The organism is Paenibacillus sp. NMA1017 (genome assembly GCF_058895805.1).
Genome location: NZ_JBZXYR010000011.1, coordinates 57,672 through 161,263 on the forward strand (window position 1 = coordinate 57,672; position 103,592 = coordinate 161,263).

The following is a 103,592-nucleotide window of genomic DNA, read 5'->3' on the forward strand; positions in this document are numbered from 1 at the left end:
CACACATTCCGGTGGCGCATACTCCAGATTACCGATCGCAGCGTCCGCTTCGGTCTGCTGCACATAAATCGGTGTATTCGGAAAATGCGGATTGCCTCCGGCATGATCCATATGCATATGGGAGATAACGATGGCATGGATATCGTCCGGTTGATACCCGATCCGATCCAGTACCGTCACGATACTATCATCGGCTGTCATATGGGGGATGAAACGCCCTTCAAACGGTGTACTTTTAAAATAATCCGGATTGTCGATAAACGAATCCGGCATACCGGTATCAATGAGAATCGGACCGTGATCTGTCCCCAACAGATACGACCAGATTTGCAGTCGCACCAGTTCACCGGGCTGTTCATGATGGTTGAGTGAGGAGCGATCAATATCAAGCTGACCGACCGGTAACCAGTACAATTTGTTAATCATACAATCATCCTCCAATCTTAGTTTACATAATAATTATTATGTAGTTAATAAATAGAATTACAACTGACAGAAAGTGATATTTGTAATTCGTTTGTAAGATGGGGGGGCGATGGAGCCTCATGCTTTCGCTGTAATCCCGCTCTCTCAAAAATTAATTTCTAATAGTTTAAATGATAAGGCATGTAGGCGTCCAGCAGGAATCTGCCAGACAGGCTAGTACGTGCTGATGTATAATCGGATGAAAAAAAGGTAATTACATAGCTTTCTCTGAAAAAGTTCCGGATAAAGGCGAAAGCGACCAGGCTGGACAAGAGGGGAGCGTTTTATTTATACTTAAAAAGCGCTAAAAAAACAGCGTATAATATAAATTATACGCTGTTTAGGTTTAAAACGACTTTTAGAATCCCTCCTGCATAAGATGTCGATTGGTTTGTCGATAAAAATCAGACGAAATCATCATTTTACAGTATATTTTGGAATATGAACTGAATTGGAGGCGAGCGAGATGAAAAAAGAGATGCGACATGTGGAGCTCGATACAACTGAAGAAATTGATGAGATATATACTGAGGAGCTGGAAGCTTTTTTGATCTGGATGAAGGATGCGGGATATACGATACATACGCAAAAAAATTATATGGGGGATGTAAAGCAATTTTTACGCACGTTGCGTGAAAAACCACTCGATCAGGTGAAGAAGATTCATGTTATGTCGTATTTGTCTAAAGCGCGGGAGGGAGGCGCCGGAGATAGTACGCGGAACCGGAAGCATGCAGCGGTGAACAGTTTTTTTAAAGCGCTACAGGAATTTGAGTTATGCAGCACAAATCCGGCAGCGGGAATTAAAAAAGCAAAGACTGAAAAGAATCGTATGCCCGTCTATCTGGATGAAAAGGATATTCATCCGTTTTTGCTCGCGGTGGAGGGGAAATATGCAAATCGTAATATGGCTATTTTTCTGCTGATGGTCTACATGGGATTGCGTGTGGGGGAGGTTCATTCATTGAATGTCTCGGATTACAGCCGAGAAAGACGTACCTTAGATGTGTTCGGTAAAGGACGTAAGTGGCGTACTCTCCCGGTACCGGAAGCCGTGTGTGACTTTGTAGAGCATGCTTTGGAGGAAAGATTGACGCCGTGGAGAGGTAAAGAGGATGCGATGTTCGTATCCCAAAAAGGCCGCCGTCTGGCAGTGCGCACCATTCAACAGATTGCTACAGAAACGTTCGAACGATTCCAGCAAGATAAGAGTATAGAACGTCGGGAGACTTATTCCAGCCATAAGTTGAGACATACATTTGCGACAATGCTATTACGTAAGGGAGCAGATCTGCGTACTGTACAGGAGCTACTGGGGCATTCATCTATTCAGACAACCACAGTATATACACATGTCACTGATCGGGAAAAAGAAAAAGCAATGGATAAGCTGGATATTCAGATACCCATATCAGGATTGTAAGTATAGCATGAAAGTTGAGATTAAATGAAAACGAGTTTACATAATAATTATTATGTAAACTCGTTGCATTGGACAGAATTACATCCTGACTTGAAAATCACATCATCAGCTTAAGGTCATTACGATCATGAACGTAGTATTCTTGTTCATAGCGTTAGTCTTGTTTTTGATTGATTTGCTCCAAATGATGCCGCAAATGCTGAATATAATCGTCAACTAGCCACTGTAATGTTTCGGTGGAGTGGTCATCTTTTTGAAATCTTTTCTTAGAATCGAATGATGTACATGAGTTTAACACATTTATGATTTGCTTATTCAATAGTTTCCATAAATGTATGACATCCACGTAAGAGAACTCTTCCTGATATTGATTAGCTACCACCCATTCATTTTGCGCATACGATTCAATTTTGATAGGGGATGTTGAATGCTTAATCATGATAAATCTTCTTTGATTATTAGAAGCGGAGTCGCACAGATGTCCTAGTATCTCTTTTTTGGACCATTTCTCCGAGAACGGTTTGGCATTAAATTCATGTTCTGTGATCGAAAAAAATTCTTTTTCATAATCCTCGATGATTCTCGTCAGTTCTTCAACAGCATTTTTCAATAGATTAGCCTCCTTATTTTAGCGATCGTCTTAAGATTAGCATTAGAATAATTCAAAATAAGCTGGAAAGCAATGGTGAATTAAAGGTTAGTATGATATTGCCTTGACAAAGGTAATATTTTGCTTCAAATTAAAGGTGCTATGTATGGAAAAAGCTAATACAAATTTAATTAAAGAAATAAATCTGAACCTGGTTCGCAAAGTATTGAAACAGATCAGTAAGACAACAAAACCCCAACTAGCCGCATTGACTGATTTAAGTGTGGTAACTATCAATACTCTTATGCAGGAATGTGGATACGTCTATAGAGAACAAATAGATGAAGATCAACGCTACTCATTATAAGGCACATCATATGAGTTGGCTGCATTATTTTCGGGGTGTTGGGGCAACTATGAGACCGATTATTATGTCTTTCTACATTTCGAATTACAACTCATGGAGGAGTGGCTACAATGGAAACGAGTTGCCGCAATACAAAATCCCATAACCGAAACCCAATCAGACGACTTACAGAGAGATCACAATACTGTACTAGTTAAGAACATCCCCAAAGAAAAGCTAATTCCAATGAAGGGATTAATAGAAATTATCACTTGACCTGAAACGCGTTTCATCAGCTAAAGTAAACGTGTAACCTAAAAGAGAAAGGCGAGGGCACTCTATGATCTCATTGATTTACTTTGCTCAGTTATATGGGTTGGTACTTATTGGTGCTTAGCATTATCTGGGCAGCCTAAGGAAGTAAAACCTTACCGCTCCATCGATGATTTTTTTTGAATAACTTTGTATGTCCACTTAATAAAGAAACTTTTTTTACTCGCTTTATTAATATGTTTAATTAATTGGTTTAATAAGTGTACTGGATATGCAATGCACCTATTAAATGGATCAAGTTCTGGCACTAAGTTGGATTTACGGAAATAAGGAGGTGTGACTGCGCGGGGATAAAAGGTATCTCATGTATCATAATTACTGGATCAAATTTATATCGTTGATTCTGAAGCAAGTTGGCTGGATATTACAGCACTTCATACCCATAAAGGGGAGACGGTAAGAAAACCCCAAACTGCCTCATGAAAGGACTATACGTAGCATGAAAAATAAAATACTAGTTTTTGATATTGGTGGCTCTTTTATTAAATTTAGTTTGTATTTTAAAGGTGAATTTATGTGCAAGGGGAAAGTTAAAACTCCATTGGACTCACTTGAGAATCTGCTTGTAGCTTTGAAGCAAATTCATAATCAGTTTATGGATGAATGTGAAGGTATAGCCATCAGCATGCCAGGTATTGTGAATTCGGAAAGCGGTCACATGGTGCATGGAGGTTCATTAAGATATATATATGATATAAATATGCTTGATGTTTTTAAGAAAGCGTTTCACAAGCCTGTAGCGATTGAAAACGATGGAAAGTGTGCTGCTCTTGGAGAAGCATGGCGTGGTTCTTTACAGGGAATTACCGATGGTGTCGTTCTGGTCGTTGGTACAGGGATGGGTGGTGGGATCATCTCACAAGGGAAATTGCTGAAGGGCCATCATTTATCAGCTGGGGAGTTCTCTTTCATCAGAACGAACAACGAGAATGCAGACAATCATGATTATCTGCTTGGTATGCAAGGGAGTAGTTTTGTTTTAACTAAAACCGTTGCGAAAGCCAAAGACCTTCCGGCAGATTCTATGACAGGTGAAAAGATATTCAAGTTCATTGAAGAAGGCGATGGAACGGTCCAAACGATTTTTCGAGAATACTGTAGGAACATCGCAACACAAATCATTAATTTACAATCCATACTTGATCCTGAAAAGTTTGTAATTGGGGGAGGCATATCTGAAAATCCTTTACTGGTTATTACCATTAGGGAAGAGCTAGAAAAGCTTTATAAGGATTCTATCTATAATTTTGTGCGTGCAGATATTGAACAAAGTAGATTAGGCAATGAAGCGAATTTGCAAGGTGCTATATATAACTACAAACAAACCTGTCATCTTGAATGATAACTAAAACAAACAAATAAAATAACAACAATAGAGCGTGCCATAACTTTGGACACGCCTTTTTTGCATTACAGATGTTTGATATAGGAGCTTTATATAATGAAGCTGGTTTGAAGGTTTGAAACTGAGTTTTACATGAACTTTGGATGCCTGATTTATCTTGTCCTGTCTAATAAAGAATCATTAGGTTTACATAATATATATTATGTTTTAGTGTGGTGAAATCTGCAAGTGGATCACTCTTATCAAGTGTCCGCTTGCAGATTCAGTTTCAGTGACAATATAAAAATAACTTATTTTTTTATATTGAGAATATACGCATGCGTCTATATTTCATTTTCCGGGGGAGATTCAATTATCACTCCTTCAACATGTTTGCGTCCCAGCAGTTTTCGTTTTTTGCGGTTTTCCTTGGTTTCTAAAACAATATCCAGATCATAGTCGTCAGGATACAGTTCAGTAGCAGCGATGTGAAGGACGAGCCTCTTTTTGTTAATACTCAGTTTTTGTCCTTGGATCAAAATTCCGACATTCCCCCGTTCATCCTCGGTTTTATATACAATTCCAGTTCGATCCAGGTAGCCTACATAAACACTATCACCAAGGGCAAATGGCTTGGCTTTGAGAGGAAGTTCTTGTTTCCCCCGTTTTGTGACTGTATCGTCTAAAGCCGCTTTTTTAGGGAGAGGCTTATTTGCATCATCAGACTTTTCATCATCTACACAAGGAGGAATAACAAACGATTCCTGTGTATTCCGAGACGCTCTACCTGCAGAAATGACCTCAGAACGCTCGATAATACGTGTCCACATGCCCAGCTTCAAGGCAATTGCATATGCATAGCTTTCTCCGGCCTCTCCAATGCGAAGTCGGTACAAAGGCTGTAGCGTTTCGGTATCAAACTCCATACGAGCATTCTGAAATCCCGGTGTGTTTTCAGCAAAATGCTTGATTTCGCTAAAGTGAGTTGTAGCCACTACTGTCGCTCGGCGACGATGGAATTCTTCTAGCAACGCGATAGAAAGGCCTACTCCTTCTCCCGGATCGGTGCCGGATGCCATTTCATCAATCAGGATCAGAGTAGAGTTGCCTGTTGTCTCTAAAATGCTAATCATGTTGCGGATGTGTGCAGAAAAGGTACTCAAAGCATGTTCAATGCTTTGGCCATCCCCGATGTCAACCACAATTTCCTCGAATACAGCCATTCGGCTGCCATGCAAAACAGGTACCAGTAGCCCAGATTGCACCATTAATGTTAATAGACCGACGCTTTTGAGGGCCATCGTTTTTCCGCCTGTGTTCGGTCCGGTGATGATGAGTGAGGAATATCCTTCACCAATTGAGAAATCAAGCGGCACCATGGTATTGGACATCAACGGGTGACGTGCACCTCGGATGTCTATAATCCCGTCAAGATTAAGTTCGACAGGGACAGCATCCAGAGTCATGGCGTATTTGGCTTTTGCCAATAAAAAATCCAGTACACCTACCGTCTCTGTATTAATGCTTAGTTCCCGGTTGTATGACTCAGCCATTGCCGTCAGGTCTCCCAGCACTTTCATTTCTTCTTTTGATTCTTCTGCCATGTTCGCGCTCTGATCGAATTGCAGATTCGTGATCTCGGCAGGTTCAACATAAACCGTTTGACCACTTCCCGATTCATCCAGTACATTGCCTTTCACTTGTTTACGGAATTCTTTTTTGATTGGAAGCACGTAACGGCCATTGCGCTGACTAATCATATTTTCCTGCATAATGGATCGGTGACGGCTGGTAAGAGAGTCAAGTTTCCTCTTGATACGTTCTTCAGTAACCGCAATTTTTTTGCGAATTTTAGCTAGTTCTTTACTGGAGATATCCGTTACACGTCCCGAATGAATACATCTTTCGATTTCGGATAAAAGTGGCTCCATGCTATACATGGAAGATGCATAAGCGCTGACGGTTGGAGCAGCGTCCGCCTTGGAATGCATATATTTTATGAGTTGAATGCAGCTTCGAATGAATTGAGCCATATGAGAAAAATCACGCTCGCTGAACATATACCCGGTTCCGAGCAGTTGAAGAATGTGCTCCATTCCTTCCAACGAAGGAACAGGGACGCTTGCTCCGTGGCGAATGATCTGTAACGCTTCGTTCGTTTCGTCAAGACGAATCTTAATGGTACGGATATCAGTAATTGGGCGCATAGAAGTAGCGTGATGCTTACCCAGATAAGAAAAAGCACATTCGGAAACTCTTGTTTTAATTTGATCATATTCCAAACGCAGCATTGTAGTTTCGTTCATGAATAAATCGCTCCTTTAGTTGTGTAGTGTCAGGATTTTGGAAAACCTTGCTATTAAAATAAAAAAGGGCGGAGAATGAACAAAACGTTCATTCTCCGCCCTTAAGGAAAGAGGGAATTTATCATCAAATAAGCCTGTTATACAGCTTTTGTAGTTCCGAGTTCCGTGTTACCAATTCATTCACTCAACAGCTCTTTGCTAAGCTATTTGGATCGAATGGAAACGTTAAAAGGGAAGTTACAAAATCTGAAAACAAAAAAACCGCGCTGAACACAGCACGGAATAAGGCCTGGATGAAGATAATCCCGAAGGCGATTTATGATATCCGCATGTTCTTAACTAATATCAGGATAACAACACAGCAAGAAACAAACCTGTCCCCGAAGGGTGCAAGCGCCTGGTGTTACTCCCTGAATATGCAATTGCTTAGTTAAGAACGTTCACCGACATCAAAATCTCTCCCTTAATTGAAGATATAACCATACTATACGATTGAACAGGCGTTGAAGTCAAGGCCGACTTCTTTAATTCGAGGCAATGGGGACCATAATATTAACATAATATATATTATGTATACCCAATATCAAATGTTATTCAGAATCATTGGGTATGACAGCTTGTACAGGCCGCCTGTCACGAAGCAATGGTAGTAGCAGCATCGCTCCAATCAAAAACAAGCCGGCGCTCACGCTATATACAGTGTTCAGGGAGGATTCGTGTTTGAGTGTTCCGCCGATACTCATACCGACGACCATCATCCCGGAGAACAGGGGTGAGAGGGCACCACCGACGCGGCCGATAAAAGCAGCTTCGGCATTTTTCATCATCATCGTGTTGATACCGATATGAATGCAAGGATAAAATAGGCCGCTGAAAACTTGTAGTGCTATGGTCAACACAATATTGTGCGACCATCCGACTCCAAAGGTTGTCAGTGTGCTGACCAAAAGTCCGGCCACAAGCAGCAATTGCGGCTGTGCTTTTTTGGCAACCCCCATAATCAGACCGCCTCCTACCAGCATAGCCGCTCCGTTCGCCATTAACGGCCATTGCAGGAATTCCTTGTTTTGTCCAAGGTTCTCGATGGCGACAAAAACCATTAATGGTTGAATAAGTCCGACCGCTAGCCCAATTACGGTGAATGTTCCCCCAAGCGTGCGAAGTGTGCGGTTATTCCATACATAACGAATTCCTTCTTTAAGCTCTTGAATGAAATGAGTTGGTTGATCATCTATCTCAAGTGCTTGTTCATCTTGTGGAATACGAGTCAGGACAAGCGCCGAGATGAGAAACAATATTCCGGTTATAGACATTGAAGTGAAAATTCCAAAGTGTTGATAAATAAATGTACCGATAACAGGACCGATAACCATAAACAATGCCATGAGAGATTGAAAAAGGGCCATCACTCCCTGTAGTTGTTCTGGTGCTACATGCTGCTTAAATATTTTCATCGCAGACGGCTGAGAAAATTGAGATAGAATGGCCGAAAAGAAAGTGGACAGCAAAAGCACCTGCCATGAACCGTACCATAATGCCAACAAGACAATAAAATAGAGGCCGCGGATAGCAAATCGCAACTAATCATGGTCCGTTTGGGCCGCCAACGGTCCGCGAATGTTCCTCCAATGATAGCGAACAGAAAAATAGGCATAAATTCAGCAACCGAAATAAGCGACACGTATACGGGATCATTATGGGTCAAATCTGTTACATACAACAGTATGGCAAAGTTGCGCACCCAAATGCCCAAATTTAGCAGTGCATTGGAGGCGATAATGGTCCTTATATATGGATTTTTAAACAACAACAAACTCTCCCTTCCTGTTTTCAGGGCGCAAACCCCTTGGAATATCATTTTTAATAAACAAAATATATTTTTGTCTATATAATAATAGATAATATAATAAACTAGCTACTGTTTAGTCAAATGTTTTTTGAAATCACAAAGAAAGTAGGGCATAGAAAATAAAGAGGTCAATGATCCTTAAGGGCGTGAATTAGAACGGTGATAAAAGTACTCACTTTAAACTTGTGAATTGGGAATGATATCTAATCGAAAAAAAATAGTTTACATAATATATATTATGTAAACTAAACTATTTATCTTAATAATAGGGCTCTGAATCCGATGTACCTTTTAAAATCATAGTGATATAATTACGCGTACATGCCTGAAAAGGAGCGAATGGAACGTAAATGAACTTTCAAGTGGATTTTTTATCTTTTTTTGTAATTCAGGTAGACGGAAAAGAAGGACAGGGTGGTAAGTCCTATAAGCATTACGCTACGATGGACGATTACGATTATGACGAAAGCGATATTAAAAAATTTCTGGACGGGGAATTTGCTCGTATTAGCAAGCGGAAGGTTGAAAAAAACCCCAGCACAGAGCAGGCACCGACCAAAATTGGCCGCTTTATCGTCGAACCGGAGCATGAATTGAGCAGTAATCCGAATTTCAATATGTTCGCCCGACTGCGGGCAGCAGAGGATAAGGAAGATTTTAAAAATGCCTGTGACGATCTGGTGCGGATGTATCTGGATACGAGCGCGGTACGCGGTGGAGCGCTGATCATTGTACAGGCTACCTTGAATACACACTCGGATGATCCGTTTATTTTTGTGCTTAAATGTGATTTCGAACCTAAAATTGCCAGAATTACTGAAAGCAGTCTGGTAAGTGAGGTCGAAATGGCAATTTCTGCCCGTAATATGAAATCCATCATGTATCCTTACATGCTTGAGGAGGGGATGAACGATGAGTGGGAGCTTAAAATTCACCAGTCTTCGCATGCCCGGTATTTTGAAGATTTTTTGAAATTCGTGACCTATGAGCAATCCATGCCCGAAATCGTCAATGAGCATGTCATGGGCTTCGTTCAGAACTATGTAGAAACCAAATGGCCGGATGCATCTAATGAGGAAAGACAGCAGGAAGAGCGCGATCTGGAATTGTGGGCGGCGAGCGAAAAACGGGATCTGCAAGGGAAATGGGAACCTCTTCAGGTCGTAGAGGCTGCACAGCATATTGTCGAGCTGAAACCAGAAATTGAAGTTCGTTTCAAACTAGATGATACGGCCGTACGTGGACTACTGTCCGACTTTGGCGCCAAGCTGCATATCACGAAACTTCATGATAGATATGCACTTATTATTGAAGGTGATGCATTTACGTTTGAAAAGGGATTTTCACCGATTGAGCTACTCCAACCTGAATCGTTTGAAACGGTGGCTGAGCGGCTAAAAGAGAAACGCCAGCATGAAAATGAGGATGTGGATGGCGATACGCCACCTTGGTAATTCGAATGCATAGCAGGACGACAAACTGAACTTTTACATTATAATGACTAAAAAACTGGCCTCTCAACGGATATTACCGCTGTAGAGGCCAGTTTTGTTTAGCTTTTATGCTTTCGATCTACATATGGACTTTGCTAATTTGATCTTTTAGCTTGTCCGCAGATTGAACAAACCTTGTACGTTCCTCTTCATTGAGCGGAAGATCCAAAATTTCACGTACCCCATTGTGATCTACGATACTTGGAACACCTAAATATACGTCAGATACTCCGTTATAATTTTCCAGCAAGGTGGACACATTAAGTACCGACCCCTCGTCTCCGAGAATGGCGGCTACAATTCGGTCGAGAGCCAGCCCGATAGCATAAGAAGTTGCGCCTTTAGCATCTATAATTTCATAGGCAGCATTCTTGGTATTTTCAAAAATTTCGTTTTTCGTTTCTTCACCCAGTTCAAGCGGAGTTCCAGCTACGTTGGCTGTGCTCCATACAGGTAACTCGGAGTCACCGTGTTCTCCAATAATATGGGCGTGGATGCTTCGTGGATCGATGCCTTTTTGCTTCCCGATCAAATAGCGGAAGCGTGCGCTGTCCAGCAACGTTCCTGATCCAATGACTCTACTTGAAGGCCAACCACTGCGTTTCCAGGAGATGTAGGAGAGAATGTCCACTGGATTGGTTGCGATCAGCAAAATGCCGTGTGTATTGACCTTGACGATATTATCAATAATACTTTCAAAAATTTCGGCATTACGCTTCAGCAAATCGATGCGCGTTTCTCCCGGCTTTTGTGAAGCGCCTGCAGTAACAATAATGATATCTGCATCACGGCAGTCTTCATAATCACCCGCCCACACTTTGACACCGCCGAGAAAGGGAAGCCCATGATTCATATCGAGCATTTCCCCCTTCGCCTTTTTGACGTTGACATCAATAAAGACAAGTTCTGACATGCGTTGGCGCAGCAGTAGGGTATAGCCGGTTGTTGTGCCAACCGCTCCCATGCCGACAATGGCCACTCTACTTCGTTTGTAAGGTTTTAAGCTCATAAAATCCTCATCTCCTTCTCGGGTTGTATACCTTTTCATTTTGGGGTATTACTTAAAAATTTATCTTTCCAACTTAGTGTACCGTATATATTTACCCACGGCAAAGAAATATGACATTTTTCCTTGACTTCAAAGGCGAGCTCGCTAATAATTAATCGAATGATAAGAACACGCACTAAAGCGTTGCAGCACCGATATTGACGCATGAAATTATGGAAAGAGGATTCGGCATATGGACTTATTTCGAAAAAAAACAGGACTGCTCCCGCATGAGGAAAGCGGATCTACAGGTCACTTAAAGAGAACAATGGGTGCCTTTGATCTCACCATGCTAGGTGTAGGATGTATTATCGGTACCGGGATTTTTGTTATTACTGGCAAGGCAGCAGCAGAAAATGCAGGTCCTGGATTGATGCTCTCCTTTGTTATTGCAGGTATTGCCTGCGTACTAGCAGCCTTATGTTATGCGGAGCTATCATCTACAGTTCCCGCAGCTGGGAGCGCTTATGCGTATAGTTATATTGTATTTGGAGAAATTTTGGCCTGGGTACTGGGTTGGGACCTGATTCTGGAATATGGAGTGGCGGCCGCCTCTGTGAGTAGTGGATGGTCTGCATACTTTCAAGGCTTGCTGGCTGGATTTGATATACATTTACCGCTGGCTTTAACTGCAGCCTTCGATTCGACCAAGGGAACCATTATTGATCTACCAGCCGTGTGCATCATTATGCTCATCACACTGTTACTGAGTCTCGGAGCCAAGGAGACGGTTCGATTCAATTTAATAATGGTTTGTGTTAAAGTCGGAGTTGTATTGCTATTTATTGGGATCGGTATCTTTTATGTTAAGCCTGACAACTGGACACCATTTTTGCCTTATGGATTTTCTGGTGTTTTGAGTGCTGCAGCAATCGTATTTTTTGCTTATCTGGGTTTCGATGCCATCTCAACTGCAGCTGAAGAGGTTCGCAATCCGCAGCGGAATATGCCCATCGGCATTATTTCTTCTCTTGCGATCTGCACGGTACTGTATATTGCCGTTTCAGTTGTGCTAACGGGAATGGTACCTTATACGCAGTTGGGGGTAAGTGATCCTGTTGCGTTTGCTCTCCGCTTTATTCATCAGGATTTTGTTGCCGGATTGATTTCAGTCGGTGCGATTGCGGGGATGACCACCGTTTTACTGGTGCTGTTGTTTGGTCAAACGCGGTTAATTTTCTCAATGTCACGTGATGGCCTTTTACCCGTTTTTTTATCTAAAATCAATGTCAAAACTCAAACACCGATACGAAGCACCTGGCTGGTGGGCAGCATTATCGCATTGGCTAGTGGATTGTTTCCGTTACATGCACTGACCAATTTGACGAGTATTGGAACCCTGTTCGCTTTTGCTGTGGTATCAGTAGGGGTTATCGTTCTGCGCAAGAAACGCCCTGATTTGAAAAGAGGCTTTACCGTGCCGTGGGTTCCGTTGCTCCCGCTTTTAAGTGCTTTGGTTTGCATCGGTCTGATGCTTCAGCTTCATATTAGCACCTGGATTGGATTCATTGTGTGGCTCCTGCTTGGATTGCTGATCTATTTCTTCTATGGATACCACAAAAGTTTGTTGAACCGTAAATCTTAATAAATTCAAGTATAAAAAAGCTGGCATCCTGCACTTTTGTGAAGGGTCCGGTTTTTTTTGTCATTACGCGAAAAGTGTCACATAGAGGCGTTTATGGTATAATTCTGTTTCAGATAAGCTTTTGGCACGTGATTACAGCATGCCATCGAGGGAGGATTTTTATATGAAACTGCGCTGGCGTGCGCTCTTGGGGGGAGTACTGCTGCTGACGGGCATTCTACTGGCTGCCTGTTCTGCTGAAGCCCCAGAAACGTTAACTAAACCTCCGATTGAGGAACCTGATGACCAGGGTCAGACAATTACTATTAATCCACCAGTGACTCCAAAGGTGGGCGATCCCAACGCCAAATATGTAGTTCAGACGCGAATAGCGGATTTTCATTTGATCGATAACAATAAAGGGTTAGTTTGGGGAGTTACCCATAATGAGCTCCGACTTTATGATACTCATGATGGCGGAAAGACATGGAATAATATTTCTCCCTCCGAAAACGTCCAATTTCAAGACAAGCTTGAATACGGAAAGGACATCAGTTTCACTGATTCTCGTCACGGTTGGGTTGTCCGTCAAAATTTGGACAAAACAGCAACCGTCATTCTGAGAACGGCAGATGGAGGACAGAGCTGGGATGTTTCAGCGCTTCCAAGCGGGGACCATGTGAGCTCGATTCAATATGTAAATCCAACTACTGGCTGGATTATGGCATATGTAAATCTGAATGAGCAGGATCAACAAAAACTGTTGTATCACACCACTGACGGGGGAGCCACGTGGGATAAAGTTGCGCAAAGTTCTGGAATGACATCCAACAAACCAGGCTCAGGGTTACCCGATCGGGGCAGTCTGGCCGGAATGAGCTTTTCTTCCAACAATCAGGGGTTTGTAGCGATCAATCTTGATAAAAGTGTTAAGTTGTACAAGACTTTGAATCAAGGGAAAACATGGACTCCGGTAGCTAACAGAATACAGGGTTGCCCTCAGGCCAAAGCAGAAGCCCAGCAGTCTCTGAAAGGGAGCAGTGCCTCGTACTGGATTCCGGTTCTTTGCTATGGGGATAACGTCATAAAATATAACGGACTGTTTACAAACGATACAGGGACACAATGGAACGGTGTGCCTTTGGGTCTGAGTAGCAACATTAATGCTATTATCCCTGGCCGTACGTTTCTAAACGAAAAGGAAGGGTGGATCATAACCGAGACCGGAATGAGCCGTACAAAGGATGGGGGGAAGACGTGGACAAGTCTCACAGGCAACAAAGTGCTACCTTTGAAGCTACAAGACTACCCAAGATCGGTTAAGCTCCGTTTCGCTTCTTCTTCAGTGGGTTGGCTTCTTTTGGAACGCCTTGATGACAAGAAATCACTGCTGCTGAAAACGACGGACGGCGGTGCGAACTGGAGAATTTTATAATCGCTATAAAGGTGATTGCCCTGGGGTGTTATTCCCAGGGCGTTTTATTTTTAAAAAATTTAAATTTTATACGACTATATGTGAAAAAAATCACAAACTAACGAATAAGCCGCTGTTATACTAAACCTGTAAACAACGATAGGAGTGATAATCATGAGAGCGAATCAGGATCATATGTTAACCCAATACTACCTTCAATTTTGTTATACTTGCCAGGATGCCTATGGTTGCACGACTGAAGAGGACTGCAAACAGTGTGCAGAGCGTTACGCTGAAGACGAAAATCATGAAGTTCTGGATGAAACACAACGTTATCTCCAGCTTGTACATGTGTAAATCGATGCATCATTCTGATATCGCCATATCTTGAGCCTCCCGGATTATTCCGTGGGGGCTCTTGGCGTTCTTAAGGGTTGCTATCAAATTTGGGCAGGAACATACATATACTGTTATAGAAAGCTTAGGTCAGGTCAGGATGCCCGGTAGTTTCCCTGTGGAATGCCTGGCGGAGAGGAGTGCGGTGCATGGGTTTTGAGTCATTATGGATGTTCGATTGGCTGGGCACGGTACTGCCCGTATTTTTCGTTGTCGTGTTGGGTATTGTCGTGTTGTCTGCAGGCAGGGAAGTCATGGAATGGAGTCGAAATAAAAGGCAGCCTGTACTGACGGTCGGTTCCCGAATTACGGCCAGAAGGACACATCTCCAACAGAGGCGGCAGGAGGAACAAGGGACTCGTACCTATACTTTCTATTACGTAACCTTCGAGGTGGAAAGTGGCGACCGGATGGAGTTTAAGGTATCTGGGGAAGAATATGGTCAATGCGCTGAAGGGGATGAGGGACGGCTTACTTTTCAGGGTACAAGGTATATCGGGTTTCAGCGTCTTAATCGCTATAGCTTGGAACAGGTTAAAATGTAGAATTCAGCCTATTTATTTTTGGATTCATTTACAGCCTTCTGTAAGAAACCAGGGTAGGGGGCTGTAGATGTTTCTTGTTCGGCACATTTTGGTACATATATACTAGAACAGAGTAGTTCAGAGGAGGAATGATTCGTGTCATTTGAGGGACAAGTTGTTATTGTAACAGGAGCGGCGCATGGCATCGGTAAAGAGGTCGCTTTTGCCTACGCTGCTCAGGGTGCCCATGTTGTATTTGCGGACTACAATGAGGAAGAGGGTGCCGCAGCCGCTGCAGCAGCCCGGAACGAAGGCTATCAGGCCATTTTTATTCCTTGTGATGTACGGAAGGAAGAAGATATTGTAGCGCTAATCCGTGCCACGGAAGAAGAATACGGTACGATTCATACGCTAATTAACAACGCAGGCGTATCCAAATGGAAATCTCCATATGAGTTAACGCTAGCAGAATGGGATGACATTTTGAATACTAACGTACGCAGCTGTTTTATTGCCACTAGGGAAGCGGCTAAGGTGATGAAACGAAACGCAGAAGGTGGCTCTGTGGTCAATATGACCTCTACACGAGCTTTCATGTCAGAGCCGGATACAGAAGCCTACGCGGCATCCAAAGGAGCCATTGTGGCCTTTACGCATGCGATGGCCATATCGCTAGGAAAGGACGGGATTCAGGTCAATTGCATCAGTCCAGGGTGGATTGAAACCGGGGATTATGAGCAACTGCGTACAGAAGACCATCAACAGCATCCGTCTGGGCGAGTAGGAACCCCTAAGGACATCGCACGGGCCTGTCTGTATTTGACACAACCCGGCAATGATTTTGTAACAGGTACGAATCTGGTAGTAGATGGTGGCATGACGCGTAAAATGATTTACGAGCCGTAGTAAAAGCCTAAATGAGTAGTCCCAATCTTGGGGCTATTTTTTTGTTTTTCTGGACTGTCACCCATTGGGCATTTGTACCATATGATAGGGTATGTGATGGAGAAGCGAGGAGGGGACGCGTTGGCTGTAATCAAGACCAACTCAGAGGATGTAAGGACACTTGCCCGACTGATGCGGGCAGAGGCCGAAGGAGAAGGAGAGCAGGGGATGCTCATGGTTGGCAATGTCGGAGTAAATAGGATTTTGGGCAATTGTTTGGATTTTCGGGGGATTCGCCTTATGAACGATATGGTGTTTCAGAGTCCGGGCGGGTTTGAAGCTACCCAAAAAGGGTACTTTTATCAAAGAGCCCGTGACCGTGACATTCGTCTTGCCCAGCGTGTCATTAATGGGGAAAAAATACGCCCGGCGTCCAATGCATTATGGTTTTTCAGACCGGCAGGAAACTGTCCGGGCACCTGGTATAACCAGACTAATACCGGACGTTTTAAAGCCCATTGCTTTTTTAGCCCGACTGTACAGGATTGTCCTGCCGTCTATTAGAACGCTTCAACATGAGTTTGAATAATTTAAAACCATTTTAGGAGGAATTTACATGATTTCACAGCAAGCTTACCGTCCTGTTTCTTATCCTGCTGGTGGCGGGTATCCCGAATGGCCCAGAGGGATGAATCCGGTCGGAACTATGCAGCCCATTAGCACCTTCCCCCCTCAGGTTAATAGCGGTAGTGCGATGACACCGACTGGTATGGTGGTACAGAGCCAGACTCCACAATTTGAGCAATCATATATTGAAAACATTTTGCGCTTGAACTTGGGTAAAACAGGTACCTTTTATATGACGTATGAAAATAACCGGGAATGGAATGCGAAAATATTCAAAGGTATTCTGGAAGCAGCGGGTCGTGACCACATTATTATCAGTGATCCGGCTACGGGCAAGCGGACGATTTTGCTGATGGTGAACCTGGACTATGCTACTTTTGATGAGCCATTGTTATACCAATATCCCGGCGTCATCGGGAATCCGGGTGCATCCCCGGTTCGCTGATGCCTTCATATATATGAGTCTACATCCTCTGCCAGACGGCAGGGGATGTATTTTGTTTATAATCTTTCTCAAATATAGTAGCTTTCTTGGTGGTAAGGGGCGAAAACGAGAGCTTTACGACCTAAATGATAGTGGAGCTGTTTTTTCTGACATTGCTTGTGGTTTGACTGTATAGAGTATAGTTATATAATTAAATATAAGCTGATGAATGATCTAATCATTTATGCGGAATATGGCTTTGGAAGCCGGAAGGAGTGAATGTGTTGGGAAGTTGACGCTGCTTATGATGTGTTATCGTTCTGTCTATGATGAAACTATCCGAAGGAGGTGCGCCTGTCTGCCGTAATGACGGCTGATGGGGAGCATATTGAGTGACCCTTTACCGAGTATGTTTAACTTATTTATTGTTTTTGCATTAGTACTATTGAATGGTTTTTTTGTATCTGCGGAATTTGCCATGGTGAAGGTCAGAGGCAGCCGTATTGAGACTTTGGTGGAGGCGGGCAATAAAAAGGCCGTATACGCCGCCAATATGTTACACAACTTGGACGCTTATTTATCTGCCTGCCAGTTGGGTATTACACTAGCATCGTTGGGACTAGGATGGATCGGAGAGCCGGCCATCGCACATTTGATCGAACCTGTATTTACAGCCGCTGGATTAGGAGCGGTATATGTGCACGGTACTGCCGTGGTTATTGCATTTATTGTCATTACGATTCTGCATATTGTGTTGGGTGAATTGGCGCCCAAAACGATAGCTATTCGTAAATCTGAGACCATTACGCTGTATTCAGCCATGCTGATGACTTGGTTTTACAAGTTGATGTATCCATTCATATGGGCGTTGAATGGAATGGCGAACAGCCTGCTGCGTTTATTCCGTCTGGAGCCGGTATCCGAAAATGATGATTCCGCGCATACGGGGGATGAAATACGTATTCTGATGAAAGAAAGCAATAAGAGCGGACTAATTGATAATACGGAATTGGCGCTTGTTGATAATATATTTGATTTTACCGACACGACCGCCAGGGAAATCATGATTCCGCGAACTGAGATGATCTGCTTATACAGTAATGAGTCCACAGAAGAAAATCTCGCGATTGCGACGGAAAGCATGAGAACCCGTTATCCAATCTGCGCCGAAGATAAGGACCATATTATCGGCTTTATCCATATTAAGGACCTTCTACGGGCGAACACACTGGATACCCGTACGATGATTCGACCGATTCTTGCTGTCCCTGAATCTACGCAAATTAGTGATCTGCTCAAACGCATGCAGCGTAGCAAGACGCAAATCGCAATTTTGATTGATGAATATGGTGGTACATCGGGTATGGTAACACTGGAAGATATTATGGAAGAAATCGTTGGTGAAATTCAGGATGAGTTCGATCAGGAACGTCCGAGTTGTGAGCAGATTAATGACGAGGAATTTTCCATTGACGGCATGTTATTAATTGATGAAGTGAACGATCGCTTTGGACTGGATCTTGATCATGAGGATTATGATACGGTAGGGGGCTGGCTATACTCACATGTCGAGGTTATTCCCCCACAGCCTGGCCAGTCTGTAGTGTTTGAGGGATGTATGTTCACGGTAGAAGAGGTTGAAAACAAGCGGATCTCACGTATTAGGCTGATAAAACAGCCTTTCGTCGTGGAAGAAGCAGGAGTCTCATAACGGAATACGGAATAATTCTTGAGAGCGACCTTGAACGATGTGGGGTCGCTTTTTAATTTGCCTCCTTTACAGAAAGGACATGAATTGATATGATGTTCGTGTAATTGTCAACCTAATTACAATCTTTAAGGTTGACAATGAGGAGTGGATTTCCTCTACGCTGAAAATCTTACCCATCTACATGATCATTAAATTTTGGGAGGCAAGAAGTATGAATTTACTAAACGAGGTTATAGATTGGGGCTCTTTGGCTGAAAAAGCGATACATGGTAGCCATGTTACACTGGAAGAAGGCATAGCGGTACTGGAAGCCGACGATGAGGAGTTATTACCGATTATGCAAGCTGCATTTCGAGTGCGACACCATTTTTACGAAAAAAAAGTAAAGCTCAACATGATCATCAACGCTAAAAGTGGCTTGTGCCCGGAGGATTGCGGTTATTGCTCACAATCTATCGTATCCACGGCGCCTGTGAACAAGTACAGTATGTTGGACAAGGAGTCACTGTTGGCTGGAGCTAGGGAAGCAGTAGCACGGAGAGCAGGGACGTATTGCATCGTAGCTTCGGGTAAGGGCCCAACAGATCGAGAGCTGAATCAGGTGATTGAGGCTGTACAAGAAATTACCCGGACGATGCCGCTCAAAATTTGCGCTTGCTTAGGGATTCTCAAGGGAGATCAGGCACGGCGGTTGGCAGAGGCTGGGGTACATCGATACAATCATAATTTAAATACAAGTAAGGCCAACTATCCCTCGATTACAACCACACATACATACGATCAACGCGTCAAAACTGTGAAAATGGCTCAATCTCACGGAATGTCTCCATGCTCTGGCGTTATTATCGGGATGGGGGAAACGAATGAGGAAATCGTACAAATGGCTTATGCCTTACGAGAGTTGGATGCTGACTCTATTCCGGTTAACTTTTTGAATCCAGTCCCTGGAACCCCGTTGGAAGGAGCAAAGCGAATATCACCTATCCAAGCTTTGAAGGTGCTGGCACTGTTCCGCTTCATCTGTCCATCCAAAGAAATACGTGTTGCAGGTGGACGAGAGTTGAATTTACGCTCATTACAACCGCTATGCCTGTATGCAGCGAATTCAATTTTTGTAGGAGACTATTTAACGACAGAAGGTCAAGAGGTCACATTTGATCATCAAATGATTGAAGATCTTGGTTTCGAAATTGAGATGTGTGCCCTTTCAGCCGTATAATAGAATTTGTACAAACTTGGAAGGGAGAGTTAAACGATGAGCGAAAAAGTATTTATTAGTCCAGGTAAATATGTGCAAGGGAAAGATGTGATTGATAAAACAGGTGAGTATGTTAAGCCGTTAGGTCATACTGCCTTGGTTATTGCGGACAAGCTGGTTTGGGAGATTGCAGCCGACCGCGTGGTAAAAAGTCTGGAACAGGCTGATATTACGGCGGTAAAAGTTGAGTTTCAAGGGGAAGCATCCAAAAATGAAGTCAACCGTATTGTTGATCAGGGACGAAGCGCCCAGGTCGATATTGTCATTGGTGTAGGTGGTGGTAAAACGCTGGATACTGCCAAAGCCGTTAATGAACTACTCGGTTCCTCAGTTGTGATTATTCCAACGACTGCTTCTACAGATGCCCCTACTAGTGCACTATCTGTTTTGTACACCGATGATGGTGCATTTGATACGTATACCTTTTTCAGTAAAAATCCGAGCCTGATCCTGGTGGACACAAAAGTCATTTCTCAAGCGCCGCCCTTGTTTCTCTCCTCAGGAATTGCAGATGCCATGGCGACATGGATTGAAGTCCGTGCGGTCATTGAAGCTCGTGCAACGACAATGGCTGGTGGCTTGCCAACCTTGGCGGCAGAAGCCATTGCATCCAAGTGTGAGGAAGTTCTTTTCGATTACGGACTGCAGGCTTACGAATCCGTGAAACGCAAAGTCGTCACACCTGCGCTTGAAGCGGTAGTGGAAGCCAATACGTTGCTAAGCGGTTTGGGCTTTGAAAGCGGCGGTTTGGCAGGCGCACATGCGATTCACAATGGTTTTACGGTACTGGAAGGGGACATCCATCACCTGACACATGGTCAGAAGGTAGCTTTTGGCACCTTAGTCCAGCTTGCCTTGGAAAAAAGACCTTTGTCTGAGGTGGAGCGGTATATTGACTTTTATCTAAAACTCGATCTGCCCGTCACACTGGAAGATGTCAAGCTCCGTGAAGCTTCCCGAGAGGATTTGTACCGGGTAGCTCAGGCTGCTACCAAAGAAGGCGAAACTGCTCACAATCTACCATTTACTGTCACAGCGGATGATGTGCTTGATGCGATTTTAGCGGCTGACCAGTATTCACTTGCCTATAAGGCTAAAATTGGACATAGAAACTAACCCCATACGAAATAAAGTAGATTCAAAGGCCGCTGATCAGCGGCCTTTTTTCCATTATTTAACTTGCAGCTTATGTTATGATTTTTAAGGTACATAATCAGGAAATGCCGGGAGTATATTTATGGCTCCCCTAAAATTTGAGAGGGGTTTAGCGATGGCAAAATGGAATGTAGAAGATCAAGGTATTCAATATAGTATTGAGTACAAGCGTAGCTTAACTGGCGGAAAAATTATTGTAAATGGAAGCGAGCAGAAAGTTAAAAGCCAGAACGCATTTTTGAACTTGATTGATTTTCCAATTAGATTTAAAGAAAAAGCTGTAAATGTAGTTGTTATTGGTAACAAAGCAGATTTAGCCGTGGATGGTGTGTATCTTGGGTCCAATCAACCTTATGTTCCTGTGAGTAAAGTTCCGGGCTGGAACTGGGCTTTTGTTGTGGTCAGCTTGGTTATAGGGTGGCTATTTGCGGGCATCTTTGGTCTGTGTTTAGGGATATTAGGTAGTATGTTTTATGTAAAATCATCTTTATCCTTACATCAAACCACTAATCGAAGAGTTGTAAGTTGTCTTATTGTCTTTTTTATCATCAGTGTAGTACAAATCGTTTTTGGAATTGCAGCAAATTATTGGATTAATACGCTGTGAAATAGTACTAACATAGCTATAGGATGAAACAAGAAGGCTCTCTCGCATGAAGCGGTGAGAGCCTTTTTGCCGTGTTAGATCGCCCAATTTCCTTTACGGAAGATAGGTTCCTCAGTACCGTCCTCGGTAACGCCGTTAATGTCCATTTCACCTGAACCGATCATAAAGTCGACGTGAGTCAGGCTGGAATTCAGGCCGTTGGCAGCCAACTGCTCTTGAGTCATATCCTTGCCGCCTTTAAGGTTAAATGCATAAGCATTACCGATGGCCAAATGGTTAGAGGCATTTTCATCAAACAACGTATTATAGAATAAAATATTTTTATCAGAGATAGGTGACTTGTGAGGCACGAGAGCAACCTCACCCAGGTAGTGTGAACCTTCATCCATTTCTACGAGATGCTGAAGAGTTTCCAAACCAGTTTCTGCTTGTACATCGACAATACGTCCATTTTCAAAAGTCAGTGAAAAGTTGTCGATGATATTTCCGCTGTAGCTAAGTGGCTTGGTGCTGCTGACCTTACCGTTCACTCCCGTTTTGAGCGGAGCTGTAAACACTTCCTCGGTAGGCATATTAGCTACAAAAGTATGTCCCTGTTGGTTGACGCTTTCGGCTGCTACCCACAGATGATCTTTTGCCAATTCGATGGTGAGATCTGTGCCTGGAGCCAGATAATGCAGCTTTTTATAGCGTTTGGCATTTAAAATATCAGATTTGCTGGAAAGGGTTTTCAAATGCTCTTTCCACGCCTCCACGGGGTTATCCAGATCCACACGCACGGTGCTGAAAATGGCATCCCACAGTTTATCCATTTGCTCTGAAGCTGGCAGATCAGGGAATACTTTGGCAGCCCACTCTACTGAAGGATAAGCAATCAGAGACCAACTGAATTTGTCGGCCATTTGATATTCGCGGTATTGACGTAATTCATGTGACCGCACGCGCTGGGCAGCAGTAATTCGGCTGGACGGAATCCCTTTAAGCAAATCCGGATTTTCTGCAATGACATGCAGTACAGCTGCGCCATTTTCGACCTCTTCAGTCATTTCGGCTGCGTACCATTTGGGAGCAATATTAAAAGTTTCATCAGGAGCTAGTTCATACTGTAATCGAGTAATGGTCTCATCACTCCATTTTACTGTAACCAGCTTGGCTCCGGCAGTATACGCTGATTTGACGATAAGTCTCACGAGTTCAGCGGACAAGATTGGCGCATGAACGATGAGTGTCTGTCCAGGATGGACATTGGCGCCGACCCGAACGGCTAACTCGGCATATTTTTGCAATTTTTGTTGAAAATCTGACATGTAACTTTCCTCCATTTCACGAAAAGCCTTAAACAAGGCTTGGGTAACTTGCACAGTTTTTTTTGCAAATTCCACACATAGCTTATATATTGTACAATGTAACGAAAAGGTTCACAAATCAGTTTTGGTACTATTTAGTGAAAATGAAAGGGCGGATAGATGAATGACAGAGCAAAATTCACCTCAGGAAGTGAAAGAAGTACATATTCAACAGGCACAAATGACAAGAGATGAGAATGGTGCTTATCTGGGCCAAGTGGTATTTGGAGTAGAGGGCCAGAGTTCTGTATATGAAATCACATTCCACAGTAAAAGGGGAAAGGAATGGGATTACAGTCTCCATTTTGCGGGAGAGCCACGGGTGGAGGAAGAGATGCTGCAAATGGATAGCTGGATTGAAGAGAACGATGATTTGTTCGACTATTTGCTAGATACGGCATGGAGCAAATTACCCGAGTAATGTAAACATGGTCTATTTTCGTGACAAGCGGATTATATTTAGCAGTGTCCGCATAATCTGCTGACATGGGGGAAGCCTAAAGGTCGATATTAACAAGAAATTCCATGTGAATAGGAGGGTGAAGCTTTGGCAAATCATCTGTTCACCGAAGGAATGACGGCAAATGAAGAGGCTGCTCCCGATCTCCTGAGCTTACGGACGCTGTTTGTAAATATGTGTTTTATTGGGGAGCCGGGAAGCCGTTCCTGGGTGCTGGTGGATACGGGGATGACAGGATTTACAGACTCGATTATACGCCTGGCAGAGGAGCGGTTTACTGGCCCTCCGATCGCTATTGTGCTTACTCATGGTCATTTTGATCATGTAGGTTCAGTTATTGAGTTGGTACAGCATTGGGGTACACCTGTTTATGCACATCCTTTGGAATTACCTTATTTAACGGGAATGAAGGATTATCAAAAACCTGACCCTAGTGTAGGGGGAGGTTTAATGTCAGGTATTTCCTTCTTATACCCCAATGATGCTATAGATCTCGATGATCGCATCACATCCCTGCCCCAAGATGGTAGTGTCCCCGGTGCCCCTGGTTGGAAGTGGCTGCATACGCCAGGACATACGCCTGGTCATGTATCGCTTTTTCATGAGCGAAGAAGGTTAATGGTGGCCGGTGACGCTTTTATTACGGTGAAACAGGAATCGGCACTAGCCGTTATTTTACAGGAAAAAGAAATACATGGGCCTCCTGCGTATTTTACAACAGATTGGCAAGCTGCGCAGCGTTCAGTGGAAATGCTGGCCAAGTTAAAGCCTGAGATTGCAGTTACAGGACATGGTCATTACATGCATGGTGCTGAGCTGACAGATCAGCTGGAGCGACTGGCGGGAGATTTTGAGCACATGGCTGTACCCAAACAGGGACGTTATGTGTAGTGATGTGTGAAGGACGATGCCTTGCGGGGCATCGTTTTTTTTGTGGACGTGGAATTTTTTTGCTCAGCATGGTATAGTCAAGCCAAAAGCTAAACGCTTTCATTAAACATCGTCATTTCATCAAGGAGGATTTTTTGATGACACAACAACATGCTGCAATTGGTGATCTTTATTATGGAATACCGGCGATTCGTCTTAAATTTGGACGATATGAAGCGGTTGCCCTGCCGGGAAACGGCGCAAATCTGATTTCTTTTCGTGACAATGAAACGGGATATTCTTTTCTGCGTGAGCCAGATGCCGAGAGTATAGAGGCTTTTAAGCAAAGCCCGTCCGTTTACGGAATTCCTTTCCTGTTCCCTCCGAATCGGTATGAGGATGGAAAATTCCTGTGGAATGGTGTTACATATGAGCTGCCGATAAATGAAGAGGCGACCCACAACCATCTGCACGGCTTTTTACACACTGTTCGGTGGGAGGTTGAGGACTACGGTTCCGGGGAGCAAGGCAGCTATGTGGTAATGAATCAGCATGTAAGGGAAGGACATCCCATGTTCCGCTATTTACCCTTCACCTTTACCATGAAGTTAACGTACAGCCTAGATGAATTTGGCCTGCATCAGCGTTATGTGATCTATAACGAGGGCGATCAACCGATCCCTAACTTATTTGCCTTTCACACAGCGATTCGCGTTCCGTTCGTACCCGATAGCTCGCCTGAGGATTACAAGATTAAGGTCACAATCGGTGAGCGTCGTGAGCTGACGGAACGGTTGTTGGCCACAGGTCAGTTCCAGCCTTTATCTCCAGAAGAGGAACTGCTGAAGACGACGGGAGTTAGTCCTTATTTTGCCTCTATGGATAATCATTACACGGCAGCTCCGCAAAATGGACGCAACTATATGGAACTGACACACAGTAAGACAGGGGCTACCCTCGTATACGATGTAGGTACAGCTTATAAGCATTGGATGATCTGGAATAACAAAGCGAACAAGGAATTCATCTGTCCTGAGCCGCAAATGAACATGATCAATGCACCGAATCGTCTCGACCTACCAGCGGAGGATATCGGATTGATTGCACTGGCTCCAGGCCATATCTTTGAAGCAACCAGCCGTTTGTATTGTATTACACCTAATAAATCGAAATCCTAGCATTTAATTTATCCTTATAAGCCTGTATCGTGTCCAACGGTGCAGGCTTTATTTGGGGTTGTAATGCACAGATAAAGGCCGATAGGGAAGGAGGACGAAATAGGTTGCAGAATGCCAAGCAGCCATAGTATGATACGAAACAGGAGATGATCAGATGAATTTTCCTTTTCAAGCCGTCAAACGCAAGCAAATCGCCGATGAAGTAGCTGAACAGCTACAACGAAAAATTGCTGTTGGTGAATGGAGTGTGGGCACAAAGATTCCAACCGAGCCTGAGCTCATGAAGCTATTCGGAGTCGGGCGATCTACAGTACGTGAAGCGGTTAGCGTTCTGGTACATGCCGGTCTATTAGAGAAAAAGCAAGGACACGGAACTTTTGTTTGCCAACCGACAACTTCTCAAGAGCCATTGGATTACCGTCTAAGCCGTGCTGAAATTATTGAGGTTTATGAAGTGCGGAGTGTGTTGGAACTAGAGATTGCCAGATTGGCTGCGTTACGTCGTAAAGACGAGGATCTACGCTTGATGCGTGAGGCGCTGGACCGTCGTGCTGCAACCTTGGCCGCTGGAGATATGAACGGGTATTTGGATGCGGATATCACTTTTCACTTGGCTGTTGCCGGAGCTACAGGCAATAAGGTGCTTACAGACGTATATGGCAGCTTTGTAGAGGCCATTCGCAAGGCGTTGAACAATCTCATTACCGATCCGGCGATGCAAAATCATTTTACTGTGCAGCATGAAAAAATATATGAAGCAATCCGGGATCAGGATGGCAAGGCTGCCGAGCTGTATAGTATTCAACATTTGGACGGCACCAAGCTGGAGCTGCAAAAGCATATGGGAAGTTCATAATTTTTTTACTCTTAAACATCAGATGATCAGATGAATAAAACGATCTTTAAACATTCTGCTCGGACATCTCCTAAAATCAAACCAAAGGTGGTATCTGTATGCGCAAAATATGGGTGTTGGACACAACGTTAAGAGATGGAGAACAATCACCAGGAGTTAGCTTAACCAGCACAGAAAAGGTGGAAATTGCTCTTCAGCTGCAAAAATTAGGCGTAGATCGGATTGAGACTGGCTTTCAAGCAACCTCGTCTGGTGAGATTATCAGCATGCAGGAGATTGCCAAACAGGTTACCCAAGCAACACTGGTTGGTTTTGCACGCTCGAAAGAACAGGATATTGATGCAGTCAGAGAGGCGCTACGAGGAGCTGAGGATGCCTGTCGTACCGAACTGGACTTTATTTGTGAGGTCGTGGATATGGCGATTCGTGCTGGAGCGACAGTCGTCAATTTACCGGATATGGTGGGGTATGCCTCGCCGGATCAGTTCGGTGAAATGTTTAGAATTGTAAAACAACAAGTGCACGGTATCGAAAAAATACAACTTAGCACACATTGTCATGATGATCTTGGTATGGCAACAGCTAACACACTGGCGGTTATCCGTAATGGTGTAGACCAATTTGAAGGTACCATCAATGGCATCGGTGAGCGAGCCGGGAATACACCTATCGAGGAAGTTGCACTGGCCCTTGACACCAGAACCGAGCTTTATAGTGCACAAACGAGTCTGGTTCTGGAGGAGCTGTATGCCACCAGTCGCTTGGTGAGCAAACGTACGGGGATGTCGGTACCGGGAAACAAGGCCATTGTTGGAGCCAATGCGTTTGCTCACGAGTCCGGAATACACCAAGACGGAATGCTTAAAGAGCGTACAACGTATGAAATCGTGTCCCCTGAGCGTATTGGTCTGAAGACGAGCAAACTTGTGTTGGGCAAGCACTCGGGTCGACATGCATTTAAAGAAAAACTGGCGGACATGGGATTTGATGCAAGATTTTTTCATATGTTTCTTCAATACTGCCACCTTTATGTTTTGTTACCAAATAAGTCATTTCTGGAACATTAACTTCAACCATTCCTTCTATAAGTGGTTGTTCTCCCTGCACTTCATAGGCAGAATAGTAAACGAAACCATCAGGTCGAAGATGATAAGACAATCCTAATCTCACATCTGTATAAACAGCATATTCAAACTCGTCTACTCTTCTGATTGAATTTTGAATTACATCTTTTATAGTTTCAATTTCAGTGAATGCAACGTCGCATTTAAGCCTCCGGTTGCCTTAACAAATAATTTCCTCACATGACCAGTCTCTTGTGTGTTTCAGTGTAATATCGATAAACTTTGATAGAGCGGGGGAAATCCACTTGTTTTTATGATAAACAACTTGGGCTGAGATCTGTTTAAGATCATCTTTGCAAGGAATAACCTTTAACCTTCCATCCTTGATTTCATTATTTACAGTTATTAATGGTAAACAAGCAATACCCAGCCCACTCATTACGCAACGTTTTATCGCCTCAATACTCCAAAGTTCCATCGTGTTGGAAAGTACGATTCCTCTTTCTCGAAGATATTCTTCAAACATGGTTCGATAACTGCATTCTTTCTCATTCGTGATCAAACACTCGTTTAACTTTTGGTTTTCATAGCTTTGATCTAAAACATTCAGCGGGTTGTCATGACTTCCAACAAGGACAATAGGCTCGTCCAATAAAGAATGTACGATTAAATCTGAATCCTGAAACGTTGGCATCATAAGAAATGCAATATCTGCACTACCATTAAGTATTGCTCTCTTGTTATCTCCGCAAGTAGCGTTACTTAAAATGATGCTCACATGGGGAAACTTATTTCTATATTCTCTTAATATAGGTTCAAGTCGATAAACCGTTAAGGATTCAGGAGCCGCAATCCTTAACTCTCCTCTCATTTCATCACCATCATTTGTAATGCTTTCGATTTTCCCATAAGTATCTAGAATTTCTTGAGTATAGTGCAATAATTTCTTGCCTATATCAGTCAATCTTACCTTTCGACCCATCCGATCAAATAGAGGTGCACCCAAATGTTCTTCAAGTGCTTGAATATGAGAAGTGACCGTGGATTGAGTGTAACCTAAATGTTCTGCTGCTTGTGTAAAGCTACCAAATTGAATAACTTTTTTAAATGTAATAAAATGACGTATTTCCATCAGTTCACCAACTTTCAATTTAATCTCACTTCTATAGTATCAAAAAAATCAATGGATAACTTCTCGAATTTCAATTTTACTAATAATTAGTTTCGGGTTAATCTTAAGGAAATTTGAAAACAGAAGGATATTATGTGAAAACCATTCTGGACGTACCTTTGAATTAAGGTATTTACAACGCTAAATAGTCAGGGAGGAGAAAGGACATGACGGAAGTTAAAATCAAAAAAATCCCCTAAACTGGGATGTATTAGTGTCAAAGCGTCAAGGTCTCAGTAGAGATTTACCAGAAGGACAAGATTTGCTGAGGTGGGTGGTAAATACGGTCACGCTTATCTATGGTGAACAAGACGCAGTCCTCATTGATACATTTCTTACTATTAAAGAAAATCAAACATTGGTAGATTGGGTTGTCAAAAGTGGTAAAAACTTAACCACAATCTATATCACTCATGGTTATGGTGATCATTTCTTTGGTATAAAGATGCTTTTAGATCGTTTCCCTGATGCAAGAGCGATAGCAACTCCAGGTGCTGTCAAAGCCATGCAAGAACAAATATCTTCTGAATCTTTCTGGCATAAACTCTTTCCTGGTGAGATACCTGAGTATTTAGTTGGCGCTCAGGAACTTGAAGGAAGTGAGTTCGAGCTAGAAGGACAAAAACTTATCGTGGTGAATACTGGGTTTACTGATACTGGAGATACAACGTCTCTACACGTCCCATCAATTGATTTAATCGTTTCAGGGGATGCAACTTATAACGACATTCATCTTTACTTGGCTGAAACCACTAACGAAACTCGAATTGAGTGGATAGCTGTGCTCGACAAACTTGAGGGACTAAAACCACGTGCAGTGGTTGCTGGACATAAGAAACCCGAAAATGAAGATAATCCCAAAATTATCGCCGAGACACAAAATTACATCCGAGATTTTAACCGATTGAATGAAATAACGGAAACAGCACAGGAACTCTACCATAAGATGTTAGAACTCTATCAAGATAGAGCTAATCCAGGTGCACTTTGGGGAGCAGCAAAAGCAGCGAAATCTTAATAAAAGGTATATATAATAGCATTCTATTGATAAACACGGTTGGAGGAGTTAATAAATGATTACGGTTTACGATGATAGTTATAAAGAAGAAGTCATTAAATTAATATTGCATGTACAGAATGTCGAATATGAAGTGGGTATTAGTGTTAAAGAACAACCAGACATTCTGGACATTCATTCAAATTATATAAATGATGGCGGTAATTTTTGGATAGCGTTAAATGATAACGGAGAGGTTGTAGGTTCAATTGGTTTGCAAAGGAAAACCAAAGGGGTTGCTGTATTAAAGAAATTTTTTGTTTATAAAGACTACCGTGGCGAAGAATTTGGGACAGGAAAAAAGCTTTATGAAGCTCTGCTTGATTTTGCTAAGAAACAAGGTTTTTCTAAGATAATTTTAGATACCCCATCTAAAGCCACTAGGTCACACGGTTTCTATAAAAAGGTTGGATTTAAAGAGATTGATAAAGAGGATTTGCCAATTAAATATGATTATCCTGACCGCAATTCAATTATATTTCTATTAGAACTATAACAAAAGGAAAGAAGGTCTTATTTTTATGGAATAGTTAAACGGAGGGTTTGTCTTTGAAGAATAAGATTATATTGTTTTGTTTACTAAGCACTGTATTACTCGGAGTAATGAATAGTTTCTTTTTTAATTTAGCTCTCGTACCAATTGCTAAAGACTTAAATATTTCTATATCTTTTAGCAGTTGGTTTATCCTAGGGTATTCAATTATGGTCACAGTAGGTTCAATAGTATACAGTAAGCTTGCTGAAAGCATTCAATTAAAAAAACTATATCTATTTGCTTTAGTTATCTTTGTTCTCTTCTCTATTTTGGGCTTTTTTATGGATCATTTTTATCTACTTGTATTATGTAGAATTACACAAGGAGTTGGAGGGGCTGCCTTTATTTCACTGACAATGGTTGCAATTATAGATGTACTTGATCGAGCATTATTACCGATAGGTCTTGCTTTTATAAGCTTTGCTATGGCTTTAGGATCAGGTTTAGGACCTTTACTGAGTGGTATTATTCTATCCTTAACGGATTGGCACATGTTATTTTTAATTATGAGTTGTGCAATAATTTTTATACCGATTTTATATTTTACTTTTCCAGAAACTAAGGTAGAAAATAAGACTCCATTTGATTGGTTAGGGACGTTTTATTTATTATTATGTATTCTCTTTTTATTATGTGCCTTGAACATTAATTTTCTTTTTATTGTTTTGTGTGGTGTATTTTTACTATTATTTATTCGCCATATCAATACCGTTTCTTACCCAATTATTGATAAAAAAATATTCAATAATACAATTTTTGTTAGAATAACTAGTCTTAGTTTTTTGTTATTTTTTTTGCTAGGAGCAAATGTTTTTCTTCTCTCTTATATTTTTTCTTATATTTTTAATCCCATACAGTCTGGAATCCTATTTTTTATAAGTGCTTTAATAGGAGGGTCTGCAAGTATAGGGATTGGGAAGAATATGACTAATAAAAATGTGAAAAAATTCTATAGAATAGGATTATATATTTTTTTCATAGGTTATTTAATTAGTATTTTTAACTCAAAAATAGGTATAGTATACATTTTAACAAGTGTTTGTTGCTTCATTGCCTTTTCTGTTGTACAAGTTGCTTTAAATAATTTATTAGATTTGGAACTGAAAGAATCCAAGAAAATAAGTATTGGTGTTTATAATTTATGCAATTTTATCGGTATGAGTATTGGTGTAGCATTATTTAGTAAATTAGTTATTATATTTAATATAAATATTTGTTTTATTTTTTTATTAGCGACTGTGATTACAAAAGGATTCATATCAAACAATATTAATACAGCAAAAGGATACTAGTACTGAGTGAAACTGAAGGGATTTTTCAGACAGATCGGTCATTGGCAGGTTAGTTAATCAGCTTTCCAACATACCCATTTATATTATTCCTTTGGATAGTAAAATAATATTTAACAATGGTAAGGAGATAACTGGTTATGAAATATATTCGTTCAATGCCTGTAGTTCATTCCTAAGAGGGGTACGGAAACGATTCGGGGATTGAGAGGCCACATATAAAATAATCCCCAGTTATTATACCCCTTTTTCCTCTATTTCCTTTATCTTGCGATAAAACGCTGCCTGACTAACCCCTGTAATAGTGCAAATTTCCTTTACAGTTTTATCTGTTGTTTTTCGTAATTCAATTGCATGCTTCATTCCTGGGTGTTTATCTGTATATTACACATTGGATTCCATTCAGGTGTCTTATGGTAATCAGTCGGTTCCAGTCGCATCCATTCGATTGGGTAAACAAGATGGGACAGCAATTGATGAAGTAGCAATGGGTAACGGTTCTGTAGACGCGATTTTCCATGCTATAGACAAGGCCAGTGGTGAAGAGGTGGAGTTGGAGGATTATTCGATCCAATCTGTAACATATGGCAAAGATGCGTTGGGGGAAGTACACGCCATTTTGAGGCAAGGTGAATACACAGCACTGGGAAGAGGCACAAGTACTGATATTTTGGAAGCTAGCGCCAAAGCTTACATCGATGCGCTGAACAAGCTACTGGACAGAAAAGAAGTCCATGCCAAAGGCAATATCACCCTTGGTTGATCCTAGTGGCCAGGCTTGTACATGAATTTTCCCTCCGCCTCCTCCGGCCTCATCGTAAAAAAGCGCTTGCAAAATAAATGATAACATTTGAAATTTAATGTATAATAGGCAAAGAGAGAGCACCATATTTTGTCTGAATTACATAGGCCAAGAGGAGGAAATGAGTTGAACTACCGCATCGAAAAGGATACGTTGGGCGAAATCAAGGTACCGGCAGACCGTCTGTGGGGAGCGCAAACACAGCGCAGCAAGGAAAATTTCCCGATTGGCTCGGAGAAAATGCCATTAGAGGTCATACAGGCGTTCGCGGTGCTTAAAAAGAGTGCGGCGATCAGTAACTATAAGCTGGGTAAGCTATCACAGGAGAAGCAGGACGCTATTATTTATGCAGCGGACGAAATTCTCGCAGGGCGGGTTGATGATCATTTCCCGTTGGTTGTATGGCAGACAGGGAGCGGTACGCAGTCCAATATGAATGTGAATGAAGTGATTGCTCATCTGGGAAGCCAATGGTTACAAGAGCAGGGAAAAGATACGAAGCTGCATCCCAATGACGATGTAAACATGTCGCAAAGCTCAAATGATACGTTTCCTACGGCGCTTCATGTAGCGGGTGTCATTGCAGTGGAGGACCGTTTGTTACCTGCCATTGATAAGCTGAAAGAGACTTTTCGGCAGAAGTCAGAGCAATTCAAGGATATTATAAAAATTGGACGAACCCATTTACAAGATGCGACACCGCTTACGCTGGGCCAGGAAATAAGCGGCTGGTATGCCATGCTGGACAAGAGCAAGCGAATTATCATCGATACGGTTCAATACATGAAGGAGCTGGCGATTGGCGGTACAGCGGTGGGGACTGGAATTAATGCTCATCCAGAGTTTGGCTCCCGAACCTCAGCGGAAATTTCCAGTTTCACTGGCAAAACATTCACTTCCGCACCCAATAAATTCCATGCACTGACCAGCCACGATGAAGTGGTGGCCGTACATGGAGCAGTCAAAGCGCTCGCTGCCGATTTGATGAAAATCGCCAATGATGTTCGTTGGCTGGCAAGTGGTCCGCGTAGCGGCTTGGGCGAAATCACGATTCCTGCTAACGAGCCAGGTAGCTCCATCATGCCCGGCAAGGTGAATCCGACCCAGAGTGAAGCACTGACGATGGTCGTTACACAAGTCATGGGTAATGATGCAGCTATCGGCTTTGCAGCAAGTCAGGGTAATTTTGAACTGAACGTGTTTAAGCCAGTAATCATATACAATTTTTTGCAGTCTGTTCATCTGCTGGCCGATTCCATCATTGCTTTTAATGACAACTGTGCCGTTGGCATCGAGCCTGATCTCACGAAGATTGAGCACAATTTGAATAATTCACTGATGCTGGTGACGGCATTGAATCCACATATCGGATATGAAAATGCCGCTAAAATCGCCAAACTTGCACATGCAGAAGGACTGTCTTTAAAAGAAGCGGCACTCCGCAGCGGACTGTTGACTGAAGAACAATTCGATCAATATGTTGTACCTGCGCATATGATTCATCCTAAAGCCTAAAGCACGACGATTGTCTCTGCTTAAGCCTTATAAAAAATATACAAACCAGCTCATGGAGTGCGATTTAGCACAAACCATGAGCTGGATTTTTTGATTTTATTATATAATTTTTTATTTAGGATTAGTATTCTGTGTGATTTGAGGGTATATAGATAAAAGGCGAAAAATTGAACATCTATTTTCAAGATAGGAGAAGCCGTATGGAACAGACAACCATTATTAATTTTATTGTGCTTTTGCTGTCCGGCTTGCTGCTGGTCGGTGTGCTGACTACCAAATTTTCCAGCCGTTTCGGTATGCCTGCGCTCGTTTTGTTTATTGCCGTAGGTATGGTGCTCAGTCAGTTTATTTATTTTGATAATGCCTTTATCACACAGCTAGTTGGCATTCTCGCGCTCATTGTAATCTTGTTTGAAGGCGGGATGCAGACAAAGTTTGCAGATGTTAAGCCAGTTATTCGACCTGCAATGTCATTATCAACGTTAGGGGTCATCATTACGACCGTAGTCATTGGCGTATGCGCCAAGTTTATTTTAGGCGTAAGCTGGATGGAATCCATGCTGTTTGGTGCTATTGTCGGATCTACCGATGCGGCGGCCGTGTTTTCCGTTCTAGGAGGTAAAAACATCAAAAAACGAATTACCTCAACGCTCGAAGCAGAATCCGGCAGTAATGACCCGATGGCTGTATTTCTCACGGTAACATTGATTGAGCTGATACATCACCCTGAGCAATCCATTTGGATACATATCTTGTTATTTTTATGGGAAATGGGTTTCGGTTTAGTCGTTGGTTTTGTACTCGGACGCATAGGTGTATATGCGATTAATAAAATGAATTTTGATTCATCTGGTTTGTATCCTGTGATGGCGCTGGCATTTGCGGTCTTGACGTATGCGGCGGCATCGTTACTGGAGGCAAGCGGATTGCTGGCGGTTTATGTCATGGCCATTGTCTTGGGAAATTCCGACTTGACCTACAAGCGATCCATTATTCATTTTAACAATGGCTTCGCCTGGATGGTGCAGATTATGATGTTTGTTCTACTCGGGCTATTGGTCTTTCCCGATCAATTGCTGGGCATTGCGTGGCAAAGCTTGGCGCTCTCCTTCATCCTCATGCTCGTGGCTCGTCCAATAGGCGTGTTCCTAAGCTTGCTTTTTTCCAGGTACTCTGTGCGCGAGAAGACACTGTTATCCTGGGCAGGACTGCGGGGGGCGGTACCTATTGTACTAGCAACCTATCCTTTACTGGATGAGATGGATGTAGGACCCTTGTTTTTTAACGTTGTATTTTTCGTCGTGCTCACTTCTGCGATTATTCAAGGTACCACTATTTCGTGGCTAGCGGTGAAGCTTGGTTTGATGGACCCTAACGAGACGTCGTCTCCTTCACTGCTGGAATTAGTTTCTCTGGGAAAAACCACTTCGGAGATTAACCATATACAGGTACAAAAAGGGATGTCGATAGCCGGCAAAGCGATTCAGGATATACAGCTGCCTGATGACATTTTATTCACAGCTATTATTCGGAACGAGCAAATTATTGCCCCGCGAGGTACAACGGTGATTGAACCTGGTGATACATTGTATGTGCTTAGCCCTAAACTCAAGCGACAGCAGATGAAAGAACTGTTCATGCTGCTCGAACCGGAGGCTACTCCGTAAGAAGATATAGTCCCCTTAAGTACAGTCCTTCACATTCATGTGGAGGACTTTTTCCTGTATTTTTTTCAGAGTGGATGAATCTGTTAAAAAATTGATACTATCATTCTACAAAATTAGTTTATGATATTGTCGTTAGATGTCGCTGCCTATCGTTACGGATCATTTGATGGGCAATAGTGATGAATAAGATAGAAGTCACCAATAACAGGAGAGATGATGAATGAAACCGGAAGTCTTGCCACAGCGTGCAGCAGCTCGCAGGCAGAAAAATAGAAAAAAGAAACGAAAAGGAAAATTCGGTCGCTTTATACTGCGACTATTTATTGTATTCCTGGTAGCAGGAATAGGAGGTGGTGCGTGGTTGTTCTTAACGTCATCTGGCAAGGACATGCGCTATTTGGCTGCGGATACGCTGATCACGACCCAACATCGTCACTGGGCGAAGTACTTCATCGGTGAAGCGGAGGCGAAAAAACGTGTGGCTGAATATTCGGCCCGTTTTGAAGCGATGGGTGAGGAAAAAGACAGACATACAATCAATCTACCTGATCTGATACCGACCAAAGTACAGCAAACGCCGCTGGTTGAAGTGGAAGAGGTATCGGGCCGTAACTATCATGGCTATGTTATGACGGTGCATGACCCCACTAAAATTAGGCTTGGGGTTCCTGCCAAGGTCGGCCGGGGAGAAAGGGTATCTAGCATGGTCGAGCGTTTAGGGGCTGTTGCTGGCGTAAATGGCGGTGGCTTTGCGGACCCCAACTGGAATGGGAATGGTTTTAAACCGATTGGCGTTGTCATTTCCCAGGGTGAGATATACTACAATGATATGGGTAAAAATGCCTCTGTTCAAATTGTAGGTATTGATAAACAGGGAAAAATGATAGCCGGTCACTATTCGTTGTCCGAGTTGTCCAAAATGAATGTTCAAGAAGCGGTCACTTTTCAACCACGCCTAATCGTGAATGGGAAAGGTTTAATTCGCAATGCAAGCGAGGGGTGGGGAATTGCTCCCCGTACCGCAATGGGGCAAAGGGCAGACGGGGCCATTATATTCGTGACCATCGACGGTCGTCAGCCTGGGTACAGTATTGGTGCCAACTTGTATGATATGCAAAATATTTTGCTTAAACATGGAGCGGTTATCGGTGCTAATCTGGATGGAGGTTCTTCAACGGTGCTCGTCAAGGATAATGCCATTGTGAACAAGCCTTCTTCTGAATACGGAGAGCGGTATTTGCCGACTGCATTTCTCGTATTTGAGCATCCAGAGACCGTTAGTATCCCAAACATATGGGAAGGTCTGAATCCTGGAGACATCGACGCAGCCAAAAAGAGATAGATCAGGAATGAACAAGTTCATTAAGTGAACGGAGACTGATGATGAAGCTAAAACGAGCAGGATTTCAGCGATTGTTTGTCGCCTCGATAATGCTATCCTTACTCTTTACCACAATGCATCAAGCGGTTGCCGAAGCTGCTGAACAGGGTGCCATAGCGTCTCATTCAACGCAGTTCATAGATATTGTTATAAACGGTCAACCTTTAAACAACAAGACCAAATCTCTATTGATCGACGGTAAGCTCATGGTACCACTTAAACCTTTCGCTGAAGCTGTAGGTGCAAGCTACCATTGGGATGCTAAAAAAAAGCAGGTCACGCTGCAAAAGTGGGCAGATCCCTTAGTTCTTAAGGAGCGATTACGTAAGAACAAGCAGCAGCTTACCTTTGAGGTTGTAGGTAAAGACGTATATGTGCCTCTTAGAGATGTATCGCTTGATTTAGGTTATACGTTGGAGAAGACAAATACACAGATTCAGATCCAGCCACCGATTTACGGTAAACTAAAAGAACAAATATATGAGGGAGATCTCGTGGCAGCACGCGAAGCGTTAATCCACTTAGAAAGACATTCTGTCCATCCTTATATAGAAGCACATCGTCCTAACACTGAGCTGCTGTCCAGTGTCTATATGTTCCCCCAAGGCGAAGCATTGCGGTATTTTACAGTGAACGGGGATGTGCTGAGTCTGGTTGAAGTGAAGGACGGTTTTCCGATTGTTACCTATGAAGGGTATGTGGGAGCTCCCTTTGATAAAGAATTTACAATGGAATACGACCCGCTGGGGCGTTTTTTGGAGAATAAAGCCAAAAATCAGTGGGGAACTTATCCGAAAATAAATAAGCCGCTGATCTACGAGTTCATTACAGGATGGGGAGACAGCAGTACCACTTTCTATGGGCGTATTACTACGGATAAAAAAGAAGAGCTGCTGGGTACTACTGGTGATCCGATAACTGGACTCCCGGCTAATACCAAACAAATTATGAAAACCTTCAAGCTGCCGTGGGAATCGCGTACAGATGCCCAGCAGGCGACGGAATAAGATAAATTAAGCAGCTACTCCAAAAAAAGCGTGTATCGTTGAAGTTAATTTAACTTCCCGGTACACGCTTTTTTTGATGACATGGGTAATTGATATTGTGATGTGCTCAAACTTTTATTAAGCGTCATTATCTGCCTCGAGAAACACGGAGATCAGAATACGCGCGTTGTTTTCTCCTACATTTTTGGCATAATGGGGGATAGCTGCCCTCCAGCTAAAGGAATCTCCTGCTTCCAAAGTAGCTGAATCCTCGCCTTGCTCCACGTATACCGTGCCTTCCAAGATAAAATGAATCTCATCCCCCCCATGAGCATGCTCCTCTTCTGTAGACGAGCCTGGCGGCATTTCAACGAGCATCATTTTGACGTTACCCTGACCCCCCAAATGATCGACCTGGAGCTTGTTTTTACCATATAAGGTTTTACGGCGCTCGTCCTTGCGAATCACTTGCATGCGTTCCTCTTCTTTAAGAAGCAGAAAAGCGAGAGGTACGTTCAGCGCATTAGCGATACTATCTAATGTAGCGATGGAAGGGGAGGTTTTATTATTTTCTACTTGACTCATAAACCCTTGCGATAGTCCAGTTCGTTCGCATATTTGCTGGATGGATAAATTTTTACGTTTACGAGCGGCGCGTATGTTGCATCCTATACCCATAGAGCGTTCCTCCTTTAAGGGAATATAATGTATACTAATTTAATATTTATCATACCAAATAATTTGTTGACAGACTACAGTTTCCTATGATAAATTCACATTACAAAATAATTATTTCTATTACTAATAATTCGAGTTTGATTCACACTAATGTGTTGCGGCAGAGATTCAGATAGATTATTTTTTTAACCAAATTATTAGTAATATAAATTAATTATTCATATGCACTTGTAGGAGTGTAATAAACAAACAGAATGGAGAGATAAACATGAGTTCAGCAAGCAGAAACATTTCTACAATTATGCGGGTGGCGCTTGGAATTTTGTTTTTAGCACACGGAATTGCTAAATTCCAAATGGGGTTGGGTAATGTGGCAGGCTGGTTTTCCAGCATTGGCGTTCCAGGATTTTTAGGTTATGTCGTTGCGGTGATTGAGTTGGTCGGCGGGATTGCATTGATTCTTGGATTGCTTACTCGCTATGTATCTGGGCTATTTGTAATTGTTTTGATCGGCGCCATTTTTACAGCAAAATTGTCCGGCGGGTTGATGGGGAATGGTCAAGGCGCTGGCTATGAACTAGATATTGCTTTTATTCTGGTAGCTCTTCATCTGGTATTTGCACCAACGACTCGCTTGTCTCTGGATTCTTTGTTCAGCCGTCGTGAGTCAACCGAACAATAATTTCATTTCAGCTTTAGTCCTCCAATCCATGTAGAAAGAGGGAAATCTCATGACAGCACATATTCATGACAACACTAAAATAGGGCAGGTTTCATTAAAAGTTAGTAACTTGGAGCGCTCTATTCAATTTTACACTGAGGTCGTTGGTTTAAAGCTTCTGCGTCAAACAGCGGATACCGCTGAATTGACTGTCGATGGAAAGCATGCGCTACTGATCCTTAACTATATTGAAAATGCAGTTATTCTGCCGCGTCAATCTGCTGCCGGGTTATATCACTTTGCTATTCTTCTACCAAACCGTGTAGCTCTGGGCCTGTCTTTACGTAATCTGCTAGCTCATGAGATTGAAATCGGACAGGGAGACCATGATGTAAGTGAAGCACTATACATCCATGATCCCGATAATAACGGGATTGAGATCTATGCGGATCGTCCTCGGGATCAGTGGAAAAAAGATGCAGATGGATTTTACATGATGGGAACAGACCCTGTGGATGCAGAAGACCTGATTGCAATTTCTGAAAATTTACCTTGGCAGGGACTGCCGCAGGGAACGGTAATCGGGCACGTCCACTTCCATGTGTCTAATTTGCTCAAAGCACAGCAATTTTATTGCGATGTGCTTGGCTTTGACATTACGTGTCGGTATGGCTCTTCAGCCTTGTTCGTTTCCGCAGGTGGTTACCACCACCATATGGGCTTGAATATATGGGCAGGTGAAGGAGCCCCACCAGCTCCTGAGCACGCTGCAGGATTGGATTATTTTGAATTGATCGTACCGGATCAGAATGAATTGGATGCCATCGTCGCTCGTTTAAAGGCAGCAGGCTATGAAGTGCAAGAACGCGATGGCGCCAAGTATGTAGCTGATCCGTTCCGTATTCGCATTAAACTAATTAACGGTCAAATCTCGTAACATAGAAGGCACGTAGCAAAAAAAGGTATTCCTATAAGCCGTAAAGGCTGGGAATACCCTTTTTTTCGTACACTTAGAACAAGCTCCAGTCCAAATCCCGAGAAATCGTCTCCAGCAAGTGTACACCGGCTGTACTGTTGCCCATACGGTTCAGAGAAGGTCCAACTAGCCCGATGCCGTATCGTCCAGGTACCATCGTCATAATACTGCCTGATACGCCGCTTTTGGCAGGTAGTCCGACTTGAATGGCGAATTCCCCTGAGGCGTCATACATGCCACATGTCGTCATAAATGTTTTGGCGATCTGTACATAGCGGCGGGGAATCAGCGGTATACCTGTGACCGGATCACGGCCGTTGTAGGCTAGTACGAGTCCCATACGGGCTAAATCTGTACAGTTCAATTTGACAGCACAATGTCTGAAATAAACTTCAAGCACATCCTCCACATGACCTCTTAAAATTCCTTTTTCCATTAGAAAATAAGCAAGGGAACGGTTCAAATGGCCTGTAGCTGATTCTGAATCGTAGACATCCTGATCATATTCCAATGTGTCATTGTGGGTAAGCAGGCGGAAAAATTGGAGAACACGGGCAAATCTCTCTTCTGGACTGTTCCCGCGAATCAGAGAGGAGACTGCGATTGCTCCGGCGTTAATCAGTGGGTTAAATGGAATACCTGGCTCAACTAGTTCTAGCTTTAGCATGGAATTAAAACGGTCTCCGGTAGGCTCCATACCCACTTTAGAGAAGACAACGTCCTCTCCATTATCCATCAAGGCCAGAATGAGCGTAAATACCTTTGAGATGCTTTGCATCGTAAATTGGAGCTCCGTATCCCCGGCTACCACGGTCTCGCCCGCACCATTCATCACAACAACACCCAGCGCGTCGGCCGGGGCTTTGGACAGTTCGGGAATATATGCTGCTACCTTGCCATGAATATACTCATGACGGCTTTGTTCTACCCATTCCGGCAGTTTGGTCTGTAATCTCTGCCACTCCGATGTCATTTCTTTTCCTCCAGTCGAGTAACCAATCTGTGGTATTTTATTGTAGAGTAAGAAGTGATAGCTATACGCCTATTCTAAAGATATTTCTGGTCGAAAGACAAGTTTGAATTGAATTTAGATAAGAGGAGGTAGTGACTTGTTGTTATCTCATAATGAACCGAATTTTGATGAAGACTACGATGAGGTTTTTAAGGGTCGAAAACTTAGAGGTTTTGTACGTAGTGTACTGGAGCAGGCTGCAGCCTTATCAGACAAAAATCCTGAATGGGCTAATCCTATATTGGAGCAGTGGGCAAATGATGTGGAAACGAGCCGAAATGAGCGTCTGGAGCATGAACGCACCCGGGAGAGGCATGTGCATCTATTGTTTTCTCAGTCTGCCGCAGGCTCGATGAAGGTAGGACTTTCGGGTGCAGGATTACGGCTTGAGAGTATCGTGCTGTCTTTTAATGATCAGTTTTCCATAGGACCATTGTGGAGGTTGGAAACATTAGAAGGTCAAGAAAACCGTCACAACTGGTTGGCTGAACGGATGATGCATTATGAGTTTTTCCATTACGCCGATTGGGAGCACCGTATTGAACAGATGATGGTTACCCTAAGTGAAATCCCAGATAATAAATCGATCACGATCTGGTGTGGCTCTAATGCTGACGAGCAGGTCGGATTGCGCTTTGTATTATATCTCTTGCGCAAAAGAGCTGCACCTATACGGGTCATTAATGTCACGGATACCTTGGAGCGGGAGCCGGATGATCATTTATATAACGAGAGTCCGTTCCCTTTATCCATGGGCGTGGTGCATTCAAAAGAAATTGAACGGTTCATTAAGCGAAATGAACATGAACTTTATGTGGTGTGTATGGAAGACCGACGTCGATACGAACGAGAGTGGTTGGAGCTTAGCGAGCAAGATAGTGTCCTGAGATTATGGGACAATGACCGTATTGTTCATGTGTCGGAGGATTATTTGGATCAGGCCTTGCTGGATATGATTAGCAGGATACAGTTAGCGGATAATTTAGAATTTGTGAACACCGGAAAAATAATAGGTCAAGCTTTAACGCAGTGGTCGCAGCCAAGAAGTGATACTTTTTGGGAATACCGGATTCAATATTTGATTTCTCATGGCAAACTTGATTTTCAGGGGATGCCGGGAATGATGAATCGTTATGCTGTGAGAATAAAGGAGTAAAGCGAAAAGTGCTCAAATAAAAACTGCCGACGGGGTCGGCAGTTTAGTTTAAGGACCTTCTGATGTATCAGGTTATTCCATCGGAAGGTTATTTTGCTATGTACTTGGAATCAATAGTAGCTGCTTGAATTCAATGAGCTTATGATAGCAGGCAACAGAGCAACAGCCATAATGATATAGATCACAATTACAATAGCGGCCCAAAGAAGACCTGCTTTAGCATAGTTAGCTTTGCTCGGATTAGTCGAGCCACTAAATGCCCACACAAACAGCATAATAAGTCCAACTACCGGTATAGCCATCAAAAGTAAACTGATCATCCACTCCTTGAATGATACAGGAGGCGGATAAACAGGGGCTGGTCTGGATGGTGCTCCTTGTTGATTGTATTGCGGATTAAACTGGTTAGACAATTAGATCTTCTCCCTACGTGTTTAGTATGTTGTGTTTCCTATATTGACCAAAACATCATACATGATATGACAATAAGCAACAAGCAAAATTCAGTAAACAGTCTAGTAGTACTATCACATGATTAAAAATAGGTCTATACACCCTGTTGACGAGGCGCTTTTTATATATTATTGTGGTGATATTAACATTTTGTTTTTATCAATTCATTCGAATTAAAAATACTTAGATCATTCGCCACTTTTGACTCAAAAGCGGTGAAATACCCATATATGAATAGGTAGGTGACGCAAGTGACAGATGGATCGGAACATAATCAAAGTGACTTGACGGAAGAGGAGTTCTTGGCTCTGTATGATGCGAATGAATATGAGCGCCCATCCGTAACGGTAGATATGCTGCTATTTACGGTAATGGATCAGCTCCAACAAAATTACCGGAAGCTGCCGGAGAAGACCCTTCAGCTTCTTTTGATCCAAAGAGGGGAGCATCCCTATATAGGGCAATGGGCGTTGCCGGGTGGTTTTGTAGGCATACATGAAAGTCTGGAAGAAGCTGCACGACGCGAGCTTAAAACGGAAACAAATGTGGATCAGATTTATATGGAGCAGCTATATACTTGGGGAGATGTGGCACGTGATCCTCGTATGCGGGTAATCAGCTGCGCTTACATGGCATTGGTGGACCACGATTCCTTGGAGGTGCAGGCTGGGGATGATGCCGCTGATGCCCAATGGTTTGAGCTGGATTACAGCGTAGCTCAGGAGACGCGGACGAATCAGCCGGAAGGTTACACATGGGAACAAGACATTGATATCACATTGAAGCATGGGGACATTCATCTGTCAGCCAAAGTAAAAATAACTGAAATTCTTAAGGGAAAAACCATTGAAATCAAGCGAGAAGTGCTGGAGTCACTAGGAATTGCTTTTGATCATGCCAAAATCATTGCGTACGGTATAGAACGTCTGCGCAGCAAAATAGAATACACAGATATCGCGTTTCACCTGATGCCAGCTCTATTTACACTGAGTGAGCTTCAGCAGGTGTATGAAATTATTCTAGGTAAGGAGCTGTTAGCTGCAGCTTTTCGTCGCAAAATAGCTGATCTTGTGGAAGAAACCAATGAGTATAGAAAGGCGGCCGGACATCGTCCGTCCAAGTTATACCGATTTAAGCCTCGGTCGCGTTTTATGTAGCTTAAAGGAAAATGAAATGAGGAATCTTCATGGAAAAGTTTACATTTTTTTATCGCAGTCATTCGCCATTCTCACAATGGTATCCTTCTGATTTTGTCGTGGATGGATTGGAGTTTAACTGCGCCGAGCAATATATGATGTTAAAAAAAGCACAGCTTTTTGGGGATGAAGAGGCGGCCCTAAAAATTATGCAAGCCCCTACCCCAAGGGAGCAAAAAGCTCGCGGCCGCAGTGTGCGCGGATTTGACCAATCCTTGTGGGAAGGCAATTGTCGGCAATTTGTGTATGACGGTAATTACGCCAAGTTTACACAAAATCCGAATTTGCTCAAACACCTGCTTAAAACGAAAGGAACCACTCTGGTTGAGGCTAGTCCGACCGACACCATTTGGGGTGTAGGCTTAGCTGAAAGCGATGCTCGTATACGGAACCGCAAACTATGGCGTGGCACAAACTGGCTAGGAGAAATATTAACGAATTTACGTGAGGATGTATTGCAAAAGGAGGAATAGTCACCATGAAAAATACAATGAATTCCCGGAGCAATCGGGATGCTCGATCACATATGGCGCAGGAGACACTATCCATTTTGGAAAAAGGGTATTATACGAATATCAAACAGGCTCAAGTAAATATGACAAAAGAAATAGGGAATGCGGTCACAGGCTCGAAGTTATATACACCTTCTCAGCTGGTAGCTGTAAAACAAGAGGCAGAGCAAAGAATAAAAAGTATATTGGAGCCTTCTTCCCGCATAGACGAACAGAGGATCATTGCAAAATTGGAAGTTACGGGAGAAAGTACGTTACAGGCGGCATACAGACTCCAGGTAGAGGAGAAGCTGACCCACGTGGCGTGTTTGAATTTTGCATCAGCTAAAAACCCGGGAGGTGGATTTCTCGGAGGCAGCCAGGCTCAAGAAGAAAGCTTGGCTCGTTCGTCAGCGTTGTATCCTTGCATTTCACAAATGGAAGAGATGTATGGACATAATCGGAAGCAGCGGAGCTGTTTTTATTCAGATTATATGATTTATTCGCCTGAAGTTCCGGTATTTCGGGATGATCAGGGGACTTTGTTAGAGAAGCCGTATCAAGTCGATTTCCTGACTGCACCTGCTGTAAATGCTGGAGTTGTGCGAGAACGGGAGCCAGAGCAGGTGAATCGAATCGGTGAAGTTATGCTGGAGCGGATCCGTTACATTCTTGGAATGGCTAAGCAAAACGGCGTAGAACATTTTGTGCTGGGAGCCTATGGTTGCGGGGTATTCCGCAATAAGCCGGAAGAGGTTGCCCTCTGGTTCAAGCAAGTGCTTGTAGATGAAGGATATGGTCTGTTGTTTGACCGGATTATTTTTGCAGTGTTGGATCATAAAGCAGAGCAACGTACTTTAAACAGTTTTAGAAGTGTTCTATCCTGAAGCTGGAGCTGTGCATAAAAAATGTTTACTATATTATCTCATGAAAAAGGAAGGTGCTGAATGAATCCATCTTCGAATATTACTTGGCATGTGTCCGATGTTGATAAGCAAGCGCGTCAGCTTCTGAATGGACATAAAAGTCCAGTGCTTTGGTTCACGGGGCTGTCTGGTTCGGGAAAATCAACGGTATCCTCCACACTTGAAAAAGCGTTATACGCACGAGGCATACACACGTTTATTTTGGATGGGGATAATGTTCGGCATGGTTTAAATCGGAATCTAGGTTTCCTGCCCGCTGATCGTAAAGAAAATATCCGCCGTATTGCTGAAGTTGCAAAGCTAATGGCACATGCGGGTGTTCTAACCATTTGCGCCACCATTTCCCCTTATCGTGAAGATCGTGAAATGGTAAAGGAGATTTTACAGCAGGAAGGTTGCTATGAGATGTATATACAGTGCAGCCTGGAGGAATGTGAGCGACGCGATCCAAAAGGGATGTACAAGAAAGCGCGTGCCGGAGAGATTCATCATTTTACGGGGATTGATGCTCCCTATGAAGCACCGCTGGAACCGGATTTAATCGTATTCACTGAAGGCCGGGAGGTAATCCAGTCGGTTCAGGATATCTTGGATTTTCTTGATAGGAAGCAACTGCTTTTATGATTTTATGATGAATTCTACATGAATATTGTCTGAAAGCCTCAATGGCAAAACTACGAGAAGTGATCAAAGTAATCATTACAGAATGTGAAAATTGAAGTATACCTATTAGTAAATAAATACAGTGCTGCATATACGGCAAGCCTTATAGGGCTTGCTTTTTTATTTATGATTTTAAACTAATTCTAAATCCTAAATTATAATAATTATAAAAAAGTATTGATTTTTGTTTGTGCACAATTTATAGTGAAAGGCACATAGTCAACCAATTCATTCAAGAGGTGATTTCAATCATGAGTAACCAACCAACGAACCTGACTACAAGCTGGGGCGCTCCTGTTGGAGATAATCAAAATTCGATCACAGCAGGCTCACGGGGTCCCGCACTAATTCAGGATGTGCATCTGCTGGAGAAATTGGCACATTTTAACCGGGAGCGTGTGCCGGAGCGTGTCGTTCATGCAAAAGGTGCAGGGGCGCACGGATATTTTGAAGTCACTAATGATTTGTCTGCATATACAAAAGCAAGCTTCTTGTCCGAGGTAGGCAAGCGTACACCGATGTTTATTCGCTTTTCTACTGTGGCGGGCGAGCTGGGTTCGTCCGATACTGTACGCGACCCACGTGGTTTTGCGGTGAAGTTTTATACAGAAGAAGGCAACTATGATCTCGTGGGCAATAATACACCTGTGTTTTTTATTCGGGATGCCATCAAATTCCCTGACTTTATTCATACGCAAAAACGTCATCCCCAAACCCATCTAAAAAACCCGAATGCGGTCTGGGATTTCTGGTCCTTATCTCCTGAATCGCTGCATCAGGTAAGTATCCTTATGTCTGACCGCGGTATTCCAGCTACACTTAGACATATGCATGGGTTCGGTAGTCACACGTTCAAGTGGGTAAATGCCGAAGGACAGGCAGTATGGGTGAAATATCATTTTAAAACAGAGCAAGGTGTACAAAATCTTGATGTGGAGTTGGCTGCGAAAATTGCCGGTGAAAATCCGGATTATCATACAGAAGACTTGTTTAATGCCATCAAAAAAGGTGATTTTCCTGCATGGAAACTTCATGTGCAGATTATGCCGGTAGAAGATGCAGATACGTACCGCTTTGATCCATTTGATGTGACAAAAGTATGGTCTCAAAAGGATTACCCGCTGATCGAGGTAGGGCGCATGGTGCTGAATCGCAATCCTGAGAACTATTTTGCTGAGGTAGAGCAGGCGACATTCTCCCCGGGTTCATTTGTTCCTGGTATTGAAGCATCTCCGGATAAAATGCTGCAAGGACGCCTGTTTGCCTACGGCGATGCACATCGCTACCGTGTAGGTGCAAATCACAATTCGTTGCCGATCAACCGTCCGCATGCGGAAGTACACAACTACCAACGTGATGGTGCATTACGCAGTGACAGCAATGGCGGAGGATCTGTTTATTACGAGCCTAATAGTCTCGGTGGACCCAAAGAATCACCTGCGCACAAAATTGCTCCTTTTGAAGTGTCTGGCGAAGCTCAAAGTGTAGCCTACGATCATCATGATCACTACACACAGCCAGGGGACCTATACCGCTTGCTCAGTGAAGAAGAGCGTGCACGTCTGGTCCGAAACATCGTGAATGCAATGAAGCCCGTAGAAAGTGATGAAATCAAACTGCGTCAGATCGGACATTTCTACAAGGCTGATCCTGAATACGGACGCCGTGTAGCCAAAGGTTTGGACTTGACCGTTCCACAAGGCGAGTAAAAGGATTTTGCAATTCTAATCTGATAAACCCGTATGAATAAATAATAAAAGGATGTCCCAATACCACGTACATGGTTGATGGGACATCCTTTGTTTTTGCGAGCGATGTAAATCAGGTGCTGCTATATCCTCTGCAAGCGAGGTAAATAGATTACAAGAAACAGTGACCGTCCTAGTGCAAACACGATAAAGGACAACCAAAGACCGTGATTCCCATAATGGGGAACGCACCAGAAGAGAGCGATCAAAAAGCAGAGCAATGAAATCATCATAGAATTACGAATGGGATACGTTACCGTCATTCCCGTAAACACACCGTAGAATACCAGTCCCAGCCCAGCCGCCAACGGAAAGACCACAAGCCATCCATTATAAGGGCCTGTAAGGCTAATCACTGTAGCATTATCCGTGAATAGCGAGATAAGCGGCTCTTTCAGTGCGAAATACAATCCTCCCGTCACTACGCTGGTCACCAGTGTCCAGAACCAGGACAAGTGAATAACCCTTTGCAGCATTTTACGATTCCCGGCGCCCCGAGCCTGACCCGTCATGATGCTACTGGCGTTGGCGAACCCATCAAAAGAGTAAGCCATAATGTAATGGATCTGCAACAAAATAGCGTTCGCCGCCAACTGATCGGTTCCAAAGCTCGCACTGCGCGCCGTAAACAGATTAAACATCGTCAGCAGACAGGCTGTACGAATCATAAGATCAAGGTTTGTTGCCATGACACTTTTCAACTCTGAAGCTCCAAACCAACCTCGCCAATTCATCTGTCCGCTTTGCTTCCTTTCTTTCCAAATCGATGAGCGGAACACCAGGACCAGACCCAATACACATGCAAGAGCTTCCGCAATCAGAGTAGCGCTTGCTACACCCGTGACATTCCAATGCATGATCTGTGTAAATACAATAGCTAATACCATATTGATTACGTTCATTGAAATTTGTAAAAATAATGTAGCCTTCACACGGGATAATCCCATCAGCCAGCCGAGCAGCACATAGTTCACCAATGTTAGAGGGGCTCCCCAAATACGAATATTAAAATAAATTGCTGCCTGCGCCGCCACATCCTGCGCCGGATGGATGAGCTGAAGAGAAGCTAGCAGAATGGGCTTTTGTAACACAATGAATACCGCACCAATGAGTAAAGCAATGGCCAGTGGACGCATGAGAGCAGCTATGCTCTGGTCGTTATTTTGTGCCCCCGCGGCTTGTGCCGTGAAAGCTGATGTGCTGACTCGCAGGAAGCCAAAGAGCCAATATAAAGTATTGAAAATAAGAGTGCCCACCGCTACACCGCCTAAATACGCGGAATGGCTCAAATGACCGATTACAGCTGTATCCACCGCACCGAGCAGCGGGGTTGTAATCGTCGAAATAATTAAAGGGATAGCTAAAGCAAGATAGGCTCGGTGGGAAGGCAACATGTTGAAAAAACCTCCAGTAGTGATTGTGTGTAGGGATGGCGATCCGAATGAAATAATGCTTCCTTGGGAAAATGCTCAAGCACACTGCCTTCTTTCATGACCATGATTCGATCACTCATAAAGTGCACAGCCGCCAGATCATGTGAGATAAACAGATAAGCCAGTCCTAGCTCATCCTGCAAATCCTTGAGCAGATTCAAAACGGTGGCTTGTGTGGTCACATCCAGACTTGCTGTTGGCTCGTCCAATACGATAAAATCCGGCTCTGTGCTGATGGCACGTGCGATGGTTACACGCTGCTTTTCCCCACCGCTGAGCTGATGTGGAAACTTGTCCAGATAGCTGGCTGGAAGCTTTACCATCTCAAGCAAATGTTCTGCTATATCCCGGCGTTCTGAGGACATACCCGCCATAAAGGAAGGAACATAGCACTTAAGCTGGTCCAGCGGCTCCAGTAGGGATTGCAGGATGGTTAGTCTGGGGTTCAAAGCCGCAGATGGATGCTGAAATACTGCACCCAGCCTGCTGCGAATCCGCTTTAATTCGCTCCGCTTTAGCCCTCGGACAGACTGCCCATCTAGTCTAAGCTCACCTTGATCAAACGGGTCCAATGTCAAAATACAGCGAGCGAGTGTGCTTTTCCCACTGCCGCTTTCCCCGACGATACCCAGACATTCTCGGGGGGAGATCGACAGAGCAACATCTTGCAGCACCGTTTTACCTCCAGCGTAAGCCTTCGTCAAATCGGAGACGGTCACGACAGCATTAGACGTGTCTTGCTGCTGAACGTAGGCGGCTTGATTATTCATGTAAAGCGCTCCTTTCCAATGCGTTCTGTTCTTCAGTGCTGTTGTAAGGCAAACGTGCTGGAGCGCCCGGAGACAGCGGCGGAATAGCCGCCAGTAGACGACGAGTATACGGGTGGGCCGGATGGTTCAGCACCGCTTGCGTTTCACCAGTTTCAACCAGTGAACCTTCGTGCATCACTGCGATTCGATCTGCATACTTGCGTACATGACGCAGGTCGTGAGTGATCCACAAGACGGAAATACCTGTTTCCATCCGGATATGGTCAATGAGCTGGAGCACCCGATGAGCTGTGAGCGTATCCAGCGCGGTTGTAGGCTCGTCGGCAATAAGCAACTTCGGCTCCAGTAGTAGTGCAGCCGCAATAGCTGCCCGTTGCAATTGACCGCCGCTGAGTTGGAACGGATAGCTGCGGTACACACGCTCCGCAGGAAGCTGTACGCGCTTCAGCACCTCGATACAGCGCTGCTTGCGCGTCTTGCGATCTTGTTTGCCATGGGCGCGCATCAGCTCGTCCAGTTGACTGCCCACACGCAGAAAGGGAGTGAAAGCCCCGTGGTAGTCTTGAAAAATGTAAGATATTTCACTACCAAGCAAAGAACGTCTTTGTTTAGCGGATATAGCTAGCAAATTATTGTCCTTCCACGCAATAATTCCTTCCGCTGTAACAGAAGAGGGGAGAAGGCCGCCGATAGCGAACGCCGTCATGCTTTTACCACTACCGCTTTCGCCTGCAAGAGCACACCATTCCCCCGGACGAATGGCAAGCTCTAGTTGCTTTACAATCGTTTTTGCATTGGTCCGAATCGTTAAGCCCTCAATAGTTAGCATGTGCAGTTCACTCCTCTGTCCGGGTCTTAACATCATAACGGTCGCGCAGCTTGTCTCCAAGTACGTTCGCCAGTAGTACGGTTAGCACGACAGCTATCCCTGGAACCAGCATCAGGTGGGGAGCCATTTGAAAATACGCTCGTCCTTCATTCAGCATCGTACCCCATTCGGGAATTGGCGGCTGTGGACCTAAGCCCAAAAAAGATAGGGAGGCAATCATTAAAATGATTTTGCCGATATCCAGCGTAGCCAGCACAAGAACATTCCCAATTGCATGGGGGAGAATATGCCGCATGACAATCCGCAGGGAGGAGGTACCCGCCAGTATGGATAACGAAATATAATCCTTTTGCTTTTCAGCCAGAACGGTACTACGCACCAGGCGTGCATAACCAACCCATTTTACCGCAGTCACCGCGAAAATAAGATTTACTAAGCCTGGTCCGAGCAAACCGCTCAGTACAATGGCAAAAATATAATCAGGTAATGTCATGAAGGCATCGACCACCCGTTTGAATACACGATCCATCCAGCCTCCAATAAATCCTGAAAGCAGACCAAGAGGGACCCCGACAACCAGCGAAACGGCCAAAATCAACAAACTGGTTCCGACAGTCGTCCGAAGTCCAGCTATCACTCTCGATAGTACATCTCTGCCCAAATGATCGGTTCCCAGCCAGTGCGTAGCGCTGATCGATTGTAGTCGATTCCCCATCTGGATACGATACGGGTCTTGCGGAGCAAGAAACGGAAGGACTGTAATTGCTGCAAGAATGAGCAGGATGGAGAGCGACACGATCCATGTTTTGGACAATCGCGTTTTAGTGAGCTGCCTGTTTTCCGCATATACGGATTTTATCATGATAAACGTTTCTCCTTCAAAGCGATTTCAGGATTGACCCAACGGTAGGACAGCTCTACCAAAATATTGATACATACAATGAACACAGCCATAAATACGGTATAGCCCTGAATAATGGGGTAATCCCTTGCAGCAATGGCATCCACAATCCATTTGCCCAGCCCTGGATAGGCGAATAGCACTTCAATCACGACTGTGCCTCCCAGTAGGCTACCTATACTCTCACTGAATACCGTAATGAGTGGAATTAGACTGTGACGGAGCATGTGTCTGAAAAAAATGCGGATGGGGCTGATTCCACGCGCTTGCGCCGCTTTGATAAAGTCTTGCCCCGAGCTTTCAATCAGACTTGCGCGAATCATTCGTACATAAACGGCCGCCATTGCCAATCCCAAGGTAAGAGAAGGGAGTACCAAATGGTAAGCGGTTCCTTCGCCCATAGACGGCAAAATGCGCAATTTAACTGCAAACCATTCGATAAACAAAAGCCCCAGCCAAAAGCTGGGAATCGAGGAGCCGATTAAGGCAAACACACGACTGGCTCTGTCAATCCAGCGGTTACGGTAGAGCGCAGCCATCGTTCCCAAGGGTAGAGCTATTAGCAGCATAATGAACAGAGAGCCTCCGGTCAGCAGCAGCGTATAAGGCAGTTTTTCCATAAACTCTGTGAATACCGGACGATGGGTTAAATAAGATTGTCCAAAATCAAACTGAAGCAACTGAACCAACCACTTACCATATTGCACAGATAATGGTTGATCCAGCCCCAGTTGGCTGCGCATATCCATAATTTGCTGATTGGACACAGCTACATCGTCGACTCGGAGAATGCTTCGGACGGGATCGCCCGGAACAAGCTTAAGTAGACAGAAGCTCACAAAGGAAAGAATAAGAAAGAACAAAACCAGTTCAAGAAACTTTTTGGCGATGGATTTGAACATGCTAGTTCACATCCAGGTCCTGGGTTAGCAAGTAATATTCACTTTGGCTAGTTACCCAGTTATGTACGTAATCGCGATAGGCCACTACGTTGTTTGGATGGACCAGAAAGGATTGCAGATTTTGTTGGTCAATCAGTGTGACAGCCTTCAGCGCCAGCTTGTTGCGTTGTTCCTCATTCACGGTTGTGTTCAGCTGTGAAATCATACCCGTGAGTTCCGGTACATGCACATGCCCATAATTCAGTGCTCCTTCAGGCATGTAAGCCGCATTCAGAAAATAGCTTGCATCGCCGCGTGGGGCTGTAATGCTACTATAAGTCGCTAAATCCCAATCTTGATGAGCGGCAAGATATTCGTCAATATTATCAACCTGACGGATATCAATCGTAATGCCAAGTTCTTTAGCGTTAGCCTGAATCAGCTGGGAAATAAGTGGAAGCTCCGCTCTCGATTGGTAAGTTAGTAATGTAAGATGAAGCGGCTTGCCATCGGGGTTCGCAACTTTACCGTTTTGTACTGTATATCCAGCTTGCTTGAAGCTTTCTCGTGCAGCATTCAAATCAAACTGTTTCTTAATATATTTCGGTGAAAAAGAAAAGTCAGGCAAGAACGGGCCTTGAGCAGGAGTTCCCTGACCGGACATGATACCGCTGGCAATCTCATCCCGGTTGATCAGGTTATCAAATGCTTTACGTACAGCCGTCTTTTTCAGATCGTTATTGTTCATATTGTAAATAAGCTGATGCGTTCGCAAACTAGGAAGCGAGTCAACCTTAACAGTAGAATCAGATTTCAATAGCTCCAAGCTTTCAATTGGCGGGCGATACACAATATCAGCAGTTTTAGCTTGAAAAGCAAGCTGACGCGCATTGGCATCTTCGTTAAACATGAATTTGGCATGTTTCAACTTTACTTCACCGTTCCAATATTGTTCATTGCGATCCAAATTCAGTTCACTTCCAGCACGGAAGCTGGCAACCTTGAACGGTCCCGTCCCTGATGGGAGGTCACCTGTAGCTGTGGTGTCTATAATAGCCGTATTCGGATGAACCAGCTCAGACACAAATTCCGGGAAAGGCTTGTCTGTCGTAATGGTCAAAATCTGTCCCTCCGCATGAATATCACGGATATGTAGCGCATTTTTGACCGATGGGTTGAGCTTTAGCGCTCTTTCCAAAGAGGCTTTGACAGCAGCGGCATTGACGACTTTACCGCTATGGAAATTCATGCCTGGTCGGATGTTGAAGGTCCAATGCTGTCCGTCCTTGCTGTTCCATTTGTCTGCAAGCCAAGCTTCCAGCTTGAGATCCTTGTTCACCTTGATCAGTGTTTCACTTACTCCAGCACGAACAGCTGTGTAATTTACGTCTGCATGAGGAGCTATAGAAGGGCTCTGCACATTGAACAATAAGGTAACACTTTTATCTTGTGGTGCAGCAGATGGAGAGGGTGAAGCTGACGGAGATGAAGCGCAGGCTGCCATCATTACCGCCATTACCGCAGGTATAAATAGTTTAAAATACGAACGTTTAAACAACAGGAAGTCCTCCTTAATAGTAATCGTAATTCTTACGCTTTAGTTCATAAATCATATCGTAACTAAATGAAGGAGCTTTGTAAATATGTCATTGATGAATGTGTATGTAAATTCATATGAAAAAGGCTGCGTAACCAATAGTAAGTTAGTTAGCAGCCTTTAGTTTATTAAGAGATTTTTAGTTTGATATAGCAAAAAAAATTTATGAATTAATGCATGGGTGCTTTGGCAGTGCCATGTTCAACATGAACTCTGCGGATGAAAAACGCAAGGATCAACCCGATCACACTGATGATCATCGCAAAGAAAAATGAATTCTGAGATCCGATAGCCATGGCATTAGCCATTTCATTTACGGATTCAGGCATACTGGATTGGCTCAAATAGCCATCCATACCTTTAGAGAGAATACTTACCGCTACGGCTGTACCGATAGCACCAGCGACTTGTTGGAGCGTACTCATAATGGCTGTTCCATCTGGATATAGATCCATGGGGAGCTGGTTTAGGCCGTTTGTTTGAGCTGGCATCATAATCATGGAAATGCCGATCATTAGGCAGCTATGAAGCACAATAATGAGTACAAGAGTTGATGTTGTTGTAATGCCAGACAGGAAAAACAAAACCGCGGCTACGATCACAAGTCCTGGAATGACAAGCCACTTGGGACCGAATTTATCGAATAGGGAGCCCATAATGGGAGACAAGAGACCGTTGATAATCCCACCAGGCAGAAGTACCAAACCTGCTGTTAGAGCAGACAGAGCCAGCCCTTTTTGCAAAAAGAGTGGAAGAATCAGCATCGTAGAAAGAATTGTCATCATACATAGGAATACCATGATAACGCCAATAACAAACATAGGATATTTAAATACACGCAAATTCAACATAGGCTGCTTCATTTTCAACTGGCGTACAGAGAACAGAATCAACGATATCAGACCGATGATCACAGGAAGTAAAACAACCGGGCTAGCCCAACCTTCGCCACCTTCTCCGGATTTACTGAAACCAAACACGACACCGCCGAAGCCAATGGAAGATAACAGGATAGATAAAAAATCAATTTTGGGCTTGGTCGTTTTTGAAACGTTTTGCATAAATAAAATACCGCAAATCAGTGAGAGAACCAAGAACGGAAGGGAGATCCAGAAGATCCAGTGCCAAGACAGATTTTGCAGTACCAGTCCTGCAATGGTAGGGCCCACTGCCGGTGCGAACATAATGACCAATCCGATGATCCCCATAGCCGCGCCTCTCTTTTCAGCTGGGAAAATGATCAAGATAGTGTTAAACATCAATGGCAATAACAACGCCGTACCAATGGCTTGAAGAATACGTGCGATCAATAACACTGAAAAAGTAGGTGCAAGTGCAGCAACGAGACAACCAGCTATTGAGAACAGCAACGATGTAACAAACAGCTGTCTTGTGGTAAAGGTTTGAATCAGCAATCCCGATACAGGTACTAAAATACCGAGGGTAAGCAGATAAGCGGTAGTCAGCCATTGGGCTGTTGCAGTTGTAATATGCAAAATCTGCATCAAATCATTCAATGCAATGTTAAGTGCCGTTTCACTGAACATCCCAATAAAGCCGCTAAGGAGCAGGGCAATCATAATAGGTAGCACCTTGAACGTTTTGGGTTCAGAGGGTGAACTTGTTTGAGTCATTGTACTCATGTTGTTTTTGTTCCTCCAAATAAATTAATGGGTATTGAATTATAGCAATCGGTCTATATATAATAAACATGTTGTTATTTTTTTGTCAAAGTAAAAGTTTAAATATTATATAATGAAGGATGCTGTATATGGCTGCTAAACCCGAATCATATGAGAATATTGTACAAACCGCATCGAAGCTCTTTTTTCATCAAGGATATCACGCGACCGGGCTGAATCAGATTCTTGCAGAGAGTGGATCACCGAAGGGATCGCTTTATTATTATTTTCCGCGTGGTAAAGAAGAGTTGGCTTTGGAGTGTATAAGAAGAGGGAATGAGTTTATTAAGCAAAAATTAAAACAGACACTGGACGGAAATGATAATCCTGTGCTAGCCATTCAGGATTTTATTCGTAATACAGCTGAGGAGGCAGACCGTCTCGGCTTTGACAGCTTTATGCCGATTGGCTTCTGGGCTGCTGCGGAAACTTCCTGTATTAGCGAATCGCTACGTCATGCTTGTGTGAATACGTTTACAGATTGGCAGCACATCTATATGGAGCGCCTTCAGGAATCGGGCTGGACAGAGGAAAAGGCGCACAGTCTGGCGGTACTTATCATTTCGATGCTCGAAGGTGCATTAATTTTGGCCGTTACACAACAGAGCAGTGCTCCTATTTATAATATCGTGGATTACATTCCACAGTTGGTCAAATGACCTTGTCTCTTCGATCTTCAATCGCTCCTATGAATTCCAACAAGTATCTTTAGAGAGCCGATGTTCTCGTTTTTGAGAACTCGGCTTTTTTGTATATCTGAGACGTAATTTTACTCACATTACCAGCACCAAATGATGAAAAGTATGGTAAAATAGAATGAATTTGATTTTGCACGAAAGGAAGGGTGATAGCAAGTGGCAAAAGCGAAGGTACCCAAACGGCCTACTCGGGATGAATTTGTACTGGAGGAAATCGGGAATCAGCTTGTAGAAGCACAACGAGAGCAATCCGAAGTTGTATTGACCGTATGGGGACGTGAAGAAACAACCCGTGGACAGATAGTTAAAATGGACCCAAGAACGGGAAAGGTCCATGTAGAGAGTGATGGAGAAACGGATAAAGTTCCTTTTATGGATATTATGAGTGTAAATTACCCCAGAGATTAGTTGTTGTGATTACATAAATATAGCAGAAAGGGACGAAAAGAATGACAAAGTTAGAGTCTCCCTTACTGCTGTGGGAAAGTAACATTTTACAATTCGCCTACACAAAAACAACCGAGTGGTTTAGAGCCATCGGTTGTTTTTGTATTTACTGCTGTATAAGTGGGAAGAGAAAGCCACTTTGTTGTATTAACGCTTGCCCTTGTACATGCTTATGTAGCTTTTATTGGGCCGGTATGACTGGCACGTGCTTCAGCTTTCTTTAGCACCTTACGATCAAAAATGAAGGGGCCAAACGGCAACAGCGATGCAATCAAGGCTGCAAGACTTTGTAGTAGCGTTATTTTTCGCAGAATCAGCATGACTACCGTCGCTACAACATAAGCAACGAACAGTATCCCATGGATCATACCCACCCAGCTTACCATTTGTGGCATTCCAGCTGCGTATTTAAGTGGCATAGCGATACACACAAGCAGCAGATATGAAATCGCTTCAATATTACCAATGACACCAAACATCTTAAAGGCATTTTTGAACATAATAAACCTCCTTCTCCTATTGCTTAAAATTTAATATATCCTATAATGCAATGTTATTAAACGGTAGAAAGTTACGATATATCGAATATTTACAGCTGAATCCAAAGGTTATGTCAGAGCTTTCACATGATTGAAGTATCTCCCACCAATACCTCATTTCGCTGATTCCAACGTCCCATAGCTTAGCGTCCCCGGAAATGATAATCGTAATTTCGTTTAAATTGTTGAAACAAACAATTGGGCTTAGAAAGATGGCTTGGAGTAAGAAAAAACACTAAGCTGGTGTAGTTCAAAGGCTTAGCATATATTGTTTGCGCGCCCCCTATCTGTAAAAATGCTAGTGTGAAGCCTAAACATTTTGTATGGAAATTCCGATAACAGTTAAATGAATGTCTGTACATTATAGTGTGAATTTTAAAAGCTGGATTGCAGCAGAAGGGTTTGTAAGCTTGACTTATTAGTTTTGACAAATAAAATTTCCATACTGGTATCAAGGAGAGCATAGATTATGAATAAAAAACGTTTGCGTCAATGGATGGCTCCGTTCGCAACGGCTACACTGATTTTGAATACGGGATATGGCATTTTGGCACCCGATGCAGTGGCTAGCGCGTTGTCGACTGAAAGGCATAACTCAAATCTGACAGGCCTGAATACAGCACAGTTCCATACCAAATTAGCAACCGCTCAAGGCCGTCATATGCCTGTTACTTCAGGCACGAAAGTGACTACGTTAACAAAAGGCTATGGTCAGAACACCTATCTTAACCAAATGCTAAAAGTAATGTCGAGCCAAATGGTTACTGCGAATATCGCGCCGGCAGAGGTAAGCAATCTGACAGCGGTTCCTACAGAAACAACAAAAGTAAATTTGTCCTGGGCCAATCCGACGGACATCAATTTTGACCACATAAAAGTGGTAAATGTCACTAACGATGTATATGTAGATAACATTCGAAGTAACTCTTATATGATGAGCGGTTTACAGCCGAACACGACGTATACCTTTCGCGTAAAAACGGTGAATAAGAGTGGAAATGAATCTCTCGGTACAACAATACAGGCTAAAACGGCTTCAGTTGATGGTCCTGTGGATAAGACACCACCAGGAGAAGTAAGCGGATTGACAGCGACAAATGTAGGATATAATGGATTTACCATCAATTACATATTGCCTAAGGATGCTGACTTAAGCCAAGCGATTATCTATTTAAATGGTACAGAAATTCAGAGAACCACAGGCACGTCTTACACGTTTAATGTCTTGAATGCTGCTACAGCCTATACCGTAACGGTCAAAACGATAGACAAATCCGGAAATATATCTCAAGGAGTTAGTATTCCAGTTACAACTTCAGCAGTCTCGGCCGATACTGTGCCCGAAGTGACAGGTGCTTCAGTGACATCAGTAAATAACTATAGTGTTACTGTTTCCTGGACAAGGCCTAGTGGAATTAGTACGGTCAGTCTGTATAAGGACGGACAACTGGTAACCGATTCAACAGGAACATCCTATACTTTCAACAATCTTTCGGCAAGCCAGACCTACACATTCACGATAAGATCCAAGCGAAGCACAGGTACATTGTCCTCCGGTGTGAGGTTGACTGCTACAACGGACAGTACGTCCTCCAATTCGTCAGAGGTGTCCAATCTTGAAGTAGATAGCAAAAGCGACACCTGGATCAAAATCACCTATGATATGCCAAGTCGAGCCGACAAGGTGAAGATATATGTGGATGGTGATTATGAGGGGACTACAAGCTCTGAGTCCTATAAAATTACGGATTTGCGAGAAGGACGCTGGTATGAGATTAAAGTCGTAACCGTAAATAGTAATGGAAGGGAATCTAGCGGTGTAAAGATATCAGAACGCACGGATTCAGATGGTTACTACTCTTCTTCTTCATCTAGTTCATCGAACTATGAGAAAGCAAGAGATTTGATGCGAATTGCGGAAAACAGTCTGAATGCCTCCGACTGGCGTTCTGCTAGAGATGCGATTAGTGATCTGCCAACGGGTTCACGTAAAAGTGATCTCCTGGATCGACTAGAGGCTATTCGCAATAGGGCATTAGGCACCAGCAGTTCATCGTCCGGGACGAGTTCTACTACAACCACTTCCGGTACAACGACGAGTTACACGAACAATGCGGTTTCCTCATATTCAACTTCGTTCACCCTGACACCAGGAGCTAAATCAGCTTATGTCGATGGTCGTGCTACGACGATGGCTCAGGCTCCCCGAATCATAAATGGGGCGACGATGGTCCCGCTGCGCTTTATCAGTGAACGGATAGGTTACGAGGTAAATTATGAAAAAGCGACCAAAAAGATCATTCTGACTCGACCTACAGACGGCAAACAAGTAGTGCTTCAAGTCAAGAATTCTACCCTTGCCGTTTATGAGTTAAACAACTCCCGGAGTTATTCGACGAACATCACAGCTCCGGTTATTGTTAACGGCTACACGCTGGTTCCATTACGAGTGATTAGCGAGCTTTCGGGGTATCAGGTGAACTATAATACTGCATCCAAACAAATTACGATTACAAAATAAATACTTCTGCAAAAAAGGGTTCTAAAGTGAAAACTTTAGAACTCTTTTTTGTCTACTATCCAATAAGTGTACGTAAAATGCGAAAAGGGGCGCTTTATAAGCGCCCGCTAATAGAGTTATAAATTGACAATCAGCTACTCTGTAAACAAGTTATTTTGATTAAAAAGGATATCAAGCTGCTTAAGATCTTCTACAGTTAGTTGAATACTCAGCGTTTGAAGATTAGTTTCGATCTGATCAGGCTTGGTTGCACCTGGAATGATTAGATCAACGGCTGGACGTGTCAATAACCAAGCAAGCGCAATCTGTGCAGGCTCTGCACCTTTGTCTTGCGCGAATGCTTTGAAGCGATCAACACGTTCCAAATTTGCGCGAAATGCTTCTTTTTGAAATAAAGGGTTATTTATTCGTGAGGTATCAATAAAGACATCATCCTTTTTATATTTACCGGCTAACAGGCCTGATGCGAGCGGAAAAAAAGGAATCAGTGAACTCCCTTTCGGTATTCCTGTGCAATCTGCATGAACAACGATTCCAGGTTTTGCCCTGGAGTGACCGCCTCTTGATAAGCTAATACGCCGCCGGCAATGATACCGACATGGTCAACGATTTGTTCGACTTCGGATAAAATATGACTGGAAAGAATTACGGTAATTCCTTGCTTCGGGAAGGAGCGAATCAACTCGCGTTGCTCCTGAATACCAATGGGGTCTAGTCCGTTGGTTGGCTCATCTAAGATCAATAGCTTGTGATGATTGAGGAGAGCAATGGCAATGCCCAGCCGCTGTTTCATACCCATCGAGAACTGGCCCGAGCGCTTTTTCCCGGTATGGGTCAAATCAACAATGTTCAGCACTTCATCAATCTGCGAATCAGGCAATCCCAGCAACGTTGCACGAACTTTGAGGTTCTCTCTAGCTGTCAAATTCTCATAGAGTGGAGGGGATTCGATCAGTGCGCCAATCTGAGCAAGATCTTTTCGGGACCAGGGTTTTCCTTGAAATAAAATATCACCGGATGTCGGGCGTAGCATACCGGTTAACCTTTTTAAGGTAGTTGATTTTCCTGCCCCATTTGGGCCAAGCAGCCCGTACACGGAATTCTCCTGAATAGATAATGTGACGTTGTTCACCGCCTGTTGTCGTCCGAAGGTTTTGCAGAGGTTTTTAGTCTGTAAAATAATGTTATCCATATCATTTCATCCTTTTCATTCGTTCTGACAACTACTTTAAAGATCAATTCTAAGAACTTTATAAGGATTTGAAATATTAATTTCAAACTTTATGCATTCATGCACTATTCGCTATAATGGATACAGTGATTTAGGAAAGGGATGTAATCATGAAGAAGGTCATCGTAATTGGATCAGGAATTCTGGGGGCATCGACAGCATACCAGTTAGCAAAAATGGGTGCTAATGTCATTATTGTAGACCGCAAAGATAAAGGACAGGCTACTGATGCCGCAGCTGGAATTATCTGTCCCTGGCTATCACAGCGACGTAATCAGGCTTGGTACCAGCTAGCCAAAGCGGGCGCACGTTTTTACCCCGGGTTGATTGAAGAACTCAAAAGCGAGGGAGAAACAGAAACTGGCTATGCTCAAGTTGGGGCTCTCAGTATTCATGATGAGTTGGAGAAAATTAAAAAAATGCAGGAACGGGCACACTTACGATATACAGATGCACCAGAAATCGGGGAAATTACGCAACTAAATGAAAAGGAAACCCATGAACGGTTTCCTTTGTTAGTAAATCGCTATCATTCTGTTCATATTAGCGGTGCCGCTCGTATAGATGGTCGTGCGCTGCGCGATGCGTTGATCCGATCAGCACAAAGAAATGGGGCAACCCTTATCCATGGAGATGCTGCGCTTCAATATGATTCCGACTATGTAACCGGAGTAACGGTCGGTGCAAACAGCTTCTCATCTGACGAAGTCATTGTTTGTGCAGGTGCATGGGCCAATCAACTGCTGCTGCCTTTGGGCATTCATTTTAAGGTTAGTTATCAAAAAGCACAAATTATGCATTTGCAGGTTCCTAATAGGCAAGACACAGGCACCTGGCCTGTAGTCATACCGCCTTCTGACCAATATCTGCTGGCTTTTGATAAACATAAGATCGTAATAGGGGCGACTCACGAAAATGAAATCGAAGGTTACGATACGAGAGTAACAGCAGGTGGGATGCAGGAAATTCTGAATAAAGGTTTAGAATTGGCCCCTGATTTAGCAAACAGCACTTTTCAGGAGGTAAGAGTTGGTTTCCGTCCTTTTACACCCGGTTTTCTACCGGTAATCGGACCTGTTCCTGGCTGGAATGGCCTTATAGCGGCAAATGGGCTTGGAGCATCCGGGTTGACCATGGGCCCCTTTATTGGAAATCAGCTGGCAAAGTTGGCACTTGGAATGGATTTAGATATCGATATCAATGATTATGATATTCGAAAAGCAATAGATGAAAGTTGATCCTTGACCGAGGAGAATAATATATATACTGAAATAGTCGCCAGTATGGCGACTTTTTGTTTTAGTGCTATATTCATTTTATACGTCATTCATCATGTCACTGAGGTGCGAATTCTTCAACGATTGTGTTAGGATTTGCATGTTTTTCAAGTAGTCGATTTTATAGATACAGGAGTAGATCACATTTAATACATAGTCAAAGGCAATTTGCGACGAAAATGTACCAATCTTGGCATGTTTTACTTCGTCATTAGGCACCTGGATACAGATATTACTGAGTTTGGCCAACTCATTTTGATTAGTTGCTGTAATAGTGATAAAAGGTATATTTTCATGTGCAAAATGCCTTGCTGCTTTTAAAAAAATCGGCGACTTTCCGTGGTAAGTTAAAAAAACAGCGCAATCCTGTGTCGTAAGATTAGCCGTATGGTAAGCCCATTCAGACAGCTCAGTAGCTATAACCACATACTTGTTTATTTTTACTAATTTATTTTGAAAGCTTTTCGCACGGATTTGTGAATCTCCTAACGCATATATAAAGATCCTTTTCGCTTGATCCAGCAATAGGGCTGTCTGCGACAAGAAATCATCATCCATGAATGTAAAGTTTTTTTCAATCGTTTCTTTCATTAATTCTGCAATTTCTTTCGCTACTTGAAGTGGGGATTCATCAAAACCGAAAGGATAGTTGGGGTCTACATTGGAAATGTTCTGGGTATTCTGCTGAAACTCCCGAGCAAGTTTGATTATGAACTCTTTGAAGCCGGATAGCCCTAGTTTATGTGTTAATCGATTAATCGCGGAATGCGAAGTATACGTTGCCTTTGCAAGCTCCTGAATATTTAAGTGCAGGATACTTTCCTTATGAAGCAAAATATAGGATGCAATGCTTTTTTCATTTGGTGTAAAGTTTTGCATTTCGGATAATTGCATCAGTATTTTCAACAGGTTCACTCCGGTTCAATTGAAATAACGTTTGATAAAGGATATAAAATAAACATTTTGTTTAAAAACAACCCGCCATGTTGACAAATAATCGGTTGAATGTACCATTTTGGCGGCAAATCCTTTACGATCAACATTCTTCTTCTATAATAAATGAAAAAGAGCCTAAGGGGGAAATAATATGCTTACCATCGGTTATATTGGAAATGGGAAAAGCACGAACCGTTATCATCTTCCTTTTTCATTGAACAGAGCTGATTTGAAAGTGAAGATGATATATGCACGTAATCCAGATAAAGGAGAGTGGGGAAAAATCCCTGACGTGCTATATACAGATAATATTGAATCTCTAATGAACGATAAGGAGATTCAGTTGATTGTTATCTGTACACCTGTAGAATCCCACTACGACTATGCGAAAATGGCGCTTGACCACGGGAAAAATGTACTTGTTGAGAAACCTTTTATGTTAACCAAAGAAGAATCCGTGTCGATCTTCCAATATGCTAAAGAGAAAAATCTGGTTATACAATGCTATCAGAATAGACGTTACGACTCGGATTTCCTCACTACCCAGAAGGTTATTGAATCAGGAAAACTTGGAGATTTGCTGGAAGTGGAGATGCATTACGATTATTATCGTCCTGAGATCCCGAATTCCACTTCTCATTTTTCTAAATATAACAGTTACCTATATGGACATGGCGTTCATACCATTGACCAGGTTCTTTCCTATTTTGGGAAGCCGGACACAATCCATTATGATGTTCGTCAATTGCTGGGTGCTGGGAGAATGAATGATTACTTTGATCTGGATTTTTATTATCCCTCGCTCAAGGTATCCATCAAATCCAGCTTTTTTCGCTTAAAAGAGCGGCCGAGTTTTGTTGTATACGGCAAAAAGGGCGTTTTTATAAAGCAAACGAAGGATCGTCAGGAGGAGCATCTGAAATTATACTATCTGCCTAAGGGGCACGCCGATTTTGGCATCGACCAGCCCGAGCATTACGGCATTTTAACATATCTGGATGATAAAGGCGAGTATCATGAAGAAAAAGTCATTTCTGAAAAGGGAGATTATGCCCGAGTGTATGACGATATTTATCAGTCAATCGTACTTGGTAAAGAAAAAGTGATTAAAGACGAAGAAACGATAATTTGTATGGAAATACTTGAAAAAGGTATAGAGGGGTGCAACTAAAATGAAGTTGGGAATTGTCGGAGCAGGGATGATCGTAGGGGATCTATTAAGCTTTATTCAGGAAATCCCGGCCATTTTATTAAAGGGCATTTGTTCTAGACCTAGCCACCAGGATAAATTACTGGATTTGCAAAATAAATATGGAATATCTCAGATTTATTCAGATTACAGCGATATGCTGATGAATCGTGATGTGGATACAGTTTATATCGGGTTGCCTAATCATCTTCATTATTCATATGCCAAAGAAGCTTTATTGAATGGTAAACATGTCATTTGTGAGAAGCCGTTTACTTCCAATTTGCAAGAATTTCTTGAGCTAAAAGAAATTGCTCAGCAAAGAAAACTGGTATTGGTGGAAGCCATAACGAATCAATATTTGAAGAATTATTTGTCAATGAAGGAGTATCTTCCTAAGCTTGGTGAGATCAAAATAGTTGAATGCAACTATTCTCAATATTCATCTCGGTATGAAGCTTTCAAAGCGGGAATAATCCAGCCTGCGTTTAATCCGGAAATGTCTGGTGGAGCCTTGATGGATATTAATTTATATAATATTCATTTGGTTGTTGGATTCTTCGGGAGCCCTAAAAAAGTGGAGTATTGGGCGAACATGGAGCGTGGAATTGATACCTCAGGAATGCTGCTGCTTGATTACGGTGATTTTAAGTGTGTCTGCATAGGTTCAAAAGACAGTACAGCCCCCAATGCCGTCAACATTCAAGGCAATAAGGGCTATATACACATGGCAAGTTCAGCTAATATATGCGACTGCTTTGATTACACTGCGAATAAGGAAACGCCAATCCGGGTGGATCAGAAAGATCATCCCCATCGAATGTATGACGAATTTGTTGAGTTTGACCGTATCATCGAGGAGAAAGATTTGGAAAAAGCCTCGGATATGCTTGAACACAGCGAGAAGGTCATGAATGTCCTTGAGAAAGCCAAGCAGTCAGCCAATCTTGTATTTGGCCCTGATAAATAAAGAAGCAGCTCAATTACTGAGTTGCTTCTGATTCGCTGACTTAAGAGTAGCAGACATATAGTCTGCTACTCTTTTCGCTCTAGATTCACAATTTCCGGTCTAACAGCATGCCTATTTGCTCTGCCATCTCGACAGGAGGGAGAGGTTTATCGTTCAAAAACCACCACTCCATAATTAAAGAGATGGCTGAGCAGTTAAAAGCAACGCCAGCCCAAATCGCACTCGCCTGGCTACTTGCCCAAAAGCCGTGGATCGTTCCGATCCCGGGCACGCGGAAATTAAGCCGTCTGGAAGAAAATCTGGGGGCAGTGGACATTGAGCTCACATCCGAAGATGTGCGCAATATTAACAGCGCAGCCTCGCAGATCACTTTGATGGGCGCCAGATATACGGAGGAACTGGAGAGAAGAACCGGTCTTTGATCTAATTCTTCAGGTCATGAAATGACCTTATCCATCTTTGAAGCACGCTTTTTGGGATTGACAGAGGTATGGCTACATGAGAAAATGTACGCGCGTACATAAAATGATTTGGAGGTGAGTAATATCGTTTCGCGCAAGGAAGTAGCAGAACTTTCCGGCGTGTCTGAAGCGACGGTATCCCGGGTCTTGAATGCGGTAGGTCCTATCAAAGAGGATACGCGAAGAAGGGTTCTAGACGCAGCCAATCAGCTTGGATATGTTCCCAGTGCGCTGGCCCGTAACTTTGCCCGAAGGAAGAGTGGCCATCTTGGTGTGGTTATGCCTTATGTCCCGAAGGCGCACCTGTTCTCAGCCTATTTTTTCTCTGAGATGCTGAGCGGTATCGGAAACAAGGCTAGAGACAGCGGACTCGATCTGCTTCTATTGTTCCGGAAGCCGGGGGAACGGATTGATTACAGTAGTCTTTTCCGCCAGCAAAGGATCGATACCTGTATCATCCTTGGAGCCAGGGATGACCACGATGAGGTGGAGTCTCTAAAGAGACTTCAGGAAGAAGGGCATCCGTTTTGCGTTATGAATCACCATTTTGAAGGGCAATCATTCTGTGAAGTAGATGCAGACCATGTAGAAGGCAGCCGGGCGGCTGTAAGTCACCTCATCGAGCAGGGATACAAGCGGATTGCCTTTCTCAACGGCCCGGATATGTATTCCAACAGTACTGAGCGAATGAAGGGTTACTGTACCGCGCTTCAGGAGGCCGGTATCGAATATGACCACGAGCTGCTTCTGGAAGGTAACTACAGCCGTCGAAGCGGGCTCGAAGCGTCGGCTACAATCGCAGACAAATTGAATGATATTGATGCCGTATTTGCGGCGAACGACCGGATGGCCCTCGGGGTAATGCAGGGTCTCCGTGAGCGCGGACTGTCAGTTGATCAGTTTCCGGCGTTTGTAGGCTATGACGATTCGGATGCGGCTGAGATGGCTGTTCCGCCGCTAAGCAGTGTCCGCGTACCTTTTTATGAGATGGGGGAGCTTGCAGCCTCGAAGCTTATACCCGATTCTCTGAATCTTATTCCAGCCCTGGAACTAACCGGGTGCGACTCGATAAGAGAACTCCTGTCCACAGAGCTGATTATCAGGGCGTCATCCATTCGTCCATAACACCATTCGTCAAAAATTCGTTGAAACTCAGTCCCATAAGGAGGATCACGACATGTCTAATCGTCTTCGTATCGGAATGGTTGGCTACAAATTTATGGGCAAGGCTCACAGCAACGCTTACCGTAGTCTACCCATGTTCTTCCCAGATGCCCCGCTGCAGCCAGAGATGTCCGTTATCTGTGGACGCAACGCGCAAGGGGTTCAGGCGGCTGCCCGCCAGTTCGGCTGGACCGAAAGTGTTACGGATTGGCGTGATCTAGTGAAACGTAACGATATTGATCTCATTGACATCAACGCCCCGAGTAATGCCCATAAGGAAATTGTCGTTGAGGCTGCCCTCCATGGCAAGCATCTGTTCTGTGAGAAGCCGCTTGCGCTGTCGCTGGCGGATTCCCGTGACATGCTGCAGGTAGCAGAGGAAGCAGGGGTCAGACATATGGTAGGCTTCAACTACCGCTTTTCTCCGGCTGTCCAGTTGGCAAAGCAGCTAGTCGAGAGCGGTCGCCTAGGCAAAATTTATCATTTCCGTGCCTTCTTCCTTCAAGACTGGATCATGGACCCGTCCTTCCCGCTGGTATGGCGGCTGCAAAAAGAAGTGGCCGGTTCTGGCTCTCATGGTGATCTTGGCGCCCATCTGATTGATCTCGCTCGCTTTTTGGTCGGCGAGTTCCATGAAGTGATCGGCATGAGTGAGACATTCATCCAACAGCGCCCGTTGGCTTTGGAGATGAGCGGGTTAAGCTCCAAAAGGAGCGCTGAAGCAAATGCTCCGATGGGAGAAGTGACAGTCGATGATGCCACGCTGTTCCTGGCACGCTTCGCCGGAGGTGCGCTGGGCAGCTTCGAGGCCACGCGTTTTGCTGCCGGACATCGGAGCACCAATTCATTCGAGATTAACGGTAGCCTAGGTAGTGTGCGGTTTGACTTTGAACGAATGAACGAACTGGAAGTGTATTTCACACAGGATGAGGAGGACGTTCAGGGTTTTCGCCGCGTACTCGCCACCGATCCGGCACATAAGTACTCTGAGGCCTGGTGGCCTGCAGGACATACAATTGGATTCGAGCATACTTTCACCCACGAGATGCTTGAGATGTTGAATGCTATCTCCGAAGGACGGCAACCTTCACCGAACTTCCACGACGGTGTCGCTTGTCAGGCTGTGCTTGAAGCGGTAGAACGATCCGTAGAGGAACGCCGCTGGGTATCCATTGAAGAAATGTAGTATAACAATACATTCCGAAAGGTGAGTGGATTACAGATGCGCAAGGCACTGATTGTATGGGGTGGATGGAATGGACATGAGCCAGAGCAGGTGGCGGCCATTTTTGAACGCATTTTAAAGGAAGAGCAGTTCGAGGTGAAGGTGTCTGATACCCTTGAAGCCTACCAGGATGCAGAGAAACTGCTTGGTCTGGACCTGATCGTTCCAATGTGGACCATGGGACAGATTGAGCAGGAACTGGTCAATAATGTCTCAGCAGCCGTTCAAAGCGGCGTAGGTCTCACAGGTTGCCATGGCGGCATGTGTGATGCCTTCCGGAACAACGTGGACTGGCAATTCATGACAGGCGGGCAATGGGTTGCACATCCCGGTAATGACGGAGTGGAGTACATGGTGAACATGAAGCGTGGCTCGAGCCTACTTCTAGACCATATTGAGGATTTTCAGGTCAAAAGCGAGCAGTACTACCTCCACGTAGACCCGGCAGTTGAAGTGCTGGCAACCACACGCTTCCCGGTCGTACCAGGCCCCCATTCAGCCAATGGGCCGGTGGATATGCCCGTTGTATGGACGAAGCGCTGGGGGAACGGCCGCGTCTTCTACAATTCGCTGGGACATCACGCAGATATCATAGATATGCCTCAAGTGACCGAGATGATGCGCAGCGGGTTTCTGTGGGCAGCAGCAGGCAAACAGGCGGTGGCCACCCGGGGCAGCTCTCTGGCAGAGGCTTATACAGGCATGACAGACAACCAATAGCGGTAGCATGAATAGGATGGTATATGATGTAATAAAAGATTGACATTATCCATTTTTTCTGAAGAAGAAGGGAGTCCAGGCATGAACAAAATGAAAGTAGGCATTATCGGGTGTGGTAAAATCAGCGGAATTTACATGGAAAATTGCCATCATTTCGACCTTCTGGAGCTGTTCGCAGTAGCTGATCTGGATCAAGGTCGGGCAGAGGAGCAGGCGGTAGCGTTCAACGTTCCGAATGTATATTCGGTAGATGAGATTTTGGCTAATCCGGAGATCGAACTCATTATTAATTTAACCATTCCGGCCGTTCACGCCGACGTATGCCTAAGAGCTCTTGAGGCAGGCAAGCATGTCTATGTGGAGAAGCCACTTGCCGTCACCCGTGAGCAGGGTCAGGCTGTCTTGGATCTTGCTCGTCAGAAGGGACTGCTTGTCGGCTGCGCACCGGAGACCTTCTTTGGTTCCGGTATACAGACATCATTGAAGCTGATTGAAGACGGAGTCATTGGGAGTCCGGTAGCCGCTACGGCTTTCATGATGAGCCGTGGACATGAACATTGGCATCCTGATCCTGAATTTTATTATGCAGTCGGCGGCGGCCCGATGTTTGATATGGGTCCTTATTATTTGACGGCTCTGGTGCAATTGCTGGGTCCGATTGCCGCCATTTCGGGCATGACAAGCAAGGCGATGGATCAGCGAACGATTACGAGCGAGAAAAAGAGAGGCCAGACCATTCCGGTCGATATACCGACCCATGTGGCCGGATTGCTGCGCTTCAAGCAGGGGGCTATCAGTACGCTGATTACCAGCTTTGACATCTTTGGTGGAAGCACTCTGCCACCGATCGAGGTATATGGTACTCATGGCACATTGCAGGTGCCTGACCCGAACACGTTCGGAGGGCCAGTTCGCTATAGGCTGCTAGGCGAGCAAGAATGGACAGAGGTACCGCTGCTACCGGGCTACCAGGAGAATACACGGGGCATCGGTGTTGCCGATATGGCCTACGCTATCCGCAGCGGACGGCCTCACCGTGCCAGTGGCGAACTGGCCTACCATGTGCTGGAGGCGATGTGGGCGTTCCACGATTCCTCCGATCAGCAGACCTTTTATACGATGCAGAGCACATGTCAGCGCCCGGCGGCTTTACGGGAAAACCTGCCCTTATATACGTTAGATGTGTAAACTAATGTCAGCCTGATGCTGCTCCGCAGCATTCAAAAATTATAAGACTGGAGAGTATGTTTGAAAAGTCGGGTTTTGGATTTTTTACATCCGCTTTGAATATTCATTTCCATTAAAAAGAAGACTCCAGCTCCGTTTTGACCATGGCTTTGGAGTCTTCTCGTTCTAGCACAGTCATAAAATCATTCTTTACCGATCATTCTAGATATGTTATATTGTTGGCGTGGGCGGAATACATGAATAAGAAGACATGATTTTTGAGAAGTGGGGTGATATCTTGCCGTGGAGTCCTTCTGCATATATTAGAATGATCATTCTTATTAAAACAGATGGAGAAGGGATGGATTGAACATGGAATATCGTGTATTAGGAAATACAGGTCTAAAAGTAAGCAGTTTTGTATTAGGTACAGGTACTTTTGGTTTTTGGGGGAACAACACGGAGAAAGAAGCTGCAGTTATGTTGGATGAGGCTTTGGCTGGGGGCATTAACCTGATCGATACAGCGGATGTCTATTCAAGTGGTCAATCCGAAGAAATTCTGGGTCATACCCTAAAAGGACGCAGACAGGATATTATTCTCGCCACGAAAGGCGGAATGCCCATGGGCAGTGGACTTAATCAATCCGGTAACTCGAAATATTGGATTAAGCGTGCAGTAGAGGGTAGCTTGAAAAGGTTGCAAACGGACTATATCGATTTGTATCAACTACATCAGCCGGATCTCCATACCGATATTGAAGAGAGTCTTGACGCACTTACGGACCTGGTTCGTGAAGGGAAGATTCGCTATATTGGTACATCCAATTTTCAGGCATGGCAGGTAACCGAAGCACAGTGGACTAGCGAACGTAAAAATACTGCACGCTTTGTATCCGAGCAAGCTCCATATTCCATTGTGAATCGGAGTATCGAATTCGATTTGCTTGCTGCAACTGCAAAATATGGAATGGGCGTAATGGTTTGGAGCCCACTTTCGGGTGGTCTACTAACGGGAAAATACCGCTCGGGAGAAGCGGTTGCTCCAGATTCAAGAGCGGCGAGTTCTCTAGGGAAACTTTCAATTGTTGTAGACCCGAATCGAGAAGAAAATCGCATCAAGTTCGAAGCCGTTGGTAAGCTCCAAACCCTTGCAAATGAAGCAGGATTAACTTTGCCACATCTTGCTATGGCATTTACACAAGCTCATTCGTCAGTTACTTCTGCTATAGTAGGGGCAAGAACAATTGAGCAACTTCGTGAAACGTTAAAAGGCAGCGACATCCGATTAAGCACTGATATCCTGGATGCGATAGATGCTATCGTTCCGCCAGGAGTAACCCTGGATGCCCTGGAAAAAGGCTGGACGCCTGATTGGTTACAAGCAGACAAACGAAGAATCCTAGGTTAAATATATAAGACAGACCTCATACCTGCCATGAATTCATTTTTTTTAAATCTAGTTTGCCGATCCTTCACTAAATTGTATAATGATTATTCGAGGTGATGACGATGGCAAGATCAAAAGAATTTGAAGTTAATGAAGTATTAGATAAAGCAATACACCTGTTTTGGGCACAAGGATATGAGAAAACTTCAATGCAAGATTTGGTTGAATTTATGGGTATTCACCGAAGAAGTATCTATGATACCTTTGGGGATAAGCATGCCTTATTTATGAAAGCTCTTGAACGATATGAAACGAAGCAGACCAGTAAGATGAGGTTTCTGATTGAAAAACAAAAACCGATCAAAGAATTAATTCGGGAGTTGTTTGAGGCGACAGTAAGAAACGAAGGAGAACCTCTAGGGTGTTTTCTTGTGAATTCAGGTGTGGAGCTCGGCGTGTTGGATCCTGAAGTTGCATCCTTAGTTGATGAGAGTTATTCGCGAACTGAGGAACTCTTGACTAACCTTGTTCTGAAGGGTCAACAATCGGGTGAGTTCAAGGCTGACTTTGATCCTGTAGTTATTTCTCATTATTTAATGAATGCGTGGTTGGGGCTACGTACGTTGGTTAAGACAACGACGGATCAGCAAAAATTAAAGAATATTATTGATATGACACTGTCCGCTTTAGATTAAAAGTGGAATTACAGCATGACAGGCAAAAGGAGTCACCTAAATGGAGGACTGTTTGTTTCCGTAATACAAGTTCTTTCTTGTCCCTCTAACGAAAGAAAGAACTTGTATCTTATGCCTCAAACAAGTCAAGGAATACCGCTCCAAAATTAAAGTCATAAAAAAATTATTTACTGTTCGTTCTAAAATTGATTTGCTAATAGCAAGTTAGATCTAACTGTTTTCACCCTAATAAGAATGATCGTTCTAAAATCGTCTATAAAACTCATTTACACTAATTTGCATGTTATGAAGGAGAGAATATTATGAAGTATACAGTTATTACAGGAGCAAGTTCAGGGATTGGATATGAAACGGCATTGGCGTTTGCTGCACGTGGCAAAAACTTAATCTTGGTAGCTAGAAGATTGGATAAATTAGAAGAACTCCAATCAGCAATTCTGGATATGGATCCTACTATAAATGTTATTGTTCGTACAAGTGACCTGTCTGTTACAGATCAGGCCTACACACTATATAACAATTTAAAGGAATACCAAATTGAGACCTGGATTAACAATGCGGGGCTCGGTGAAGCTTCTTTTGTAGCAGAACAGAATTTAGATAAAGTTGAAACTATGCTACATGTTAACATTGAATCCTTGACGATCCTTTCTACACTATATGTGCGAGATTATGCTGATGTAGAAGGAACTCAGTTAATTAACGTCTCATCCGCACTCGGATATGCCATTGCTGTTGGGAGTGTTGCTTATTCTGCATCTAAATATTACGTTAGTGCCTTCACAGAAGGCCTTGCAAAAGAACTAGAAATGAAAGGTGCAAAACTAAAAGCAAAGGTTTTAGCACCAGCTATAACGGAAACAGAATTCGTGAAGAAATCATTAGATACTGAAGAATTTGATTACAAAGCAAACATGCCTAAGTACCACACTGCCAAACAAATGGCGGGATTCATGGTGGAACTTTATGATAACAACGAAGTGGTAGGTATTGTAGACCAGAACTATAATTTCAATCTGAGAGGCCAAATCTTTCTAATCATTTCAGAATCTTAAATTCAATTCATATATCCTTGAATACATTGAAAGAGGAGAGTATCCGAATGAAAAAGTTGTGGAGTAAAACGAACATTGGAACCATGGAGTTGCTACATCGTTTAGCAATGGCACCAATGACACGTAGTAGAACGCAAGAAGATGGTACACCGGGGGAGCTAACTTTCCTTTATTATGCTCAGCGTGCATCAATGGGACTCATTATTACAGAGGGTACACAACCTTCTGATGATGGCCAAGGGTACTTATGGACACCTGGGATCTATACGGATAAACATATTGAAGGGTGGAAAAAGGTTACCGATGCAGTGCACGAAGCAGGTGGATATATGTATATCCAATTAATGCATGCTGGTCGCATGTCGCACCCAGACAATACACCACATCATCGTCAACCTGTTGCGCCATCTGCAATCGCGCCAGGTGTAGAAATGTTTACTGCTAAAGGTATGCAGGACATCCCTGTTCCGCGTGAGTTAAGTAAAGAGGATATTCAAACGACTATTGCAGATTTCCGAAAAGCAGCAGCTGCGGCTGTTAAAGCAGGTGCAGATGGCGTTGAAATCCATGGAGCAAATGGTTATCTGATTAATCAATTTATCGGAGAAAATTCGAATACACGGACGGATGAATATGGGGGCTCTATAGAAAATCGTGCTCGCTTCGCGATTGAAGTAACGAAAGCCATTGTCGAAGAAATCGGAGCAGAAAGAACAGGCTTCCGTATCTCGCCGGGGACACCTCTTGGTGGGATTCAAGATGGTGAACAAGGTCCTGAACTTTATCGTTATCTTGTAAAAGAATTAGCTCAATTGGATTTAGCTTACCTTCATGTCATGCATCTTGGAAATGAAAAGCTGCTCCAAGACATTCGTTTAATCTGGACGAATCCTTTGTTAGTCAATCGGGCTGGAAGAGCTCTGGAGGATCTTAGCTTGGATATAGAAAGTGGCCTTGCTGATTTGGTGCCTGTTGGTGTATGGTCATTAGCCAATCCGGATTTAGTGGAACGACTTCAAAAAGGTGCGCAACTAAATGAAGCGGATCCGACAACATACTTTGGTCTGGGAAGTAAAGGTTACACGGATTATCCTACGCTGGAAGAATTAGAATCGCGAGAGGGACTACAATAGCATAAACGGTGAAATATGGCGTGCAACTGAAAATTGTGCGCCATATTTTTAGTCTAGAAACTCGATTGCGTTCATGGTTATGCTATCCGCAAATTAGCAAAGGAAGAGGATGAGTGATGAGAGCAGCACAAATACAGAAATATTCAAAAATAATCCAAGTGGAATTAAATGATGTTAACATACCACAGATTAATAACCATGAGGTACTTGTCAAAGTAAAGGCTGCAGGTGTAAATCCACTGGATATTCTCAATCTGAATGGCAGTGTTCGGATGATTGCCGACTATAAGTTGCCATTAACTTTAGGGAATGAACTATCTGGCGTTATTGAAGCCGTTGGTGATGAGGTTTTGAATTTTAAGGTGGGTGACCCTGTTTATACGAGGTTGCCGCTTAATAAAATCGGTGCTTTTTCTGAATATGCGGCCGTGGATGAAGATGCTTTATCCATCATGCCTGAAAATCTATCCTTTATTGAAGCTGCTGCGGTACCCCTTACTGCCTTGACTGCATATCAAGCATTGCACGATATACTCCGTGCCCAGCCGAATAGAAAGCTATTCATTCCTGGAGGAACCGGAGGATTTGGCGCTATGGCAATCCCTATTGCAAAATCAATGGGATTATATGTTATTACAAGTGGAAGTGAAAGAGGCAGATCACGTACACTGTCGATCGGAGCTGATCAATTCATAAATTATAAGGCAGAGAATTATGCTAACATACTGTCTGATATCGATTATGTGATCGACACCTTGGGTACCAAAGAGATCAAAGCTGAACTGGGCATTTTAAAACCACAAGGGAAATTGGTATCATTGAAAGCCGGACCTAATTATCGCTTTGCGGTTGACAATCATTTTCCGTTGTGGAAAAAAGCATTGTTTGGTCTAGTGGGTGCTCGCTTAGATTCTTTAGCACGTAAGAATCTAAATGAATATCGCTTTTTATTTGTGCAAGCCAATGGAAGTCAATTACAAGAAATCACTAAACTTGTTGAAAAAGAAAATATAAAGCCCTCTATAGATTCAACTTATACGTTTGGTGACATTAACAAGGCACTGATTAAAGTGTCGACAGGCCACTCCCAGGGCAAAGTGATTGTGACCTTCTAAATAATAAGCAACTTAAGTGATGTTGCTTATGTGTTCTGACATAAAAATAAGGTGGGCTCAAAATAAGAAAGACAGTTCTGATCGCAGGAGTATCCGGTGGGATCGGTAATATTAAGAAGCTTAAGCAAGTTGGCGCGGATTATGTGTTGCTTGATGATGAAGATTTAACCGAATAGTTATTTGCCATTGCTCCAAAAGGAGTTAACAAAAGTTTTGAACCATTAATTGATATTCAACGGGAGTCTATTTAACGGCGTATACCAGTGAACATCTCAAAGAAAACCTGCTTTTGGATATCTCATTAAAATCCCCCTTGACCAAAGTTTCGTGGCAGGGGGATTGCGTGAATGTAAGTTCTAGTTCACATACTTCTCGCGAAATAGAAGTGAGGAGAACTGAATGCTTCCTAAGATAGCGTTCAGATATAAATGGGAACATAGTTCATTTTATTTTGTTGAATATTTCCATTTATCTGCAGGTGCATAGATATATCAGATGAATGCTCGTATAAATTAGACAATAGCAAAGAATGATGCAACGGATGAGTTCATTTACACCTCAGAAAGTAGCAATGTTAATATTTGATAATCCGAGTCTGGAGAATAAGTAAATTCCGACGACAAACAAGAATAAGAACGGCTGTCGGGGGACAAGAACATAGTCCCATTGACGTCGCTATTTTAGCGGCTTTTTTATGTTATCGGTACAAGTTCGTGTCCCGAGCCAAGGACAAGAACTTGTACCGATTGCCGAAACGGACAAGAACATGATCCTATTTCCGATTAGACGGATATCTAAATGAAAAGCATTGCCCTTGATATTATTCATTTTGGGGATAGCGTCTCTGAGGAAGCGCATGATTTTGAACAAAAATTAAGTGTATCCGGTGTGGATGATCAGGCCGAGGCCGAATATACAGGCACGAACGGTAAGTTAACTGGAGGGGGGCTGGGACATGGGCTGACATATCGTTACATTGAACCTTCTCCAGATCCGAATCTATCGTTGGATGGGAAGCTTGAATACACATTAAAAGCGGATCCAGCAAAACAAAACTATTTATCCATCCGCCTCAGCGGCTCACAGCAAGGCCGTGGTAATTTAATGTTATATGGTCCAGATGGAGACAACTCCATTTTAAATCCGCATTTTGGGCACGAATTCTCCGAACTGGATAATGGCTATAAAGCTGGAGCCCCTTTTCTGGGGAGATATTATTATGATACGTATATAATTCCAAAAGACATGGTGCATGCGGGTGGAACCGTCAGGCTGAGCATTATGAGCACGGGTACATTTTCAGCATATGGAAATAACACGTATGGTCATCAGAAAGAGAACAGTAAATATATCTATTCTGCCGCCACCCATACGAATCCGTTCTATACACCCGATGATGACTTTACAGGTGAAATACCTGTAGGCGCTCCAGCCCAATCCGATGTAGACACGGATGCCTATACTCATTTGCAGACTCAGAGCAAGGAGCTCCTTGAACTCATTATGTCCTGGCAGATCTACGGTCAAGGGTATGAAGCGTTCAAAACAAAAAAGAATGATTTTCTTAAAGGCGCTGTAGTCACGTATACACCACTTACTGAACTCGCGAAGTTTAATGGAACGTCCAGAGAGGCATGGGCCAAGAAAGTTACCGGTCAGGCAATCAATTTCCAAAATTGGTCACCGATGATGGCATCCGAAATATTCGCCAACGCATACATGAATCAGTGGTCAGGAGAATATTTTCAAAGTGAGGAAATGCTGGATCGGATCTTCAAGTTGTACGATTTCATGGCACGTGCACAAGACAGTCAGGGAGCATGGTGTGTACCCACGACAGGACAGAATGCCTATCAGTGGATAGGTACAGCACTTGAAGGCAGTGGAAAACGCGGAACCGGTGAGACCTGGCCGCTTCTGTCCCTTGGAACTGACGCCATGGTGCAAACGCTGTTGCAGCTGGATCATTATATTATGAATAGCGATGATGAAATCATTAAACAACGATATGCCGCATTCTTGGATGAGAAAGAGGATTACGATTTGGACGGTGTAGCAGATACGCCCCGGCGTACAGCGTATATTGAAATGTTTGCCAAGCTTCGTGGCTATCAGTACAGCCCGGTAAAAGGGGACTTTTATGATCCAAGTACCCGCGCCGGGACGGCGAATCAGGATTTTGGTTTCGCCTACGACGCCAACCGGCTCGTACAATTAATTTTCGACAGCATGTCACTTAGCAATATCAGTCAGCCTTCGGATGTTCAGGAGCAATATCACGCGAAGGATTCTGCCCCCTACCTGCATCAACTGAAATACAAACTCGGTGAAATGGTCGATGGCGAGAAATGTTTCTCTGATCAGGGTGTAGGTCTGGAAGGTGGTGCAAGCCACGGAGGCTGGGCTGGAGAATATGGATTGCTGCTGCTTCAAGTAATCAATGCCTATGCCGAGAGTACAGCCGGTTCAACGGAAGTGGAGGACCTCTTAGGAGAACAATCTCTTAAAGCCTACGAATCGGCAAAATATTTTCTTCGTCCTTCCGTCACCGCGGACGGGGTTAACGTATTGATCAGTGAAATGTATGGCGGATCCCGCAATGCTGCCAACGGTCAAAAAATCGCCTATCCTATCGGAGTCTATACAGCTCTGAAACGCGGCAGCACAGGAGCACTTCGTATCCTGCTCAAATACATGGAGGATAATCACGCCTATGCCGAAACGGTAAAACAGGAAATAGAACGAGATCGAACACCCCATGTGTATACACGAGTAATCGAGTTACAGGAGATTCTGAACTACTACAAGCAAGCCGAACAACTCAAGCAGGAGATGCAGCAGAAGGGCGAATCGTTGCTTCTTCCAATGGAGGAAGGACACCCCGATTTTGCGTGGGCAGATCCGGATGCTCAAGCTGTGGTGTTTAAGAATAAAGGAGATCAGGTGTATATTACCTTCAACTATCGAAGAGCAAATTGGCAATATAATAATTTTACGCGTATTCATTTTACGACAGACCGAATAGACCGACTAGCCAATGTTGCGGCAAGTAGTAAAGGTGGAATCTATACCTATGAAGACGAGGAGAACCATCCGGAAGGCAAAACTTACACGCATACCCGTGCCGACGGATTTAGCGAAGTTCGTTATGGCAAATATGCCGTAGGAATGAATCAGTCCAAAGATGATGCCAGCACAGGGCAAACAGGAAAAGTGTACTTTTTAGATACACGTGGTATCAAGAAAGCGAAAGATCTGATCAGCGGAAAAGTATACAATGCTTCCGGTCAAGAGGATATTGTGGTCCAGGTTCAACCGAGACAGACTGTTGTACTTGAGATTATGCGAGAGGAACCTGTATACGATGTAACCGTCACCTCTGTCGCAAATGACAAGGTGCTTAAGGTGGAGTCCGTTCCAGCTTCTCCGGGACAGGTGGTAACCGTTAATGCTCCCGCGCTCGACGGCTATAGGCTGATCGATCAGCCCAGTGTTGCCCTGACGGTCTCCCGAGAGCCGGGCCTTAATCAAGTAACATTCCATTGACTGAAGGGCAAAGAACCGGATTGCCAAATCCGAAATTTGGGCCAAGCCAAGGGACAGGTTGATCTGGATGATTCGGGTGTTCCGGTAGCGATCACCTCTGCCGGAAGCAATCATTTTTCACCGACTTTTGCTTATCAGGAAGTTACGGGAGATGTCCAGATTGAAGGCAGGCTGGAAACGTTTTAATTACAGGTGCAGGCAGTGAATAGGGAGAGCGAGCGCCGTTCATGATGGCAGCCAGAGGAGCCACGCTGTTTCTGGTCGACTACAATACTACAACAGGACAAGAGACACTGGAGCTAGTAAAAGAGCAAGATGACGAAGCCATTTTTGTACAAGCAGATGTTTCCAAAGAAGATGATGTACAGAATTAAATCCAACAAGCCATTAATACTTACAGAAAAATTGATGTAGCATTTAATAATGCAGGTATCATACAACAGTTCCAAAGTTTTCATAGCATGGCCTGGCGAAGCCTGAAGTACAACGAAATCTACATCCACTATTACAATAGTCCGGTGAACAGTTCGTCGATTCGGTGCTTGAGGCGGATTTCACCCGAGGATGGAGGGACCAGCTTGTAGTACAGCATGCTGCGGTTAAGGCCGAGAAGCTCGGCTTGAACGGAACTTGCCAGTTCAGGGGTATGCCAATCCAGAAGTGCAATCCGATCTTCTCGCGACCAACTAGAGGCCAGATTTTTTTTTGATCTACGACAATTGAGTGGAAAGCTTTCCAACCTCGGCGTAGAGTTCGCTGATCTGCTGGTTCGTAATCCTGTTTCATTTTCGTGATGCCTTTTCGATCGTTAACGAACAACTGTGAGAGGTTCTGGATCGCTTCCGTCTTCTATCTGGTGAGGACATTCGCATGGATGCCATGCTCAGCTGCGAGCTGCGAAACGGACTTTTCTTCTTTCAAAATTTCCAGCACTAGACGCGCTTTTTCTTCGGGAGTGAACTTCCTTCTTGTAGGTTTCATACAACTAAGATACTCCTTTTTCGCTGTCTAGTTTCTATGTAGCATTATAATCCCTTCACGGATGTATCTCTTGTCGCAGAGTTGGAGCAGTTATATTCACGAGAATTCGCAATGTCGTTTCCACGCTTCTTAAACAAAATATCCCAGTACTATCCTCGCTAACTTCTGCACTTCGCGGGCAATTCAGCTTCTCACTGACCTAAGTAGTAATCTATATCGGACTTAAACAGCCGCGGTTTCGGATCTTCAACCAGAAAGGCTCCATTATTACTGATTCTCTGAACATGAATCTTGAAAAACCGCAAATCGAAATGATGAACTATATTGTCAAGGAACATGAGGATTTTTGCGGTACTCGTTCGGGGTCACCCCGGTTAATTTTTTGAACACGCTTGTGAAATAGCTTTGGTCGTTAAATTGAAGCATCATAGAGATCTCAGTGATCGTTCGGTCCGATTGTACCAGCATTTTTTTGGCTTCATTAATTTTTTCTCTCTGAATGTATAGACCAAGAGGGAGACCTGTTTCTTTCTTGAACATCTGCGAAAGGTAAACCGGATGCAGCCGGACGGTCTGAGCGAGTGAATGGTTGGAAATAGGTTCGAAAATATGGTTGAAAATGTAGTTCCTACAAATGGAGACGGCTTTGCTCTGCTCATTTTGCTTCTGGGTGTGCACACGATCGGTCAAATCAAGCAAGTACTTATTCATGTAATAATAGATCCTTTGCGTCTCGTGGGTATCTTCGATTGTTTGAATAATCGTGTCGGCCATCGTATAAGCGATTTCTGGGTAAAGTCCGCCTGCCATCGCAGCCCGGATGGCGAGCGCGATTGTAACGATTGCCTGATTTTTGAGATGCCGCATCTGGCTGTTTCTCGAGAGCAATCCCACTCCTTCGAGCTTAATATACTTGAACAACTCGGCCAACTTGTCTCGATTCCCCTCTTGAATGCACTGCCAAATTTGCTGTTCATCTTGGTGGTTCATGTGAAAATCAACTTCGAACCTCCGTTGCTGCAAATGTTCTTCAATAACGTTGTTCAGATCACGAGAGTGGTTCGTACCGTCGGCGAAAGCAAGCTCCTCAACCTTTTTCTCGAACAATAAATAGGCAGCAAGTTGTCCGATGTTAAGCCATTCGGCCAGATTGAGCCGGGTCAATTTATCATAGTAAGCTCGCAAGGTTGTGTGGACTTTCAGCGAAATTCGGTGATCGAGGAGAAGCCCCCGAATAACTTCTTCGGAAACAGTAGTCGCCAATGTCGGACCGACAATCAGACTCCCCGTTCTCTTTCCATTTTCGCCTGTATGAAGCAAAAGAACGTTCTCGAGGAACTCGGTTACTTTTAATATTGGGTAATGGAGTGCTGGGTTGTTCTCGTCAAATAGCTTGGAGATGAAGGCTTCGACAGTCGAGTAAACCGGATTAATCTGATCATGAAATCCATATTTTGCAACGATTACCTGCGAGGCATCCACATACGCTACGGGGACTTTGTAGGCATCGTAGAGGAGTTTGGTTACATATTCAATATTCATGGGAGGAGTCATTCGATCACCACCAGCCTTTTGTCCAATTGATTGTATCCTTATTGATATTTTACATGACTTTATTGAAATATTGATAAAAATCTTTAAATTCTTTTATTTTTTTTACGGAGAAACGTTTAAAATCATTAATGAAAGCGTTAACAAAATTTGTGAGGTTAGCTGCGCTCTGCAGTTTCTTTTGAACAGACTATCGTCATTCTCAATACAGGCTATCCGATAGACATGACTTGGATGAAGAAATTCAATATTAAGGGGGTTCTTTACTGCGGTTTACCAGGAATGCTGGGCGGACAGGCTCTTGTGGAAATTCTCAATGGAAGTGTCAATCCATCAGCCAAGCTGTCAGATTCGTGGAATTATGATTACTATGATCATCCAGCAAGCTGTAACTTTTATAATGCAGTTGAAGGAAAGCCGCTACTCGACGGTAACTCTCCTGTTTTTATGAATACGGTCTATGAGGAGGATATATATGTTGGCTATCGCTATTTTGAGACGTTCAATAAAGAGGTGGCTTATCCTTTCGGGTTTGGTTTAAGTTACACGACCTTTTCTATAACAAAACAGGAATTCCATCACGGTGACGAGGGTACACAAATAACTTTACAAATTAAAAATACCGGAAAAGTTGCTGGCAAGGAAGTCGTTCAAATATATGTCCAAGAACCGGATGGAAAGCTGGAAAAGGCAGCTCGCAAACTGGTAGCATTCACGAAATCCGAAATGTTGGAACCTGGGGAAAAGCAGATCATTGAACTTGTTGTAACAAACGACAGATATACTTCCTATGACTCAAGCGTGGCTTCATGGATCATGGAGAAAGGGCAATATGTACTATGGTTTGGCAACTCCGTAAAAAATTTGGAGTCTGCCGGAAAATTTGAGATAGTCGAAAATATTTTAATCAAAAAGGTTGTCAACCGGATGGTTCCGAATGTTGGAATACGCACTCTTTCCAAATTCGAATCAGAAGAAACATGGCCTACAGGCGACTTTTCTGGCGTACCGAAGACAGAAGAACAAAAGATTCATCGAAAAGAGTATAAGCCTAAGGCCAGTGAAATTTCACCGCTCCAAGCAGATTCTCCAGACAAGCTTATTGAATTTACTGAGGTTATTGATCAACCAGAGCTACTAAACAGTTTTGTTAAGCAGCTATCGATTGAAGAACTGGCAAGATTGTCCGTTTGCGGATCCAGCGGATGGGGCATGCATGAGAAAGGAGAGGCGGGAAGAGTATTCTCGTTGGACAAATATAGAATCCCGCCTTTCGTTGTTGCAGATGGTAACAGTGGGGTGAACGTCAAAAAACCTAATATAGGTATGCCATCTAGTAATGTCGTTTGTTCCACCTGGAACACGTTGTTGTCCTACAAAGTTGCAACAGTCATTGCAGAAGAGGCCAAAGAGAACGAGCTCCAAATGATTCTGGCTCCAGGCATGAACATTCATCGTAATCCGCTTAATGGACGGCATCCCGAGTATTTCTCTGAAGATCCATTTCTTACGGGCATAATGTCAGGTTATTTCAGTAAAGGTCTTGAAGATCACGGTATCTCAAGTTGTCTAAAGCACGTTGCAGCGAATAACTGTGAAACGGTACGTAAACGCAATAACAGCGTTGTAACAGAGCGGGCACTTCGGGAAATTTATTTAAAAGCTTTTGAAGTGGCCATACAGGTCCATCAGCCGGATTCCATCATGACGGGTTATAACGCAATAAATGGTATTTTCACAGCTGAGCACGAGGAAATGATTCAAGGTGTATTTCGTGAAGAATTTGGCTTTGATGGATTTGTAATGACGGACTGGGGCTCATATGACACCATCGATATCATGAAAGCTGTCCAGGCAGGAAACTGTTGGATTACACCAGGTACAAATGATGACACTTTTGTGAAGCCAATCATTGAGGGAGTAAGTGAAGGGAAAATTAACCGCAGCAGATTAGAAAAGAACGTATGGTATCTTTTGAAAGTTATACTAAAAAGAGCGGATAAATAATCGTTAAACAACAATATAAGGTATTAGCGTTCATTTGTAAAAACACCAAAAAGAGTCAGCTCTGAAATCAAAAGAATGATTAAATGCATCTGTTCATCTACCTGAATCGTACAACAGTACCTAGGAAGGACACAATTCATATGGCACGCGAATTAAGTACCAAACAATTAATTGGAGATGCAGCAGGTCAGGCCAGTATAAATATTGCCCAATGTATGATGGGGTTATGTTTGTACTATTACACTGACATTGTGGGGCTAAATGCTGGAATAATAGGAACGATTCTATTGTGCACTAAACTACTCGATGCAGCTGCTGATATTGGCATGGGTGTTCTTATAGACCGAACGCGTTCCAAACATGGTCAGGCGCGTCCATGGTTGTTGCGGGTGACCATTCCAATGTTTCTATTGACCATGCTTACATTCTCTGTGCCTGATCTGTCTGATGGAGCAAAAATAACTTATGCGGTTATCACGAATATCTTGTTCTATTTTTGTGTAATAACACCGTCCGTAATTCCTTATCAAAGTATGATGGCGTTAACAACCAAAAGTCAGGATGATCGTTCATTAATGTCTATTCTGCGATCATCATTTGGCATGATAACCGGTGCTGCTGTAACCATTGGTTTTATCCCGCTTGTAAATGCGATTGGAGGGGGTCAGTCAGAATGGACCCTGTTAGCTGGCATCATGGGTGCAATATCAGCACTAGGCATGTTTATTGCTTTTCGCAGCACAAAAGAGAAATATAGTACGGAGGCACTGAAAGAGTCCGGGGAACTAAAAAAGACATTGAAATTAGGGGCATCTTTCAAACTACTATTAACAAACAAATATTGGCTGATAATATTCTTTGTAAATACGTTATCTGCCGTACTGTTCGCTTTAACAGGTTCAGCAGGTACGTATTATGCAAAATATATCTGGGGTAATGTCAATCTAATTGGAGTCATGGGTGCAATAGTTTTTATCCCTACGTTGCTCGTTTTTGCTATTATCGGCCCTGTTATTAAACGGTTTGGCCAACGTAATACGGCTATAGCGGGATTAATTGTGGGAGTATTGGGTTCACTATTCAGATTGACCGATCCATCAAGTGTTGTCATAGGACTAATTGGGTCTGCTTTACAAAATATCGGCTCAGTCCCTCTACTGATTGTTATGGTCCCTCTCTTAACAAATACAATTGAATACGGGGAATGGAAGAGCGGACAACGTATAGTAGGTTTGACAAATAGTGTAAATTCCTTCGGAGCTAAGGTCGGAACGGCTTTTGGAACGGCACTTATCGGATGGATGCTAGCTTGGGGGAAATACCAGGTAGGTGCTGCAACACAAGGAGCTTCGGCGAAATTTATGATCCTTTCCATGAATATATATTTGCCTATGATTATTTATATATTGATTGCTGTTCTACTGTATTTTTATTCTCTGGAAAAGCAGTATATAGGTATACTGAATGATTTGCAAAAAAGAAGGGGGGAGACCCCGGGGATTGATTCCAATTTATAAGTTTGTAATTCGTATTGTATGCACAATGCTAGTATTCGAAACCAAGAGAAGGAATAGTGAAACTGACATGTTTAGTGATCGTAACGATCCTAGCATCAGCACATACGAAAATAGATTAGGGAGTGTTTTGTTATGAAATATATTTGCAATCCCATTAACATGGAGTACAAGTATCAATTTATTGAAGAAAACGGCAAGCAGAGCGTTAATCGGGAAGCTGCAGATCCGTCGATGATTTATTTTAAGGGAATTTACTACATTTTCCCTTCTATGACTGCAGGGTTCCTCGCAAGTGACAATCTTGCAGATTGGGAGTTTCACTCGCTTAAAAATCTACCCATCTACGATTATGCTCCCGATGTTCGGATAATTGGGGAATACATGGTCTTCTCCGCCTCGAAAGCGGTACTCAACTGTTCCTTCTACCGGACGAAAGATCCGATTAATGGAATTTTCGAGGAGATTGAAGGGAGTTTCCCGTTCTGGGATCCCAATTTATTTGAGGATGATGACGGAAGAGTATATTTTTATTGGGGATGCTCCAATGATAAACCTATCTACGGAGTAGAGTTAAACCCTGAGAGTTTGAGAACGATATCGGAGACGGTAGAGTTAATCTTTAGTGATACTTCCGTTAAGGGGTACGAGAGAAGCGGCGAGAACCATATCCAACCGCGAACACTGGAACAGATTGAAGATATGGTTCAAGAATATGCGAGCCAAATCCCGAATGCGACCGATGAGATTTTGAATAGTTTAAGAACTGTATTCGGTAATACCCCTTTCCTCGAAGGTGCATGGATGGATAAACATAACGGCAAATACTATCTTCAGTATTCCAGTCCTGGTACGCAGTATAATGTATACTCTGACGGAGTTTATGTATCTGATAATCCTTTGGGACCCTTTGAATTGGCTAAGAACAACCCATACTCTTATAAACCGGGGGGATTCATCTCAGGTGCTGGGCACGGATCGACTATGGAGGATCGACATGGAAATTTATGGCACACCTCCACTATGGCTATTAGTGTCAATCATCAGTTTGAACGGCGTTTGGGAATTTGGCCAGCCGGATTTGACTCAGAAGGAGAACTATTCTGTAATCAACGCTATGGTGACTGGCCAATGAAGATTGAACAGGCAAAAATAAATCCATGGAGCAATCCGAACTGGATGCTTCTTTCCTATAGTAAACCAGCCATCGCATCCTCTTATGAAGAAGGTAAGGAAGCATCGAAGGCGACCGATGAGAACGTCTGTACGTGGTGGAGAGCATCATATAATGTATCTGGAGAATGGCTTCAAGTTGATCTTTTGCACCCGTGCGACGTGCGAGCGATTCAAGTGAATTTTGCAGATGATGCCCTAGCTGTTCCTCTTCCTGAAGGAGTAGAATACCAAGAAGTTAATATAACGCGACGATACATCGATGAGCGACAACACTATACCAGATGGATTTTGGAAGGATCGTTAGATGGGGAAGAGTATTTCATAATCGAGGACAAGTCAAGTGCGTCTACAGATTTACCGCACGATCTTATTGTTAGGGAAGACGGGATTAAAACACGGTATATCCGGTGTACGATAAAAGAACTTCCTCACCACCAAAAGGCGTGCATATCTGGTCTTCGAGTATTCGGAATAGGTGAAGGTGATCTCCCTGAGAAGGCGTCTGGAATCCAGACCGAGTTAGTCAGTGATCTCGACCTTATTGTCACATGGGATCAAAGTGATGTCGTAGGATACAACGTCCTTTGGGGATTCTCTCCTGATAAGCTATATCACAGCTATATGGTTTTTGGTGACAATACGGTCAAGATTGGTGCTTTAATTAAAGGTCAGTCGCTGTATGTTAGGGTTGATTCATTTAATGAAAAGGGAATCACAGAAGGTGAAGTTTATATAGTTAGAAAATAATAATCCGTGTTTGTGCAGAGCGGTCTCGATGATGATGTAAATCGTCTCAAAAAAGAAGGTGAGAGAACGCAGAGAAGATTGATTCCAACTTATAGAAAAGAGGATGAGTATATATGATCGGCACATGGCATTTCCTGCTTCAAACCTCCCAAATCAATCTGAAAATGCAGTTTATCATTGATAAGAAAGACGATTATACAATGACTATTGTTGTGGAGCCCTTTCCACTTCCGATAGACATTTCATCGTTAACCGTGGAAGGCAATGTCCTGTGCGCCAGAGGAACATCGCCGCTTTTACCAACTGACCCTATTGAAATTGACTTAACTTTTGAGGACGAAGCATTCGATGGCAGAATCAAACTCCCTTATCAGGAAGCATTCATTGTAAAGGGTTCACGCGGATCTGGACCTTCTATTGAAGATTACTTAATTACAAAGCTTGCTCCATATCGGAAGCAGGATGTGAAACAGTGGGATGATCAAGAGATAAATAAAGCTGTCGAGGAACTGCTAGGCAAGTTGTCCGTTACTGAAAAGATCGGTCAGATGAGTCAGTGTCTGGCTTCGAATTTCTCATTTGGAAATGATGTCTCATCTGATCCGCCGGAGAAATTAGTGGCAGAAGGCCGTGCAGGGTCAATCTTGGGGGCCTTTGACAGCCATCGGGTATTTGAACTGCAAAAAATAGCCGTAGAGCAGTCCGCGCATGGCATTCCATTGCTGTTTAATGGCGACATTATACACGGATTCCAAACGATATTTCCGGTGCCGCTTGCCTGGTCCTGCAGTTGGGATATGGAGGCCATCAGGAAAGCATGTGCTATTGCGGCCAAAGAAGCCAGTGCTGCTGGGATAACGTATAACCATGGACCTATGGTTGATGTTACAAGGGACCCCAGATGGGGCCGGGTCGTCGAAGGTGCGGGAGAGGATCCTTACTTGGGAAGTGAAATCGCCAAGGCTCAAGTGCAGGGATTTCAAGGGGAAAGTCTGTTTAACCGCGAAACGCTCATCGCCTGCTTGAAGCATTTCATTGCTTATGGTGCACCTGAAGGCGGGCGGGATTATAATACTGTAGATATTTCGGAGGGCACCTTGCGAAATGTTTATTTGCCCCCATTCCAGGCGGGCATTGAAGCTGGAGCAGGCTCTGTAATGAATTCGTTTAATATCTATCAAGGAGTTCCAGTCGCTGGAAATCGATCTCTGCTTAACGATTTGCTTCGGGGGGAACTGGGCTTCGAGGGGATTGTAATATCTGATTATGGCTCCATTGACGAAATTGTTGTTCATGGGAATGCAAAGGATATTAAAGAAGCGGCAAAAAAAGCGCTTGATGCAACATTGGATATCGAAATGGTAACCCGCTCCTACGATCTCTTGCAGGACATGATCCATGAAGGTCTCGTCGAAGAAAAACAACTAGACGATGCCGTGCGAAGAATTCTGAAATATAAATACAAAATCGGAATAATGGACGATCCATTCCGTTATATCCGGCCGGAGAAGGAAAAAGAGTTTAATTTCCACCCAGCGCATTTGGAAGCAAGCCGGGAACTTGCACAGAAGTCGATTGTACTGCTAAAAAATAATGGTGTTCTTCCTATCGAAAATAAAGATCAGAAGGTAGCTGTAATTGGTCCTTTTGCCAATAACAAGGATTTACTCGGACCATGGCAGTTCTCCCGTTACAGTAATGAAACAGTTACCCTTCTACAGGGACTGGAGGCACAAGGGATTTCGGCGGAGCAACTCCTCTTCGAAGAAGGATGCCGAGTAGAAGAGGATATAGACGGGGGACTGCAGCGGGCTGTTGCGGCTGCGGAGAAAGCGGATATTGTTATTCTCGCACTCGGTGAGAGCAGCGAAATGTCTGGAGAGGCCGCATCCCGAATGGATATTACTTTACCGGTGATTCAGCAGAAGCTAGCTGAAGCTATTGCTGGTGTAGGTAAGCCAACCGTACTGGTTCTGACAAATGGGCGGCCGCTTGTTTTGGGAGGAATAGAAGATCAGGTTGATGCGATTGTAGAGACATGGTTCCTTGGATCTCAAGCCGGTTATGCCATCGCCGATGTCCTCTGCGGTGATTATAATCCTTCCGGCAAGCTGACGATGAGCTTTCCAGCTCAAGTAGGACAAGTACCCGTATACTACAATTACTTTAATACAGGGAGACCTGTAACAGCAGAGAGCAGTAAGCAACAAAAGTTTTTATCCAAATATATTGATGGTGATAATGCTCCTTTGTATCCCTTTGGTTATGGTTTAAGTTATACAACGTTCGAATACTCTGAAGTTCGATTGTCACAAACTCGGATGTCTGCTTCGGAGTCCATCTTTGCAAGCGTGACAGTGACCAATACAGGCGCTGCATCGGGCGAAGAAACCGTCCAAATGTATATCCAGGACCTTTATGGCAGTGTGGTCCGTCCTGTAAAGGAACTCAAAGGGTTTCATAAGGTGACCTTAGCTGCTGGTGAAACTAAAGATATCAGCTTTGAAATTACCGAGGCAGATTTGGCTTACTGGAATGCAGAAATGAAGTATGGCGCAGAGCCAGGGGATTTCAAGGTCTACATTGGAACGAATAGCCGCGACGTGAAGGAAGCTGGTTTTGAGCTTCTTCCTTAAATTATATAGTGATATATATAAGGAAATGATTATGGTGGATCTAAGGCCTTGAGCCTGAAGGTGTGGATGCTGGATGACAATCTATTCTTCGGCGGTCCATGAAATCATCCTATACAACGTTTAATATGTTATTGATAGAATGAATAACCCAACAAATGAAACATCAAAATCCAAGAAATTAGTAAGGAGACATTAGAATGATTTATAAGGATGCCAGTAAGTCTATTCAAGAAAGAGTCGAAGATTTACTTGGAAAAATGACATTGAAAGAAAAAGTCGCCCAGTTATATTGTGCAACGGTAGCAGGAGGCGATGACAGCTTCAACAATATAAAAGATAATCTGAAAGATGGAATCGGCACTTTAAGTTGTTTAAATAGTTCTTTAACAGGTGACAACATAAAAGATATGAATACCTTGAAAAGGATACAGAAATATCTTGTGGAAGAAACAAGATTAGGTATTCCCGTGCTCATTCATAATGAGGGAATAGCCGGGGCACAAATACCGGGTGCGACGACTTTTCCGCAATCCCTTAATGTTGCTTCGACATGGGAGCCGGAATTGGCTCGTAAAATGGGGGAAGCAGTAAAAAAACAATTAGTGGCCTATGGCTTTAGAGCGGTGCATTCACCTCTTTTTGACTTGGGGAGAGATCCACGGTGGGGAAGAATTGGTGAAACTTACGGAGAAGATCCTTATTTAGTCGCCCAAATGGGTATGGCTTATGTCAATGGGATACAAGGCAATAATGAGTTAATGGCTACAGCTAAACACTTCGTCGGTTATGGAAATGCCGAAGGAGGAAGAAATGGCGGGGAACAGCAAATAGCTGAGAGAAATCTGTTGGATACCTATTGTTTCCCATTTGAAGCCGCGATTCATGAGTCGAAGGTAATGGGTGTGATGAACAGTTATGGTATTTTGAATGAACAGGCGGTATCGACATCGAAGTGGCTCCTTACAGATCTTCTAAGGAATAAATTAGGATTTAATGGACTGGTAGTGGCGGATTATGGGAGTATAAACCATGCATATGCTCGATATCGGGTGGCAAAAGACCAGAAAGAGACTGCAATTTTGGCACTTCAAGCTGGCATTGATGTAGAGCAGCCTAATAATTCATGCTTTAAGTTTTTAGTAGAAGCAGTGGAGTCAGGAGAAATTGAAGAGTCATTTATAGATCGTTCTGTAAGACGGGTTCTTGAAACGAAATTTAAGTTGGGTATATTTGAGAACCCTTATACAGAAGGCGATTTTTTTGAAGAAATAAGCAGAAGTGAGTACGAAGAATTGTCTCAGGAAATTGCTGAGAAATCTATTGTTATGGTGAAAAATGAAAAGAACATTCTGCCGTTAAAAAAGAAGCTTAAGATAGCAGTAATTGGGCCATCTTCAGACAATAAAACGAATTTCTTTGGCGGCTACTCATCTGTTGGTTCAGTCAGTACTACAACTAGTGACTTTGATAAGTCGGAAGAAGATAACTTTCTAAAAATGGCCTATGCCAGCGCAATCACTGAATATAAAGATTCGTTTAAAGAATATGGAATTATTTTTGATGAACAGCCAACGCCTGAACAAAAAGTAATTATTATAGCGATGTTAAAGGAAAGTTTATCTGGATCAGACAAGAACTATGGAAGTTCTGAAGAATTCGTTGACACATACTATCCAAACTGTAAATCAGTGAAGGAGGTTCTAGAGGGAGAGTACGGAAAAGAAAATATTCTGCATGCAAAGGGCTGTAATATTAAATCTTCAATTGATGGAGGCATCGAAGATGTGAAAGCTGCTGTGCAACAAGCAGATATTGTTATAGCAGTTCTAGGTGGCAAGGAAAGCATGATAGACCCGGAAGCAACTTGTGGAGAAAACAAGGATAACATCAATATTAATCTTGAGAAACCCCAAATAGAAATGATGGAAGAGGTGTTTAAACTTAATAAACCCGTCATCTCCATTATTGTAGATGGCAGACCATTAGCAACACCCCTAATTAGTGAAAAAAGTAGCGCAGTTTTATATTCTTGGCTTCCTGCCCAGTCAGGGGGGAGAGCTATTGTGAATACCCTTTCGGGAAAAAACAATCCAAGTGGAAAGCTTCCGGTAACTATTGTAAAAGAAACGGGCCAAATTCCAATGCATAATAGCCGATTGCCTTTCTACGTGGAAATTAATGACTGGTCTGAATATATCGACAATGACAAGAATACACCGCTTTACCCATTTGGACATGGGCTGAGCTTTACACAATTTAAATATAGCGATTTGCGCATGGATAGTACAGTTCAGCCGGATGGGAAACTGAATGTGAGCTTCAAAATTAAAAATTCAGGGCAATATCGAGGAGAGGAGCTTGTTCAGCTTTATATAAGAGATTGTATCAGCAGTATCGTAAGACCTGTTAAGCAGCTTGTTGGATTTGCTAAAGTAGCCTTGGGAGTAGATGAAATCAAAAAGGTTGATTTTGAAGTGGATATGAGACAACTGGCATTCCACGATCTGCAAATGGAGCAGGTTGTGGAACCAGGGAAAATGGAAGTGTTTATTGGAGCATCCTCCCAGGATATCCGATTACAAGGTGTATTTAACATCATCGGAGAAAAACTTATAGTAGAAAGAAAGGTGTTTTCCTCTAAGACAACGATGACAGCAATTACTGAATAATAGAGAATCTGATTATTTCTTGCCAGCCCCCCAACTTGAACATGTTGGGGGGGTGTGAGTAAGCTGAAATCCCGTTATCCCATATTTATTTTGCGATATATCCGGGTATCGTTTTATGGTCAAGGAACATGTGGATTTTTGCGGTAGTCATTTGGGGTCACCCCGGTGAATTTTTTGAACACGCTTGTGAAATAGCTTTGGTCGTTAAATTGAAGCATCATAGAGATCTCAGTGATTGTCCGGTCCGATTGTATCAGCATTTTTTTAGCCTCTTAAATTTTTTCTCGCTGAATGTATTGACCAAGAGGGAGTCCGGTTTCTTTCTTGAATATCTGCGAAAGGTATACCGGATGCAGCCGGACGGATAGAGCGAGCGAATGGGTGGAAATATGTTCAAAAATGTAGATTTACAGATGGATACAGCTTTGCTCTGCTCATTTTGCTTCTGATTGTGCACACGATCAGTCAAATCAAATAAGTAGTTGTTCATGTAAAAAAAGATCCGTTGCGTCTCGTGGGTATCTTCGATTTTTTTGAATAAACGTATCGGCCATGGTATAAGCGATTTCTTGGTAAAGCCCACCTTCCATCACAGCTCGGATGGCATGGACATGATTATGAAGGAAGTTAAGGCCTTGGGCATGATGGTGCGGGAGCTGGATGACGATTAGTTTCCGACAAGCTATGCAGCCGGACCATAAAATCTAGTGAAAGTGACGGTGACGAATTAATATGATTAGAACATCCTTTAATGCCGACTGGACAGTTGGTCCGAGATCGACATATTTTGCAGAGCTTGCAATGGATAAGACACCTACCAAAGTAGTTACACTGCCCCATGATGCCATGTGGGAGAAGAAGAGATTGAAAGAGGGTAACAGCAATATCGCTTGTTATCCGGAAGGCGAATATGAATACAAGAAGAGTTTCTTAGTTCCCGTCGAGTACCGTAATAAGCGGGTAACGATCGAGTTTGAAGGTGTGTACAATCAGGCGATGGTATACATTAACGGTGATTTTGCTTGCCAGCACCCGTTTGGATACAGCAATTTTTATGTGAAAGCAGACCGCTTCCTCAAGTACGGGGAGGAGAATGAAATTAAGGTCATCGCTATGAATCACAAAGATTCGCGCTGGTACACAGGGGCTGGCATCTATCGCAATACCAAGCTAATTATAGGCAATCTCACACATATCGCACTGGATGGCGTGAAGATTACCACACCTGAGATCCATGATGACCGTGCCGTAGTAACCGTCGCAACCGTGGTCGAAAATGAAAATTTGAACACCGTGACCGCACATGTGTTAACCGAGATTATCGATGCCAATGGCAAAGTGGTCGCCTTCGATCAGGCGCCGGTTACGATCTTTGCGGGAGAGTCGGCAACATTACCACAGCGTATGCTAGTGAAAGCGCCGAAGCTCTGGAGTGTGGAGCAGCCTAATCTATATACATGCAGAACGGTGATTATGGCCGGCGAAGAGTGGTTAGACGAAGAAACGACGACCTTCGGGATTCGATCACTCACGTTGGATACGGAAAAGGGATTGTGCATTAACGGTCAGGTTGTCAAGCTGCGCGGTTCTTGTATTCATCACGACAATGGCGTTATTGGTGCAGTTACCATCGACAGGGCCGAGGAACGGCGAGTTGAAATATTGAAACAAGCAGGTTTCAACGCGCTTCGCAGCTCACATCATCCGATGAGCAAAGCGCTGCTGGATGCGTGCGATCGTCTGGGTATGCTGGTTATGGACGAGAGCTTTGATATGTGGACCACGACCAAATCTGAAAATGATTATGCAATTAATTTCCCTCTCTGGTGGGAAAAAGATATCCAAGCGATGGTCGACAAGGATTATAACCACCCCAGCGTAATCATGTACTCGATTGGCAACGAAATTCCGGAAACCGGAAGCCCGATCGGTTCAATATGGGGGCGTAAGCTGGCAGAAAAAGTACGATCACTAGATTCTACGCGGTTCGTCACGAACTCGGTTAATTTTATGCTTGCCATCATGAGTGATATAGCCAAGTATATGGGGGCGGCGCAGTCCGAGGGCGGCGATACCGGCGGTATTAATACGATGATGAATGATTTAGGGGATTATATGGCGATGATCGTTTCCAGCGATGGATGCACGACGAAAACGGCAGAGTCTTTCGCCTATGTGGATATTGCGGGCTACAATTACGGTGAATCCAGATACCTGATGGATAAAGACCTGTTCCCCAACCGGATTATTGTCGGGAGTGAGACGGTAGCGAGTAAAATTGATAAGAACTGGAAGCTTGTGAAGGAGAATGGCCATCTGATCGGCGACTTTGCCTGGACGGGTTGGGACTATCTGGGGGAAGCCGGTGTCGGAAGAGTCCAATACGATCTGGATGGACCGTCATTCTATATTCAGAGTACGTATCCTTGGATTACAGCCTGGGTCGGTGACATTGATATTACCGGCCATCGGCGACCGGTATCGTATTACCGCGAAATTGTGTTTGGTCTCCGCAAAGAGCCGTATATCGCGGTACAGCGTCCCGAGCATCATTCCAAAAAAGCGACTCTATCGAATTGGGGCTGGAGCGATTCGGTTTCAAGCTGGTCATGGAACGGTTTCGAGAGTCAACCGATCAGAGTGGAAGTATACGCTGACGCCGAAGAAGTCGAACTGTTGGTGAACGGCAAATCAGCTGGGAAAGCCGCGGCAGGCGAAGCAAATCGCTTCAAAGCGGAGTTCGACACGGTGTATGAATCGGGAGAAGTTACGGCTGTGGCTTACAACGGTGGACAAGAATCCGGCCGAATGACACTTTCTTCGGCAAGTGGAGCTGTTGTATTGAATGTAGAGGCTGACCGGACGGAGATTGCAGCATCGGACACTGATCTCGCTTTCGTAATGATCAGCCTAGAAGACGAGCAAGGGAATCTGTATAACAACGAAGACCGTAAAGTCACGGTCAAGGTAGAGGGTCCAGGTCTGCTCCAAGGATTCGGCAGCGGTAAACCTGATTCGGAGGAAGATTTCTTTGATGATGAGCATACCACATTCGACGGTAAGGCATTAGCTGTTGTCCGTCCAACTGGTGTGGGAACGATCACCGTGACGGTCACTGCTGAAGGCTGTACTTCGCAGTCTGTTCGAATCGACGCACGCTAAACACTAACCAGTCATCCTATATAACGATTAAGGGCAGTTCAATCACATTTGATTGAGCTGCCCTGGTTTCAGCAATCGCCGCACGGGACCAAGGCGCCGAGGTGCTTGTACTCGAGAAAACCTCGCAAATCGGGGGAACGAAGGCCTTCTCGGGAGGAATCCCATGGATTGCCATGAACCGCTATATGAAGGAGGGCGGAATCGAGGATTCTCGCGAAGAAGCGCTTTCGTACATTCGCAGATTAACCGGGGGGAGGGAGCCGGATCCAGCTTTACTCGAGGTGTTTATCGACAACGGCCACAAGATGATTGATTATTTGCACGAGCATACACAGCTAAAATTTACTCCACTGCTCACCTATCCTTCTTATTATCATTATCTTGATGGGTCAAAGAGCGGACGTTCGCTAGATTTGCTGCCTTACGATTTGAAGGAACTTGGGGAATGGGGTGAGAGAATTCGCCAAAACCCGATTTTCCCGCCGCTTGCGCTGGAGGAAGGCGGTGCTGCAGGTGGAGTAGACTTCGATAAGATTGCAGAGCGCGTGGAAAACAACATCGTTACAATGGGCCGGGCGTTAATTGCCTAATGGAAATCATGCCGCAGAATTGCCCGTTTCCATAGAGCGGATCTGGTTGTTTGTCAGCAACATGGACAAATGGGCACCACTCGTTCCGGGCTACATTGAGCACAACATCATCAATGAGCGCGAATCGACCTGGTCGTTCAAGGGACGACCTCGGTTTCATGAAGAAAACTGTAAAGCTCAAAATCGATATAACGAACTGGATCGAGCCAACGAAGGTCACCATCAACCTGACCGATCTTTCCGATAATTTTGCGGGAGGCGGCTACTTCGAGGCGGAGGCGCTGGACGACAACCGCACATGCATGATCGGACATCTCGACATTACCGCCAAGGGCGCGATGGGCCCGATGGTCAATTCCATTCTGAAGTCGTTCGTACCGAAGACGGCACAAGAGCTGACGGATGCAGTGGCCAATAAATTCGCCGAGATTCAGAACGTAGAAGCTTTGAGACAACCAATAGGAGGTTATGACAATGGAACGACTAAAAAATAAAGTGGCTATCATAACGGGAAGCGGATCTGGGATAGGCAAAGCGATTGCGCTGACTTACGGACAAGAGGGCGCAAAAGTCGTCATCGCCGATTACGATAAGCAAGGCATGGAGCAGACGGTGGCCGAATTGAAAGAGCTAGGCGTTGAGGCTCTGGGCGTTCAAGTCAACGTAGCTAAGGAAGAGGATATTACGATTATGTTCAGAGAAACGTTGAAAACGTTCGGCACGGTCGATATCCTAGTCAACAACGCAGGGGTGGTCGATCGAATGCAAGCGGCTGAAAATGTGGAGGACGAAGTATGGGAACGCGTTATGGATATTAACGTAACTAGCGTTATGCGCGGAATCCGCAAGGTACTTCCAATTTTCCTGGAGAAAGGGAATGGCACGATTGTTAACATGGCGTCAATCTCCGGCCTGACCGGTGGTCGTGGAGGCTTCGCATACACGGCTTCCAAGCATGCCGTCGTGGGCATGACTAAGAACGTTGCATCGCAATACGGGCCCAAAAATATTAGATGCAACGCAATCGGTCCTGCGTTTATACCTACGCCGCTTACTTTAAATATGTCGAATGTGGACACTTTCGGCTTGGAAGTGGCAACGAGAGGCGGAAATCTGATGCCTAGACCGGGTACTACGCAAGAGATTGCAAATATCGCACTATTTTTGGCCAGCGAAGAAGCCTTCTATGTAAATGGCGTCACGATTGCAGCGGATTTCGGATGGAGCGCTTATTGATCAAAAGGTGATCTGATACTCACTAATATAGAATTGGAAATGTAAGGGAATCGGCCTTAGTCTAGAATGCCAATGGACTATGGCCGCTTCGTTTATAGGGATTAGTACGTAACTTTGTATCCTTTCCACCGTTAAAGTATTGTTAGACTACCTTGAATTACGTGAAATTAATAATTTCAATTCAGACGTCGATATTTAAAGCTTTGCACAGTTCGTTCACTCCATTTATATTTCTAAGAATGGCCATGGTTAAATTCCTCTTCATAATTTAATGTTGGATCATGTTGTCGAGGGACAAGAACATGTTCCTATTTCCGATTAGGCATATATCTAATCGTTATTCCGCCTGTTAATTCATTAAGCTAACGGGCAGGTTAGCGTGGTATATTTAATTAAAAGGTCTAACAAGGAGGCCGCAAATGAATTCGATAACCTCGAAAGAGTTTGAAGCAGTTATTAAACTCCCTGCGAATATTCGATATGAATATTTTATAAAGAAAGTTGCTGATTCAGAAGAAATTTGGGGGTTGTATGATGACGGTTGGGCAATGTCCTCAGATGATAAAGAGAGATTGCTTATTCCATTCTGGCCTAGGAAAGAGTTTGCAGAGTACTGTGCTTATGAAGAGTGGTCAAATTATAAAGCACAGTGTATCTCATTAGACGAGTTCATTAGTGACTGGTTACCCAATATGGTGGAGGATCAGCATAAGCCGTCGATCTTTTGGAACAGAAATGATTCTGCAGTTCTTGAGATTCAAGTGCTACTAAATGATTTAGAGAAGGAACTCGAAAAGTATTGAGCCATCGTTACGCTAACGGGAAACGATAGCTCAATAAACAAGGAAGCAGCTGACCATCTTGATCGGCTGCTTTTGTTCAACTAACGGGTTTTGGTAGGGAACTTCTTAATAGGTCTGAAGTGGGGCTCTTTTTAAATTTTATTTATCATGAAATAAATAAACGGTCTAAAATAGCGACTTCAATGGGAACATGTTCTTGTCCCTCGACATTTGCTTAGATAATCTATACTCACTCTTTACTTTTGTAGAATGACATAAAGTTCCCTACCAGGCTGGAATTTGACATAAAGTTCCCTCCTACCCTGGAGAGAAGGGATTTAAAAGGTCAAATCATTTTTTAATTGTTCATTCGTATACGAAAACAAATCTAAATTAGTTACAGTTAATTGTCCTTTATTGCACACCAGCTTGGAGAATGACATAAAATTGCCTCCCCCCTGTGTATATATATAAAATACTAGTAATTTATTTACCAATTTGACATAGGTAGTGAACCATTTTATGGGTTGTGACACAATATATCTAAGTATAGTAAATCATGTTAGGATAGATTATGGGTAAATTGGTTCGATTAAGGGAATTAGGGGGAGAAAATGGAGATAGATTGGTTTTACATAAAGGAAGAATACGAGAAACTCATTAACCTAGATTCTAACGCGGGTGGGGCCGAGAAAAGGCGGCGGGGATTTGAATTCGAACGCTTACTTAATAAGCTTTTCAACCTTGAACAACTTGAACCACGTACAGGTTACAGACCGATGGGTGAGCAGATTGACGGCTCTATCTATCTCGATGGACGTATATACCTCTTAGAGGCCAAATGGCATGCAAATCCTCTACCAGCATCAACCCTCTATCAGTTCAAGGGCAAGGTCGAAGGTAAGTTGGCAGGTACAATTGGAATTTTTATTTCCATGTCCGGATATGCTGAGGACGCCGTTGATGCACTCGTTTTAGGCAAGACGCTCAACATAATTTTACTCGACCAACGAGACTTGGATGCTGCAATCACTCGTAAAATTGGATTCACAAATATTCTCAAACTCAAGCTTCGTAAGGCAGCTGAGGAAGGTGCTATATATTTCCCTTCTGAAGGCGAAATCATAACCGCCGAAAAGAAGCGCCTTGTAGAGATCGACAATCTTCATTACGACCCTGTAACAGGCGGAGTATTGGCAACGCGCACTGTCGATGCGACTACTGCAGATTTGTTAATTGTGTGCGAAGGTGACACTGATCGCGAGGTAATTGCTATTTTGTCTGAGAGGATTCTAAGTAATGCCGGCTCAAATCGATCCATTAAAATTATCGTTGCTATGGGGAAATTCACAATACCTCGCGTAGCAAACGCTCTCTGGAACACGTATTATTCTGAATCTAAGGTGTTAATAGTAACTGATGGTGACGGAGATCCAGTAAGAACAACAGAGATGTTGGTTAAGGGCCTCGAATTTAATGAGTGGATTTCAGTAATTCCTAATCCGTCAATTGAAGTCTGGCTTGACCTCGATGTTAGCCAGTTAAAAAAAATGGGCTCAAAATACCGCATTGAGCAATCTCGACATGCAGCGAGTAATCTAGACATTGAAGAACTCCATAAGAGAGACGAGCAGTTTACTTTGTTTTATGACGCAATACTTGGAAAATAATAATTTGGTTTTATCCCCTTTTAGTATACAAGAGAAAAAGACATATGATTACGGAGCACGGTATTGCAACGGATCAGGATAAACGTCGTGTAGAATTTTTACACACCAGTCTTAGCAGATTGCATGACTGCCTGGAGGAAGGTATTGATGTCAGGGGATATTTTCACTGGAGCACCTTTGATAATTTTGAGTGGAATGCCGGCTATAGCATGCAATTCGGCTTGATTACTGTTGACCGGACTACGCAGGAACGCATCGTGAAGGAAAATGCGAGAGTGCTGGGGAATATTGCAGAGAAAAATGCGATTGAGTAATCTATAGTAGTTAACTTAGCAATGTGAAAGTGCTCCATTAATAAACCGGCAAAATCACCCTGTTAGCTTAGGCTAACAGGGTGATTTTTATTAACTAACACGAGCATTTGCAGGGAGTTCAAACATATCATCATAGATAGAAAGGCACTCCTTTCTTACATAATATCAATTTACCTAACTAAGCTTTATGGAGGTACAAGAATTGCGTTCTATAAAGGTGGTGTCCACCGTTAACTTTATTTTGAGATGTTCATTATTTTCAGCATTCTCTGTCAGCAGATCAACGGCAAGCGTGGCGATCTTTTCTTTTTCCACGTGGACAGTTGTCAGCTCGGGGGTAACAATTATCGATTCAGTAATGTTGTCAAATCCGATAATGGAACAGTCCTGTGGAACCCGGACGCCCAGTTCGGACATAGTCTTCATGGCACTGATCGCAATATAGTCACACTCGCAGAACCAGACGGTAGGCAATGGAAGTCCGCTGTCCAGGAAAGTGCTAAGCTGTTTTTTAAGGGATTCCTGTGAGCTCAGGATAGTAGGCGCTACAGAGAGCCTGCATCCATCGGCAATGGATTGGTCATGTTCACTTAATGCAGTGAGGAAGCCCCGTTCACGTTCGTCAAAGTTATGAATCCGCACATTTGAAGCCATATATCCAATGGAGGTATGACCCTTCTCTATTAGATATTTACCTGCATGATACCCGCCCATTACATTGTTGATCTGAATGAACGAAACCGGCAGTATTTCAAAACAGGTATCCAGCACGACTACATTGGTCAGCTTCCCGCTGATGCTTGAAATCTGCCCTGCAGTCAGATTGGTCCCAAGGACAATTATACCGTCACTGCGATTATCCCTCGCTAAATTCTGAATCCCCTCATCGAAGTAATCCATATCTATGGTGGAAAAAATAAGCTCGTAATTCTTTTGTTTGCAGCGCTCACCGACAAAGTGGATCAGCTCCTTAAAGAATGGCTGCTGATAGTATTCTTCCAGAACAATTCCAGAGTTCGTAAACACAAGGAACAGCAAAGAATTATAGGGTTTGGAATTTGCCGTGGTCGCCCTGTTCTTGGGTTTATATCCCGATTCACGGGCTACCTGGAGAATACGTTCGCGAGTCTCCGCCCCGATACCAGGTTTTCCGCTAAAGGCCAATGATACAGCTGCTTTGGATACATTAGCCAGTCTGGCGATATCTTCCATTTTCATTTATTTATGCTCCATTCCAATAAAAGTTAAGGTGAATAATACGTTAAGTTTATATTGATTAAGTTAGTTTATCAAGTCAGATAAGGAGAAATAAGTCTATAAAATGAATTTTAGTTATGTTTAGTTAATTGTTAAGTTATATTAACTAAAAATATTGTTGACCTAATTTCTTTTCGATGATAATATTTGAGCAAAGAAAGAGATTTTTATGTTATTAAGTAATACTTAAGTAATTATTGCTTAAAATTTAGTTCATGGGAGAGTTTTGTTAACGAAGAAATTGAAGCTCGGTTACGCGCCGACACGTCGCTTTACGTTTAGTGCTGAGGACGCTTTCAAGTATAAGGTGGAAATACGGAAACAAATCGAAAGCTTCAGGATGGACATTGAAATCGTCGATCTGGAAGGGCTTAACGAAGAAGGTCTGTTGTACGATGACCACATTAATGCAGATCTGATTACGAAGCGCTTCAAGCAGGAGGAAGTAGACGCGGTCTTCTTCCCGCACTGTAATTTCGGCACGGAGGATACGGTAGCAAGGGTGGCTAAGGAATTGGGCAAGCCAACACTGCTCTGGGGTCCGCGCGATGAAGCGCCACTGGCTGACGGCATGCGCTTACGTGATACGCAGTGCGGTATTTTTGCAACAGGAAAGGTTCTCCGTCGGTTCAATGTTCCATTCACCTATGTCACCAACAGCTGGGTAACAGACCCGGTATTCGAGCGCGGGTTCACCAACTTTGTGGCAGCAGCCAATGTAGTACGTCAGTTCAGGAGCTTACGTATTTTGCAGATTGGGCCACGCCCGGCTTCTTTCTGGACCATGATGTGTAATGAAGGTGAACTACTGGAGCGGTTCGGGATTGAGATCCATCCGATTACGCTGGTAGATATCCAGCTGCGCACGAAGAAGATTGCCTCCAGTAACAGTGCAGAGCTGTTAGAGTGCATTGATTATATCAAAGAAAAACTCGATTACACCCTTGTGACAGAAGAGGATGTAAGACGGATTGCAGCATTGAAGGTAGCAATGAAATCTTTCGCCCGGGAGACCGGGAGCAGTGCGATCGCCATTCAATGCTGGTCTTCGCTGCAGGACGCGTTGTCCATCATGCCTTGTCTGGCGAATGCAATCCTCACCGATGAACAAATTCCGGTTACCTGTGAAACGGATTTTCACGGAGCGATTACTTCCATTATGGTTCAGGCTGCTTCGATGAATCAGCATCCGACCTTTTTTGCCGATATTACTGTACGCCATCCTGAGAATGATAACGGGGAGCTGCTCTTCCATTGCGGAAACTTCCCGGTCTCCCTCTCGGTGGAACAGAAGCCGCAGCTTAACAAGCATTTCCTGTTTGATGACCATGCGCCGGGAACCCACGAAGGCCAGATTAGAGGCGGTGATATGACGATTGCCCGCTTCGACGGTGATCACGGTGAATATTCCATGTTCCTCGGCCGTGCCCGCGGCATTGAAGGTCCGTATACCCGCGGCTCCTACGTATGGGTCGAAGTTAATGACTGGCCGCTGTGGGAGGAAAAGCTGGTAAAGGGTCCTTATGTCCACCATTCCGTCGGCATACACGCCAATGTGATTCCGGCTATTTATGAAGCTTGTAATTATATTCCCGGCCTGACGCCTGATCCGGTTGATCCCACTGAGCAGGAAATTCAAAGATGGTTAAGAGGCTCTGATCTTGTCCGTCCGTCACGCTCTAATATTCTCGTTTAGCTTAAAGAATTTGCGAGATTCACAGAACTTAATATTATTTTTTCCGAGGAGGACAAAATGGACATTCGTGAGCTGAAAATTAAAGCTGCCCAAATCCGTATGGATCTACTAACGATTATCAATCACGCAAAGACGGGACATACGGGGGGGGGGGG

General features: G+C 43.6%; 92 protein-coding genes and 7 pseudogenes (1 of these 99 only partly in view). 72 read left to right on the plus strand and 27 right to left on the minus strand.

Translation table 11 applies throughout. The features are described from left to right. Positions 1-426, minus strand: partial view of a quorum-quenching N-acyl homoserine lactonase AiiA gene (gene aiiA / locus AC5ELV_RS21545; protein WP_493431801.1) — the 5' portion only. 330 nt of this gene lie to the left of the window's left edge; 426 of the gene's 756 nt are visible here — the first part of the coding sequence; it begins with the start codon at positions 424-426; its stop codon lies off the left edge, out of view. A gap of 505 nt (positions 427-931) precedes the next feature. Here aiiA and AC5ELV_RS21550 point away from each other — a divergent pair. After that, entirely contained in the window at positions 932-1,888 is a 957-nt protein-coding gene (locus AC5ELV_RS21550; RefSeq protein WP_493431802.1) for a tyrosine-type recombinase/integrase, read from the plus strand. Between the two features lie 154 nt (positions 1,889-2,042). Here the strand turns inward: AC5ELV_RS21550 and AC5ELV_RS21555 are convergent, their stop codons facing one another. Then, positions 2,043-2,498, minus strand: coding sequence for a DinB family protein (locus AC5ELV_RS21555; RefSeq protein WP_493431803.1), 456 nt, complete (start codon positions 2,496-2,498; stop codon positions 2,043-2,045). A 145-nt stretch (positions 2,499-2,643) separates the two neighbouring features. On the opposite strand from AC5ELV_RS21555, the gene AC5ELV_RS21560 reads away from it, so the two are divergent. The 4 genes and pseudogenes from AC5ELV_RS21560 (at position 2,644) to AC5ELV_RS21575 (ending at position 4,498) form a co-directional block, all read left to right on the plus strand. After that, complete coding sequence (locus AC5ELV_RS21560) at positions 2,644-2,844, plus strand: hypothetical protein (RefSeq protein ID WP_493431804.1); 201 nt, start codon at positions 2,644-2,646, stop codon at positions 2,842-2,844. Continuing rightward, positions 2,831-3,081, plus strand: a pseudogene (locus AC5ELV_RS21565) (MFS transporter); the annotation flags it as partial. The gene AC5ELV_RS21560 and the pseudogene AC5ELV_RS21565, both read left to right, overlap by 14 nt. 390 nt (positions 3,082-3,471) lie before the next feature. Beyond that, positions 3,472-3,567 (plus strand): annotated as a pseudogene (locus AC5ELV_RS21570) (hydrolase); the annotation flags it as partial. Between the two features lie 28 nt (positions 3,568-3,595). After that, positions 3,596-4,498 carry an ROK family protein gene (locus tag AC5ELV_RS21575; RefSeq protein WP_493431805.1) on the plus strand — a complete coding sequence of 301 codons (903 nt, stop codon included), beginning with the start codon at positions 3,596-3,598 and terminating at the stop codon, positions 4,496-4,498. A gap of 326 nt (positions 4,499-4,824) precedes the next feature. Here the strand turns inward: AC5ELV_RS21575 and AC5ELV_RS21580 are convergent, their stop codons facing one another. Further along, on the minus strand, positions 4,825-6,786 hold the full coding sequence (locus AC5ELV_RS21580; protein WP_493431806.1) for an endonuclease MutS2: 1,962 nt from the start codon (positions 6,784-6,786) through the stop codon (positions 4,825-4,827). A gap of 590 nt (positions 6,787-7,376) precedes the next feature. After that, positions 7,377-8,593: pseudogene (locus AC5ELV_RS21585) on the minus strand (MFS transporter). A 392-nt stretch (positions 8,594-8,985) separates the two neighbouring features. On the opposite strand from AC5ELV_RS21585, the gene AC5ELV_RS21590 reads away from it, so the two are divergent. Beyond that, the gene (locus tag AC5ELV_RS21590) at positions 8,986-10,089 is read left to right on the plus strand and encodes a DUF3900 domain-containing protein (protein ID WP_493431807.1); all 1,104 of its coding nucleotides are present in this window, start codon (positions 8,986-8,988) and stop codon (positions 10,087-10,089) included. A 118-nt stretch (positions 10,090-10,207) separates the two neighbouring features. Here AC5ELV_RS21590 and AC5ELV_RS21595 read toward each other — a convergent pair whose 3' ends face one another. Next, positions 10,208-11,137 carry an L-lactate dehydrogenase gene (locus AC5ELV_RS21595; protein WP_493431808.1) on the minus strand — a complete coding sequence of 310 codons (930 nt, stop codon included), beginning with the start codon at positions 11,135-11,137 and terminating at the stop codon, positions 10,208-10,210. A gap of 232 nt (positions 11,138-11,369) precedes the next feature. Between AC5ELV_RS21595 and bcaP the strand changes: the two genes are divergently transcribed. From bcaP to AC5ELV_RS21650, 11 genes are all read left to right on the plus strand, one after another. Continuing rightward, entirely contained in the window at positions 11,370-12,761 is a 1,392-nt protein-coding gene (gene bcaP, locus AC5ELV_RS21600; protein ID WP_493431809.1) for a branched-chain amino acid transporter BcaP, read from the plus strand. 163 nt (positions 12,762-12,924) lie between these two features. Then, on the plus strand, positions 12,925-14,175 hold the full coding sequence (locus AC5ELV_RS21605) for a WD40/YVTN/BNR-like repeat-containing protein (RefSeq protein WP_493431810.1): 1,251 nt from the start codon (positions 12,925-12,927) through the stop codon (positions 14,173-14,175). Positions 14,176-14,328: 153 nt separating this feature from the next. Further along, complete coding sequence (locus AC5ELV_RS21610) at positions 14,329-14,511, plus strand: hypothetical protein (protein WP_061828281.1); 183 nt, start codon at positions 14,329-14,331, stop codon at positions 14,509-14,511. A gap of 188 nt (positions 14,512-14,699) precedes the next feature. Next, the gene (locus tag AC5ELV_RS21615) at positions 14,700-15,095 is read left to right on the plus strand and encodes a DUF2500 domain-containing protein (RefSeq protein WP_013371386.1); all 396 of its coding nucleotides are present in this window, start codon (positions 14,700-14,702) and stop codon (positions 15,093-15,095) included. Between the two features lie 135 nt (positions 15,096-15,230). Next, entirely contained in the window at positions 15,231-15,980 is a 750-nt protein-coding gene (locus AC5ELV_RS21620) for an SDR family NAD(P)-dependent oxidoreductase (protein ID WP_493431811.1), read from the plus strand. A gap of 120 nt (positions 15,981-16,100) precedes the next feature. Continuing rightward, complete coding sequence (locus AC5ELV_RS21625) at positions 16,101-16,523, plus strand: cell wall hydrolase (RefSeq protein WP_103049197.1); 423 nt, start codon at positions 16,101-16,103, stop codon at positions 16,521-16,523. A gap of 52 nt (positions 16,524-16,575) precedes the next feature. Next, a complete protein-coding gene (gerQ, locus tag AC5ELV_RS21630) occupies positions 16,576-17,031 on the plus strand; it encodes a spore coat protein GerQ (RefSeq protein WP_039273179.1) in 456 nt (151 codons plus the stop codon). Between the two features lie 388 nt (positions 17,032-17,419). Next, entirely contained in the window at positions 17,420-18,721 is a 1,302-nt protein-coding gene (locus AC5ELV_RS21635; protein ID WP_196245373.1) for a hemolysin family protein, read from the plus strand. 211 nt (positions 18,722-18,932) lie between these two features. After that, the gene (bioB, locus tag AC5ELV_RS21640; protein ID WP_493431812.1) at positions 18,933-19,940 is read left to right on the plus strand and encodes a biotin synthase BioB; all 1,008 of its coding nucleotides are present in this window, start codon (positions 18,933-18,935) and stop codon (positions 19,938-19,940) included. A 36-nt stretch (positions 19,941-19,976) separates the two neighbouring features. Further along, positions 19,977-21,095 (plus strand): glycerol dehydrogenase, encoded by a 1,119-nt coding sequence (locus AC5ELV_RS21645; RefSeq protein WP_493431813.1) that lies wholly within the window; start codon positions 19,977-19,979, stop codon positions 21,093-21,095. A gap of 154 nt (positions 21,096-21,249) precedes the next feature. Continuing rightward, positions 21,250-21,741 carry a hypothetical protein gene (locus AC5ELV_RS21650; RefSeq protein WP_493431814.1) on the plus strand — a complete coding sequence of 164 codons (492 nt, stop codon included), beginning with the start codon at positions 21,250-21,252 and terminating at the stop codon, positions 21,739-21,741. 74 nt (positions 21,742-21,815) lie between these two features. On the opposite strand, the gene AC5ELV_RS21655 is transcribed toward AC5ELV_RS21650, so the two are convergent. After that, positions 21,816-23,048, minus strand: coding sequence for an aminopeptidase (locus tag AC5ELV_RS21655; RefSeq protein ID WP_342426228.1), 1,233 nt, complete (start codon positions 23,046-23,048; stop codon positions 21,816-21,818). 163 nt (positions 23,049-23,211) lie between these two features. Between AC5ELV_RS21655 and AC5ELV_RS21660 the strand changes: the two genes are divergently transcribed. The 5 genes and pseudogenes from AC5ELV_RS21660 to AC5ELV_RS21680 all read left to right on the plus strand — a co-directional run. Next, positions 23,212-23,508, plus strand: a complete 297-nt coding sequence (locus AC5ELV_RS21660) for a hypothetical protein (RefSeq protein ID WP_493431815.1) — start codon at positions 23,212-23,214, stop codon at positions 23,506-23,508. A gap of 126 nt (positions 23,509-23,634) precedes the next feature. Continuing rightward, entirely contained in the window at positions 23,635-24,438 is an 804-nt protein-coding gene (locus tag AC5ELV_RS21665; protein ID WP_328799972.1) for an MBL fold metallo-hydrolase, read from the plus strand. Positions 24,439-24,575: 137 nt separating this feature from the next. Beyond that, positions 24,576-25,595, plus strand: a complete 1,020-nt coding sequence (locus tag AC5ELV_RS21670) for an aldose 1-epimerase (protein WP_493431816.1) — start codon at positions 24,576-24,578, stop codon at positions 25,593-25,595. 154 nt (positions 25,596-25,749) lie between these two features. Continuing rightward, positions 25,750-26,451, plus strand: a complete 702-nt coding sequence (locus AC5ELV_RS21675; protein ID WP_493431817.1) for a FadR/GntR family transcriptional regulator — start codon at positions 25,750-25,752, stop codon at positions 26,449-26,451. A gap of 98 nt (positions 26,452-26,549) precedes the next feature. Further along, a pseudogene (locus AC5ELV_RS21680) lies at positions 26,550-27,500 on the plus strand (hydroxymethylglutaryl-CoA lyase-like TIM-barrel protein); the annotation flags it as partial. Here the strand turns inward: AC5ELV_RS21680 and AC5ELV_RS21685 are convergent. After that, positions 27,409-27,621: an effector binding domain-containing protein gene (locus AC5ELV_RS21685; RefSeq protein ID WP_493431818.1), complete on the minus strand. Its 213-nt coding sequence runs from the start codon at positions 27,619-27,621 to the stop codon at positions 27,409-27,411. The pseudogene AC5ELV_RS21680 and the gene AC5ELV_RS21685 sit on opposite strands and share 92 nt — an antisense overlap. A 114-nt stretch (positions 27,622-27,735) precedes the next feature. Next, a complete protein-coding gene (locus tag AC5ELV_RS21690; protein WP_493431819.1) occupies positions 27,736-28,665 on the minus strand; it encodes a LysR family transcriptional regulator in 930 nt (309 codons plus the stop codon). Positions 28,666-28,900: 235 nt separating this feature from the next. Between AC5ELV_RS21690 and AC5ELV_RS21695 the strand changes: the two genes are divergently transcribed. From AC5ELV_RS21695 to AC5ELV_RS21730, 8 genes and pseudogenes are all read left to right on the plus strand, one after another. Further along, positions 28,901-29,704 carry an MBL fold metallo-hydrolase gene (locus tag AC5ELV_RS21695; RefSeq protein WP_493431820.1) on the plus strand — a complete coding sequence of 268 codons (804 nt, stop codon included), beginning with the start codon at positions 28,901-28,903 and terminating at the stop codon, positions 29,702-29,704. Positions 29,705-29,759: 55 nt separating this feature from the next. After that, the gene (locus AC5ELV_RS21700) at positions 29,760-30,239 is read left to right on the plus strand and encodes a GNAT family N-acetyltransferase (RefSeq protein ID WP_493431821.1); all 480 of its coding nucleotides are present in this window, start codon (positions 29,760-29,762) and stop codon (positions 30,237-30,239) included. Positions 30,240-30,292: 53 nt separating this feature from the next. Beyond that, positions 30,293-31,570, plus strand: coding sequence for an MFS transporter (locus AC5ELV_RS21705; RefSeq protein ID WP_493431822.1), 1,278 nt, complete (start codon positions 30,293-30,295; stop codon positions 31,568-31,570). 382 nt (positions 31,571-31,952) lie between these two features. Continuing rightward, a pseudogene (locus AC5ELV_RS21710) lies at positions 31,953-32,330 on the plus strand (alpha-isopropylmalate synthase regulatory domain-containing protein); the annotation flags it as partial. 165 nt (positions 32,331-32,495) lie between these two features. Further along, a complete protein-coding gene (fumC, locus tag AC5ELV_RS21715; RefSeq protein WP_493431823.1) occupies positions 32,496-33,884 on the plus strand; it encodes a class II fumarate hydratase in 1,389 nt (462 codons plus the stop codon). A 200-nt stretch (positions 33,885-34,084) separates the two neighbouring features. Then, positions 34,085-35,551: a potassium/proton antiporter gene (locus tag AC5ELV_RS21720; protein WP_493431824.1), complete on the plus strand. Its 1,467-nt coding sequence runs from the start codon at positions 34,085-34,087 to the stop codon at positions 35,549-35,551. 220 nt (positions 35,552-35,771) lie between these two features. Beyond that, on the plus strand, positions 35,772-36,893 hold the full coding sequence (locus tag AC5ELV_RS21725) for a phosphodiester glycosidase family protein (RefSeq protein ID WP_493431825.1): 1,122 nt from the start codon (positions 35,772-35,774) through the stop codon (positions 36,891-36,893). Between the two features lie 41 nt (positions 36,894-36,934). Further along, complete coding sequence (locus AC5ELV_RS21730; protein ID WP_493431826.1) at positions 36,935-37,939, plus strand: stalk domain-containing protein; 1,005 nt, start codon at positions 36,935-36,937, stop codon at positions 37,937-37,939. 117 nt (positions 37,940-38,056) lie between these two features. Here the strand turns inward: AC5ELV_RS21730 and AC5ELV_RS21735 are convergent, their stop codons facing one another. After that, the gene (locus AC5ELV_RS21735; RefSeq protein ID WP_493431827.1) at positions 38,057-38,596 is read right to left on the minus strand and encodes a helix-turn-helix domain-containing protein; all 540 of its coding nucleotides are present in this window, start codon (positions 38,594-38,596) and stop codon (positions 38,057-38,059) included. A gap of 268 nt (positions 38,597-38,864) precedes the next feature. On the opposite strand from AC5ELV_RS21735, the gene AC5ELV_RS21740 reads away from it, so the two are divergent. Together AC5ELV_RS21740 and AC5ELV_RS21745 are read left to right on the plus strand one after the other, a co-directional pair. Next, a complete protein-coding gene (locus AC5ELV_RS21740; protein WP_342426216.1) occupies positions 38,865-39,278 on the plus strand; it encodes a DoxX family protein in 414 nt (137 codons plus the stop codon). Between the two features lie 49 nt (positions 39,279-39,327). Continuing rightward, positions 39,328-40,194 (plus strand): VOC family protein, encoded by an 867-nt coding sequence (locus tag AC5ELV_RS21745; RefSeq protein WP_493431828.1) that lies wholly within the window; start codon positions 39,328-39,330, stop codon positions 40,192-40,194. Positions 40,195-40,267: 73 nt separating this feature from the next. Here the strand turns inward: AC5ELV_RS21745 and glsA are convergent, their stop codons facing one another. Further along, positions 40,268-41,206 carry a glutaminase A gene (glsA, locus tag AC5ELV_RS21750; RefSeq protein WP_493431829.1) on the minus strand — a complete coding sequence of 313 codons (939 nt, stop codon included), beginning with the start codon at positions 41,204-41,206 and terminating at the stop codon, positions 40,268-40,270. Positions 41,207-41,342: 136 nt separating this feature from the next. On the opposite strand from glsA, the gene AC5ELV_RS21755 reads away from it, so the two are divergent. Then, complete coding sequence (locus AC5ELV_RS21755; protein WP_493431830.1) at positions 41,343-42,401, plus strand: DUF1835 domain-containing protein; 1,059 nt, start codon at positions 41,343-41,345, stop codon at positions 42,399-42,401. A gap of 110 nt (positions 42,402-42,511) precedes the next feature. Here the strand turns inward: AC5ELV_RS21755 and AC5ELV_RS21760 are convergent, their stop codons facing one another. Then, the gene (locus tag AC5ELV_RS21760; protein WP_180984610.1) at positions 42,512-42,814 is read right to left on the minus strand and encodes a hypothetical protein; all 303 of its coding nucleotides are present in this window, start codon (positions 42,812-42,814) and stop codon (positions 42,512-42,514) included. 291 nt (positions 42,815-43,105) lie between these two features. Here AC5ELV_RS21760 and AC5ELV_RS21765 point away from each other — a divergent pair, with 291 nt between their 5' ends. From AC5ELV_RS21765 to katA, 5 genes are all read left to right on the plus strand, one after another. After that, the gene (locus tag AC5ELV_RS21765; protein WP_493431831.1) at positions 43,106-44,011 is read left to right on the plus strand and encodes an NUDIX hydrolase; all 906 of its coding nucleotides are present in this window, start codon (positions 43,106-43,108) and stop codon (positions 44,009-44,011) included. Positions 44,012-44,040: 29 nt separating this feature from the next. After that, complete coding sequence (gene ybiA / locus AC5ELV_RS21770; protein ID WP_493431832.1) at positions 44,041-44,523, plus strand: riboflavin biosynthesis intermediates N-glycosidase; 483 nt, start codon at positions 44,041-44,043, stop codon at positions 44,521-44,523. Between the two features lie 5 nt (positions 44,524-44,528). Next, positions 44,529-45,428 carry a TIGR02452 family protein gene (locus AC5ELV_RS21775; protein WP_493431833.1) on the plus strand — a complete coding sequence of 300 codons (900 nt, stop codon included), beginning with the start codon at positions 44,529-44,531 and terminating at the stop codon, positions 45,426-45,428. Positions 45,429-45,488: 60 nt separating this feature from the next. Beyond that, positions 45,489-46,091 carry an adenylyl-sulfate kinase gene (cysC, locus tag AC5ELV_RS21780; protein ID WP_493431834.1) on the plus strand — a complete coding sequence of 201 codons (603 nt, stop codon included), beginning with the start codon at positions 45,489-45,491 and terminating at the stop codon, positions 46,089-46,091. A gap of 290 nt (positions 46,092-46,381) precedes the next feature. Next, positions 46,382-47,839 (plus strand): catalase KatA, encoded by a 1,458-nt coding sequence (katA, locus tag AC5ELV_RS21785; RefSeq protein WP_493431835.1) that lies wholly within the window; start codon positions 46,382-46,384, stop codon positions 47,837-47,839. A gap of 122 nt (positions 47,840-47,961) precedes the next feature. Here katA and AC5ELV_RS21790 read toward each other — a convergent pair whose 3' ends face one another. From AC5ELV_RS21790 to AC5ELV_RS21820, 7 genes are all read right to left on the minus strand, one after another. Further along, positions 47,962-49,272 carry an MATE family efflux transporter gene (locus AC5ELV_RS21790; RefSeq protein WP_493431836.1) on the minus strand — a complete coding sequence of 437 codons (1,311 nt, stop codon included), beginning with the start codon at positions 49,270-49,272 and terminating at the stop codon, positions 47,962-47,964. After that, positions 49,239-50,081 (minus strand): ABC transporter ATP-binding protein, encoded by an 843-nt coding sequence (locus tag AC5ELV_RS21795; protein WP_493431837.1) that lies wholly within the window; start codon positions 50,079-50,081, stop codon positions 49,239-49,241. Before AC5ELV_RS21795 ends, AC5ELV_RS21790 begins: the two co-directional genes overlap by 34 nt. After that, positions 50,074-50,910, minus strand: coding sequence for an ABC transporter ATP-binding protein (locus AC5ELV_RS21800; protein WP_493431838.1), 837 nt, complete (start codon positions 50,908-50,910; stop codon positions 50,074-50,076). Before AC5ELV_RS21800 ends, AC5ELV_RS21795 begins: the two co-directional genes overlap by 8 nt. Positions 50,911-50,917: 7 nt before the next feature. Further along, positions 50,918-51,772: a nickel transporter permease gene (nikC, locus tag AC5ELV_RS21805; RefSeq protein WP_493431839.1), complete on the minus strand. Its 855-nt coding sequence runs from the start codon at positions 51,770-51,772 to the stop codon at positions 50,918-50,920. Further along, positions 51,769-52,713, minus strand: a complete 945-nt coding sequence (gene nikB, locus AC5ELV_RS21810) for a nickel ABC transporter permease (RefSeq protein ID WP_493431840.1) — start codon at positions 52,711-52,713, stop codon at positions 51,769-51,771. Before nikB ends, nikC begins: the two co-directional genes overlap by 4 nt. Position 52,714: 1 nt before the next feature. Beyond that, on the minus strand, positions 52,715-54,250 hold the full coding sequence (gene nikA, locus AC5ELV_RS21815; protein ID WP_493431841.1) for a nickel ABC transporter substrate-binding protein: 1,536 nt from the start codon (positions 54,248-54,250) through the stop codon (positions 52,715-52,717). 209 nt (positions 54,251-54,459) lie between these two features. Continuing rightward, on the minus strand, positions 54,460-55,923 hold the full coding sequence (locus AC5ELV_RS21820; protein ID WP_493431878.1) for a DHA2 family efflux MFS transporter permease subunit: 1,464 nt from the start codon (positions 55,921-55,923) through the stop codon (positions 54,460-54,462). A 137-nt stretch (positions 55,924-56,060) separates the two neighbouring features. Here AC5ELV_RS21820 and AC5ELV_RS21825 point away from each other — a divergent pair, with 137 nt between their 5' ends. Next, entirely contained in the window at positions 56,061-56,630 is a 570-nt protein-coding gene (locus tag AC5ELV_RS21825) for a TetR/AcrR family transcriptional regulator (RefSeq protein ID WP_342426196.1), read from the plus strand. A 195-nt stretch (positions 56,631-56,825) separates the two neighbouring features. Next, the gene (locus AC5ELV_RS21830) at positions 56,826-57,077 is read left to right on the plus strand and encodes a YolD-like family protein (RefSeq protein WP_493431842.1); all 252 of its coding nucleotides are present in this window, start codon (positions 56,826-56,828) and stop codon (positions 57,075-57,077) included. Positions 57,078-57,286: 209 nt separating this feature from the next. Here AC5ELV_RS21830 and AC5ELV_RS21835 read toward each other — a convergent pair whose 3' ends face one another. Beyond that, positions 57,287-57,616 (minus strand): DUF3817 domain-containing protein, encoded by a 330-nt coding sequence (locus AC5ELV_RS21835; RefSeq protein ID WP_493431843.1) that lies wholly within the window; start codon positions 57,614-57,616, stop codon positions 57,287-57,289. A gap of 508 nt (positions 57,617-58,124) precedes the next feature. Here AC5ELV_RS21835 and AC5ELV_RS21840 point away from each other — a divergent pair. Then, on the plus strand, positions 58,125-60,176 hold the full coding sequence (locus AC5ELV_RS21840) for a fibronectin type III domain-containing protein (protein WP_493431844.1): 2,052 nt from the start codon (positions 58,125-58,127) through the stop codon (positions 60,174-60,176). 134 nt (positions 60,177-60,310) lie between these two features. Here AC5ELV_RS21840 and AC5ELV_RS21845 read toward each other — a convergent pair whose 3' ends face one another. Together AC5ELV_RS21845 and AC5ELV_RS21850 are read right to left on the minus strand one after the other, a co-directional pair. Beyond that, a complete protein-coding gene (locus AC5ELV_RS21845; protein WP_493431879.1) occupies positions 60,311-60,751 on the minus strand; it encodes an aldo/keto reductase in 441 nt (146 codons plus the stop codon). After that, positions 60,661-61,368 (minus strand): lantibiotic protection ABC transporter ATP-binding protein, encoded by a 708-nt coding sequence (locus tag AC5ELV_RS21850; RefSeq protein WP_493431845.1) that lies wholly within the window; start codon positions 61,366-61,368, stop codon positions 60,661-60,663. Before AC5ELV_RS21850 ends, AC5ELV_RS21845 begins: the two co-directional genes overlap by 91 nt. Positions 61,369-61,517: 149 nt before the next feature. Here AC5ELV_RS21850 and AC5ELV_RS21855 point away from each other — a divergent pair, with 149 nt between their 5' ends. Beyond that, complete coding sequence (locus tag AC5ELV_RS21855) at positions 61,518-62,645, plus strand: NAD(P)/FAD-dependent oxidoreductase (protein WP_493431846.1); 1,128 nt, start codon at positions 61,518-61,520, stop codon at positions 62,643-62,645. 78 nt (positions 62,646-62,723) lie between these two features. Here the strand turns inward: AC5ELV_RS21855 and AC5ELV_RS21860 are convergent, their stop codons facing one another. Next, a complete protein-coding gene (locus tag AC5ELV_RS21860; protein WP_493431847.1) occupies positions 62,724-63,590 on the minus strand; it encodes a MurR/RpiR family transcriptional regulator in 867 nt (288 codons plus the stop codon). 181 nt (positions 63,591-63,771) lie between these two features. On the opposite strand from AC5ELV_RS21860, the gene AC5ELV_RS21865 reads away from it, so the two are divergent. The 15 genes from AC5ELV_RS21865 (at position 63,772) to AC5ELV_RS21935 (ending at position 79,823) form a co-directional block, all read left to right on the plus strand. Then, a complete protein-coding gene (locus AC5ELV_RS21865; RefSeq protein WP_493431848.1) occupies positions 63,772-64,791 on the plus strand; it encodes a Gfo/Idh/MocA family oxidoreductase in 1,020 nt (339 codons plus the stop codon). 1 nt (position 64,792) lies between these two features. Next, on the plus strand, positions 64,793-65,779 hold the full coding sequence (locus tag AC5ELV_RS21870; protein ID WP_493431849.1) for a Gfo/Idh/MocA family protein: 987 nt from the start codon (positions 64,793-64,795) through the stop codon (positions 65,777-65,779). 182 nt (positions 65,780-65,961) lie between these two features. Beyond that, a complete protein-coding gene (locus tag AC5ELV_RS21875) occupies positions 65,962-66,201 on the plus strand; it encodes an aldo/keto reductase (protein WP_493431850.1) in 240 nt (79 codons plus the stop codon). 108 nt (positions 66,202-66,309) lie between these two features. Beyond that, complete coding sequence (locus AC5ELV_RS21880; RefSeq protein ID WP_493431851.1) at positions 66,310-67,365, plus strand: LacI family DNA-binding transcriptional regulator; 1,056 nt, start codon at positions 66,310-66,312, stop codon at positions 67,363-67,365. A 52-nt stretch (positions 67,366-67,417) separates the two neighbouring features. Then, entirely contained in the window at positions 67,418-68,590 is a 1,173-nt protein-coding gene (locus AC5ELV_RS21885) for a Gfo/Idh/MocA family protein (protein WP_493431852.1), read from the plus strand. Between the two features lie 36 nt (positions 68,591-68,626). Then, the gene (locus AC5ELV_RS21890; RefSeq protein ID WP_493431853.1) at positions 68,627-69,349 is read left to right on the plus strand and encodes a ThuA domain-containing protein; all 723 of its coding nucleotides are present in this window, start codon (positions 68,627-68,629) and stop codon (positions 69,347-69,349) included. A gap of 81 nt (positions 69,350-69,430) precedes the next feature. After that, positions 69,431-70,537 carry a Gfo/Idh/MocA family protein gene (locus AC5ELV_RS21895; RefSeq protein WP_493431854.1) on the plus strand — a complete coding sequence of 369 codons (1,107 nt, stop codon included), beginning with the start codon at positions 69,431-69,433 and terminating at the stop codon, positions 70,535-70,537. 351 nt (positions 70,538-70,888) lie between these two features. After that, the gene (locus AC5ELV_RS21900; RefSeq protein WP_493431855.1) at positions 70,889-71,926 is read left to right on the plus strand and encodes an aldo/keto reductase; all 1,038 of its coding nucleotides are present in this window, start codon (positions 70,889-70,891) and stop codon (positions 71,924-71,926) included. Between the two features lie 101 nt (positions 71,927-72,027). After that, complete coding sequence (locus tag AC5ELV_RS21905; RefSeq protein ID WP_071640907.1) at positions 72,028-72,600, plus strand: TetR/AcrR family transcriptional regulator; 573 nt, start codon at positions 72,028-72,030, stop codon at positions 72,598-72,600. Between the two features lie 302 nt (positions 72,601-72,902). Then, a complete protein-coding gene (locus AC5ELV_RS21910; RefSeq protein WP_493431856.1) occupies positions 72,903-73,655 on the plus strand; it encodes an SDR family NAD(P)-dependent oxidoreductase in 753 nt (250 codons plus the stop codon). Between the two features lie 47 nt (positions 73,656-73,702). Next, positions 73,703-74,788 (plus strand): alkene reductase, encoded by a 1,086-nt coding sequence (locus AC5ELV_RS21915; RefSeq protein WP_493431857.1) that lies wholly within the window; start codon positions 73,703-73,705, stop codon positions 74,786-74,788. 116 nt (positions 74,789-74,904) lie between these two features. Then, the gene (locus tag AC5ELV_RS21920; RefSeq protein ID WP_493431858.1) at positions 74,905-75,903 is read left to right on the plus strand and encodes an NADP-dependent oxidoreductase; all 999 of its coding nucleotides are present in this window, start codon (positions 74,905-74,907) and stop codon (positions 75,901-75,903) included. A gap of 798 nt (positions 75,904-76,701) precedes the next feature. Then, the gene (locus AC5ELV_RS21925) at positions 76,702-79,449 is read left to right on the plus strand and encodes a hypothetical protein (protein ID WP_493431859.1); all 2,748 of its coding nucleotides are present in this window, start codon (positions 76,702-76,704) and stop codon (positions 79,447-79,449) included. Positions 79,450-79,485: 36 nt separating this feature from the next. Further along, positions 79,486-79,635 (plus strand): hypothetical protein, encoded by a 150-nt coding sequence (locus AC5ELV_RS21930; RefSeq protein ID WP_493431860.1) that lies wholly within the window; start codon positions 79,486-79,488, stop codon positions 79,633-79,635. 41 nt (positions 79,636-79,676) lie between these two features. Next, on the plus strand, positions 79,677-79,823 hold the full coding sequence (locus AC5ELV_RS21935; RefSeq protein ID WP_493431861.1) for a hypothetical protein: 147 nt from the start codon (positions 79,677-79,679) through the stop codon (positions 79,821-79,823). Positions 79,824-79,966: 143 nt separating this feature from the next. On the opposite strand, the pseudogene AC5ELV_RS21940 reads toward AC5ELV_RS21935, so the two are convergent. The 3 genes and pseudogenes from AC5ELV_RS21940 to AC5ELV_RS21950 all read right to left on the minus strand — a co-directional run. After that, a pseudogene (locus tag AC5ELV_RS21940) lies at positions 79,967-80,216 on the minus strand (IS3 family transposase); the annotation flags it as partial. An 82-nt stretch (positions 80,217-80,298) separates the two neighbouring features. Continuing rightward, positions 80,299-80,430, minus strand: coding sequence for a transposase (locus tag AC5ELV_RS21945; protein ID WP_373458117.1), 132 nt, complete (start codon positions 80,428-80,430; stop codon positions 80,299-80,301). 327 nt (positions 80,431-80,757) lie between these two features. Further along, positions 80,758-81,984: a helix-turn-helix domain-containing protein gene (locus tag AC5ELV_RS21950; protein WP_493431862.1), complete on the minus strand. Its 1,227-nt coding sequence runs from the start codon at positions 81,982-81,984 to the stop codon at positions 80,758-80,760. A 189-nt stretch (positions 81,985-82,173) separates the two neighbouring features. On the opposite strand from AC5ELV_RS21950, the gene AC5ELV_RS21955 reads away from it, so the two are divergent. The 5 genes from AC5ELV_RS21955 (at position 82,174) to AC5ELV_RS21975 (ending at position 92,730) form a co-directional block, all read left to right on the plus strand. Next, entirely contained in the window at positions 82,174-83,988 is a 1,815-nt protein-coding gene (locus AC5ELV_RS21955; RefSeq protein ID WP_493431880.1) for a glycoside hydrolase family 3 protein, read from the plus strand. A 140-nt stretch (positions 83,989-84,128) separates the two neighbouring features. Next, a complete protein-coding gene (locus tag AC5ELV_RS21960; RefSeq protein ID WP_493431863.1) occupies positions 84,129-85,505 on the plus strand; it encodes an MFS transporter in 1,377 nt (458 codons plus the stop codon). A gap of 132 nt (positions 85,506-85,637) precedes the next feature. Beyond that, positions 85,638-87,425 carry a family 43 glycosylhydrolase gene (locus AC5ELV_RS21965; RefSeq protein ID WP_493431864.1) on the plus strand — a complete coding sequence of 596 codons (1,788 nt, stop codon included), beginning with the start codon at positions 85,638-85,640 and terminating at the stop codon, positions 87,423-87,425. Between the two features lie 113 nt (positions 87,426-87,538). Continuing rightward, positions 87,539-90,061: a beta-glucosidase BglX gene (gene bglX / locus AC5ELV_RS21970; RefSeq protein WP_493431865.1), complete on the plus strand. Its 2,523-nt coding sequence runs from the start codon at positions 87,539-87,541 to the stop codon at positions 90,059-90,061. Positions 90,062-90,258: 197 nt separating this feature from the next. After that, a complete protein-coding gene (locus AC5ELV_RS21975) occupies positions 90,259-92,730 on the plus strand; it encodes a glycoside hydrolase family 3 N-terminal domain-containing protein (RefSeq protein ID WP_493431866.1) in 2,472 nt (823 codons plus the stop codon). A gap of 119 nt (positions 92,731-92,849) precedes the next feature. On the opposite strand, the gene AC5ELV_RS21980 is transcribed toward AC5ELV_RS21975, so the two are convergent. Then, positions 92,850-92,990: a helix-turn-helix domain-containing protein gene (locus tag AC5ELV_RS21980; RefSeq protein WP_493431867.1), complete on the minus strand. Its 141-nt coding sequence runs from the start codon at positions 92,988-92,990 to the stop codon at positions 92,850-92,852. Between the two features lie 273 nt (positions 92,991-93,263). On the opposite strand from AC5ELV_RS21980, the gene AC5ELV_RS21985 reads away from it, so the two are divergent. The 8 genes from AC5ELV_RS21985 to AC5ELV_RS22020 all read left to right on the plus strand — a co-directional run bounded on the left by AC5ELV_RS21985 (position 93,264) and on the right by AC5ELV_RS22020 (position 100,484). Continuing rightward, positions 93,264-93,401, plus strand: coding sequence for a hypothetical protein (locus AC5ELV_RS21985; protein WP_493431868.1), 138 nt, complete (start codon positions 93,264-93,266; stop codon positions 93,399-93,401). A gap of 61 nt (positions 93,402-93,462) precedes the next feature. Continuing rightward, complete coding sequence (locus AC5ELV_RS21990) at positions 93,463-95,892, plus strand: glycoside hydrolase family 2 TIM barrel-domain containing protein (protein ID WP_493431869.1); 2,430 nt, start codon at positions 93,463-93,465, stop codon at positions 95,890-95,892. 62 nt (positions 95,893-95,954) lie between these two features. After that, a complete protein-coding gene (locus tag AC5ELV_RS21995) occupies positions 95,955-96,482 on the plus strand; it encodes an FAD-binding protein (protein ID WP_493431881.1) in 528 nt (175 codons plus the stop codon). Positions 96,483-96,640: 158 nt separating this feature from the next. Further along, entirely contained in the window at positions 96,641-96,976 is a 336-nt protein-coding gene (locus AC5ELV_RS22000; protein WP_493431870.1) for a hypothetical protein, read from the plus strand. Continuing rightward, the gene (locus tag AC5ELV_RS22005) at positions 96,957-97,718 is read left to right on the plus strand and encodes a glucose 1-dehydrogenase (protein ID WP_493431871.1); all 762 of its coding nucleotides are present in this window, start codon (positions 96,957-96,959) and stop codon (positions 97,716-97,718) included. The genes AC5ELV_RS22000 and AC5ELV_RS22005 overlap by 20 nt, the downstream gene beginning before the upstream one ends. A 419-nt stretch (positions 97,719-98,137) precedes the next feature. Continuing rightward, complete coding sequence (locus tag AC5ELV_RS22010) at positions 98,138-98,521, plus strand: DUF2750 domain-containing protein (protein ID WP_493431872.1); 384 nt, start codon at positions 98,138-98,140, stop codon at positions 98,519-98,521. A 593-nt stretch (positions 98,522-99,114) separates the two neighbouring features. Further along, on the plus strand, positions 99,115-100,170 hold the full coding sequence (locus tag AC5ELV_RS22015; RefSeq protein WP_493431873.1) for a restriction endonuclease: 1,056 nt from the start codon (positions 99,115-99,117) through the stop codon (positions 100,168-100,170). 2 nt (positions 100,171-100,172) lie between these two features. Beyond that, the gene (locus tag AC5ELV_RS22020) at positions 100,173-100,484 is read left to right on the plus strand and encodes a family 1 glycosylhydrolase (protein ID WP_493431882.1); all 312 of its coding nucleotides are present in this window, start codon (positions 100,173-100,175) and stop codon (positions 100,482-100,484) included. A gap of 174 nt (positions 100,485-100,658) precedes the next feature. Here the strand turns inward: AC5ELV_RS22020 and AC5ELV_RS22025 are convergent, their stop codons facing one another. Continuing rightward, a complete protein-coding gene (locus AC5ELV_RS22025; RefSeq protein WP_493431874.1) occupies positions 100,659-101,702 on the minus strand; it encodes a LacI family DNA-binding transcriptional regulator in 1,044 nt (347 codons plus the stop codon). 265 nt (positions 101,703-101,967) lie between these two features. On the opposite strand from AC5ELV_RS22025, the gene AC5ELV_RS22030 reads away from it, so the two are divergent. Together AC5ELV_RS22030 and AC5ELV_RS22035 are read left to right on the plus strand one after the other, a co-directional pair. Next, on the plus strand, positions 101,968-103,437 hold the full coding sequence (locus AC5ELV_RS22030; RefSeq protein WP_493431875.1) for an L-fucose/L-arabinose isomerase family protein: 1,470 nt from the start codon (positions 101,968-101,970) through the stop codon (positions 103,435-103,437). Between the two features lie 57 nt (positions 103,438-103,494). Then, positions 103,495-103,592, plus strand: a pseudogene (locus tag AC5ELV_RS22035) (transketolase); the annotation flags it as partial.

What these genes read in the sequence shown, in the direction of transcription:
- gerQ (WP_039273179.1), top strand. Translation starts at nt 16,576, where the DNA reads ATGATTTCACAGCAAGCTTACCGTCCTGTTTCTTATCCTGCTGGTGGC.
- AC5ELV_RS21735 (WP_493431827.1), bottom strand. Translation starts at nt 38,596, where the DNA reads ATGGGTATAGGATGCAACATACGCGCCGCTCGTAAACGTAAAAATTTA.
- AC5ELV_RS21910 (WP_493431856.1), top strand. Translation starts at nt 72,903, where the DNA reads ATGAAGTATACAGTTATTACAGGAGCAAGTTCAGGGATTGGATATGAA.
- AC5ELV_RS21915 (WP_493431857.1), top strand. Translation starts at nt 73,703, where the DNA reads ATGAAAAAGTTGTGGAGTAAAACGAACATTGGAACCATGGAGTTGCTA.
- AC5ELV_RS22015 (WP_493431873.1), top strand. Translation starts at nt 99,115, where the DNA reads ATGGAGATAGATTGGTTTTACATAAAGGAAGAATACGAGAAACTCATT.
- AC5ELV_RS21870 (WP_493431849.1), top strand. Translation starts at nt 64,793, where the DNA reads ATGAAGTTGGGAATTGTCGGAGCAGGGATGATCGTAGGGGATCTATTA.
- AC5ELV_RS21820 (WP_493431878.1), bottom strand. Translation starts at nt 55,923, where the DNA reads ATGACTCAAACAAGTTCACCCTCTGAACCCAAAACGTTCAAGGTGCTA.
- AC5ELV_RS21855 (WP_493431846.1), top strand. Translation starts at nt 61,518, where the DNA reads ATGAAGAAGGTCATCGTAATTGGATCAGGAATTCTGGGGGCATCGACA.
- AC5ELV_RS22025 (WP_493431874.1), bottom strand. Translation starts at nt 101,702, where the DNA reads ATGAAAATGGAAGATATCGCCAGACTGGCTAATGTATCCAAAGCAGCT.
- AC5ELV_RS21595 (WP_493431808.1), bottom strand. Translation starts at nt 11,137, where the DNA reads ATGAGCTTAAAACCTTACAAACGAAGTAGAGTGGCCATTGTCGGCATG.
- AC5ELV_RS21800 (WP_493431838.1), bottom strand. Translation starts at nt 50,910, where the DNA reads ATGCTAACTATTGAGGGCTTAACGATTCGGACCAATGCAAAAACGATT.
- AC5ELV_RS21590 (WP_493431807.1), top strand. Translation starts at nt 8,986, where the DNA reads ATGAACTTTCAAGTGGATTTTTTATCTTTTTTTGTAATTCAGGTAGAC.
- AC5ELV_RS21900 (WP_493431855.1), top strand. Translation starts at nt 70,889, where the DNA reads ATGGAATATCGTGTATTAGGAAATACAGGTCTAAAAGTAAGCAGTTTT.
- AC5ELV_RS21960 (WP_493431863.1), top strand. Translation starts at nt 84,129, where the DNA reads ATGGCACGCGAATTAAGTACCAAACAATTAATTGGAGATGCAGCAGGT.
- AC5ELV_RS21700 (WP_493431821.1), top strand. Translation starts at nt 29,760, where the DNA reads ATGATTACGGTTTACGATGATAGTTATAAAGAAGAAGTCATTAAATTA.
- AC5ELV_RS21575 (WP_493431805.1), top strand. Translation starts at nt 3,596, where the DNA reads ATGAAAAATAAAATACTAGTTTTTGATATTGGTGGCTCTTTTATTAAA.
- AC5ELV_RS21560 (WP_493431804.1), top strand. Translation starts at nt 2,644, where the DNA reads ATGGAAAAAGCTAATACAAATTTAATTAAAGAAATAAATCTGAACCTG.
- nikC (WP_493431839.1), bottom strand. Translation starts at nt 51,772, where the DNA reads ATGATAAAATCCGTATATGCGGAAAACAGGCAGCTCACTAAAACGCGA.
- AC5ELV_RS21615 (WP_013371386.1), top strand. Translation starts at nt 14,700, where the DNA reads ATGGGTTTTGAGTCATTATGGATGTTCGATTGGCTGGGCACGGTACTG.
- AC5ELV_RS21885 (WP_493431852.1), top strand. Translation starts at nt 67,418, where the DNA reads ATGTCTAATCGTCTTCGTATCGGAATGGTTGGCTACAAATTTATGGGC.
- AC5ELV_RS21675 (WP_493431817.1), top strand. Translation starts at nt 25,750, where the DNA reads ATGAATTTTCCTTTTCAAGCCGTCAAACGCAAGCAAATCGCCGATGAA.
- AC5ELV_RS21725 (WP_493431825.1), top strand. Translation starts at nt 35,772, where the DNA reads ATGAAACCGGAAGTCTTGCCACAGCGTGCAGCAGCTCGCAGGCAGAAA.
- AC5ELV_RS21935 (WP_493431861.1), top strand. Translation starts at nt 79,677, where the DNA reads ATGATGGCAGCCAGAGGAGCCACGCTGTTTCTGGTCGACTACAATACT.
- AC5ELV_RS21795 (WP_493431837.1), bottom strand. Translation starts at nt 50,081, where the DNA reads ATGAATAATCAAGCCGCCTACGTTCAGCAGCAAGACACGTCTAATGCT.
- AC5ELV_RS21895 (WP_493431854.1), top strand. Translation starts at nt 69,431, where the DNA reads ATGAACAAAATGAAAGTAGGCATTATCGGGTGTGGTAAAATCAGCGGA.
- AC5ELV_RS21745 (WP_493431828.1), top strand. Translation starts at nt 39,328, where the DNA reads ATGACAGCACATATTCATGACAACACTAAAATAGGGCAGGTTTCATTA.
- AC5ELV_RS22005 (WP_493431871.1), top strand. Translation starts at nt 96,957, where the DNA reads ATGGAACGACTAAAAAATAAAGTGGCTATCATAACGGGAAGCGGATCT.
- AC5ELV_RS21655 (WP_342426228.1), bottom strand. Translation starts at nt 23,048, where the DNA reads ATGTCAGATTTTCAACAAAAATTGCAAAAATATGCCGAGTTAGCCGTT.
- ybiA (WP_493431832.1), top strand. Translation starts at nt 44,041, where the DNA reads ATGGAAAAGTTTACATTTTTTTATCGCAGTCATTCGCCATTCTCACAA.
- AC5ELV_RS22010 (WP_493431872.1), top strand. Translation starts at nt 98,138, where the DNA reads ATGAATTCGATAACCTCGAAAGAGTTTGAAGCAGTTATTAAACTCCCT.
- AC5ELV_RS21980 (WP_493431867.1), bottom strand. Translation starts at nt 92,990, where the DNA reads ATGCTGATACAATCGGACCGGACAATCACTGAGATCTCTATGATGCTT.
- katA (WP_493431835.1), top strand. Translation starts at nt 46,382, where the DNA reads ATGAGTAACCAACCAACGAACCTGACTACAAGCTGGGGCGCTCCTGTT.
- AC5ELV_RS21975 (WP_493431866.1), top strand. Translation starts at nt 90,259, where the DNA reads ATGATTTATAAGGATGCCAGTAAGTCTATTCAAGAAAGAGTCGAAGAT.
- AC5ELV_RS22000 (WP_493431870.1), top strand. Translation starts at nt 96,641, where the DNA reads ATGAAGAAAACTGTAAAGCTCAAAATCGATATAACGAACTGGATCGAG.
- AC5ELV_RS21650 (WP_493431814.1), top strand. Translation starts at nt 21,250, where the DNA reads ATGGCAAAATGGAATGTAGAAGATCAAGGTATTCAATATAGTATTGAG.
- AC5ELV_RS21660 (WP_493431815.1), top strand. Translation starts at nt 23,212, where the DNA reads ATGACAGAGCAAAATTCACCTCAGGAAGTGAAAGAAGTACATATTCAA.
- cysC (WP_493431834.1), top strand. Translation starts at nt 45,489, where the DNA reads ATGAATCCATCTTCGAATATTACTTGGCATGTGTCCGATGTTGATAAG.
- AC5ELV_RS21875 (WP_493431850.1), top strand. Translation starts at nt 65,962, where the DNA reads ATGGCTGAGCAGTTAAAAGCAACGCCAGCCCAAATCGCACTCGCCTGG.
- AC5ELV_RS21890 (WP_493431853.1), top strand. Translation starts at nt 68,627, where the DNA reads ATGCGCAAGGCACTGATTGTATGGGGTGGATGGAATGGACATGAGCCA.
- AC5ELV_RS21740 (WP_342426216.1), top strand. Translation starts at nt 38,865, where the DNA reads ATGAGTTCAGCAAGCAGAAACATTTCTACAATTATGCGGGTGGCGCTT.
- AC5ELV_RS21550 (WP_493431802.1), top strand. Translation starts at nt 932, where the DNA reads ATGAAAAAAGAGATGCGACATGTGGAGCTCGATACAACTGAAGAAATT.
- AC5ELV_RS21920 (WP_493431858.1), top strand. Translation starts at nt 74,905, where the DNA reads ATGAGAGCAGCACAAATACAGAAATATTCAAAAATAATCCAAGTGGAA.
- AC5ELV_RS21925 (WP_493431859.1), top strand. Translation starts at nt 76,702, where the DNA reads ATGAAAAGCATTGCCCTTGATATTATTCATTTTGGGGATAGCGTCTCT.
- nikB (WP_493431840.1), bottom strand. Translation starts at nt 52,713, where the DNA reads ATGTTCAAATCCATCGCCAAAAAGTTTCTTGAACTGGTTTTGTTCTTT.
- bioB (WP_493431812.1), top strand. Translation starts at nt 18,933, where the DNA reads ATGAATTTACTAAACGAGGTTATAGATTGGGGCTCTTTGGCTGAAAAA.
- AC5ELV_RS21605 (WP_493431810.1), top strand. Translation starts at nt 12,925, where the DNA reads ATGAAACTGCGCTGGCGTGCGCTCTTGGGGGGAGTACTGCTGCTGACG.
- AC5ELV_RS21905 (WP_071640907.1), top strand. Translation starts at nt 72,028, where the DNA reads ATGGCAAGATCAAAAGAATTTGAAGTTAATGAAGTATTAGATAAAGCA.
- AC5ELV_RS21965 (WP_493431864.1), top strand. Translation starts at nt 85,638, where the DNA reads ATGAAATATATTTGCAATCCCATTAACATGGAGTACAAGTATCAATTT.
- AC5ELV_RS21670 (WP_493431816.1), top strand. Translation starts at nt 24,576, where the DNA reads ATGACACAACAACATGCTGCAATTGGTGATCTTTATTATGGAATACCG.
- AC5ELV_RS21790 (WP_493431836.1), bottom strand. Translation starts at nt 49,272, where the DNA reads ATGTTGCCTTCCCACCGAGCCTATCTTGCTTTAGCTATCCCTTTAATT.
- AC5ELV_RS21720 (WP_493431824.1), top strand. Translation starts at nt 34,085, where the DNA reads ATGGAACAGACAACCATTATTAATTTTATTGTGCTTTTGCTGTCCGGC.
- bcaP (WP_493431809.1), top strand. Translation starts at nt 11,370, where the DNA reads ATGGACTTATTTCGAAAAAAAACAGGACTGCTCCCGCATGAGGAAAGC.
- glsA (WP_493431829.1), bottom strand. Translation starts at nt 41,206, where the DNA reads ATGACATCGGAGTGGCAGAGATTACAGACCAAACTGCCGGAATGGGTA.
- AC5ELV_RS21835 (WP_493431843.1), bottom strand. Translation starts at nt 57,616, where the DNA reads ATGTTCAAAAATGCCTTTAAGATGTTTGGTGTCATTGGTAATATTGAA.
- AC5ELV_RS21865 (WP_493431848.1), top strand. Translation starts at nt 63,772, where the DNA reads ATGCTTACCATCGGTTATATTGGAAATGGGAAAAGCACGAACCGTTAT.
- AC5ELV_RS21850 (WP_493431845.1), bottom strand. Translation starts at nt 61,368, where the DNA reads ATGGATAACATTATTTTACAGACTAAAAACCTCTGCAAAACCTTCGGA.
- AC5ELV_RS21635 (WP_196245373.1), top strand. Translation starts at nt 17,420, where the DNA reads ATGTTTAACTTATTTATTGTTTTTGCATTAGTACTATTGAATGGTTTT.
- AC5ELV_RS21610 (WP_061828281.1), top strand. Translation starts at nt 14,329, where the DNA reads ATGAGAGCGAATCAGGATCATATGTTAACCCAATACTACCTTCAATTT.
- AC5ELV_RS21580 (WP_493431806.1), bottom strand. Translation starts at nt 6,786, where the DNA reads ATGAACGAAACTACAATGCTGCGTTTGGAATATGATCAAATTAAAACA.
- AC5ELV_RS21825 (WP_342426196.1), top strand. Translation starts at nt 56,061, where the DNA reads ATGGCTGCTAAACCCGAATCATATGAGAATATTGTACAAACCGCATCG.
- AC5ELV_RS21950 (WP_493431862.1), bottom strand. Translation starts at nt 81,984, where the DNA reads ATGACTCCTCCCATGAATATTGAATATGTAACCAAACTCCTCTACGAT.
- AC5ELV_RS21945 (WP_373458117.1), bottom strand. Translation starts at nt 80,430, where the DNA reads ATGAAACCTACAAGAAGGAAGTTCACTCCCGAAGAAAAAGCGCGTCTA.
- bglX (WP_493431865.1), top strand. Translation starts at nt 87,539, where the DNA reads ATGATCGGCACATGGCATTTCCTGCTTCAAACCTCCCAAATCAATCTG.
- AC5ELV_RS21645 (WP_493431813.1), top strand. Translation starts at nt 19,977, where the DNA reads ATGAGCGAAAAAGTATTTATTAGTCCAGGTAAATATGTGCAAGGGAAA.
- AC5ELV_RS21730 (WP_493431826.1), top strand. Translation starts at nt 36,935, where the DNA reads ATGAAGCTAAAACGAGCAGGATTTCAGCGATTGTTTGTCGCCTCGATA.
- AC5ELV_RS21990 (WP_493431869.1), top strand. Translation starts at nt 93,463, where the DNA reads ATGATTAGAACATCCTTTAATGCCGACTGGACAGTTGGTCCGAGATCG.
- AC5ELV_RS21775 (WP_493431833.1), top strand. Translation starts at nt 44,529, where the DNA reads ATGAAAAATACAATGAATTCCCGGAGCAATCGGGATGCTCGATCACAT.
- AC5ELV_RS21840 (WP_493431844.1), top strand. Translation starts at nt 58,125, where the DNA reads ATGAATAAAAAACGTTTGCGTCAATGGATGGCTCCGTTCGCAACGGCT.